At 31.3% G+C, this 100,449-nt stretch carries 110 protein-coding genes and 7 tRNA genes (1 of these 117 running past the window's edge); 28 read left to right on the forward strand and 89 right to left on the reverse strand.

The genetic code is table 11. From position 1 onward, the window contains the following. Positions 1-907: the 3' portion of a cell division protein FtsZ gene (ftsZ, locus tag ELQ16_RS02875; RefSeq protein WP_134238076.1), read on the forward strand. It extends 212 nt beyond the left edge of the window; only the last 907 of its 1,119 coding nucleotides appear in the window; its start codon lies off the left edge, out of view; it ends in the stop codon at positions 905-907. A 267-nt stretch (positions 908-1,174) separates the two neighbouring features. Here ftsZ and ELQ16_RS02880 read toward each other — a convergent pair whose 3' ends face one another. From ELQ16_RS02880 to ELQ16_RS02900, 5 genes are all read right to left on the reverse strand, one after another. Continuing rightward, positions 1,175-1,678 (reverse strand): polysaccharide pyruvyl transferase family protein, encoded by a 504-nt coding sequence (locus ELQ16_RS02880; protein ID WP_243832577.1) that lies wholly within the window; start codon positions 1,676-1,678, stop codon positions 1,175-1,177. 81 nt (positions 1,679-1,759) lie between these two features. Continuing rightward, positions 1,760-2,071 (reverse strand): hypothetical protein, encoded by a 312-nt coding sequence (locus ELQ16_RS02885; protein ID WP_134238078.1) that lies wholly within the window; start codon positions 2,069-2,071, stop codon positions 1,760-1,762. Between the two features lie 110 nt (positions 2,072-2,181). After that, positions 2,182-2,520 (reverse strand): ArsC/Spx/MgsR family protein, encoded by a 339-nt coding sequence (locus tag ELQ16_RS02890; protein ID WP_134238183.1) that lies wholly within the window; start codon positions 2,518-2,520, stop codon positions 2,182-2,184. Then, a complete protein-coding gene (locus ELQ16_RS02895) occupies positions 2,520-3,863 on the reverse strand; it encodes a class II 3-deoxy-7-phosphoheptulonate synthase (protein ID WP_134238079.1) in 1,344 nt (447 codons plus the stop codon). Before ELQ16_RS02895 ends, ELQ16_RS02890 begins: the two co-directional genes overlap by 1 nt. Before the next feature lie 56 nt (positions 3,864-3,919). Next, the gene (locus ELQ16_RS02900; protein WP_134238080.1) at positions 3,920-4,915 is read right to left on the reverse strand and encodes a Ppx/GppA family phosphatase; all 996 of its coding nucleotides are present in this window, start codon (positions 4,913-4,915) and stop codon (positions 3,920-3,922) included. Positions 4,916-4,977: 62 nt separating this feature from the next. Between ELQ16_RS02900 and ELQ16_RS02905 the strand changes: the two genes are divergently transcribed. Genes ELQ16_RS02905 through ELQ16_RS02915 form a run of 3 tightly spaced genes read left to right on the forward strand, consistent with a single transcriptional unit; the run spans position 4,978 to position 8,449 of the window. Beyond that, entirely contained in the window at positions 4,978-5,754 is a 777-nt protein-coding gene (locus ELQ16_RS02905) for a pyridoxine 5'-phosphate synthase (protein WP_134238081.1), read from the forward strand. After that, a complete protein-coding gene (gene pdxA, locus ELQ16_RS02910) occupies positions 5,744-6,904 on the forward strand; it encodes a 4-hydroxythreonine-4-phosphate dehydrogenase (protein WP_134238082.1) in 1,161 nt (386 codons plus the stop codon). Before ELQ16_RS02905 ends, pdxA begins: the two co-directional genes overlap by 11 nt. 21 nt (positions 6,905-6,925) lie before the next feature. Next, the gene (locus ELQ16_RS02915) at positions 6,926-8,449 is read left to right on the forward strand and encodes an inorganic phosphate transporter (RefSeq protein ID WP_134238083.1); all 1,524 of its coding nucleotides are present in this window, start codon (positions 6,926-6,928) and stop codon (positions 8,447-8,449) included. 9 nt (positions 8,450-8,458) lie between these two features. On the opposite strand, the gene mnmH is transcribed toward ELQ16_RS02915, so the two are convergent. The 6 genes from mnmH to ELQ16_RS02945 are packed head-to-tail and all read right to left on the reverse strand — an operon-like array spanning position 8,459 to position 13,035. After that, positions 8,459-9,463 (reverse strand): tRNA 2-selenouridine(34) synthase MnmH, encoded by a 1,005-nt coding sequence (gene mnmH, locus ELQ16_RS02920; RefSeq protein ID WP_134238084.1) that lies wholly within the window; start codon positions 9,461-9,463, stop codon positions 8,459-8,461. Next, positions 9,457-9,948, reverse strand: a complete 492-nt coding sequence (locus ELQ16_RS02925) for an HIT domain-containing protein (RefSeq protein ID WP_134238085.1) — start codon at positions 9,946-9,948, stop codon at positions 9,457-9,459. The genes mnmH and ELQ16_RS02925 overlap by 7 nt, the downstream gene beginning before the upstream one ends. 1 nt (position 9,949) lies before the next feature. Further along, the gene (gene trpC / locus ELQ16_RS02930) at positions 9,950-10,732 is read right to left on the reverse strand and encodes an indole-3-glycerol phosphate synthase TrpC (RefSeq protein WP_134238086.1); all 783 of its coding nucleotides are present in this window, start codon (positions 10,730-10,732) and stop codon (positions 9,950-9,952) included. Next, on the reverse strand, positions 10,729-12,009 hold the full coding sequence (locus tag ELQ16_RS02935; protein ID WP_243832575.1) for an ATP-dependent nuclease subunit B: 1,281 nt from the start codon (positions 12,007-12,009) through the stop codon (positions 10,729-10,731). The genes trpC and ELQ16_RS02935 overlap by 4 nt, the downstream gene beginning before the upstream one ends. Then, entirely contained in the window at positions 11,988-12,356 is a 369-nt protein-coding gene (locus ELQ16_RS02940; RefSeq protein WP_134238087.1) for a YkgJ family cysteine cluster protein, read from the reverse strand. The genes ELQ16_RS02935 and ELQ16_RS02940 overlap by 22 nt, the downstream gene beginning before the upstream one ends. After that, entirely contained in the window at positions 12,346-13,035 is a 690-nt protein-coding gene (locus tag ELQ16_RS02945) for a tRNA1(Val) (adenine(37)-N6)-methyltransferase (RefSeq protein WP_134238185.1), read from the reverse strand. Before ELQ16_RS02945 ends, ELQ16_RS02940 begins: the two co-directional genes overlap by 11 nt. Positions 13,036-13,156: 121 nt before the next feature. Here ELQ16_RS02945 and ELQ16_RS02950 point away from each other — a divergent pair, with 121 nt between their 5' ends. Both ELQ16_RS02950 and ELQ16_RS10520 read left to right on the forward strand, forming a co-directional pair. Beyond that, complete coding sequence (locus ELQ16_RS02950) at positions 13,157-13,651, forward strand: PAS domain-containing protein (RefSeq protein ID WP_134238088.1); 495 nt, start codon at positions 13,157-13,159, stop codon at positions 13,649-13,651. Between the two features lie 557 nt (positions 13,652-14,208). Beyond that, positions 14,209-15,036: a methyl-accepting chemotaxis protein gene (locus tag ELQ16_RS10520; protein ID WP_407919959.1), complete on the forward strand. Its 828-nt coding sequence runs from the start codon at positions 14,209-14,211 to the stop codon at positions 15,034-15,036. 9 nt (positions 15,037-15,045) lie between these two features. On the opposite strand, the gene lon is transcribed toward ELQ16_RS10520, so the two are convergent. Then, positions 15,046-17,421 carry an endopeptidase La gene (gene lon / locus ELQ16_RS02960; protein ID WP_134238090.1) on the reverse strand — a complete coding sequence of 792 codons (2,376 nt, stop codon included), beginning with the start codon at positions 17,419-17,421 and terminating at the stop codon, positions 15,046-15,048. A 15-nt stretch (positions 17,422-17,436) separates the two neighbouring features. Next, complete coding sequence (gene bamD, locus ELQ16_RS02965; protein WP_243832578.1) at positions 17,437-18,075, reverse strand: outer membrane protein assembly factor BamD; 639 nt, start codon at positions 18,073-18,075, stop codon at positions 17,437-17,439. A 137-nt stretch (positions 18,076-18,212) separates the two neighbouring features. On the opposite strand from bamD, the gene fliW reads away from it, so the two are divergent. The 5 genes from fliW to ELQ16_RS02990 are packed head-to-tail and all read left to right on the forward strand — an operon-like array spanning position 18,213 to position 20,763. Further along, complete coding sequence (fliW, locus tag ELQ16_RS02970; protein WP_134238092.1) at positions 18,213-18,602, forward strand: flagellar assembly protein FliW; 390 nt, start codon at positions 18,213-18,215, stop codon at positions 18,600-18,602. A 2-nt stretch (positions 18,603-18,604) separates the two neighbouring features. Beyond that, positions 18,605-19,345 carry a pyrroline-5-carboxylate reductase gene (locus tag ELQ16_RS02975; protein WP_243832579.1) on the forward strand — a complete coding sequence of 247 codons (741 nt, stop codon included), beginning with the start codon at positions 18,605-18,607 and terminating at the stop codon, positions 19,343-19,345. After that, positions 19,342-19,662, forward strand: coding sequence for a type II secretion system protein (locus tag ELQ16_RS02980; RefSeq protein ID WP_134238094.1), 321 nt, complete (start codon positions 19,342-19,344; stop codon positions 19,660-19,662). Before ELQ16_RS02975 ends, ELQ16_RS02980 begins: the two co-directional genes overlap by 4 nt. Further along, positions 19,646-20,332 (forward strand): hypothetical protein, encoded by a 687-nt coding sequence (locus tag ELQ16_RS02985; RefSeq protein ID WP_134238095.1) that lies wholly within the window; start codon positions 19,646-19,648, stop codon positions 20,330-20,332. The genes ELQ16_RS02980 and ELQ16_RS02985 overlap by 17 nt, the downstream gene beginning before the upstream one ends. After that, positions 20,329-20,763, forward strand: a complete 435-nt coding sequence (locus ELQ16_RS02990; RefSeq protein ID WP_134238096.1) for a hypothetical protein — start codon at positions 20,329-20,331, stop codon at positions 20,761-20,763. Before ELQ16_RS02985 ends, ELQ16_RS02990 begins: the two co-directional genes overlap by 4 nt. Positions 20,764-20,787: 24 nt before the next feature. On the opposite strand, the gene rpsR is transcribed toward ELQ16_RS02990, so the two are convergent. From rpsR to ELQ16_RS03120, 26 genes are all read right to left on the reverse strand, one after another. After that, on the reverse strand, positions 20,788-21,048 hold the full coding sequence (gene rpsR / locus ELQ16_RS02995; RefSeq protein WP_134238097.1) for a 30S ribosomal protein S18: 261 nt from the start codon (positions 21,046-21,048) through the stop codon (positions 20,788-20,790). Positions 21,049-21,062: 14 nt separating this feature from the next. Beyond that, positions 21,063-21,596: a single-stranded DNA-binding protein gene (locus ELQ16_RS03000; protein WP_134238098.1), complete on the reverse strand. Its 534-nt coding sequence runs from the start codon at positions 21,594-21,596 to the stop codon at positions 21,063-21,065. Positions 21,597-21,610: 14 nt separating this feature from the next. Beyond that, a complete protein-coding gene (gene rpsF / locus ELQ16_RS03005; RefSeq protein ID WP_134238099.1) occupies positions 21,611-21,985 on the reverse strand; it encodes a 30S ribosomal protein S6 in 375 nt (124 codons plus the stop codon). 96 nt (positions 21,986-22,081) lie between these two features. Next, positions 22,082-22,744 (reverse strand): hypothetical protein, encoded by a 663-nt coding sequence (locus ELQ16_RS03010; protein ID WP_134238100.1) that lies wholly within the window; start codon positions 22,742-22,744, stop codon positions 22,082-22,084. Between the two features lie 60 nt (positions 22,745-22,804). Further along, a complete protein-coding gene (locus ELQ16_RS03015) occupies positions 22,805-23,629 on the reverse strand; it encodes an inverse autotransporter beta domain-containing protein (protein WP_134238101.1) in 825 nt (274 codons plus the stop codon). 127 nt (positions 23,630-23,756) lie between these two features. Next, positions 23,757-23,833: transfer RNA gene (locus ELQ16_RS03020), tRNA-Arg, on the reverse strand. Positions 23,834-23,861: 28 nt separating this feature from the next. Continuing rightward, the gene (gene fusA / locus ELQ16_RS03025) at positions 23,862-25,937 is read right to left on the reverse strand and encodes an elongation factor G (RefSeq protein WP_134238102.1); all 2,076 of its coding nucleotides are present in this window, start codon (positions 25,935-25,937) and stop codon (positions 23,862-23,864) included. Positions 25,938-25,949: 12 nt separating this feature from the next. Beyond that, positions 25,950-26,420 carry a 30S ribosomal protein S7 gene (gene rpsG, locus ELQ16_RS03030; RefSeq protein ID WP_134238103.1) on the reverse strand — a complete coding sequence of 157 codons (471 nt, stop codon included), beginning with the start codon at positions 26,418-26,420 and terminating at the stop codon, positions 25,950-25,952. 69 nt (positions 26,421-26,489) lie between these two features. Then, positions 26,490-26,873, reverse strand: a complete 384-nt coding sequence (gene rpsL / locus ELQ16_RS03035; protein WP_002780802.1) for a 30S ribosomal protein S12 — start codon at positions 26,871-26,873, stop codon at positions 26,490-26,492. Positions 26,874-26,981: 108 nt separating this feature from the next. Further along, positions 26,982-27,386 (reverse strand): hypothetical protein, encoded by a 405-nt coding sequence (locus ELQ16_RS03040; protein WP_134238104.1) that lies wholly within the window; start codon positions 27,384-27,386, stop codon positions 26,982-26,984. Positions 27,387-27,433: 47 nt separating this feature from the next. Beyond that, complete coding sequence (locus ELQ16_RS03045; RefSeq protein ID WP_134238105.1) at positions 27,434-27,754, reverse strand: hypothetical protein; 321 nt, start codon at positions 27,752-27,754, stop codon at positions 27,434-27,436. Positions 27,755-27,994: 240 nt separating this feature from the next. Next, on the reverse strand, positions 27,995-32,548 hold the full coding sequence (gene rpoC, locus ELQ16_RS03050) for a DNA-directed RNA polymerase subunit beta' (RefSeq protein ID WP_134238106.1): 4,554 nt from the start codon (positions 32,546-32,548) through the stop codon (positions 27,995-27,997). Then, complete coding sequence (rpoB, locus tag ELQ16_RS03055; protein ID WP_134238107.1) at positions 32,541-36,674, reverse strand: DNA-directed RNA polymerase subunit beta; 4,134 nt, start codon at positions 36,672-36,674, stop codon at positions 32,541-32,543. The genes rpoC and rpoB overlap by 8 nt, the downstream gene beginning before the upstream one ends. Positions 36,675-36,778: 104 nt before the next feature. Next, complete coding sequence (gene rplL / locus ELQ16_RS03060) at positions 36,779-37,156, reverse strand: 50S ribosomal protein L7/L12 (protein WP_134238108.1); 378 nt, start codon at positions 37,154-37,156, stop codon at positions 36,779-36,781. A 21-nt stretch (positions 37,157-37,177) separates the two neighbouring features. Further along, a complete protein-coding gene (gene rplJ / locus ELQ16_RS03065) occupies positions 37,178-37,657 on the reverse strand; it encodes a 50S ribosomal protein L10 (RefSeq protein ID WP_134238109.1) in 480 nt (159 codons plus the stop codon). Positions 37,658-37,804: 147 nt separating this feature from the next. Next, a complete protein-coding gene (gene rplA / locus ELQ16_RS03070; protein WP_134238110.1) occupies positions 37,805-38,506 on the reverse strand; it encodes a 50S ribosomal protein L1 in 702 nt (233 codons plus the stop codon). Positions 38,507-38,563: 57 nt separating this feature from the next. Continuing rightward, positions 38,564-38,989, reverse strand: a complete 426-nt coding sequence (rplK, locus tag ELQ16_RS03075; protein WP_134238111.1) for a 50S ribosomal protein L11 — start codon at positions 38,987-38,989, stop codon at positions 38,564-38,566. A 25-nt stretch (positions 38,990-39,014) separates the two neighbouring features. Then, positions 39,015-39,548, reverse strand: coding sequence for a transcription termination/antitermination protein NusG (gene nusG / locus ELQ16_RS03080; RefSeq protein WP_134238112.1), 534 nt, complete (start codon positions 39,546-39,548; stop codon positions 39,015-39,017). 15 nt (positions 39,549-39,563) lie between these two features. Next, a complete protein-coding gene (secE, locus tag ELQ16_RS03085; protein ID WP_134238113.1) occupies positions 39,564-39,743 on the reverse strand; it encodes a preprotein translocase subunit SecE in 180 nt (59 codons plus the stop codon). A 17-nt stretch (positions 39,744-39,760) separates the two neighbouring features. After that, positions 39,761-39,836 (reverse strand) — tRNA-Trp (locus tag ELQ16_RS03090). Between the two features lie 8 nt (positions 39,837-39,844). Further along, positions 39,845-40,003, reverse strand: a complete 159-nt coding sequence (rpmG, locus tag ELQ16_RS03095; protein WP_002793551.1) for a 50S ribosomal protein L33 — start codon at positions 40,001-40,003, stop codon at positions 39,845-39,847. Between the two features lie 51 nt (positions 40,004-40,054). Further along, positions 40,055-41,254, reverse strand: coding sequence for an elongation factor Tu (gene tuf / locus ELQ16_RS03100; RefSeq protein ID WP_134238114.1), 1,200 nt, complete (start codon positions 41,252-41,254; stop codon positions 40,055-40,057). A 75-nt stretch (positions 41,255-41,329) separates the two neighbouring features. Then, positions 41,330-41,404, reverse strand: a tRNA-Thr gene (locus ELQ16_RS03105). Positions 41,405-41,507: 103 nt separating this feature from the next. Then, positions 41,508-41,584, reverse strand: a tRNA-Gly gene (locus tag ELQ16_RS03110). Positions 41,585-41,590: 6 nt separating this feature from the next. Continuing rightward, positions 41,591-41,676, reverse strand: a tRNA-Tyr gene (locus tag ELQ16_RS03115). Between the two features lie 40 nt (positions 41,677-41,716). Then, positions 41,717-41,792, reverse strand: a tRNA-Thr gene (locus ELQ16_RS03120). A 166-nt stretch (positions 41,793-41,958) separates the two neighbouring features. On the opposite strand from ELQ16_RS03120, the gene ELQ16_RS03125 reads away from it, so the two are divergent. Beyond that, a complete protein-coding gene (locus tag ELQ16_RS03125; RefSeq protein ID WP_134238115.1) occupies positions 41,959-42,699 on the forward strand; it encodes a YaaA family protein in 741 nt (246 codons plus the stop codon). Between the two features lie 83 nt (positions 42,700-42,782). After that, entirely contained in the window at positions 42,783-43,004 is a 222-nt protein-coding gene (locus ELQ16_RS03130; protein WP_134238116.1) for a hypothetical protein, read from the forward strand. Here ELQ16_RS03130 and ELQ16_RS03135 read toward each other — a convergent pair. From ELQ16_RS03135 to hemB, 6 genes are read right to left on the reverse strand one after another with little or no spacing between them, the layout of a single operon-like run. Next, positions 42,999-44,264 carry a (Fe-S)-binding protein gene (locus ELQ16_RS03135; RefSeq protein WP_134238117.1) on the reverse strand — a complete coding sequence of 422 codons (1,266 nt, stop codon included), beginning with the start codon at positions 44,262-44,264 and terminating at the stop codon, positions 42,999-43,001. The genes ELQ16_RS03130 and ELQ16_RS03135 overlap by 6 nt on opposite strands. Before the next feature lies 1 nt (position 44,265). Beyond that, a complete protein-coding gene (gene hemN / locus ELQ16_RS03140; protein WP_134238118.1) occupies positions 44,266-45,621 on the reverse strand; it encodes an oxygen-independent coproporphyrinogen III oxidase in 1,356 nt (451 codons plus the stop codon). Further along, complete coding sequence (locus ELQ16_RS03145) at positions 45,608-46,099, reverse strand: DUF2603 domain-containing protein (RefSeq protein WP_134238119.1); 492 nt, start codon at positions 46,097-46,099, stop codon at positions 45,608-45,610. The genes hemN and ELQ16_RS03145 overlap by 14 nt, the downstream gene beginning before the upstream one ends. A 26-nt stretch (positions 46,100-46,125) precedes the next feature. Continuing rightward, the gene (locus ELQ16_RS03150) at positions 46,126-46,770 is read right to left on the reverse strand and encodes a hypothetical protein (RefSeq protein ID WP_134238120.1); all 645 of its coding nucleotides are present in this window, start codon (positions 46,768-46,770) and stop codon (positions 46,126-46,128) included. A 17-nt stretch (positions 46,771-46,787) separates the two neighbouring features. Continuing rightward, a complete protein-coding gene (argF, locus tag ELQ16_RS03155; protein ID WP_134238121.1) occupies positions 46,788-47,699 on the reverse strand; it encodes an ornithine carbamoyltransferase in 912 nt (303 codons plus the stop codon). Continuing rightward, a complete protein-coding gene (hemB, locus tag ELQ16_RS03160; RefSeq protein WP_134238122.1) occupies positions 47,696-48,679 on the reverse strand; it encodes a porphobilinogen synthase in 984 nt (327 codons plus the stop codon). The genes argF and hemB overlap by 4 nt, the downstream gene beginning before the upstream one ends. Before the next feature lie 67 nt (positions 48,680-48,746). On the opposite strand from hemB, the gene ribA reads away from it, so the two are divergent. Then, positions 48,747-49,307, forward strand: a complete 561-nt coding sequence (ribA, locus tag ELQ16_RS03165; protein WP_134238123.1) for a GTP cyclohydrolase II — start codon at positions 48,747-48,749, stop codon at positions 49,305-49,307. After that, entirely contained in the window at positions 49,304-49,891 is a 588-nt protein-coding gene (gene rsmG, locus ELQ16_RS03170; RefSeq protein WP_134238124.1) for a 16S rRNA (guanine(527)-N(7))-methyltransferase RsmG, read from the forward strand. Before ribA ends, rsmG begins: the two co-directional genes overlap by 4 nt. 2 nt (positions 49,892-49,893) lie before the next feature. On the opposite strand, the gene ELQ16_RS03175 is transcribed toward rsmG, so the two are convergent. Together ELQ16_RS03175 and ELQ16_RS03180 are read right to left on the reverse strand one after the other, a co-directional pair. After that, positions 49,894-50,463: a hypothetical protein gene (locus ELQ16_RS03175; protein WP_134238125.1), complete on the reverse strand. Its 570-nt coding sequence runs from the start codon at positions 50,461-50,463 to the stop codon at positions 49,894-49,896. 48 nt (positions 50,464-50,511) lie between these two features. After that, positions 50,512-51,594 (reverse strand): YeiH family protein, encoded by a 1,083-nt coding sequence (locus tag ELQ16_RS03180; protein ID WP_407919956.1) that lies wholly within the window; start codon positions 51,592-51,594, stop codon positions 50,512-50,514. A gap of 118 nt (positions 51,595-51,712) precedes the next feature. Between ELQ16_RS03180 and ELQ16_RS03185 the strand changes: the two genes are divergently transcribed. The 5 genes from ELQ16_RS03185 to leuD all read left to right on the forward strand — a co-directional run bounded on the left by ELQ16_RS03185 (position 51,713) and on the right by leuD (position 57,372). Continuing rightward, positions 51,713-52,609, forward strand: coding sequence for a LysR family transcriptional regulator (locus ELQ16_RS03185; RefSeq protein ID WP_134238127.1), 897 nt, complete (start codon positions 51,713-51,715; stop codon positions 52,607-52,609). Between the two features lie 127 nt (positions 52,610-52,736). After that, positions 52,737-54,290 carry a 2-isopropylmalate synthase gene (gene leuA, locus ELQ16_RS03190; RefSeq protein ID WP_134238128.1) on the forward strand — a complete coding sequence of 518 codons (1,554 nt, stop codon included), beginning with the start codon at positions 52,737-52,739 and terminating at the stop codon, positions 54,288-54,290. After that, entirely contained in the window at positions 54,287-55,369 is a 1,083-nt protein-coding gene (gene leuB / locus ELQ16_RS03195) for a 3-isopropylmalate dehydrogenase (RefSeq protein ID WP_134238129.1), read from the forward strand. Before leuA ends, leuB begins: the two co-directional genes overlap by 4 nt. After that, on the forward strand, positions 55,362-56,768 hold the full coding sequence (leuC, locus tag ELQ16_RS03200) for a 3-isopropylmalate dehydratase large subunit (RefSeq protein WP_134238130.1): 1,407 nt from the start codon (positions 55,362-55,364) through the stop codon (positions 56,766-56,768). Before leuB ends, leuC begins: the two co-directional genes overlap by 8 nt. Position 56,769: 1 nt before the next feature. Continuing rightward, on the forward strand, positions 56,770-57,372 hold the full coding sequence (leuD, locus tag ELQ16_RS03205; protein WP_134238131.1) for a 3-isopropylmalate dehydratase small subunit: 603 nt from the start codon (positions 56,770-56,772) through the stop codon (positions 57,370-57,372). A 475-nt stretch (positions 57,373-57,847) separates the two neighbouring features. Here the strand turns inward: leuD and ELQ16_RS03210 are convergent, their stop codons facing one another. The 10 genes from ELQ16_RS03210 to ELQ16_RS03255 all read right to left on the reverse strand — a co-directional run bounded on the left by ELQ16_RS03210 (position 57,848) and on the right by ELQ16_RS03255 (position 68,048). Next, positions 57,848-58,297, reverse strand: a complete 450-nt coding sequence (locus ELQ16_RS03210) for a hypothetical protein (RefSeq protein ID WP_134238132.1) — start codon at positions 58,295-58,297, stop codon at positions 57,848-57,850. Further along, positions 58,294-61,539, reverse strand: a complete 3,246-nt coding sequence (gene ccsA, locus ELQ16_RS03215; protein WP_134238133.1) for a cytochrome c biogenesis protein — start codon at positions 61,537-61,539, stop codon at positions 58,294-58,296. The genes ELQ16_RS03210 and ccsA overlap by 4 nt, the downstream gene beginning before the upstream one ends. A 127-nt stretch (positions 61,540-61,666) precedes the next feature. Beyond that, on the reverse strand, positions 61,667-62,362 hold the full coding sequence (locus tag ELQ16_RS03220) for an ABC transporter ATP-binding protein (RefSeq protein WP_134238134.1): 696 nt from the start codon (positions 62,360-62,362) through the stop codon (positions 61,667-61,669). After that, positions 62,349-63,119: an ABC transporter ATP-binding protein gene (locus ELQ16_RS03225; RefSeq protein WP_134238135.1), complete on the reverse strand. Its 771-nt coding sequence runs from the start codon at positions 63,117-63,119 to the stop codon at positions 62,349-62,351. The genes ELQ16_RS03220 and ELQ16_RS03225 overlap by 14 nt, the downstream gene beginning before the upstream one ends. Then, positions 63,116-64,183, reverse strand: a complete 1,068-nt coding sequence (locus ELQ16_RS03230; protein ID WP_134238136.1) for a branched-chain amino acid ABC transporter permease — start codon at positions 64,181-64,183, stop codon at positions 63,116-63,118. Before ELQ16_RS03230 ends, ELQ16_RS03225 begins: the two co-directional genes overlap by 4 nt. A 2-nt stretch (positions 64,184-64,185) precedes the next feature. Further along, positions 64,186-65,082, reverse strand: coding sequence for a branched-chain amino acid ABC transporter permease (locus ELQ16_RS03235; RefSeq protein ID WP_134238137.1), 897 nt, complete (start codon positions 65,080-65,082; stop codon positions 64,186-64,188). Positions 65,083-65,089: 7 nt separating this feature from the next. Further along, positions 65,090-66,193, reverse strand: a complete 1,104-nt coding sequence (locus ELQ16_RS03240; RefSeq protein WP_243832580.1) for an ABC transporter substrate-binding protein — start codon at positions 66,191-66,193, stop codon at positions 65,090-65,092. A 20-nt stretch (positions 66,194-66,213) separates the two neighbouring features. Then, on the reverse strand, positions 66,214-67,329 hold the full coding sequence (locus ELQ16_RS03245) for an ABC transporter substrate-binding protein (RefSeq protein WP_134238139.1): 1,116 nt from the start codon (positions 67,327-67,329) through the stop codon (positions 66,214-66,216). Positions 67,330-67,352: 23 nt separating this feature from the next. Then, complete coding sequence (locus ELQ16_RS03250) at positions 67,353-67,787, reverse strand: c-type cytochrome (RefSeq protein ID WP_134238140.1); 435 nt, start codon at positions 67,785-67,787, stop codon at positions 67,353-67,355. A 60-nt stretch (positions 67,788-67,847) separates the two neighbouring features. After that, positions 67,848-68,048 carry a major outer membrane protein gene (locus ELQ16_RS03255; RefSeq protein WP_208335055.1) on the reverse strand — a complete coding sequence of 67 codons (201 nt, stop codon included), beginning with the start codon at positions 68,046-68,048 and terminating at the stop codon, positions 67,848-67,850. 170 nt (positions 68,049-68,218) lie between these two features. Here ELQ16_RS03255 and ELQ16_RS03260 point away from each other — a divergent pair, with 170 nt between their 5' ends. Further along, positions 68,219-68,590 (forward strand): hypothetical protein, encoded by a 372-nt coding sequence (locus ELQ16_RS03260; protein WP_134238142.1) that lies wholly within the window; start codon positions 68,219-68,221, stop codon positions 68,588-68,590. Here ELQ16_RS03260 and ELQ16_RS03265 read toward each other — a convergent pair. The 18 genes from ELQ16_RS03265 to ELQ16_RS03345 all read right to left on the reverse strand — a co-directional run bounded on the left by ELQ16_RS03265 (position 68,561) and on the right by ELQ16_RS03345 (position 88,614). Further along, positions 68,561-69,097, reverse strand: coding sequence for a HyaD/HybD family hydrogenase maturation endopeptidase (locus tag ELQ16_RS03265; protein ID WP_134238143.1), 537 nt, complete (start codon positions 69,095-69,097; stop codon positions 68,561-68,563). The genes ELQ16_RS03260 and ELQ16_RS03265 overlap by 30 nt on opposite strands. Then, positions 69,094-69,789, reverse strand: a complete 696-nt coding sequence (cybH, locus tag ELQ16_RS03270) for a Ni/Fe-hydrogenase, b-type cytochrome subunit (protein WP_134238144.1) — start codon at positions 69,787-69,789, stop codon at positions 69,094-69,096. Before cybH ends, ELQ16_RS03265 begins: the two co-directional genes overlap by 4 nt. Positions 69,790-69,800: 11 nt before the next feature. Beyond that, on the reverse strand, positions 69,801-71,516 hold the full coding sequence (locus ELQ16_RS03275) for a nickel-dependent hydrogenase large subunit (RefSeq protein ID WP_134238145.1): 1,716 nt from the start codon (positions 71,514-71,516) through the stop codon (positions 69,801-69,803). Positions 71,517-71,518: 2 nt separating this feature from the next. Continuing rightward, positions 71,519-72,658, reverse strand: a complete 1,140-nt coding sequence (locus ELQ16_RS03280; protein ID WP_134238146.1) for a hydrogenase small subunit — start codon at positions 72,656-72,658, stop codon at positions 71,519-71,521. Between the two features lie 186 nt (positions 72,659-72,844). Beyond that, a complete protein-coding gene (locus ELQ16_RS09960) occupies positions 72,845-73,021 on the reverse strand; it encodes a hypothetical protein (RefSeq protein WP_166739647.1) in 177 nt (58 codons plus the stop codon). Between the two features lie 295 nt (positions 73,022-73,316). Beyond that, the gene (mnmC, locus tag ELQ16_RS03285) at positions 73,317-75,152 is read right to left on the reverse strand and encodes a bifunctional tRNA (5-methylaminomethyl-2-thiouridine)(34)-methyltransferase MnmD/FAD-dependent 5-carboxymethylaminomethyl-2-thiouridine(34) oxidoreductase MnmC (RefSeq protein WP_134238147.1); all 1,836 of its coding nucleotides are present in this window, start codon (positions 75,150-75,152) and stop codon (positions 73,317-73,319) included. Continuing rightward, complete coding sequence (locus ELQ16_RS03290; RefSeq protein WP_407919957.1) at positions 75,152-77,074, reverse strand: N-acetylmuramoyl-L-alanine amidase; 1,923 nt, start codon at positions 77,072-77,074, stop codon at positions 75,152-75,154. The genes mnmC and ELQ16_RS03290 overlap by 1 nt, the downstream gene beginning before the upstream one ends. Beyond that, a complete protein-coding gene (locus tag ELQ16_RS03295; RefSeq protein ID WP_134238149.1) occupies positions 77,067-78,164 on the reverse strand; it encodes a nitronate monooxygenase in 1,098 nt (365 codons plus the stop codon). The genes ELQ16_RS03290 and ELQ16_RS03295 overlap by 8 nt, the downstream gene beginning before the upstream one ends. Then, positions 78,164-79,366 carry a tyrosine--tRNA ligase gene (gene tyrS / locus ELQ16_RS03300; protein WP_134238150.1) on the reverse strand — a complete coding sequence of 401 codons (1,203 nt, stop codon included), beginning with the start codon at positions 79,364-79,366 and terminating at the stop codon, positions 78,164-78,166. The genes ELQ16_RS03295 and tyrS overlap by 1 nt, the downstream gene beginning before the upstream one ends. 10 nt (positions 79,367-79,376) lie before the next feature. Next, positions 79,377-81,569: a bifunctional (p)ppGpp synthetase/guanosine-3',5'-bis(diphosphate) 3'-pyrophosphohydrolase gene (locus ELQ16_RS03305; protein ID WP_134238151.1), complete on the reverse strand. Its 2,193-nt coding sequence runs from the start codon at positions 81,567-81,569 to the stop codon at positions 79,377-79,379. Beyond that, positions 81,553-81,777, reverse strand: coding sequence for a DNA-directed RNA polymerase subunit omega (locus tag ELQ16_RS03310; RefSeq protein ID WP_134238152.1), 225 nt, complete (start codon positions 81,775-81,777; stop codon positions 81,553-81,555). The genes ELQ16_RS03305 and ELQ16_RS03310 overlap by 17 nt, the downstream gene beginning before the upstream one ends. 14 nt (positions 81,778-81,791) lie before the next feature. Next, positions 81,792-82,508: a UMP kinase gene (pyrH, locus tag ELQ16_RS03315; RefSeq protein ID WP_134238153.1), complete on the reverse strand. Its 717-nt coding sequence runs from the start codon at positions 82,506-82,508 to the stop codon at positions 81,792-81,794. A 51-nt stretch (positions 82,509-82,559) separates the two neighbouring features. Beyond that, a complete protein-coding gene (locus tag ELQ16_RS03320) occupies positions 82,560-83,747 on the reverse strand; it encodes a murein hydrolase activator EnvC (protein WP_134238154.1) in 1,188 nt (395 codons plus the stop codon). Next, positions 83,744-84,553, reverse strand: coding sequence for an FtsX-like permease family protein (locus tag ELQ16_RS03325; RefSeq protein WP_134238155.1), 810 nt, complete (start codon positions 84,551-84,553; stop codon positions 83,744-83,746). The genes ELQ16_RS03320 and ELQ16_RS03325 overlap by 4 nt, the downstream gene beginning before the upstream one ends. Next, positions 84,540-85,196 carry a cell division ATP-binding protein FtsE gene (locus ELQ16_RS03330; protein WP_134238156.1) on the reverse strand — a complete coding sequence of 219 codons (657 nt, stop codon included), beginning with the start codon at positions 85,194-85,196 and terminating at the stop codon, positions 84,540-84,542. The genes ELQ16_RS03325 and ELQ16_RS03330 overlap by 14 nt, the downstream gene beginning before the upstream one ends. A 76-nt stretch (positions 85,197-85,272) precedes the next feature. Further along, the gene (gene trmB / locus ELQ16_RS03335; RefSeq protein WP_134238157.1) at positions 85,273-86,454 is read right to left on the reverse strand and encodes a tRNA (guanosine(46)-N7)-methyltransferase TrmB; all 1,182 of its coding nucleotides are present in this window, start codon (positions 86,452-86,454) and stop codon (positions 85,273-85,275) included. Next, positions 86,454-87,683 (reverse strand): fibronectin type III domain-containing protein, encoded by a 1,230-nt coding sequence (locus ELQ16_RS03340; protein ID WP_134238158.1) that lies wholly within the window; start codon positions 87,681-87,683, stop codon positions 86,454-86,456. Before ELQ16_RS03340 ends, trmB begins: the two co-directional genes overlap by 1 nt. After that, positions 87,631-88,614 carry an RluA family pseudouridine synthase gene (locus tag ELQ16_RS03345; RefSeq protein WP_134238159.1) on the reverse strand — a complete coding sequence of 328 codons (984 nt, stop codon included), beginning with the start codon at positions 88,612-88,614 and terminating at the stop codon, positions 87,631-87,633. The genes ELQ16_RS03340 and ELQ16_RS03345 overlap by 53 nt, the downstream gene beginning before the upstream one ends. Before the next feature lie 75 nt (positions 88,615-88,689). Between ELQ16_RS03345 and ELQ16_RS03350 the strand changes: the two genes are divergently transcribed. From ELQ16_RS03350 to ELQ16_RS03360, 3 genes are all read left to right on the forward strand, one after another. Next, complete coding sequence (locus ELQ16_RS03350; protein WP_134238160.1) at positions 88,690-89,799, forward strand: FtsW/RodA/SpoVE family cell cycle protein; 1,110 nt, start codon at positions 88,690-88,692, stop codon at positions 89,797-89,799. 50 nt (positions 89,800-89,849) lie between these two features. Further along, a tRNA-Ile gene (locus ELQ16_RS03355) sits at positions 89,850-89,926 on the forward strand. Positions 89,927-90,132: 206 nt separating this feature from the next. Next, positions 90,133-91,308 (forward strand): site-specific integrase, encoded by a 1,176-nt coding sequence (locus tag ELQ16_RS03360; protein WP_134238161.1) that lies wholly within the window; start codon positions 90,133-90,135, stop codon positions 91,306-91,308. Here the strand turns inward: ELQ16_RS03360 and ELQ16_RS03365 are convergent. The 11 genes from ELQ16_RS03365 to ELQ16_RS03410 all read right to left on the reverse strand — a co-directional run bounded on the left by ELQ16_RS03365 (position 91,305) and on the right by ELQ16_RS03410 (position 95,521). Further along, complete coding sequence (locus ELQ16_RS03365; RefSeq protein ID WP_134238162.1) at positions 91,305-91,493, reverse strand: AlpA family transcriptional regulator; 189 nt, start codon at positions 91,491-91,493, stop codon at positions 91,305-91,307. The two genes, ELQ16_RS03360 and ELQ16_RS03365, sit on opposite strands and share 4 nt — an antisense overlap. Before the next feature lies 1 nt (position 91,494). Beyond that, complete coding sequence (locus tag ELQ16_RS03370) at positions 91,495-91,848, reverse strand: hypothetical protein (protein WP_134238163.1); 354 nt, start codon at positions 91,846-91,848, stop codon at positions 91,495-91,497. A 17-nt stretch (positions 91,849-91,865) separates the two neighbouring features. Continuing rightward, positions 91,866-92,621: a site-specific DNA-methyltransferase gene (locus ELQ16_RS03375; protein ID WP_134238164.1), complete on the reverse strand. Its 756-nt coding sequence runs from the start codon at positions 92,619-92,621 to the stop codon at positions 91,866-91,868. After that, the gene (locus ELQ16_RS03380) at positions 92,599-92,865 is read right to left on the reverse strand and encodes a hypothetical protein (protein ID WP_134238165.1); all 267 of its coding nucleotides are present in this window, start codon (positions 92,863-92,865) and stop codon (positions 92,599-92,601) included. The genes ELQ16_RS03375 and ELQ16_RS03380 overlap by 23 nt, the downstream gene beginning before the upstream one ends. Next, positions 92,846-93,229, reverse strand: a complete 384-nt coding sequence (locus ELQ16_RS03385; protein WP_134238166.1) for a hypothetical protein — start codon at positions 93,227-93,229, stop codon at positions 92,846-92,848. The genes ELQ16_RS03380 and ELQ16_RS03385 overlap by 20 nt, the downstream gene beginning before the upstream one ends. Beyond that, entirely contained in the window at positions 93,222-93,455 is a 234-nt protein-coding gene (locus ELQ16_RS03390; protein WP_134238167.1) for a hypothetical protein, read from the reverse strand. The genes ELQ16_RS03385 and ELQ16_RS03390 overlap by 8 nt, the downstream gene beginning before the upstream one ends. Before the next feature lie 9 nt (positions 93,456-93,464). Then, entirely contained in the window at positions 93,465-94,226 is a 762-nt protein-coding gene (locus ELQ16_RS03395; protein ID WP_134238168.1) for a hypothetical protein, read from the reverse strand. Continuing rightward, on the reverse strand, positions 94,184-94,477 hold the full coding sequence (locus tag ELQ16_RS03400) for a hypothetical protein (RefSeq protein ID WP_134238169.1): 294 nt from the start codon (positions 94,475-94,477) through the stop codon (positions 94,184-94,186). Before ELQ16_RS03400 ends, ELQ16_RS03395 begins: the two co-directional genes overlap by 43 nt. An 11-nt stretch (positions 94,478-94,488) precedes the next feature. After that, the gene (locus ELQ16_RS09965; protein ID WP_166739648.1) at positions 94,489-94,662 is read right to left on the reverse strand and encodes a hypothetical protein; all 174 of its coding nucleotides are present in this window, start codon (positions 94,660-94,662) and stop codon (positions 94,489-94,491) included. Positions 94,663-95,036: 374 nt separating this feature from the next. Next, the gene (locus ELQ16_RS03405; RefSeq protein ID WP_134238170.1) at positions 95,037-95,321 is read right to left on the reverse strand and encodes a hypothetical protein; all 285 of its coding nucleotides are present in this window, start codon (positions 95,319-95,321) and stop codon (positions 95,037-95,039) included. Next, the gene (locus ELQ16_RS03410) at positions 95,318-95,521 is read right to left on the reverse strand and encodes a hypothetical protein (protein ID WP_134238171.1); all 204 of its coding nucleotides are present in this window, start codon (positions 95,519-95,521) and stop codon (positions 95,318-95,320) included. The genes ELQ16_RS03405 and ELQ16_RS03410 overlap by 4 nt, the downstream gene beginning before the upstream one ends. 168 nt (positions 95,522-95,689) lie before the next feature. On the opposite strand from ELQ16_RS03410, the gene ELQ16_RS03415 reads away from it, so the two are divergent. From ELQ16_RS03415 to ELQ16_RS03430, 4 genes are all read left to right on the forward strand, one after another. Beyond that, a complete protein-coding gene (locus ELQ16_RS03415) occupies positions 95,690-96,076 on the forward strand; it encodes a helix-turn-helix domain-containing protein (protein WP_134238172.1) in 387 nt (128 codons plus the stop codon). A gap of 3 nt (positions 96,077-96,079) precedes the next feature. After that, entirely contained in the window at positions 96,080-96,397 is a 318-nt protein-coding gene (locus tag ELQ16_RS03420; RefSeq protein WP_134238173.1) for a hypothetical protein, read from the forward strand. Positions 96,398-96,505: 108 nt separating this feature from the next. Then, entirely contained in the window at positions 96,506-97,552 is a 1,047-nt protein-coding gene (locus tag ELQ16_RS03425) for a type I restriction endonuclease (protein ID WP_134238174.1), read from the forward strand. 24 nt (positions 97,553-97,576) lie between these two features. Continuing rightward, positions 97,577-99,409 (forward strand): P-loop NTPase fold protein, encoded by a 1,833-nt coding sequence (locus tag ELQ16_RS03430; RefSeq protein WP_134238175.1) that lies wholly within the window; start codon positions 97,577-97,579, stop codon positions 99,407-99,409. 48 nt (positions 99,410-99,457) lie between these two features. Here the strand turns inward: ELQ16_RS03430 and ELQ16_RS03435 are convergent, their stop codons facing one another. The 3 genes from ELQ16_RS03435 to ELQ16_RS10390 all read right to left on the reverse strand — a co-directional run bounded on the left by ELQ16_RS03435 (position 99,458) and on the right by ELQ16_RS10390 (position 100,431). After that, a complete protein-coding gene (locus tag ELQ16_RS03435) occupies positions 99,458-99,679 on the reverse strand; it encodes a hypothetical protein (protein WP_134238176.1) in 222 nt (73 codons plus the stop codon). Then, the gene (locus ELQ16_RS03440) at positions 99,573-99,977 is read right to left on the reverse strand and encodes a DUF1374 domain-containing protein (protein ID WP_134238186.1); all 405 of its coding nucleotides are present in this window, start codon (positions 99,975-99,977) and stop codon (positions 99,573-99,575) included. The genes ELQ16_RS03435 and ELQ16_RS03440 overlap by 107 nt, the downstream gene beginning before the upstream one ends. A gap of 322 nt (positions 99,978-100,299) precedes the next feature. Beyond that, entirely contained in the window at positions 100,300-100,431 is a 132-nt protein-coding gene (locus tag ELQ16_RS10390; protein WP_279586251.1) for a hypothetical protein, read from the reverse strand. Between the last annotated feature and the right edge of the window lie 18 nt (positions 100,432-100,449).

Genomic DNA, 100,449 nt, shown 5'->3' on the forward strand with positions numbered 1-100,449 from the left:
GCTAGGTGCTGGTATGCTTCCTGAAATAGGTGCTGAAAGTGCTAGAGAAAGTTTTGAAGAAATTAAAGCTAGTCTTAGCCAAAGTGATATTGTGTTTATTGCTTCGGGATTTGGCGGTGGTACTGGAACAGGAGCAACTCCTATTATAGCTCAAGCTGCAAAAGAAATTGGTGCATTAACAGTTTCTGTTATTACTATGCCTTTTTCTTTTGAAGGAAAACAAAGAAAAAAACTTGCTGAAAATGGTTTAGCTGAACTTAAAAAGGAAAGCGATTCTATTCTTGTTATTCAAAATGAGAAACTTTTAAGTATTATTGATAAAAAAGCGGGTATTAAAGATGCTTTTAAACTTGTAGATGATATTTTGGCGCGTGCTGTAAAAGGTATGGTTTCTATACTTTTAGATAATGGTGATATTAATGTTGACTTTGCTGATGTTAGAACAATTATGAGTCATCGCGGACTTGCTCTTATGGGTGTAGGAAGTGCAAGCGGGGAAAATGCTATCGAAGAGGCTTTATCAAATGCCATTCATTCTCCTTTGCTTGATGGTATGGATATTAAAGGCGCAAGAGGGGTAATTTTGCATTTTAAAACAAGTTCTAATTGTTCTTTAATAGAAATTTCAGCTGCTGCAGCTAGCATAGAAGAAATCGTTGATGAAAATGCAAAAATCATTTTTGGTTCTACAACCGATGATAGCATGGAAGATAGAGTCGAAGTAACTATCATTGCCACAGGCTTTGAAGATAAAAGCGAAAATTTGGAAAAACCTTCATTAAAAGAAGAAAATATCGAAAAAAATACCAGTTATCTTAATAGCTTTAAAAAAGCCAGTGGTGGTTTTGATGAGGAAGTGGTTAATCATTTGGAAACCCCTGCTTTTTTACGCCGCCAAATGGATTAATTAAAAAGGCTTTATCGCCTTTTTAATTTTCTAAAACATTAAAATTCTCAATTTCATTTCTTATTTTTTCAAGCTTTTGTTCATCAACTTTCTCGCCTTTAACCTTTGCTATGCTTAATTTTAAATTTTCAAGCATATTGCTTTTAAGCTCTTCTTATCTAGGGCTTTGATATTAAAATTCACTTTTTGCTCTTGCAAATCTTGTAAGGTATGAATTTTTCAATGCCTTTTAAAGCACCAAAGCGAGTTTTTTGCTCATTATAATTATCAGCAAGCAAGACAACAGGTATACCCATAGCCGTGGCTAGCACAATGCAAAGCAATTGCAATGACTAATTTTGCTTCATTTTCATATCTTTTCAGCAAAGCCTTTATTTGCTCATAAAATTCTTTTTCGTTAGCCAAAGCACTTCTAACGCCTTTTTGGTTAATCCGCTCAGCATTTTGGAGTAATTCCTTAGGTAAATATTGCAAATAACTATCTGGGACATTGACCAAAAAAACTTTATTTTGCAAATTTGTAGTTTTTCTTTTTGGCAAAGTAAGAGTTAAGCAGCACAATAAGTAAGATTTTAAACCTAAATTTTTACAAAAATCTAAAGTAAAGTCATCTCTGCAGCCTATTTCCTTATCTTTAAAATGCTCTGGATTTATAGCTAAAAATTGTCTTAAAAAATTTTGTGTTCCACCTGTAAAATGCGTTCCAATAAAAACGCTTAAAACACTTGAGTTAGGTATGAAAGATTTTTTCTTTGCAAAATAGGCTTGCATTAATCGCAATACCCCCCCCCATTATAAAAGGAAAAATTATCACAATCAAAAAATTCATAAGTGAAATATTGCTCTATTTTATCAAGAGCCTTTTTTTACAGCAAAAGTTTGAACATAATCACCCAAATTTCTAAAGCTACTTCTGATATGATCACTATATTCAAAAAGTATATAATGAGAAAGATTGCTCGTTTTTGGCAGAGTTTGTCTTTGAGAAAGAAATTCCAAAGTTCTTGCCATTTCCATATTTACTAAACTTGCTTGGACATCTCGAATTCTTTTATCCACAAGTTCAATTTGGGCTTTTAAAGCCTTTATTTCTTCTTTATTTTCGCCCAAACACTCTTGAAATTTTTGCGAATTTTGACTTTGTTCTTCTTTTAAAGAAATCATTTCTTTTGATATGGGCTTAATTTCTTACATCAAAGGCTTAAATTCCTTTAAAACGCGCGAAACACCTGTAATGTATTTATCTCTCAATTCCATTAATTTTTTCTTCATTCTTATCCTTTAAAATCTAAATTTTCATATTCTTTACCGATAAAAATTTTTCCTTCTTTTTCAACAACTGGTCTTTTTATTGTGCTTAAATTTGACATAACGATTTTTTTTAATTCCTCTTTATCTAAAGTTTGAATTCTTTCCTTATTTAAACCCAGTTTTTTAGCACTTGTTCCAGCACTATTAATAAGCTCTATAAAACTTCTCTTTTCAAGCCAAGAATTTAAGATGCTCTCATCAATTTTTTTAATATCTAAAAATTCAAAGCCAATACCTTTATTTTTAAAAAATTCAAGTCCTTTTTGGACGCTATTGCAATTTTTAATACCATAAATTTTTATCATATTCTAGCCTTTTTTACTAAATCTGCAATCAAAAATGCAAGCTCTAAAGCCTGATCTGCATTTAATCTTGGATCACACTGGGTCTCATAACGCTCATTTAAGCTTTCTTGAGTAATATTAAAACTTCCGCCAACACATTCTGTTACATCTTGTCCAGTCATTTCCAAATGTACGCCACCAGGATAAAAGCCCTCACTCATAGAAATTTCAAAAAACATTCTTACTTCTTGCATCACTTTTTCAAATTCGCGTGTTTTAAACTTCCCTGCTTTGACTGTGTTTCCATGCATTGGATCTATACTATAAATGATATTTAAACCTTCTTTTTTAAGCTCTTTATAAAGCGAAGTTAAACCGGAGGCGATTTTATCTGCACCCATTCTTATGATGATATTTAGTCTGCCTTCTTCATTATTTGGATTTAAAGCCTGCGAAAGTTTTATGATGTCTTGTGCTGTTGCATTAGGGCCGATTTTCACTCCTATAGGATTTTTAACCCCGCTTAAAAAATGCACATGTGCTTCATCTACATCACGAGTTCGCTCACCTATCCAAAGCATATGAGCTGAACAATCATAAATTTCATTTGTCAAGCTATCTACCCTTGTTAAAGCTTCTTCATAAGGTAAAAGCAAAGCTTCGTGCGAAGTATAAAATGCCGTTTGTCTAAGACTTGGGATATTATGAGAACTAAGCCCGCAAGCTTCCATAAAGGCTAATGCTTGAGTGATTTGCTCACTTAAAGCATCGTATTTATTGGCCAATTCTTTTTTATTTAAAAAACCCAAATTCCAACGATGCACTTCGTGCAAATCCGCTAAACCTCCATTAGCAAAGCCCCTAAGTAAATTCAGTGTAGTTGCACTTTGATAGTAAGCTTCTAACATTCTTTTAGGATCAGCCACTCTAGCTTGCTCACTAAATTCAAAACCGTTGATGATATCGCCTCTATAACTTGGAAGTTTTTTTCCATCAATTTCTTCATAATCAGAACTTCTTGGTTTAGCAAATTGCCCCGCCATACGACCAACTTTGACTATAGGACAGCCTCCAGCAAAAGTTAAAACTATAGCCATTTGCAACAATACCTTAAACATATCTCTAATATTAACTGCTCCAAAATTTGCAAAACTTTCAGCACAATCGCCCCCTTGAAGCAAAAAGGCTTGTTTGCGCGAAACCTTAGTTAGATCTTCTTTTAAATTTCTTACCTCACCTGCAAAAACCAAAGGTGGCAATTTTTCCAACTTATCTAAAGTATTTTGAAGTTCTATGGCATTAGGATAAATAGGCTGTTGTTTGATATTATAATTTTTCCAAGAATCTTTTTTCCAAGTCATTTTTCATCCTTAAATATATTTATAATAAAGAATTGATTGTATTAAAAAAAATATTATCAAATACTTAAGTTTCTAAGTCCTGCGATACAAATTCCTTCTCTTAAACCCTCATCAATAACTATAAATTTTTGCCTATTATAAAGAGCATAAAAAAGAAAACACCCCGCAACAAGATAATTTTTTCGGTTTTTTCCAACCCAAATTTGAGCTTTATGTTCTGGCATATGCCAAAGTTTTATCCCGTAATTTAAAAAATCTTGCAAGAAAATTTTTTTTCCATTAATTCTACTCGCTTGATAATTTTCGTAACTCATTTTCATTTTCATCGAAAGCAAACTTGTGGGAAGTCCAGAATTTAACACTATGTTTTTTCCTTTAAACTTACTTAAATGTCTTTGAGCGTGCATAACTTCATCAAAAGCTAAAAATGCAAGTTTTTTAAGCATTTTGTCTTTAATTAAAAAATGTAAAATAAATTTTTTATCCCTACTTTTATTTAGAGTATTTTTTTTGAATTTTTCTAACATTTTTTTGGAAAAATTCAAATGATTTGAGAAGGAATTTGTTTTATTTCTAATAGCTTTTTCATAAAAAGTAATGATGCCAAATTCAAAACTTCTAAATAGCTCATCAAAAGAAAGCTCACAAGATCCGCCACCTAAATCACAAAAAGCCATTTGCTTGCTTGAAATATTTAATTTTCTCAAACCCTCTTTCATACCTAAAATACTAAGTTTTGCTTCTGTTTTTTCATCAATGATTTTAATTTTTAGTCCAAATTCTTCCCAAATTTCTTTACAAATTTCACTGGCATTTTTTGCTTTTCTAAAAGCAGCTGTTGCGCAGACCTTAGCATTTTTTAAATCATAACCCTTTATAAGCAAATCTTTTAAAGCATTTTTTAAATTTAAAATAGCCTCAGAGCCTATATTACTACTTTTGTTAAGATCTTTAGCAGTACCTATAATATATTCAACTTCTTTGATTTTATTGAAATTTTCATCCATCAAAACAGCACGCAAAGTATTAGAACCAAGATCAATTCCAAGCATTATTATCCCTAAAAAGCAAATTTTTTAAGTATAATAACATAAAATATTTCAAGGATGTTTAAATGCTTTTAGGGGTAAATATAGATCATATTGCAGTTTTAAGAGAAGCAAGAAAAGTAGATGATCCCAATGTATTAGAAGTGGCTTTGCTTTGTGCAAATTTATGTGATCAAATCACACTTCATGTTAGAGAAGACAGACGCCATACCAATGAAAAAGATTTAGAAAATATTTTAAATTTTTGCAAAAATATAGTTAATTTAGAATGCTCCAGTGATGAAAAGATGATAGAGCTTGCCTGCAAATTTAAACCCCATAGAATTACTTTAGTTCCAGAAAAAAGAGAAGAACTTACTACCGAAGGTGGATTAAACCTTGAAAATGCAAAGCTTAAAACCGCTATTAAAAAATTAAAACAACAAAAAATAGAACTTTCCCTTTTCATTGATCCAAATTTAGAAGATGTGAAAAAAGCATCTTATTTGGGTGCTGATTTTATCGAACTTCACACAGGACATTTTGCCAATTTATATAATGCTTTATTTAGCAATATTTTAAAAACACCTTATGCAATAAAAGAGCTTGATTTACCTCGCACACAATTAGAAGAAAAATTCAAATTAGAACTTGAAAAGCTAGCAAATAGTGCTAAATTAGCCCATGAGTTGAAGCTTAAAGTTGCCGCAGGACATGGGCTAAATTATAAAAATGTAAAATACATCACACAAATTACTGAAATTTGCGAGCTTAATATTGGGCAAAGTATTGTAGCAAGATCTATTTTTGTAGGCTTAGAGCGTGCAATTTTAGAAATGAAAGCCTTAATTAATGAAAACTAAAATTGCCATTAGCATTGGAGATCTAAACGGCATTGGCATTGAAATTCTTTTAAAGGCACATAAAAAAATCTCTAAATTTTGTACGCCTTATTATTTTATCCATGAAAATTTATATCATCGAGCCTGTAAAAAGCTGAATTTAAAAACCAAAAAACTCAGACTTGTAAGTTTTGAAAATGCAAAAGATATTTCTTTAAAAAAGGATAAAAAGTCGCATTTGCTTTCATTTTACAGTCCTTTAATTTCTAAAGTCAATAGTAATTTTAATATCCAAGCAGGCAAAATTGATGCAAAGAGCGGGATGTATTCTTTTTTAAGCTTTCAAGCGGCCTGTAATTTTGTAAATTCTGATTTAGCTCATGGTCTAGTGACTCTACCTATCCATAAAAAAGCTTGGCAATTGGCCGATTTAAATTTCAAAGGCCATACCGATGCTCTAAGGGCTTTTTATAAAAAAAATGCCATTATGATGCTTGGATGTGAAAAACTTTATGTAGGACTATTTAGCGAACATATCCCATTAAAAGAAGTTAGTTCTTGCATCGAATTTAAACAACTTAGCCATTTTTTATGCGATTTTTACTTACAAACGCGTTTTAAAAAAATCGGTGTTTTGGGTTTTAATCCCCATGCTGGAGATTATGGTGCCATAGGCGGAAAAGAAGAAATTATCATCACAAAAGCTATAAAATTTAGCAATGCGTATTTGAATTTTTTATTTTCACCTAAAGAAGAACAAAGCAATTTTTTAAAAACCTATAAGATAGACTTAAAACCAAAATTTGAATTATTTTTAGAAAACAAAAAACTAAGACAAGAACTTTGCAAAAAATTTACAAAAAAAGAATTTTTTATCCCCTATCCTTTGGTAAGCGATACTGCATTTACTAAAAATTCCCTAAAAAGATGCAACCGACTTGTTTGCATGTATCATGATTTAGCACTTGCTCCCTTAAAGGCTTTGTATTTTGAAAATAGTGTTAATATTAGCTTAAATTTGCCAATTATTCGCACAAGTGTTGATCATGGAACTGCCTTTGATATCGCTTATAAAAATAAAAAAATAAATATTCAAAGTTACATTCAAGCGGTTAAATCAGCTGTGAAATTTGCCAAACTTAAGAAGAAAAACTATATAATGGAAAACTGAAATTTATTTAAAGGCTTTATTTTGTCAAAAGATAATCTTATTGCATTGTTTGTTTTTGTTATCAGCGTAGTTTGCTTTTCTATATGGGGTTATAATTATATCAGCGGAAATTACCTATTGCTTTTTGCTTTAGCGGGGGTATTTGGGATTTTTATGGCGTTTAATATTGGGGGTAACGATGTTGCAAATTCTTTTGGCACAAGTGTTGGCGCAAAAACCGTTACTATCAAACAAGCTCTAATCATCGCAGCAGTTTTTGAATTAAGCGGAGCAATATTTGCTGGTGGCGAAGTTACTAAAACTATACGCAGTGGCATTGTTGTTTTTCCAAATGACTTAAACCCAATGCTATTTGTCATCATTATGCTTTCAGCGTTGCTTAGTTCAGGAGTTTGGATATTTGTTGCTACAAAAAAAGGCTTACCTGTTTCAACCACACATAGTATAGTTGGAGGTATAGTTGGGGCTAGTATTATGATGGGAATATTTCAATTCAGCGGCGTACAAACTTTACAAATGGTCAATTGGAATGAGATTATAAAAATCATTCTAAGCTGGATTATTTCTCCTCTTTTAGGCGGAATAGTTGCCTACTTGATTTATTCTTACATTCATAAAAACATACTTAAGCCTTCAGAAATCATTGATGACACTTTAAGAATTTTTAAAAAAAATAAAAAATATTTCAAAGATCAATATTTTAATAATCTTAAACAAAAAACATACGAAGAACAAATTCAAGAATTAAGTGCCATTGTTTTAGACGAGGATGAAACCCAAAGTTTTTACAAAAACAAACTTAAGGAATTTAAAGAAAAAGAAAGAAATATTGATGCCTTTTCAGCTTTAAGAAAACACATTCCTGTTGTAGGATGCGTTGGAGCAATGATTATTGCTTCGATGTTTTTATTTAAAGGCCTTAATAAGGTGAGCACCTTAGACATAGTGCAAAATACTTGGATAATTTTTATTATAGGCACTATTACTTATATTGTTACTTATGCTATTATTAAAATTGTTAAAAAAACAGAATTAAATAAAACCATAGACAGAATTTTTTCTTGGTTTCAAATTTTTACCGCTTCGAGCTTTGCTTTTTCTCACGGCGCTAATGATATTGCAAATGCTTTAGGACCTTTTGCTGCAATCTTAGATGTATTAAAAAATCAAACCATAAATCCTACTTCTCCAGTTCCTTTAGCTGTTCTTATTATGTTTGGGGTATCTTTGGTTGTAGGACTTTGGTTTTTAGGTAAAGAGGTTATTGCAACAGTGGGTTCAAAACTTGCAGAAATCAAACCAACAACCGGTTTTAGTGCAGAACTTGGCGCTAGCATAGTTATACTTTTAGCCACTCAACTTGGAATTCCTGTTAGCTCAACACATATTTTAATCGGTGCGATTTTAGGTATAGGCTTTTATAATAAAAATGCTAATTGGAGTATGATGAAACCTATAGGTTTAGCATGGGTAATTACCTTGCCAGCTGCTGGCTTGATGGCCGCTTTTGTTTTTATGGTATTTAAATTTATTCTAGGAATCTAATTTTCCTAGTTAAATTTTTAATTTCATCTTTTCTTTAACAAAAGCCAAAAGTTCATTTTTAGCTTTTGTAATATCATTGGTATCAAGTTTAAAATCAACTCTACTTGGTTTTTTATAAACCTTATCATAATATTCTAAAAGCATGGCTATTAATTTTTGCCATTGTTCTTTTTTATAAGCCTGCAATAAATCTAAGCGAAAATTCATACTGATATAAGGACTGATTCGTTTTACACATTCTTGAAATTTAGCCTCATTTATTCTTGCTTTATAAAAATGTTCTATGCGCATAATGCGATTTTCCAAAGAACAAAAACAATGAATTTTATAGGCATTACACATACTTTCATATAGTTTTAAAGGCAAAATAATATTGCCAATTTTACGACTCTCGCTTTCTATAAAAGCATATTGTTTAATTTTTGAAATTTGTTCAAACAACCTAGCTTCAAAAGCTTTTTGAGTAGGCTGATCTCCTAAAATATCACCAAAAGAAGAACCTAAGTGATTAGCCATTTTTTCTAAATCAATCGCATTAGGTAGAAGCCTTAAAAGCTCGGTTTTGCCACTTCCTGTATTGCCGCAAAGAGAAAATAAATCAAAATATAAAGGTTGAACAAAACTTTCATTTAAAAAAGCTCTATATGCTTTAAATCCTCCTTTTAAACGGACTACCCTATAACCAAGCTCACTTAAAATCACCGCGATAGACTTAGAACGCAATCCTCCGCGAGCGCAGTAAATTCCTATCTTAGATCCAATGTGAAAATGCTTAGTTAATTTCGGAATATGTTTTGCCATATTTGCACAAATATACTGTGCGCCTTTTGACTTGGCTAAAGCTTGATTTTTTCGATATAAAATTCCTACCTCTTGATGCTCTAAATTGTTTAAGGCATAAAAATTTAAAGCATTAGGCAAATGCGAATGATGAAACTCATCAGGACTTCTTGCATCGATCAAAAGATCAAATTGATGCTTTTTAAATTCCAAAAAATCACTATCACTTAGCACAAATATTCTTTATAAGCTTGTTTGATTTGTAAATAAATTTTTCCTAAATCCTTACCGCAAACCCTTGTCTGTGCAATAGTTGTAATAAAATTTGTATCACCAGCCCAACGCGGTACTAAATGATAATGGCAATGTGGAGCAATCCCTGCTCCTGCTTGTTCGCCTAAATTCATACCAATATTAACACCTTTTGCGTGCAAAGTCTGTTTTAAAATCTTTACCCCAAGCCTTACCATAGATGAAATTTCTTGCCAAGCTTCCTCGCTTAAATCTTCAATATTTTCCAAATGCTCGTAAGGAATAACCATGAAATGACCAGGACTATAAGGATAAAGATTCATTATCCCAAAGCAATATTTTTTTCTAAAAATTACTCCGCGTTCCTCATCTTTATCTAGCTCTTTACTGACCGAGCAAAAAGGACACAAATCATTGTTTTTGCTTTTAAAATATTCACTTCTCCACGGTGCGTGTAAATGCTGCATGTTAATCCTTTATCAAATTTAAAAGTGCTTTACCCTCATCAGCTTGACGCATAAAATACTCTCCGATCAAAAAAGCATCCACTCCTATATCTTGCAAATGTTTTAAAAATTCCTTATCCTCTAGACCACTTTCTGCAATGATAATTTTAGAATTTGGAATTTGAGGAATTAATTTTTCACAAAGGTCCATATGCATGGAAAAATCATTAAGATTTCGGTGATTAATGCCTATAATATCCGCTCCTGCAAAAATAGCCTTACTTAAATCTTCTTTATCGTGAATTTCTACTAAAGCTTCAAGCCCCAAATGTCTTGCAAATTCAAGCAATTTTTTAAGTTCTTTCATGCTTAACATTTTTGCAATTAAAAGCACAAAATCTGCTCCATATACCAAAGCCTCTAAAATTTGATATTCATCAAAAATAAAATCCTTTCTAAGCAAAGGAACTTGAGTATAACGGCGTATTAAGCTTAAATTTTCCAATGAACCTTTAAAAAAATGCGGCTCTGTTAAAACAGAAATAGCAACAGCTTTGTTTTTTTCATAATTTAAAGCTATATTTAAAGGATCAAAATTTTCTCTAATCACGCCTTTACTAGGGCTGGCTTTTTTTACCTCAGCGATAATTTTCATCTCTTTATCAACTCGCCTCAAAGCCTTTTTTACATCTTTTGGAAAGAAGGGATTTGAAGCTAAAGATCTACCCAACATATCGTAAGGTAAAAGTTTTTTGCGAATTTCAAGCTCTTCTTTTGTTTTTTTAAAAATATCATCCAAAATCATTTTTTACTCTTTAGACATTTTTGTATAGCTCGAATATGTCTTTTGCTCTCATTGGAAGCAGAAAATTCTTTATCGTGTAAAGTTTTTGTCATTACATCCCATGCCTTAGAGCACTTATTTTGCTTATAATATCCCCACGATAAAGAATCAAGATAATATAAATTATCAGGCTCTGCATTTAAAGCCTTAATAACTAATTCTATGCCCTTATTTACATCTAAATTATAATCAATCAGCATATAACCATAATAATTTAAATATAAAGCTTCAGTATTTTCATCTAAAGCTTGTTCGAATTTTTTACTGACTGATTCTAAAACATTTTTATTGACCTGTTTTTTCTCCATAGCATCTTCAAATTCCATTACTGCAGCTTGCAATAAATATGACTTATTTTGAGTTTTTTGATAAAGTTTTAAGCACAACTTAAAAGCATTATCATATTGCTTTAAATTTTGATAAAAATACACAATCATATCAGGCTTTAAATCAAATTTCAAAGCCAAATCCAAAGCTTTTTGGTATTGTTTTTGCGTATCAAAAAGCTCTAAAATCGCATATAAAAAAGTTTGATTTTTACTTATTTCATACAGATCTAAATAAATTTTTTCAAGCCCATTATATTCTTTAGCATCATTATAAATTTTTACAAGTAAAATACAAGTTTTTAAAGTGCAGCCTTTTTTATTTCTAAAATCTTCAAGCCACATTCTAGCTTGATTTGTTTGTTTTAATAATATACTAGCTCTTGTCATCTTTAAAACCAACTCTTCGCTAATATTGATCTTATAAGCCATTTCATAAAATCCAAAAGCCTCTGTGATTTTTTGCTGCTGCATTAAAATATCACCTAATAGTTCATAGTTCTTTGCATCTTTTTGGATTTGCAAAACTTCTTTTAATAAATTTTGTGCTTGCTCTAAATCATTGATTTGCAAATTATAGAGCACAACAAGTTTTTTAAGTGCTATATTTTGATTCATATATTCTTTAGCTAAAACACTTATTTCCTCTTTATTATCAAGATTATTAAGCAAAGTAAGCAAAAAAGCTTTTTCCAAAAAAGCACTCTGCTTACTTTCTTCAAAAAGTCTTAAATACTCATCTCTAGCTTGTGTGTATTTCATAAAATACTCATCATTTAAAGCCTTCATTACGCGAAAATTTAAATCCGCATTTTTATTCACCTCAACTGGTTTATACTCCACAATATTTTTTTGTGCCCCACAAGCTGCAAAAAATAATCCGAAAAAAACTAAAAACAAACCCCGATACATTCTTTTTGTAATTCCTTTTTATTTTTTTTAAAATATTCCCAAAAGGGAAAAGTTCGACATTGACTAGGCCTTAACTCATAAATACTACATTTCCTTCGATTTTGATCAAAAAAAATACAAGCAAAGCCTTCTTCAAATCGCACTTCTTGAAAACTGTATTTTAATCCAACTTTTCTTAAAAATCCTTGCTCAAAATCTTCAAAATTTAAATTTAAAAATTTTGCAATTGCTTCTAGCTCATCTTTATTTGCAAAAATATTGCCACTTTCACCAATGCAACACTTTCCTCCACATTTTTCGCAAGCATTCTCATCAAAAGAAAAATCAAAACCTTGTTTATAAATCATCACTTTCAACCTTAAATTCATTATACACTTGAAGCATTTGCTGGCTAAACACATTATCTTCATACACAATAAAAGGCTCCAAAATTTCACAAAAATTTTTTGAACTTTTCTGAGCCAAAATCATAAGCAATCTTGCCTTTTGATCTTTTCGAGTGTGAATAAACTGTAAAGCTGTAAGCTTGATTTTATACTTTTTTAACAAACAGGCGATTTCTTCAATGGCTAGACTTTCATAACAAAAACACAATTTTCCTCTGGGTTTTAATAAAGAATTTGCACGGGCAATAAAGTCTTCTAATTTTAAATTATCTGCAAATTTACTAATATTTTGATGAGTATTTTCGCCTTTTTGGGCTCCATATCTATAAAAAGGTGGATTTGAAACAATAAAATCATATTTTTTTTCTGTATTAAAATCTTTAAAATCACATAAAAAAGTCTTAGCATTCATAGAATTTAATTTTAAATTCTCTTCACAAAGAGTAATATTGCATTCTTGAATATCAAGCAAATCAAGATTAATATTCGGATATTTTTTTTTAAGCCCTATACCCACAATACCACAGCCGCAACCCACATCCAACACTTCCATCTTGGGCTTTTGTTTTGATGCAAAATCAAGCAAAATCATAGAATCGCTATTATAACGATAACCATTTTTCAACTGTTTAAAACGCATTATTTGCACTTTTTATCCTATAAAATTAATAATTTTTTGCAAAATATATTTTTAATTAAAACTTTTAGAAAATTATACTATTATTTCCAAAAAGTAACAACTCAAAAAAGGTATTTAAGCTATGAAAGAAATTATTGTTAATGAAGATATACTTATTACATCTAAAACAGATCTGAAAGGCAATATTATCTATGCCAATGATGACTTCTTAAAATATGCTGGATATTCCATGAAAGAAGTTCTTTATAAACCTCATAATATCGTGCGTCATCCTGATATGCCAAAAGCGGTTTTTAAATTATTATGGGAATATATCAAAAACAAAAATGAAATTTTTGCCTTTGTAAAAAATAAAACAAAAAGCGGAGATTATTACTGGGTTTTTGCCAATATCACAGTATCTTTGAATGAAAAAGGCGAAGCAATAAATTGCTATTCCGTAAGAAGAGCACCTAATAAAGACGCTTTAAAAACCATAAGTGAGCTTTACAAAAACTTAGTTGAATGCGAACAAAAAGATGGCTTGCAAGCAAGCTATAAAAAACTTCAAGACTTTATAGCTTCATATAATATAAGCTACAATCAGCTTATATTTGAACTTCAAGGTTTAAAATAAAAGGAGATTAAATGAAAAAAACATTGTATTTTGGAATTTTTTTAAACATTTTAGCTCTTATCATTGGAATTGTTGCAAAAGAATATTACTCTTTAATATTCTTTGTATTTTCTCTTTGTGTGCTAGGTTTTATTTATTTTCTCTATGATGAAAATGAAAAAAATCTTAACTTGCTGCTTGAACTTTCACAAGAATTAAAAAATGGTAATTTTGATGGACGCGTGGTTTATACCTCAATGAAAAATCAAAAATTGGCAAAAATTTGCGACGATCTCAATAATACAATAGATAGTCTAGAAGCTTATTTAAGGGAAATTAATACCTCCATTGAATGTTCTCAAAAACATCATTTTTACCGCAAAGCTTTATCTAAAGGCTTAAAAGGAATTTTTTCTAGCAATATAAAATTTATTAATGAAGCCTTAGGAAATATAGAAAATACAACCAAATCGGTCTTTAAAAATGCCTTATCGAAAACCCTAATGGATTTAAGTTTAAATAATCAAAACAAAGATTTAGAACAAATTTCTAATTCCTTAAATGAAGATATTAAATTTATGAAAAATGTTCATAATGTTGTTAATTCAATTGCTCAAGTAGCCGCAGAAAATGGCTCTGAAGTTAATGCACTTAAAGAATCTATCAGCTCTTTAATGGAAGTAACAAACTCAAGCAACGAAAGCATTCAAGCCTTTGTTTCAAATTCTCAAAATATTACTTCTGTAGTAGAAGTTATTAGAGATATTGCCGATCAAACAAATCTTTTGGCATTAAATGCTGCCATTGAAGCAGCTCGTGCAGGAGAATATGGAAGAGGCTTTGCAGTGGTTGCCGATGAAGTGCGCAAACTAGCAGAAAGAACCCAAAAATCAACAAGCGAAATATCTATTGCTATTCAAACCATGCAGCAAGACTTTGATAATATTCAAGCAGGAAGCACAAGGGTGCTTAACATAGTAAGCGATTCAGAAGCCAAAATCACAAATTTCAGCACAGCTTTCAAGCATTTAGAAAATAACAGCATTTCTTTAGGGGATAATTTCTTAGTTTTTGCAAAAAAACTCATACTTTCTGCAACAAAAATTGATCATATTTTATATAAATCAAATATTTATCTTAGCTTAAATAACGGACAAATGGAACACATAAAAGAACTTGATCCTATTTCAAAACTGAGCATAAATGAAGAAAGTAAAAATGTTATCCTTGAGCTAGTCAATAGCGAAGAATTAGAAGAAAGTAAGGAATTTATAAAAAATAACGCTTATAAGGCTTTAGAACTCTCTCAAAATCATATCGATCAAAAGATCTATGATGAGATTGTAACAGATATTAGCGCCTTAGAACAAAAAAGCTCTCAAATTTTAGAAAAATTAAAAATCTAAAAGCACTCTCTATATTAAAGAGTGCTTTAAAACCTCATCAATAGTATCTACTGGTACAATTTTAATATTATCCTTAACCTCATCAGGAATTTCTTTTAAATCTCTCTCATAATTTTTTCTTGGAATTAAGGCACATTCTATCCCTGCTTTATACGCAGCAATCAATTTTTCTTTCAATCCACCAATTGGTAAAACTCTACCTATTAAATCTATCTCTCCTGTCATAGCAACATTGGAATGTACTTTTTTCTCACTAAAAATCGAAGCTATAGCAACACACATAGTGATACCTGCACTTGGGCCATCTTTTGGCGTAGCTCCATCTGGAACATGAAGATGCAAATTATATTGCTCATAAATACTGCTTTTACTATCCTTTGTGAGTTTTTTAGGGATAAGTAATTTACCCCCATCAATTAAAACCTTAATCACACTCAAAGCAATGCGCGCAGACTCTTTCATCACATCACCCAAACTTCCCGTTAATAATAATTCACCTTTTCCTTTGTTTTTGATAATTTCAATTTTTAAAACATCTCCACCCACCGCAGTCCAAGCTAAACCATTAACTTGTCCTACCCTATCTATTTTATCTTGTTTTTGAATTTCATAGACTTTTTTATCTAAAAACTGGTTAAGATTTTTAGTATTGATAGTAATTTTTTTACTACTATCAAGCAAAATTTCTTTTGCACTTTTTCTACAAAGCTCAGCAAATTTTCTTCTTAAATTTCTCACTCCTGACTCTCTAGTATAATCACTGATTATTAATTCAATAGCATTCTTAGAAATACTAAGTTCGGTATTTTTTAAACCATGTTTTTTCATTTCGCTTGGAATAAGATAATTCTTTGCAATTTGAAATTTCTCACTAGGAGTATAAGAACTTAATTCTATAAATTCCATCCTATCTCTTAAAGGCGCAGGAATATTGCTAATATCATTAGCCGTTGCTATGAAAATTACCTTACTTAAATCTACATTAAAATTTAAATAATAATCTCTGAATTTAGAATTTTGCTCAGGATCAAGAATTTCTAAAAGAACTGCACTCGGATCACCCTTAAAACTACGGTTAATTTTATCTATCTCATCTAAAACAACAACAGGGTTGATTTGTTTTGCTTCAATAAGTCCTTGAATAATGCGTCCAGGCATTGCGCCAATATAAGTTCGTCGATGTCCACGCAATTCATTAACATCTTCAAGTCCGCCAAGCGCAATGCGTATAAGTTCTCGCTTTAAAGCTTTTGCTACAGAATTTGCCAAAGAAGTTTTTCCCACTCCAGGAGGACCATAAAGGCACAAAATAACCTTGGCGCCTTCTTTGTCTTCAACCTTTCTTTTTTCTAATAATTCACGAACCGCGAAATATTCTTCAATACGTTCTTTTGGCTTATTAAGCGCATAATGATCAGCATTTAATTGCTTTGAAACTTCCTTAATGCTTAGTTTCTTCTTTGCTAAATTTTCAAAAGGAACATCCAATGCAACTTCAATGTAAGTTTGAAGCATAGAAGCTTCAGAATTGTCTTGATGAATCCGTTCAAATTTTTCAATTTGTTTCTTAATCTCTCTGTAGGCATCTTCATGCATAAACTTTTTCTTAGCTTCAAGTTTTTTATAATATTCTTTGGTTTCATTGTCTTTTTGTATATCTGAACCAAGTTCTTTTTGAATTTGCTTTAATTGTTCTTTTAAAAAATATTCTTTATTAGCTTGATCGATTTTAGAATGCACCTTACTTTTAATTTCTTTTTGTAATTTATTGGCTTCTATTTCATCACTAATTAAACCAATAAGTCTTAGAAATTTTTTCTCAAGATCGTTTTCTATAAAGAATTCATAGGCAACTTGTTTCTTAACATGTATAGTATTTAAAATCAAATCACAAATTCGAACTCCATCTAAGCCTTCTTCAATGGTTCTTAAAAGATCTGGCGAAAAATAATGGCTTATTGCAGCCAAAGCACGAACTTTTTCTTTTAATACACCAAGCAAAGCTTCATTTTTAACAGCACTTAATTCATTATGGACAATAAGATCCACACTAGCCACTAAAGGTTTTTGGGAAATTCTTTCTACAATTTTAGCCTTTGAATAACCTTGAAAAAGAATTTTTATCCTGCCGTCAGGAAGAGGAACTTTACGCATTATGCTGCCTACAACTCCACAATCATAAATTTCATCAAAAGTTCTAGCACCTTCAAATTTAGATGGAGCAACAAAAATCATTGTGTCATTTTTAAGAGCTAATTCCAAAGCCTTAATATTTTGAACATCGCTCAAAAAAATAGGAGTAATCATAAAAGGGTATAAAAATAATTCATCTTCAACCAACACAGGAAGCTGTGCTGGGTAATTTTGCATTTCTTCAACTTGCATTATTTTCCTTAAAAATTATTCAAATACTTTTCTATACCAAGGAAGTTCTGGTTTTATCATATAAGTATCATAAAAGTCTGAATTTTTGAGTTTTTCCTGATAAATTTCATAACTTTGGGTGCGATCTGTTCTTTGATAAAGATCAGCAATAGTTTCATCAAGATAATAATTTGCCAAATTAAATTTTGTAAGCATAGTTTGCACTAAAAGTTTATATTGGGTATTAGGATAATTTTCCAAAAATTGAGTAATTTCCTTAGAACTTTCAAGCATTAAAGCTTGATTACGATTTGGTTGCGAAAAAGCACTAAATTTTGCTTTAATCTTTAGATATCTTATATAATCTACATTTTTAGAATTACCAAATTTTTTATTATACTCTTCAAGGTAAAAATCCGCTAAAAGATATTCTTCTTCATCCATATGCGCCTGAGCTAAAATAAGTAAAGTTTGTTCCAATAAAGGATCTGCAATATGCTCACTAGCCATAGAATTATAATGCAAATCCGCTTTTTCCAAATCCTTATCTTGCAAATCTTTAATGATTTGCTGATACCACTCTATAGCGCTTAAATTATAAAGTTCATCTGTAGTTTTTGTACTACAAGCACTTATTATTAACAAAACACTAACAGGTAAAATACATTTTTTGATTATCTTCATCACAAACTTCCATTAATATTAAAATTTATTTTGCAATTATAATCTAATAAATTAAATAATTTTATTTTTTGGAATTATTATTGCTTATTTTATGTTAAAATAATTTCATAAAATTTTAAGGAGATAAAATGACCTTAACTGTTAAGTGTCCTATTTTGGGTTTTGAGGAAACAAAAACAATGGAACTTTCAATTATTGATGAAGTATTTGTTAGACTTAAAAGTTTAGATGGTAAAGATTTTTCTTTTGTGATGATGAGTCCTTATTTAATTAGACCAGATTACGAATTTGATATTCCTACCTATTATCAGGAATTACTTGAACTAACTCCAGAAACAAAAATGCAAGTATATACCATAGTTGCAATTAATAAAACTATAGAAGAATCCACTGTAAATTTCTTAGCTCCTATTGTAATCAACTTAGAAAATAATAGTTTAACACAAGTTATTTTAGACACAGTTACTTATCCAAATTTTTTCCAAGCGGATCAAATTTCTAATTATATTAAAAACTAAAAATCATGCAAAACATTTACATCCTTGGTAACGGAACCATGGCTAAAGCTTTAGCTTGTGGTTTGCGTGATCGTTATAATATTACCATTGTAGGCAGAGATGAAGCAAAACTCCAACACTTAAAAGAGCAAAATTTTCAAACTCTACACTACAGCAAATTAGATATACAAGATAAAAATATCATTCTAGCTTTTAAACCTTACGCACTTAAAGAGCTTGCTTCACTTTTTAAAAACCAAGCTCGTTTGCTTATATCTGTTTTAGCCAATACAAGCATTGAGGAATTGCAAATTATTAAAGCGCAAAACTATGCAAGAATTATGCCAAATACAGCTGCTAAATACAAAGCCTCTTCTACTCCATTTGTTCTAAAAAACTCTGCATTTAAAGATGAAATTATAGACATTTTAAATCATTTTGGCACTTCTTATGAGTTAAATGATGAAAAATTAATGAACGCAGCAACAGCAATTAGCGGTTGTGCTCCAGCCTTTCTAGCTTTAGTGGCTGAAAGTATTGCAAATGCTGGGGTTTATGAAGGACTAGATAAAAATTTAAGCCTAAAACTTACCCAGGGACTTTTTCAAAGTTTTAATGCTTTATTTACAAATAATCATCCTGCTATAATCAAAGAAGATATCTGCTCTCCAGCTGGCATTACAATTAAAGGTGTAAAGATTCTTGAAGAAGAAGGTTTAAGAGGAACTTTTTTTAAAGCTTTACACGCTAGTGCTAATAAATGAAAAAAGCTTTTTCTTTATTAGAGCTTGTTTTTTCTATTATTATTTTGGGAATTATTTTTACTGGATTTATCCCCATATATATACAAATTCAAAGAAATCATCAAAGTCTTTTTTTAAACCAAAAACTTTTCGAACTTGAACGCAAAATATTCAATAAAGATTATTCTGAACAAAAAACCATTTTGCTTAGAATACAAGATTTAGGTGATATTAAATTCATACAAAAAAGTAGTTCAGATTCAGTTTTTACTCTCAAAACGCTCTCCATAAATGATCAAAATTACACAAGCGAATTTAAAGATGAAAACAGCTTTTAGTTTATTTGAAAGTATTATTGTTATAAGCTTATTAGGTATTTTATTTCTTATACTTGCAAATCCGATAAAAAATTTATATTCTTATCAATTAGTGAGTCAAAAACAAGCTGAGCTCGTAACAAATGTTAATTCGACTTTTATCATTCTTGACAAATTTTTACAAAGGTGTATAAAATTCCAAAAAGAAGGTTTGGGATACACTTGTTATCTAAAAGATGATGATAATTTATTACAAAATATTTCGAATAAAATATCCATAGGCTCGAGCTCCATTTTTCTGCAAGATGAAAATTCAGAATTTTACTCTCCAAACAGTCAATTTTTAGATGTTATGCAAAATCATAGAGATTTATTAGGCAAAAATGATAACAAATTATTATTTTATGATTTATTGCAAAAACAATTTTACAACACATCTATCATAAGTCAAGATAAAATATCCCATAATTTTACACAATTTCCTATGCGTTTTTATCTTATCATACAAAGCAAAATTACATTTTTCATGAAAGATAATTCTTTATTTATAAAATTTAACAATGGAAAAAATATTTTATTAATGCAAAATATCTCCAATTTTGAAATTACACAACAAAATAATATTTTAAAAAGCAAAATCTGTATTCTAAACACACCAATTTCATGCTTTGAAAAATGGAGTTTGCTATGAAGAAAGCTTATGCTTTGCTTGCTAGCATTTCTTTATTAATCGTTTTTATTTTTTTCATCTCTTTAAGCTTGCAAATGTCAAGTTATTATCCAAGACAAATAAAAGATTTATATCTTTATATTCAAGCAAATATTCTAGCGACAAATGCAAAAGAATTAGCAAAATACTTTTTATATATTGCAAAAAAGCAAAACAAGGAATGTTTAGAAAGAGTTGAATTTAATTATCCAAACGCACAAAGTATTATAAGAATTGATTATTTTTATTCTGTTGCAACTTGCAAAAACTACTCTCTTGCACCTATTAATCAAGATATAAATTTAAGCAAAGATAATGTCATTAATGTAAATATTAGTATCTATCTAAATAAAGATAAGGAAGTTAATGAGGAAATTTTTATAAATAAAAAATTAATATTATTTCCGAAGTAGAACTTCGGATTAAATTTGTAAATATTATAAATTTTCAAAAGGGTTGTTGACCACTTCTTTACGATCTACAATATAAGGAATAAGCGCAACATGTCTTGCTCGCTTAATAGCTATTTCAACCATTTCTTGATATTTTTTGCTTGTTCCTGTTAAGCGACGAGGCATAATTTTAAATCTTTCAGATAAAGCATGTTTTAACATAGAAGTATCTTTATAATCGATAAATTCAACTTTAGCCTCTGTGTATTTGCAATATTTGCGTGAATATTTTCTTTTTTCTGCCATAATTTTTTCCTTATTTAAAATGGTAATTCACTATCGTCATCATAATAATTATCCACATCAATCTCTTTCATCTTTGTTTCTTGCTGTGGTTGTCTTTGACTTTGCGAATTTCTATTTGGAGTATTTGAATTTTGATTAGCCGTATAAGGATCAAAACTTTGATTTTGTTCAGCAGAATAAGTATTCTGTCCAATATTATTAAAATTGTTTTGTCCTTGATTGATTCCAGAACCAAGCATTTCCAAATTCTCAACATAAACACTATGTTTACTTCTGCTTTGTCCATTTTGATCATTCCATTGATCAAATTTCAATCTTCCTTCCACTAGAATTTTGCTTCCTTTAGAAAGATATTGATTGGCAATTTCAGCAGTACGTCCAAAAAAAGTGATATCAATAAAACAAGTTTCCTCTCGCTTTTCGCCGTTATTAGAACTAAATCTCCTAGTGACCGCAATTGCCGAAGAACCTATAGCACTTCCTGATGGGGCATAACGCATTTCAATGTCTCTTGTAAGATTTCCTAGCAAAACGACTTTATTAAACATAAGTTTTCCTTGTTTTAAATTTCTGGAGCTTCTAAAGGCTTAATTTCTTTTTTAGATTGTTTTACTCCATGGCTTAATTTCTCCCATGCAGCTATTTCTTTTTTATTCTCATATTTAACAATTAAAAATCTTATAACTTCTTCTGTAATTCTTAAAACCCTTTCAAGTTCTGCAATTAATGTTGTAGGAGCTTTAAAATAAATCACAAAATAAGTACCTCGCTCATACTTTTTAATCGTATATGCAAGTTTTCTAGTTCCCATTGGAACAACTGTTTCAATTTCTGCACCATTTTTTGTAAGAACTTCTTTTACGAATTCCAACTTAGCATTCACTTCCTCTTCGGTAAGTGTTGGTTTTAAAATAAATAAAACCTCATAATGTTTCATCTTTTCTCCTTGTGGATATTAAGCCCAAAAATTCCATGGGCAAGGATTTTGCTAAAAGCAAGCTAAGATTATAATAAAAAATTACTTAATAAAACTTTATTTTATATTAATTAATTCATCACTAATTTTAATCATATCATCTAAAGAATTTATTTCTTCCATATTTAATTTAAATTTACCATTAATAATAAAAATAGGAACACCTCCATAAATTTTAGCCGTTTGATGAACTTTTTCATATAAAGCCAATACTTTCTTTGCCTTCTCACTTTGAACAAATTCTCGAATTTCTTGTTTTGTTATGCCTAAAATTTGAAGTCCAGCTTGAACCAACTCCTCATCACTTAAACCATTTTTTTTATTAGATTTATTAGATGAAAAAACAAGAGAAAAATATTTATCATTTAATTTCCTTACCCAACTTTTTTCATCTGTTACACTTATATCATTATCATCATCTTGCACCTGTGCATAAGCATAAATTTCCCTAAGTCCAATATCATTTGAATTAAAAGTAAATGGCAAAGCATAATACTTAACATGAGGCAGTTTAATCTTTATCTTACCCAAGGTATCTGTTTTATGATGTATATAACAATGCTGACAACCATAATAAAAAATTTCAATAACAGAATTTTGCATTTCAAAAGGTTCTTGAAGAATATCAAATTCCTTTCCTTTTTCTAAAGCACTCAAGTTGAAATTTAGCAACAATAGCGCTAAAATTAAAAACCCCATTTTTTTAAAAACACTATCCATTTAATCTCCTAATCATACAAAATTGTAAAAATAAATTATAATTCATTTTTGCTAATAAATTTAATAATACTTATTTCTTTTCAAATAATCATAACGATGAATTTCTTCTAAAGCATTATCATTTTTTGTTAATTGTTTTAATAAATGTTTGTCGTATCTAATGGTAAAACCAAAATGTACTGAGGTATTAGGATCTAATTCATTATAATCATGATGCACTAAACTTAAATTAAAAATGGAATATGGAGAATAACTTATTTTATAATCAACCTTTTCAAAATCCCTACTAATGTCTATACCCAAAGGCGTATAATAAGGAAATACAAAACTCATTCCAAATTCTGCTACTCTTTGTTTTGCTTCATCATCTGGAATATAATAATTTGCATAAGTTTTAAAATATTTACTATAGCCAAATTCTCCGCCAAAGCTGTGATTTTGCATATCTTCTTGACCATCGACAAAAGTATTTACACCCAATAAAAAATCTTCTTGCTTATATCGATTAATCAAACCACCGGAATAATTATAATTTTGTTCAGCAATATAAATTTCTTTTTGAAATAATAAAGTATTATTCTCATATTCATACAAAGTACTTAAATTTTTAAGCTCCAAACTCTGATTTGCAAAATCCAAATTGCTATCGGTTTGTTCTCCATTTTCCCCATTTTCAAGAATTTTTGCAAATTGAGCATTGAGATAATTTTTAAAATCAACTGATTCATCTTGTAAATTTTGCGGAGCTTCGAAAATAAACTTCCTGTCAAATTGTATCCATTCTTGATTTTGAATCACAACAGAAGAAGTGTTTGACTTTAAGGCATTTTCTAAATCATTGGCATTAGCAAAAAGAATCAAAAAACATAATAATAATTTTTTCATATTTACCCACAAAAAATACATCGGAATTATATTGTTAAGTTTTATAATACTAAAAAATAATAAATATAAATTTTTTAATATAAAAAATATTTTCACTATAAATTTTAAAGCCGAATGAAGGAGTAAATGGTGTCCACGGCGAGATTCGAACTCACGGCCTCAAAATTAGGAATTTTGCGCTCTATCCTGCTGAGCTACGAGGACAGAAAGCGGGAAAAGCTCCCGCTTGTAATTAGCCGTTTCTTTTCTTGATAATTTCTTCAGAAACATTTTTTGGAACTTCATCATAGTGATCAAATTCCATAGAATAAGTCGCACGGCCTTGAGTTTGGCTTCTAAGATCGGTTGAATAACCAAACATTTCAGCCAAAGGACAAAATGCAGTGATGATTTTATTGCCACCTCTTTCATCCATTGAATTTACTTGACCACGGCGTTTGTTAAGATCGCCGATTACATCACCCATGTATTCTTCAGGAGTTTCAACTTCAACTTTCATCATAGGTTCTAAGATTACCGCACCTGCTTTTCTAGCACCTTCTTTAAAGCCCATAGAAGCAGCAAGTTTAAACGCCATTTCAGAAGAATCCACTTCATGGTAACTTCCATCATAAACAGTTACTTTAACATCTTCTACTGGATAACCTGCTAAAACACCATTTTGCAATGCTTCTTGCACCCCTTTATCTACTGCAGGAATATATTCTTTTGGAATTACCCCACCTTTGATATCATTAACAAATTCATATCCACTACCAGGCTCAAGCGGTTCAAGGCGTAAGAATACATGTCCGTATTGACCACGACCACCTGATTGCTTAGCGTATTTATACTCTTGTTCAACTGTTTTTCTAATAGTTTCGCGGTAAGCAACTTGTGGTTGTCCTACTTCAGCTTCCACTTTAAATTCACGAAGCATTCTATCAACGATAATCTCAAGGTGTAACTCACCCATACCCGAAATGATAGTTTGACCGCTTTCTTCATCAGTAGAAACTCTAAAGCTTGGATCTTCTTGTGCTAATTTATTTAAAGCAATAGACATTTTTTCTTGATCCGCTTTTGTTTTTGGCTCCACTGCAACGCTAATAACTGGATCAGGAAAATCCATTCTTTCTAGAATTACTTTATCTTTTTCACTTGCTAAAGTATCCCCTGTTAGCGTATCTTTAAGACCTACAACCGCACCGATTTCTCCTGCATATAAAGTCTTAATTTCTTCTCTTTTGTTAGAGTGCATTTTCAATAAACGACCAATTCTTTCTTTTTTATCTTTAGTAGAGTTATAAGCATAAGAACCGCTTTCTAAACTACCACGATACACACGCACGAAAGTTAATTGTCCAACAAATGGGTCAGTCATAATTTTAAACGCAAGCCCTGCAAATTCACCATCATCTGTTGATTTTACAGAAACTTCTGTGCCATCTTCGTATTCACCTTTGATATTTGCAACTTCATCAGGAGCTGGTAAATAAGCTACAACTGCATCAAGCAAAGGTTGAATTCCTTTATTTTTAAATGCAGTTCCGCAAAGCATAGGTACCATAGAAAGACTTAAACATCCTGCTTTAATACCTGCTCTAATCTCTTCATTACTTAATTCTTCGCCACCTAGGTATTTTTCCATTAATTCATCGCTTGTTTCAGAAACTGCTTCTATCATTTTAGTGCGATATTCTTCTGCTTTTTCTTTAAGCTCTGCTGGAATTTCTTTTTCTACATAATCAGTTGGCTTATTTTCATCTTCCCAAACCAACGCTTTCATTGTGATAAGATCGATCACACCTTTGAAATTATCTTCAGCGCCAATTGGAATTTGAAGTGGAACTGGATTTCCTTTTAAGCGATTTTTAATTTGCTCTTCAACATTGAAAAAATTCGCGCCAATTCTATCCATTTTATTTACAAAAACAATTCTTGGAACACCATATTTATTTGCTTGTCTCCAAACAGTTTCAGATTGAGGTTGTACCCCACCTACTGAACAAAATACAGAAACCGCACCATCAAGAACACGCATTGATCTTTCAACTTCTATCGTAAAATCCACGTGACCTGGAGTGTCTATAAGGTTGATTTGATGATCTTTCCAAAAACAAGTAGTCGCAGCAGAAGTAATTGTAATACCTCTTTCTTTTTCTTGTTCCATCCAGTCCATAGTCGCAGCACCATCATGCACCTCACCTATCTTATGACTCATACCCGTAAAGAAAAGAATTCTCTCACTTGTAGTTGTTTTTCCTGCATCAATGTGCGCAGCAATACCGATATTTCTAACCTTTTTTAAAGGAGTACTTCTTGACATCTATTCTCCTTCTTACCAACGATAGTGAGCAAACGCTTTATTTGCTTCAGCCATTTTATAAGTATCTTCTTTCTTCTTGAATGAAGCGCCTTTGCTATTTGCTGCATCTAAAAGTTCAGCTGCTAATTTATCTATCATTGTTCTTTCGCTTCTTTTTCTAGCAAAAGAAATAATCCAACGAATCGCTAAAGCTTGTTGTCTAGCAGGACGAACTTCTACTGGAACTTGATAAGTCGCTCCACCCACACGGCGAGATTTTACCTCTAAAATAGGCTTGATATTCTCAATTGCATCATTAAAAATTTCAATACCTTTTTTCTCACCACCTTTTTTATCGATAGCTTCTAAAGCACCATACATGATAGTCGTAGCTGTGCTTTTTTTACCATCATACATTAAAGAATTAATGAATTTTGTGATTACTTTATTACCATAAATCGGATCAGGCAAGACTTCTCTTACCGGAGCTTTTCTTCTTCTCATTATTTTTCCTTCAAATTTTAAATTTTACTCAAACAAAATCAAATCTAACGGATTTGCCTGTCTAAAAAATTACTTAGCACTTGCTTTAGGACGCTTTGCACCATATTTAGAACGAGAAACTGTTCTTTTTGCAACGCCCGCAGTATCAAGCGCACCACGCACGATATGATACTTCACACCTGGTAAGTCTTTTACCCTACCGCCACGCACTAAAACAATGCTGTGCTCTTGTAGATTGTGACCTTCACCACCGATGTAGCTAATCACTTCAAAGCCACTAGTAAGTCTTACTTTGGCAACTTTTCTTAACGCTGAGTTTGGTTTTTTAGGGGTTGTTGTATAAACCCTAGTGCAAACTCCCCTTCTTTGTGGACAATTTTTAAGCGCTGGAGATTTAGATTTCTCTAAAACTTTTTTGCGCTCTTTTCTAACCAATTGATTTATGGTAGGCACAATAATTCCTTTCTTTAAAAAATATAATAAACTTTGGATAATATCTAAATTTCACTTATAAAAAAATAAAATATCGTTAATTTAAAATAACACAATTGTATCTTACCGTCATGCTTTTATATCTTGCAAAATTTCTCCCAAAACATCACTAACACAATCTTTCATTTGTTCATAAGCATAAGCTGAAAGTTGCTTCATTTGCCCATTTTCATCACGGTGATACCTTAGCGCCATTGTTTTTCCATCTTGCAAAATAGCAATTTGATCTTGAATGTTTTGCCTAATTTTCATAGGATCTGTTTCAAAAGCACGCTCATCTTTAATTTTACCCAATAAAGTACTATCTACTTTTGAAGGATCACTAACGCCTTGAATTCTCATAGCCTCTTGCCACGCAGCAGCTAATTCTGAAGCAGTAATATCAAGTAAAACAGAGCCATCAAAGTTTGTATCATCAATCATTTGTGCGTAGGTTTTATTGTTTTCATCTTGTTTTTGGTTATTCTTACTCACATAATCAGTTTTTTGCAAATAAGATAGGTTATTTGAAATTGTTATTTTTATACCTTTATATTTTTTAATAATCCACTTAGATAATCAATAGCTTGATTTTTACTAGCTTGAAAATGTGCCTCACTTTCAGCTTGTCCCATAAACAAGCCTTTTTGGATAGCATAAGGCTCTTTAATGATAGAAATTTGCTCTTCTAGCATTTGTGCTTTTAAAGAATTTGAGGCATTTTCAAAATTTTCTTGTCTTTTTCTTGTGTCCCAATAACTTACATTTGCATTACCCTCTCTAGCATTAGCTACCACCATAGAAGCTGTTAAAAAAGTATCAACTGCTAATTTTTGCTCTTTGGTATAATTCTTAGCTTCCATATCTGCACTAATTTTATTCCTAAAATCCTCATAATCACTAATGTTGGAAAATTCTGTTTTTTAAAAGAAGAAATATTATGTAAATTTGTTTCAATTTTCATCAACAATACCCACCCTTTATATTTAATCATAAATAAAAGCAAAAATTGTTCCAAATAAGCATAAAAAATAATGAATAAAAAATGTAGAATTGCGTAATCAAATTCGCAATCAGCATTAAATACTAATTGCGAAATATTTTTAATCTTGTTGTTTGATTTTTAGATCATGATCCCCATAAAGACCAGTACCAACTGGAATCATTCTACCTAAAATAACATTTTCTTTTAGATCTTCAAGATAATCAATTTTACCCGCTATACTCGCTTCGGTTAAAACCTTGGTTGTTTCTTGGAAAGAAGCAGCAGAAATCACACTATCACTTCCAATCGCAGCTCTTGTAACCCCCAAAAGCACAGGTTCAGCAATAGCTGGCTCTCCACCCATTCTAATGATTTTTTCATTTTCTTCTCTGAATTTTCTTCTTGAAATAAGATCTCCAACAATAAATTTAGTGTTTCCGCTATCTATAACTCTAACCTGTCTTAGCATTTGAGAAACTATAATTTCTATATGCTTATCAGAAATCACAACGCCTTGTCCGCGATAAACTTGCTGAATTTCAGAAATTAAATAATAATGCAAGGCTTTTTCACCTAAAATTTTAAGCACATCATGACTTGAAATGATACCATCTGTAAGCTTCTCTCCAGCATGAACAAATTCACCTTCTCTTACTTGGATATGTTTACTTTTATCAATCAAGTATTCAACACTGCTACCATCTTCTGCTTGGATAATCAATCTTTCCTTAGAGCGCAAAGGCTTGTCAAATTTCACTACACCATCGATTTCTGCAATAATTGCTGCATTTTTTGGTTTTCTTGCTTCAAAAAGTTCTGAAACCCTTGGGAGACCGCCGGTAATATCTTTAGATTTTGCTGCTGCTTTTGGAGTTTTTGCCAAAATATCAGCTTGAGAAACCTTATCACCATCATGTACAAAAATAACAGTTTTAGGTTCTAATTGATAACGAGAAGTCTTTCCACCTTTTCCTGTAATAATCAAGCTAGGTCTTACTCCACTTGGCAAATATTCATTGATGACTAAAGAGCGTTTTCCGGTAGCTTCATCAATTTGCTCATCTGCGCTATAACCGGCTTCAATATCTTCGAAACTAATCGTTCCATCAATTTCTGCAATAATGGTATTATTATACGCATCCCATTCTGCAATAACAACCTTTTCTTTATTGACCGCACTTGCAATAATAGCATTAGGATCAGTAATAACCGAACTATCATCAAATTCAATCACTGATTGTCTAGGGATATAATGTCTTTTTGCTTCTCTATCATTTTCATCTGCAATTACAACAAAAAAGCCTTTTTCTTTTACTACATCACCTTTTTTTAGATTTCTAATCCTATCTAAGCCATCGCCTTTTAAAACATAGAATTTTAAAGTTCCCACTTCACCTGCTTTAATATTTTGCACCACAGGATCACCATCTTTAACAGAAATTTCACTCGCAAATGGAATACGATTTGGCACATTCCATCCCTCTTTGATAACTTCAACTATACTTTCATCTTGCCCCACTTCAGTTCCATTTTGATAAGGCAAATAAAGCTTACCATCTATACTACCACTAACACCAGCTAATTCATTAGGCTTAGCCAAGTCATATTTTCTTAAGATATATTTTACTTCTTGCTTCTTATCTTTTACAGAAACAACCACATCCTCATGAATATTTTCAATATTCACTATACCTTTAAATGGTGCTTTAATTTTTGGTTCAACAAGTAAAACTGCCGCATTTCTGCGATTTGCAACTATACTTTTACCTTCTTTATTTTCATAAGTTTTAAGATTATAAAATCTTATAAATCCTTCTTTTTGGGCACTCACTTGTCTATCTTGCAAATCAGTACTTGCTGTTCCCCCGCTGTGGAAAGTTCTAAGTGTAAGCTGAGTACCTGGCTCACCAATAGATTGTGCTGAAATGATACCCACAGCCTCACCTGGTTTAACAAGTTTACCTTCACCAAGATTAATACCATAACATTTAGCACAAATTCCTTTTTTTGCTTTACAAGTAATAGGAGTGCGAATACTCACACTTTTAATGCCACTTTCAGTTAAAATTCTAGCTTTTTCTTCATCAATCAAAGCACCTTCTGCTAAAAGAGTCTCATTGGTAATTGGATCAATGACATTTTCAGCTAAAACTCTACCAAGAATTCTTTCCTCTAAAGTTTCTATAATGGCACCATCTGCAGTAATTTCATTAATCTCTACACCCTCGTGTGTTCCACAATCTTCAATAGTAATCTTAACATTTTGCGCCACATCAATTAATTTTCTTGTCAAATAACCCGCATTTGCGGTCTTAAGCGCAGTATCTGCAAGACCCTTTCTAGCTCCATGCGTTGAAATAAAATATTCAAGCACATTAAGCCCTTCGCGGAAATTTGAAATAATTGGCGTTTCGATGATCGAGCCATCTGGTTTAGCCATAAGTCCTCTCATTGCTGCAAGCTGTGAAATTTGTGCCGCGCTACCCCTAGCACCAGAATCGGCCATCATATAAATGGAATTAAATCCATTTTTGTCTTTTTGTACAAGCTCCATCATCTCTTTTGAGAGTATATTATTTGTGCTTTTCCAAATATCGATAATTTTATTATATCTTTCACCTGAAGTGATTAAACCAAGATTATAAGAATTTTGAATTTCTCTTACTTGTTTTTTAGCACTTTCAATATTTTTTTGCTTATGCTCTGGCACAATAATATCAGCAATTGATATAGAAACACCTGCTTTAGTCGCATATTCAAAACCTAAATTTTTAAGTCTATCTAAGAAACTTGCTGTAAGTTCTAAACCACCTTTTTTATAGACATAATCTACAAGTGCAGCAATATCTTTTTTCTTTAGAATTTTATTCCACATATTTTCAGGAACAAAGTCAGGTAAAATAGATTTAATAATCAAACGACCAGCGGTTGTAGTGATTTTTCTTCCATCAACCACAGTTTGGATATTAGCATGGATATCTAAGCAACCCGCTTCTAAAGCCATCATAGCCTCATCGATACCTGAACAAATTTTATGTGCACCCTTAGCATTTGTCTTTTCCAAAGAAAGATAATAAATTCCCAAAACCATATCTTGGGAAGGAACGGTTACGGATTTACCACTCGCTGGTAAAAGAATATTCATCGATGAAAGCATTAAAACTTTACATTCTGCAATTGCTTCTTGCGAAAGTGGTACATGCACCGCCATTTGATCCCCATCAAAGTCCGCATTAAATGCAGCACAAACCAAAGGATGAAGTTGTATGGCCTTACCTTCGACCAAAACAGGATGGAAAGCTTGTATAGAAAGCTTATGTAAAGTTGGCGCACGATTTAGCATAACAGGGTGTCCTTTAACAACCTCTTCTAAACACTCCCAAACTTCATTAGTTTTATTTTCTATCATCTTTTTAGCTTGCTTAACAGTTGTCGCATAACCTTTTTCTTCAAGCTTAGCTAACAAATGTGGCTTAAATAATTCCAAAGCCATCTTTTTAGGCAAGCCACATTGATCCATTCTAAGTTTTGGACCAACAACAATTACACTACGACCCGAAAAATCCACCCTTTTACCAAGTAAGTTTTGTCTGAAACGACCTTGCTTACCTTTGATAATTTCACTTAAAGATTTAAGTGGGCGTTTATTTGCTCCCTTAACAGCATTTGCACGACGACCATTATCAAAAAGTGCATCTACCGCTTCTTGAAGCATTCTTTTTTCATTTCTTATAATGATCTCTGGCGCATCAAGCTCCATTAATCTTTTTAAACGCGTATTTCTATTAATCACACGGCGATATAAATCATTCACATCAGAAACTGCAAATTTGCCACCATCTAAAGCAACCAAAGGACGCAAGTCAGGAGGTAATACAGGAAGATTTGTAATCATCATCCACTCTGGACGATTAGGAACCGCTTCATCACTATCCATATTGGTATTAAGATTTGAATTTAAGAAATTTTCCACAACTTTTAAACGCTTAATGATAGTTTTTTTCTTTGCCTCTGAATTCGTTGTCATCATTTCTTCTTTAAGCTGATTCAAAAGCGCCACAAGATCTAAATTAGCAAGCAAATCACGGACAACTTCACCACCCATTCTTGCTTTAAAACCACTATTTTCATAGCGTTGCATTAAGCTTTGATATTGCTCTTCATTTAAAACATCACAAAATTCAACTTTTTTATTGCTTTCATTATCATAATAAGCATCGCCTGGATTTTCTACAATATAAGCTTCATAATAAAGCACGCGTTCAAGATCTTTCATTTTAACGCCCAAAAGCGTTCCTATACGACTTGGCAAAGAATTTACATACCAAATATGTGCCACTGGAGTTACAAGCTCGATATGCCCCATTCTTGAACGACGTACTTTCGAATTTGCAACTTCAACACCACATTTTTCACATTTAACGCCTTTAAAACGCATTTTCTTATACTTGCCACAAAGACATTCATAATCACGAATAGGACCAAAGATTTTAGCACAAAAAAGTCCATCTCTTTCAGGTTTTAGGGTTCTATAATTAATAGTTTCTGGTTTTTTTACTTCACCATAGGACCATGATTTAATTTTTTCTGGGCTTGCAAGTCTTAATTGAAAAGCTTCAAAGTCTCTCGGTCTTGTTTCTTCTTTTACTTCAATGATTTTAAATTTACTCATCTTCTTCATCCTTATCAAAAATCTCAACATCTAAAGCAAGAGATTTTAATTCATTTGTTAAAACGAAAAATGTCTCTGGAATTCCTGTAGCTGGAACATTCTCGCCCTTAGTTAAAGCCTTATAAGCACTAAATCTTCCTTCTACATCATCTGATTTTATAGTAAGCATTTCTTTTAAAGTATGCGCCGCACCATAAGCTTCCAACGCCCAAACTTCCATCTCACCAAATCTTTGACCCCCAAAGAGTGCTTTACCACCAACTGGTTGCTGAGTTACCAAGCTATAAGGTCCTGTACTTCTAGCATGGACTTTTTCATCGACTAAGTGATGTAGTTTTAACATATACATACAACCAACATGAACTCTTTCTGCGATTTTTTCACCTGTGCGTCCATCGTAAAGCTCTGTTTTACCATCCATATCAATTTTTGCCATTTCAAAAAGCTTAGCAAATTCTTCTATATTTACACCTTCAAAAACTGGAGTAGCAAATTTTACCCCTTTGCTCCAATCTCTAGCATAATTTAAAAGCTCTTCATCGCTTAAATTTTTAACAAATTCTTTTTCACTTGCAAGTCTTGGAATAGAACAAATTTCAAGCATTTTTGCTCTTAATTCTTTAATAAAATCTTTTTGTTTTTTATTAAAAATTTCTTGAATTTGATCGCCAAGTCTAAGTCCAACAAGCCCCAAATGACTTTCTAAAATTTGCCCTATATTCATACGACTTGGAACGCCCAATGGATTTAGTGCAATATCAACACTCTTGCCATTTGCTAAATAAGGCATATCTACTTCTGGAACAATAGTTGAAACAATACCTTTATTTCCATGTCGTCCAGCCATTTTATCACCCACTTTAAGTTTGCGTTTAGTTGCAATGTAAATTTTTACAAGCTTAACAACCCCACTTGGTAAAATATCATCTTTTTCCAAAATTTCAAGCTTTTCATCATGTTCAGCTTTAAGCTTTTTCTTTTCATTTTGGAAGTGATTTTTCAAATCATCGTATTGTTTTTGAATTTCTTTAGAATAAGCTTTAATCAAACTATTTAAGGCAAAACGATTGATTTTTTCAAGATCTTTTATATCAACAATATCACCTTTTTTATACTCTTTATCGTTTATTTTTTGTGCTGCACTTAAAGGAGATTTTGCTAAAAGCGCACATACCCTTAAAATCTCTTCTCTATCCATCATTAAAAGTCTATCATGATGCTCTTTTTCTAAAGACATTTTTTCTTCATCATGCGCTCTTAAAGCCCTGTCATCTTTTTCATAACCTTTTTTGGTAAAAATTTTAACATCAACAACAACACCTTCTAAAGATGCGGTTGCATATAAAGATTTATTAACCACATGTCCTGCTTTTTCCCCAAAAATTGCCCTTAAAAGCCTTTCTTCTGGAGTTGGTTTAACCTCTCCCTTTGGAGAAACTTTACCTACTAAAATCATTCCTGGTTTTATATGAGTACCAATTTTTGCTATACCACTCTCATCTAAATGCGCCAAATCTTCTTCCTTAACATTAGGAATATCTTTGGTGATTTCTTCAATACCGTCTTTTAATTCTCTGGCCTCAATTTCTTTTTCATAAATATGAACGCTAGTAAAAGTATCTTCACGAATAATTCTTTCGCTTACAACAATAGCATCTTCATAATTGTAACCATTCCAAGGCATAAAAGCAATCAGTGCATTTTTACCAATAGCAAGCTCACCTTGATCCATGCTTGGACCATCGGCAATGATTTGTCCTGCTTTAACAACATCACCTTTTTTAACAATAGGATGCTGAACATAACTTGTATTTTGGTTAGTTCTTAAATTTTTCTCCATAGTATAATGATCAATAAAAGGGCCTTTGTCATCTTCACCTAAAATAAAAATACTTCTATTATCTACTTTCTCAACTACACCCGATCTCTTAGCTTTAATCGCTTCCCAAGCATCCCTTGCAATAATTTTCTCCATACCCGTTCCAACGATAGGAGCTTGACAAGTTAGCAATGGTACAGCTTGACGCTGCATGTTTGAACCCATTAAAGCTCTATTTGCATCATCGTGCTCCAAAAACGGAATCAATGAAGCAGCAACACCCACTATCATACCCGAACAAAGATCAATAAGTTGTACTTCTTCGCGTTTAGCTAATATAGTTTCTCCATCTTGTCTAGCTTCAACAAATTCTTCTATAATATTACCTTTGGCATCTATTTTTGTTGAAGCTGGTGCAATAAACAAACCTTCTTCTTGAGTTGCAGTAAGATAAACAATTTCATCACTTACTTTACCATTAACAACTTTTCTATAAGGTGCTTCAACAAAACCAAGTTCATTAACTTTTGCGTAAGTTGAAAGTGTATTAATCAAACCGATATTTTGACCTTCTGGGGTTTCAACTGGACAAATTCTTCCATAATGAGTTGCATGAACATCACGTACTTCAAAACCCGCTCTTTCTTTGACTAAACCGCCTTCACCGAGTGCAGATAAACGGCGTTTATGAGTAACTTCACTGAGTGGATTAGTCTGATCCATGAACTGAGATAATTGCCCACCTGTAAAAAATTCCATAATAATAGTCGTGATCATTTTTGGATTTACCAAATCATAAGGCATAACTTTATCAATATCTGCATTTAATGAGGTAAATTTATCTCTGATGGCTTTTTGCATTTTTGCAAGCCCTAAATGCAATTCATTTGCCAAAAGCTCTCCTATAGAGCGAATACGACGATTGCCCAAGTGATCTCTATCGTCAATATGTCCTTTACCGTTTTTAACCTTAATCAAATACTTCGTTGTTTTCAAAATATCTTCATTAGTTAAAACAGTGACATACTCTGGAACTTCAAGCCCTAATTTGTGATTCATTTTCATACGACCAACTTTTGTTAAATCATATCTTTCAGGATTAAAAAATAAATCATTGACAAAAGTTTTAGCAGCATCTTTTACTACAGGCTCTCCCGGACGCATTACTTTATAAATTCTAATTGCAGCCAAATCATTTTCATCATCAATATTTTCACTTTGTTTTAAAAGTTTCAATGTTTCATTATCTTGAATAAATGAGTTAATAATAGCCGCATCAACACCATTTGCTAAGTCATTTGCAATATCAAAACTTTTTTGTTCTTTTATTTTGGCAAGTTTACTCTCATCAAGTAAAGTGAGTGAATCAAATAAAACTTCACCTGTCTCTTTATCAATAATAGGATTTGCCAAATAACGATTTGTCAAAATTTCAACAGGATATTCAACCCATTTCAAGCCATCTTTTAAAAGTTGTTCAGCCTTTTTCTTCGTCATTCTTTTTCCAGCTTGATGGACAACATTACCTTTTTCATCTTTAATATCATATTCTATTCTGTCCATAAAGTCATTAGGATTAAACTCTGTTACAAATTTATCTTTTTTTATATGAATGGTTTGAGTTGGATAAAACAACTTAATAATATCTTGCTTCTTATAACCCAAAGCTCTAAAAAGCATGGTAATAGGAATTTTTCTTCTTTTATTAATTCTAACATAAAGTACATCTTTAGCATCGTATTCAAAATAAAGCCAAGAACCACGATCCGGAATAATTTGAGCAGTATAAACAAGTTTATTAGCTACTGTAGAACTCTCTTCTTCTTTAAAAATTACTCCTGGACTTCGGTGAAGCTGATTTACGACAACTCTTTCTACCCCATTGATAATAAAAGAAACTCTATCTGTCATCAATGGAATTTCCCTAATATAAATTTCTTGCTCTTTAATATCTTTTATACCAACTTTTTCGCCTGTTTTTTCATCTTTTTCATGCAAAGTCAAACGAATTTTCATTTTTAAATTTACAGAATAAGTAAGCCCTCTTTCCATGCATTCTCTAATTGTATATTTTGGCTTACCAATTTCACTACTAACATATTCTAAACTTAATCTATTTTGCGGATCGTGAATAGGAAAAATAGATTTAAAAACTTTTTCTATTCCGCTTTCGCTATTTGTATCATCAAGATTTAAAAAATAATCAAAACTCTTTTTTTGTAATTGTAAAAGATTTGGAATATCTAACTGCTTTGAAACATTTGAGAAGTCAACTCTTAAACGATTGCCTAATTGGTTATTTAACATTTGTATACCTCGTGTTGGTAAAAATTTAAAGGAAAGCAATCTATAAAAATATAGATTAAAAAAATACTGAGAGCGTTCTAAACCGCTCTCGATAAAACTAAAAATTACTTAAGTTCAACTTTAGCGCCAGCTTCTTCAAGTTGTTTTTTAGCTTCTTCAGCATCAGCTTTAGCTACACCTTCTTTTAAAGTTGAAGGAGTTTGTTCTACTGCATCTTTTGCTTCTTTAAGACCTAAGCCAGTTAAAGCACGAACAATTTTAATTACTTCAATTTTCTTAGCACCACCATCAGTTAAAATGATATCAAATTCTGTTTTTTCTTCAGCAGCAGCTGCAGCTCCACCTGCAACAGCTCCACCTGCAACCATAACAGGAGCAGCAGAAACGCCAAATTTTTCTTCAAATTCTTTTACAAGCTCAGAAAGCTCAAGAACACTTAAATTTGAAATAAATTCTAATACATCTTCTTTAGAAATTGCCATTTTTTATCCTTTTATTAATATTTATTCAGATTCTTTTTTATTTTTAAGCGCATTTAAACCTATTGTGAAATTGGTAATCGGCGCATTCCAAACTTGCAAAAGCATAGCAAGCAACTCATTGCGTGAAGGCATTTTAGCCAGAGCCTTAACCTTAGCCACATCCGCAACTTCACCATCAACAAAAGCAGTTTTAATTTGAAATAATTCATTATTTTCTTCAAATTTAGCAGCTACTTTTGAAACACTAAGTTGATCTTCGCCCCAAAGATAAATATTAGTATCCTTAAGAACCAAACCTGTTTTACCGGAATTATTCAGAGCAATGTTAGCCAAAGTGTTTTTAATAATTTGAACTTTTACATTGTTTTCTCTTGCATTATTTCTAAGTTCTTCTAGTTTTTTAGTAGTTAGGCCTTTATAGTTGCATACCACGATAGCTTCACTAGCTTTAAAACTCTCTTCAAGCTTAGCAATAATTTCAACTTTTTCGCTTCTAGTCACATTTTCTCCTTTCCGATTGAGATTTCAAGTAGAGTGGAAAAATCCAATTAAGCAAACACCTCGACTATCTTCAATCTAAAATAAACATCTAAAAAACAATTTTTTCACATGTTTATTTTAAAGAGTTGAAAGCAACTCTTTAAATTTTTATTTCATATCAAGCAATTCTTGAGTTTCAAGTTTTACAGAAGGGCTCATTGTTAAAGACAAAGCCGCATTTTTAATATATCTACCCTTTGCAGCAGCAGGTTTATGCTTATTAATAGCTTTTATAAATGTAGAAATATTATCCAAAAGTTGTTCTTTAGAAAAACTTACCTTTCCAAGACCTGCGTGGATATTTCCTTGTTTATCTACACGGAAATTTACCTGACCACTTTTTGCGTTATTGACAGCTTGAGCTACATCCATAGTTACTGTACCTGTTTTTGGATTTGGCATTAAACCTTTTGGTCCTAATATACGACCAACTTTACCTACTAAGCCCATTAAATTTGGTGTTGCAATCAAAACATCAAAATTCATATTTCCTTTTTGAATTTCTTCCACCAAATCATCACTTCCAACTATATCTGCACCAGCATTCTTAGCTTCATCAGCTTTTGCATCTTTAGCAATTACCGCAACACGAACTTTTTTTCCTGTACCAGCAGGCAAAACAACAGAACCCCTAACCATTTGATCAGCGTGTCTTGGATCAACATTAAGTTTTAATGCAATTTCAACTGTCTCATCAAATTTAGCAGAAGCCAAAGTCTTAACAGTCTCAACAGCTTCATTTAAAGCATACTCTTTACTTGAGTCAATTTTTTGTGATAATTCTTTCAATCTTTTTGTAATTTTAGACATTTCTTTCTCCGCATTTTAAAGTGCTTCCGCCTTTTTAAAGCTCGGCGGTATAAGAGCTTAATCTACAATTTCAACACCCATAGAACGAGCTGATCCTGCAATAATTTTAGCAGCTTGATCTTTGTCTTTAGTATTCAAATCTGCAAGTTTTTTATCAACAATCTCCATAACTTGAGCACGAGTTAATTTACCCACTTTATTTTTTAATGGATTATCTGTGCCTTTAGTAATACCTGCTGCCTTTTTTATTAAGTCTGTAGCAGGAGGTTGTTTTGTAATAAAGGTAAAGCTTTTATCAGCATAAACCGTAATTACAACAGGAATATTAAAACCCGCCATATCTTTAGTTCTTTCATTGAAAGCTTTACAGAATTCCATAATATTAACACCTTGCTGACCCAAAGCTGGTCCAACAGGAGGTGATGGATTTGCTTTAGTAGCTGCAATTTGCAACTTAATTTCACCTACGACTTTTTTAGCCATAATATTTTCCTCTCTTTAAATATAATTAAACTATTTTTTCTACTTGAGAATACAAAATTTCAACAGGAGTTGAACGACCGAAAATAGATACATTAAGTTTCAATAAACCACGCACCATATCATATTCTTCAACAATACCTGTAAAATTAGCAAAAGGCCCTTCAATAATACGAACATTTTCACCCTCATCAAAAGATATTTTAGGTTTAGGTGCTGCTTTATTTTGAGCTTTTTCTAAAATAAGATCTATATCTTTATCTGTTAATGGAGTTGGTTTTTTTGCTTCACCAATAAAACGACCAACTTTAGGCAAAGACTGAATTTTATGCCAAAGCTCTGTATTTAAATCTAAATTTGCAAAAACATATCCCGAATAAAGACTTCTTTCGCTAATTTTTTCTTTCCCATTTTTAAATTCAATAATATCTTCTGTTGGCACAACAATTTCTTTTAGCTGATCTTCGATACCATTATCTTTTACTAAATTCTCAATAGCTCTTTTAACTGCCATTTCACTACCGGCATAGGTTTGAATAGCATACCATTTATGATTAGCCATTAATACTTCCTTGCCTCAAAAAATTTGTGATAGCGCAAAGGACATGATCCAATCCACTAATGCCAAAAATAAAGAAATTACAGTTACAACTATGAATACTGTAATATAAGCATTTCTTACCTGCTCTTTTAAAGGAAAAATAACCTTACCAAGCTCTAACTTTGACAATTTAAAATAACTTACTAATTTTTCCATACTTAAACCTTAATCTATGGCAGGGCAAGAGGGATTCGAACCCCCAACCATCGGATTTGGAATCCGGCGCTCTACCGTTGGAGCTATTGCCCTAAGGGCTTCTAACTCTTTAACTTAACTTCTTTATGAAGTGTGTGTTTTTTTAATCTTGGGCAATATTTTTTTAACTCTAATTTTTCAGTTGTATTTTTACTATTTTTATAAGTGCTATAATTAATATCACCACATTCTTCACATTTTAAACCAACTTTAATTCTCATTTTATATTTTCCTTAAAATAAAGCCAAGCTTTTTAAGCTTGACTTTGTAAATTATTTTATAATTTTAGATACGACACCAGAACCAACAGTTCTACCACCTTCACGGATAGCAAAACGAGTACCTTCTTCAAGCGCTACTGGAGCTATAAGACTAACTGTGATTCTTACATTTTCGCCTGGCATAACCATTTCCACTCCATCAGCTAATTTAATTGAACCAGTAACATCAGTTGTTCTTACATAGAATTGTGGTCTATAATTATTAAAGAATGGAGTATGTCTACCACCTTCATCTTTGTTTAGAATATAAACTTCCGCTTCAAAGTCAGTATGTGGAGTGATTGACTTAGGTTTAGCAAGAACCATACCACGAATAACATCTTCTTTTTTAGTACCACGAAGAAGAACACCAACATTATCGCCAGCCTCACCTTGATCCATTTCTTTTCTAAACATTTCAACGCCAGTTACAGTAGTAGTTTGAGTATCTCTAATACCTACGATTTCAATTGTATCACCTACTTTAACTACACCTTTTTCTATTCTACCTGTAACAACCGTTCCACGACCTGAAATTGAGAAAACATCTTCAATTGGCATTAAGAAATCTTTATCAGTGTCACGAGTTGGAGTTGGTATATAGCTATCAACTGCAGCCATAAGATCCATAATTTTAGCTGACCATTCACCATCTTGTCCAGCTTTTGCTTCTTCAAGAGCTTTCAATGCAGAACCAGAAATAATTGGAGTGTCATCTCCTGGGAAATCATAAGAACTTAACAATTCTCTAATTTCCATTTCAACTAATTCTAATAACTCAGCATCATCAACCATATCCGCTTTATTCATAAAAACAACGATATAAGGAACACCTACTTGACGAGAAAGAAGAATGTGCTCTCTAGTTTGTGGCATTGGGCCATCGGCAGCAGAAACAACAAGAATAGCACCATCCATTTGAGCAGCACCAGTAATCATATTTTTAACATAGTCTGCGTGTCCTGGACAATCTACGTGTGCATAGTGACGATTATCTGTTTCATATTCGATATGTGAAGTAGCAATAGTAATACCACGCTCTTTTTCCTCAGGAGCATTATCGATATTATCATAATCTTTTAGCTCAGCCAAACCTTTTCTAGAAAGAACAGCAGAGATAGCAGCTGTTAAAGTAGTTTTACCATGATCAACGTGACCGATGGTACCAATATTTACGTGAGGCTTATTTCTTGAAAATTTTTCTTTAGCCATCTTAAATTTCCTCCATTATTTAATGATGAATTAATTACAAAAAACAAATCTATATTTATAATTTTTTAGAATCAATGGAGCTCATAGCGGGAATTGAACCCGCGACCTCTCCCTTACCAAGGGAGTGCTCTACCTCTGAGCCATACGAGCGCTCAGAAAAATATACAAATATAGACAACAAAAACCTAGAATCTCGGAAAATAAAAACTGTAAGTCAATAAATAAATACAGCTCCCAGTTTCCTTAATTATAATGGAGCGGGAAACGGGACTCGAACCCGCGACCCTCAGCTTGGAAGGCTGATGCTCTAGCCAACTGAGCTACTCCCGCAAAGCATGGTGGTGAGTCGTGGATTCGAACCACGGAAGGCGAAAGCCAGCAGATTTACAGTCTGCCCTCGTTGGCCACTTGAGTAACTCACCTTGAAAAATGTGCTTTTATTCTGGTCAAACACTGCTAAAATGGAGCTGGTTAAGGGACTTGAACCCCCGACCTGCTGCTTACAAGGCAGCTGCTCTACCAACTGAGCTAAACCAGCAAACTTTTAAAAATAAATTGGGATTGTATCTGAAATTTTATATTTTGTCAAGGCTTTTTTGACATTTTAATCAATTAATTTTAATTTTATTGTTTTTTGCTATAAATATTTATTGAAGTTTATTATATAATCACACAAACATAAATCATCAAATAAGGTAATAGTAATGAAAATTCTTTTTTCTCCTAGTGAAAGCAAAAACGAAACTTCTAATTTTTCTCCCATTGATGAAAATTCTTTTATTTTTCCCGAACTATTTAAAAAAAGACTTGAAGTAATTAAGCACTTTAATACTTATATATCTTTTGCAAGCCAGCAAGAACTTATAAATTTATTTGGCATTAAAAAAGAAAATGAAATTATAAAACTCAAACAAAATCTTTTAACCTTGTCTACTGCACAAGCTATTGAAAGATATAGTGGGGTTTCTTATGAATACTTAGACTACAGTACTTTAAATTTGGAAGCAAAAAATTATATTTTGCAAAATGTTATAATATTTTCTAATTTATTTGGTCCTATTTTAGCGGCTAATCTTATACCTTTTTATAAATTTAAACAAGGTGCCAAAATTGCAAATTTTAATATAGAGCAGTTCTACAATACCTATTTTTCTACTGCTTTAGATGAATTTCTCAAAGATGAAGAATTGTTAGATCTTAGAGCGGGTTTTTATGAAAAATTTTACACTCCAAAACGCAAATTTAGCAGCTATAAATTTATAAAAAATGGCAAAATTGTCAGTCATTTTGCAAAAGCTTATAGAGGAATTTTGCTTAAAATTTTAGCACAAAATCAAATTCAAAATAACAAAGAATTATTAGAGTGCTTACCGCAAACTTTAAAAGTAAAAGAAGTGCAAATTAAGGGCTTTAAAGAAGAGATAATTCTCGAAATAATTTCTTAGTTTTAATAAACTTATAAGCGTAATAATGTAAAATATTTTCTTATTTTTACCAAAGAAATAATAAGTATTTAGGAGTTAAAATAATGGAATTTATGTATTGGACTATGATTATCATTTTTTTATTAATAGTCTTTTTAATCACAAATCGTTACGAAAAAAAGCTTCAGATTTTTTCCAAAAATATAGAAATTCTCAAAAATGAGGTTCAAGAACTAAAAAATACTGTTGAAAAAAATCGTATGCTTATAGAAAAAAATCGCTCTAATATCGAAGTAATCTCTCAACAGCAAGATAAAATTTCATAAATTAGCTGCAATTAATTCCAAGGGATTTTTAAAAACCACTTTGCTATTATTTTGTTCCAAAGCATTAGAAATTTGCATTCTGCAAGCCGAACACTCCGCACTTACCACACAAGCTTGACTTTCATCTATCATCCTAGCCTTTTGCATCCCTACACCCAAGGCTCTATCGTAATAATCTGTTTGCATACTCACGCCACCAAAGCCACAACAAGCATTAGAATCACTCATTTCAACAAAACGATAATTTGCCTTTAAAAGCTCTCTAGGCTCTTTGAAAACACCTTGCATTTTTTTTGCATGGCATGGATCATGATAAGTTACGCTTATATTTAAATTCTTTTTATTTTTTAATATTTCTTGTAATGGAGTGAATTTATAAAAATACTCACTTGCCATATAAATTTTAGAAGAAACCACCTTAGCACGTTTTGCCCATTCTAGCTCATTTTGCATATGGAAAAAATGTTCATAATCAACTTTAATCATAGCTGAACATGTTGCTTCAGGAATGATGATGACCTCTAAATTTTCTAGCTTTTTTTCAAAATATTCTATATTTTTTTTAGCCAAAATTTCAACACTTTTAAAATCTCCGGTAAAGTATTGTGGTGCACCGCAGCAAACTTGATCTTTCATTAAATCTATATTAATTTTTAACTCTTTAGCAATTTTAAGTACCGAATTTGCAGTGTCTATATAAAAATAATTCGCCAAGCAACCCACAAAAAATCCTATGGTTTTTTCTCCGCCATTATCAATAAAGCTAGGGTTTGAATTTAAAAAGCTTTTTTTATTAAAACTTGTTAGCAATCTTCCTTTTTTTATAAAAGGCATAGAAAATTTAGCTCTCATACCTACATTTTGATCTTTTGCTTGAATTTTAAACGCACAACTTTGAAACACATAACCAAATTTCGCAACAACATCTAAAATTTTGCGTCTTCTTAAAAAGAAAAATATAAGTTTCTTATACCACGCTATGCCAAATTCTTTAGCAATATCATGACGCACTTTTTCTATAGCACTATCAACTTTTAAATGACTAGGACAAACCTCAACACAATTTGTGCATAAAAAACAAGACTCAAATATTTTTTTTAAATTTTTATCTAGCCTCAACTCTTTTCTCTCATAAGCTCCCAAAAGATCCAAAAAACCTCTAGGACTAGTTATTTCATCTGCACTAACATTATGAATCGTGCAACTTGGAATACACTTCCCGCATTTTACACAAGCATCACTAATTTCACTAAATTTCATCTCACACCGTTTTAGAAAATACTTTTTTATCTTCGCTAATATTTTTCATATAAGCATCAAAGCACATTGCTATATTTCTAATAAGCAAAGCACCTGTTTCATTAACTCTGATATAATTTTCGTCTAAATCAATAAAGCTCTTATAGTCTTCTAAGCTTTTTAATTCTTCCTCAAAATACTCTTTAAAATCAATTTTGAATTCTTTTTCTATTCTTTTAATATCAAGTCTAAAATTTGCCATCAATTCCATAATCACAGCTTTTCTAAGCTCATCATCATAGCTTAATTTAATCCCCCTTTCAAAAGGTAAAATTCCCTTATCAATTGCGGCTTCATAGCTTGGCATATCTTTAAAATTTTGCGCATAATGACTTTGTCCTTCACCAATACTTGTAAGTCCAACACCAATTAAATCTGCGCCACCTTTAGTAGTATAACCTTGAAAATTTCTATGCAGGGTTCCATTTTCCAAAGCTTTAAAAAGTTCATCTTCTTCTTTTGCAAAGTGATCCATTCCTATCATTTTATAACCATTCTTAGTTAAAAATGTCTCGCAATACTCTAAAATTTGAAGTTTTATATCAGGACTTGGTAAAGTATTTTCATCAAATTTTCTCATATTTTTCTTAAGCCAAGGTACATGTGCATAGTTGAAAATCGCTAAACGATCGGGATTGATTAAAAGCGCTTGTTCTAAAGTTTGTTTAAAAGTTTCCAAGGTTTGAAAAGGTAGACCATAAATTAAGTCCATATTTACGGACTTTATACCTCTATCTCTTACCATATTAACCGCATTTTGTGTTACCCCAAAAGGTTGAATTCTATGAATTTCTTTTTGCACTTTTTCGTTAAAATCCTGCACTCCAAAACTAATGCGATTAAAGCCATTTTTGGTTAAAACATCAGCTTGCTCTTCATTTAAAAATCTAGGATCAATCTCGCAACTAATTTCTGCATCTTTACTAAAATTTGCAAACACTGACTTAATTTTTAAAATCAAACTTTCTAATTGCTTGGCACTAAAAAAAGTAGGAGTCCCACCACCAAAATGCATTTGCACCACTTCTCTTTTAGTGTCTAAAATAGTGCTTAAAATGTCAAGCTCTTTAAAAAGATAGTTTAAATACCTTTCTTTGCTTTCTTCTTTAGCAGTATAAATTACATTACAACCACAAAAATAACAAGCACTCCTACAAAATGGCAAATGAAAATAAAGCGATAAAGCTTTATTTTGTTTTTTTAAAATTTCCACATATTCTTCATATTTAAAATCTTTATTAAATTCCACTGCAGTAGGATAAGAAGTATAACGCGGTCCTGCCTTAGAATACTTTACAAAAGCTTTATAATCTCTCATTATTTTTCGCCCTTTCTATCATAGCTTGCATATCGACAAATAAATTTGGATGCTCTTTTTTAATGTCTGCAACTAATTTTTCAAGATCAATATTAACTTCCACATTGCCATCTTGTGCTTTGCGCTTTATCTCGTCCATCGCCACTATCCAAGCATCATTAAAATCAATAGGAATTTGCTGATAAATCGCTTTTTCAAGACGCAACTCAAAATTTTCGCTTTGACTTTGTTTTAAATTTTCTAAAATGCCTTTAAGACTCGATAAAGAAACAAGGGTGTGAATTTCATCGTTTTCATCTACAATAAACCAAGGCTCAGGAGAATCAAAGCTACCATTTTTAAGCACTAAACATTTTTCATTTTCATTCTCGCTTTGCTTCATTTCAAAAATAGCTCTATCTTCTTTTTTCATACCTAAATTTTGGCTAAATTCATCAATGCGTTTTAAACAATTACTATATTTTTTAAGCTCTTTCATATACATTTCTCCTTGTTTTTGTTATATTATATTTTAGCTTCTAAAATCAAATTTTGTCCTATAAATTTTATATTTTTAATAGTGGCTGGTAAAAGGCAAAGTATTTCTTCATCTTTGCTACTTTGATTTATTCTTTTAAAATATAATACTTGATAAGCCACTGGTTCAACTCCACAAGGTCTTATACCAAATGGTGCAATAAGCTCACCCATACAACAAGTAAATTTCTCATTTTCTAAAAAACACTCTTCGCCAAAAGCTCTAAGCAAAAAACCTTTTTCATTTTGCACAATGCTATCGCTAAGTATGCAAGTTGGAATAGTTAAAAAAAAATGTATAATAAATGGCAATACTGCTAAAATGATAGGAAAAAATAAATAAACAGACTCAAGCAATTGATCTAAATTTACTTTTGTGCGTATGCGTAGCCCATTTATTTCTAATAAAAAATAAGCAAATAGAATTGCAAAAACAATCAATACCCATACGAAAACAATGCGTTTTGTAAAATTACTGCTTTTAAACAAAGGATTATCAATTTGAATATGTTTTTTTCTAAAAATATTTTTAAATCTTTTGCCAAAACGACAAACTCGCATATACTTATACAAATCCCAATAAAGGTATAAAGCTATAATAAGAAAAAACGCATCTGTTAATAATAATCCCAATGTTAGCTCCATAAGTCTTATTTTTCCTTATCCAAAAAACAAAGCAAGGCTTTTACCACATAAAGGCGATTTCTTGCTTCTTCAAAAATCACTTTTGAATGCTTTTCAAAACTCTCTTCGCTTACTTCATAACCCCTATAAGCAGGTAAGCAATGCAGTAAAATCGCATCTTCATTTGCCACACTCATTGCCTTTTCATCAATGATAAAGCCTTCAAAATCCTTGATTTTCTTTTCTTTTTCATTTTCTTCGCCCATAGAAACCCAAGTATCAGTAATAACTACATCTTTATTTTTTATAGCCTCAAATTTATCATTTGTTAAGGCAATTTTTGCTCCTGAAGTTTTTGCCTTTTCTTTGGCAAATTCTAAAATTTCACTATTAATTTCATAATTTTTTGGCAAAGCAATGCTAATTTCAAAACCAAGAATTGAAGATGCAATAAGCCAAGAATTGCACATATTATTACTATCGCCTACAAAAGCTACTTTTGCGGTATTATTTTGCATTTTGTTGTATTCTTTTATAGTGAGTAAATCGCCTAAAACTTGCGTTGGATGGTAAAGCTCACTTAAAGCATTGATAACCGGTGCTTTAGAATACTTAGCAAATTCCACTAAACTTTCATGCTTATTTACCCTCATCATCACAAAATCAACCATTGCGCCAATGACTCTGGCTGTATCTTTTATAGGCTCGCCACGACTAAGTTGTAAGTCATTACTGCTTAAAAACAAAGCCTTTCCACCAAGCTCTGTAATAGCAAGCTCAAAAGCCATTCTAGTTCTTGTAGAATTTTTCTCAAAAATCATCGCTAAAGCTTTGTCTTGTAAAAGCTTTTTAGGATTTTTTTTAAGCTCGCTTGCGTGTTCTACAAGACTTAAAATTTCATCTTTTGAAAAATCTCTGAGTGTTAAAAAATGTCTCATTTTTCTCCTTTTAGCATTTTGGCTAATTCTTTAGCATGATAAGTGATGATTAGCTTTGCACCCGCTCTTTTAAAAGCTATCATTGTTTCATAAAGAACCTTTTCATAATCAATCACTCCGGCATTTTTTGCCGCTTTTAGCATAGCATACTCGCCGCTTACATTATAAACACACAAAGGCAAATTTGAATGCAGTGAAATTTCTTTTACTACATCAAGATAAGCAAGAGCGGGTTTTACCATTAAAATATCTGCTCCTTGCGCTTCATCTTCTAAGCTTTCTTCTAAAGCTTCTTTACCATTTGCAAAATCCATCTGATAGCTTTTTCTATCACCATAGCTCGGAGCTGAGTCTGCTACATCGCGAAACGGCCCATAATAGCTTGAAGCAAATTTAGTAGAATAGCTCATGATGGGTAAATTCTCAAAGCCTTCTTCATCTAAAGCCTTGCGCAAAGTTTCTATAATGCCATCCATCATTCCACTAGGTGCTATCATATCAACCCCAGCTCTTGCATGAACTAAGGCTTGTTTGGCAGAAATTTCTAAGGTCAAATCATTATCTACGCTTTTAGTTTTTGGATTAATAATCCCACAATGCCCATGATCTGTATATTCACAAAAACAAAGATCGCTGATAATAAAAAGTTCTGGAAATTCTTTTTTTATCTCTCTTATACTTTTTGCAATAAGCCCTTCATCATCCAATGCATCACTTCCACAACTATCTTTTTTATCATTTTCAAGGACACCAAAAAGAATGATGGCTTTTATACCAAGCTCGCTTATAATTTTACATTCTTTTAAAATTTCATCTAAACTCATTTGAAAAACATCAGGCATTGATGAAATTTCTTTCTTAATTCCTTTGCCATTTACTACAAAAAGTGGATAAATCAAATCACCAATGTTTAAGGAATTTTCTCTAACCATAGCTCTTAAATTTTCATTTAATCTTAATCTTCTAAAGCGTTTAAACATAATTTTTGCCTTTTTTGCTAAAATTTAGCTCAAAGTTTAACATAAAAATTATTATAGAAAGTATTGAATGGATATAAAAATTTCAGAAATTGCAAATTTGCCTAGCAAATGGGGAAATTTTAAAATACAAAGCTTTAAAGAAGGGGAAAAAGAGCATTTATGTATTTTTAAAAATAAACCAAAAGATACATTAAATTTAAGAATCCACTCAGAATGTCTAACCGGCGATGCTTTGGGAAGTTTAAAATGTGATTGCGGGGAACAGCTTGAATTTTCACTAAAATACATAGAAAAAAACAGTGGAATGGTAATTTATCTAAGACAAGAAGGAAGAGGAATTGGACTTTTTAACAAAGTCAATGCTTATGCTTTGCAAGATAAAGGATTTGATACCATAAAAGCCAATCACCAGCTAGGTTTTAAAGCCGATGAAAGAACTTATGAAATTGTGAAATTTATGCTAAAACATTATGAGATTTCAAAACTAAATTTGCTTACAAATAATCCTTTAAAAATAGAATGTTTAAAAGACAAAATCATTTCTCGTGTGCCAATCATCATTGATGCAAACAAATTTAATGCTTCGTACTTAGAAATAAAACAAAGTAAAATGGGACACTTGCTTTGAATTTAGATTTTTTATATACTTACTTAAATGATTTTAACAAAGAAGATTTTAAATGTAAAATTAAAATCTATAAAGATCTTTTGACTAAGTTTAATCACATTCATAATCTTACAAATTTTAAAAATATTGATGAGAATATCCTTGATAGTATTGAAATTTTAAAATTTTTTGATTTTCAAAAAGCAAAAAATATTGCTGATATTGGAAGCGGAGCAGGATTTCCTGCGGTTTTTTTAACTCTTTTACTAAAAGGACATTTTCATCTTTTTGAACCAAATCCGAAAAAAGCGTCTTTTTTAAGAATGGTAAAAATAGAATGCGCTTTATCAAATTTAAGTATTTATAAAGAAAAAGTGCAAAATTGCAAACTAGATTTTAAAGCTGATATTATTACTTCAAGGGCTTTAATGGATGTTAAACCTTTGCTTGAAATTTGCACAAATTTATGCGATGAAAATACAAAATTTATTTTATATAAAGGCAGTGAAATTTATGAAGAGTTAAAGGGTTTAGAAGAATATGAAATTTTTGAAAATGGTTTTAGAAAATATTGTATATTAAAAGCGACAAAAGAGTCGCTTTAAAATTATTGAATGATATTGGCACTAAAAGTAATATCCACTAAAGGCCAAGAAATTCCACCATGTCCTGGCGCTACATCACTTAAAGCTTTTAAAGCTTTACTTGCATTTTTAAAAGTATGCAAATCAAACTGACCTTTAGCTTCAAATTTATTATTTTCTATAGTATAAGTTAATGGAACCATAACACTTTTTCTATCCATGGTAATTTTAGCTGAAATTACACCCTTATTCTCACCCATAATAACTTCTTCAAATGATACTTTTATATCAGAATTTCCAAGCAAAGCAGGGAAAAATACTTTAACTACATTTTCAGTAATAATATCGTTATCTTCACCCATAAAAGCATCGCTTGGTTTAATAATAGCCTTAGCTCCTTTTAAATAACTTGCTAAATCTCCAGTATTTTTAGAAAATTTATACTTCACATTTTTAAATTCCCCAGGAACTCCTACCATTTGCTCTGTTTTATAGGCTTGAAAATTTACTTTTAAAGTATTTTGATCAAAACTAACAGCATTTAAACCTGAAACAAGTAACAATAAAGCCACAGCAAAAAAACTTTTTTTCATTTTTTCTCCTTAATTTAAAATTAATAAGAGAATTATAATCTTATTTAATTAACAAAGTACAGCTTGAAATTCAAGCACTAAAAAATACCCTCCAAAAAACAAAACCAAACTCAAAATCAAAGCCAAAACAAAAACCCTTAATCCACTTTTAATAAAATTCTTAAAATCAACCTGAAGCCCCAAAGCAGCCATAGCAAAAACAATACAAATATTACAAAGCATTTTCATTGCATTAATAATATCTTGAGTATAAATTCCCAAAAATTTTTCTTGATGAAATAAATAAGTATTTAACATTATAATAAATAAAAAAATAAGTGCAAAATAAGGTATAGTAATTTTTTTAAAACTATTTTTACCCTCTTTTTTCTGAGTTTTTGTGATCACATAAGCCACGATAAGCAAAAAAGGCACAAGTAAAATCACTCGCATCATTTTAATAATCACAGCTAAATTTGCCGCATTTTGAGAAAATCCTACCATATCTTTAGCTATTTGAGTTGCGCCAACAACATTAGCCACCTCATGTAAAGTTACACCCATAAAAATTCCCATAGCATTTTCATTTAAATTTAAAAAATCTAAAGAAAAAAGCACGGGATATAAAAACATAAAAATAAGTCCAAAAACTACCACACTTCCCACAGCCAAAACACCCTTAGAAGCATCGCTTTTCAAGCTTGATTCTAGAGCCAAAACAGCTGCAGCGCCACAAATAGCACTTCCTGCACCCACAAGCATAGAAGTTTCTTTATCAAGTTTTAAAATTTTAACTCCGACAAACACAGCAATTAAAAATATTATCAAAATGACAATAAATGACAATAAAAATCCCCATATTCCAACATTTAAAAGTTCATTTAAGGTGATATTAAATCCATATAAAATAATGCCTAATTTCAATAATTTTTTAGCACTAAAATGTACGCCAACACGCAGATGATGCTGGTATTTGAAAAAATATGGCGAGAATAAAACCCCTATAATAATAGCAAAGGCAGTGGCAGCTAAATGTGTATTTTCTTTTATACTTGGGATACTAGATAAATAAAAAGAAAAAGCAACAATACAAGCCGTAAAAACCAGTCCTTTAAAATTTGATTTTAATATGAGAAAAAGTGATAAAAACATTTTCATTATCCTTTAATTTAATTTTTGGTGTTATTTTAATTTTTTTTATATAATAATAAAAATATATTATTTTAATTTTTATCATAAATATTTTAAATTATTTTTTAAGGTTAAAATCATGAAAATCAAAGATATGGAAATTTTTTTAGATCTCTTAAATACCCAAAGTCCCACCTTAACTGCAAATAATTTTTCTACCACTCAACCTAATATTTCAATTATCATTAAAAATTTAGAACAACAACTGGGAGAAATTCTTTTTGAAAGGCTAGGCAAAAAACTTTTACCAACTCCAAAAGCGCTGTCTTTAGCACAAATATGGAGTGATCTGGTTAAAACATATTACGCAAGTTTAGAAAATTTAAACAATGAAACCTTATTAGGCGAAATTAAAATTGCCGCAACACAAAGTATAGCGGAATATTTTATAGCTGATATTTTATTTGATTTTAAATTACACTTCCCTAAAACAAAAATTTACTTTCAAACTTGCAATACCAAAGAATGTTTTGAATTTTTAAAGAAAGGTTTAGTGGAATTTTGTATTGTAGAAAGCGAGATTGAACCTATCATTTTACATAACGAACAAATTAAATCCAAACTATGGCATCAAGATGAGCTTATAATCGTTAGTAATGATAAAGCTTTAAGTCAAAAAGCAGTTTATATCGATGAATTGCTAAATTATAAATGGATACTTAGAGAACAAGGATCGGGTCTTAGAACTAGGTTTTTGGATGAAATAAATAAAGCAGGTATTACTTTGCCTATTTTTTTAGAATTAGATCGAATGAATGCCATAAAAGAACTAGTTTTAAACAAAAATGCACTTTCTGTGCTTCCAAAAAAAGCTGTAGGAAAAGAACTTTACAACAAAACTCTTTATGCTATAAAACTAAAAAACATTGATCTTAAAAGAAATTTTTATACACTTAAAAGAAAGGGGTATGATTTTAATCCTTTATTAGACAAATTTGAAAAATTCTTATTTTTAGCAAAAGATAATTTCAAATAATTTTTCATTTAGTTACAAGGAATGAGATATTTGCAAAAAATATTTTAATTTCTTAAATCCTTTATGCAACAAAAAGCAAATTTCAAACATAATTATATCTACACATTTTTTAAATAAAGGGCAAACTATGAAAAACGATAAACAAATCATCATTTTTGATACAACCTTAAGAGACGGCGAGCAAGCTTTACAACAATCTCTTAATATCAATCAAAAACTGCAAATTGCCCTTGCACTCGAAAATCTAGGCGTTGATGTGATAGAAGCGGGTTTTCCTGTATCTTCTCCAGGAGATTTTAACTCAGTACAAACCATAGCAAAAAATGTAAAAAATTCTACCATTTGTGCTTTAGCACGTGCCGTGGATAAAGATATCGATGCTTGCTATGAGGCTTTAAAAATCGCTTCTAGGTTTAGAATTCATACTTTTATAGCCACTTCGACCTTGCATGTAAAAGATAAATTAAAAAAAGATTTTGATGAAATCATCGCTATGGCACAAAAAGCTATTAAAAGGGCAAGAAACTATACTAATGATGTGGAATTTTCTTGCGAAGATGCAGGAAGGACGCCTATTGATAATCTTTGTTTGATGGTAGAAAAAGCCATTGAAGCAGGTGCTACAACCATTAATATTCCAGACACAGTTGGCTATACCCTACCTTATGAATTTGGTCATATCATTAAAACTTTATTTGATAAAGTTCCTAATATAGATAAAGCTATCATTTCAGTGCATTGTCATAATGACTTAGGCATGGCAACAGGTAACAGTCTTAGCGCCATCATGCAAGGAGCAAGACAAATAGAATGTACCATAAATGGACTTGGTGAAAGAGCTGGAAATTGTGCTTTAGAAGAGATTGCAATGGCAATTAAAACAAGGACTCATTATATGAATGAACTTTACACTAATATCATTCACGAAAATATCGCCAAAACTTCAAAACTTGTAGCAGCTATTTGCAACGAGCCCGTGCCTTCACATAAAGCCATAGTGGGCTCAAATGCATTCTCTCACAGTTCTGGAATTCATCAAGATGGTGTGCTTAAAAATAGACAAACTTACGAAATTATAACCCCTCAAAGTATAGGTTTGCATGAAAACAGAATGTTAATGACAGCAAGAAGCGGAAGAGCTATGATAAAAACTTGTCTTGATAATCTTGGTTATGCCGAAAATACTTATAATTTAGATGATGTATATGAAAGATTTTTACGCCTTGCGGACAAAAAAGGACAAGTGTATGAGTATGATTTGGAAGCTTTAATGTTTTTAAGCCAAGATATGGAAGATAAGGCACAATTTGTTCTTGAAAATTTAAATGTAATTAGCGGCGGAAAAGGTGTGATTCCAACTGCTTCTGTACAAATGCTAATTGATGGGGAATTAAAAACAGAATCAAGCACCGGAAATGGTCCAGTAGAAGCGGTTTTTAACTGCATCACAAGACTCACTCAAATTGATTGCGTTTTGATAAATTATATCATCAATGCTAAAAGCTCAGGAGTGGATGCGCAAGGACAAGTGGATGTGGATGTGGAATTTAAAGGCAGAAAATTCCATGGAAAAGGCCTTTCAACCGATGTTATAGAATCTTCCGCACAAGCTTTTATTAGTGTGTGCAATGCAATTTATAGAGCTTTGATAATAGAAAATGCAAAAAGGAGTGAAAAATGAATTCATATAAAATAGCAGTTTTAGCAGGTGATGGCATCGGTCCTTTGGTAATGAAGGAAGCGATTAAAATTTTAAATTTTGTTGGTGCTAAATTTAATTTCAAACTTCACTTAAATGAAGCAAAAATAGGTGGTGCAAGTATTGATGCTTATGGGGTAGCGTTAAGTGATGATACTTTAAAACTTTGCGAAAATTCAGACGCTATTTTATTTGGCTCTGTAGGTGGACCAAAATGGGATAATTTACCCATAGAACAAAGACCCGAAAGGGCTTCACTTTTACCTTTACGCAAACATTTTAATCTTTTTGCAAATTTTCGTCCTGCAAAAATTTATCCTAATTTAGAGCATTTATCGCCTTTGAAAAATGAAATTGTCTCAAAAGGCGTAGATATTTTATGTGTAAGAGAATTAACAGGAGGAATTTATTTTGGCAAACCTCAAGGCACTAAAGATGACGGTAATACCGCTTTTGACACAGAAATTTACTCACGCAAAGAGATAGAAAGAATCGCTCAAATTGCCTTTGAAAGTGCAAGACTTAGACGCAAAAATGTTGTTTCTATCGATAAAGCAAATGTATTGCAAAGCTCTATTTTATGGAGAAAAGTTGTTAGCGAAGTTGCAGGGAATTATCCTGATGTAAAATTGGAACACATGTATATAGACAATGCAACCATGCAACTCATCAAAAATCCATCTCAATTTGATGTTGTGCTATGTAGCAATCTTTTTGGTGATATTTTAAGCGATGAAATGGCAATGATCACAGGCTCTATGGGAATGCTTTCTTCTGCTAGCATTAATGAGAAAAAATTTGGACTTTATGAGCCAGCCGGTGGGAGCGCGCCAGATATTGCACATTTAAATATTGCTAATCCTATAGCGCAAATTTTAAGTGCTGCTTTAATGCTTGAGTATTCTCTTAATGAAGTCAAAGCTGCTAAAGCCATCGAAAATGCTATCAGTAAAACCTTAAAACAAGGAAAATTCACAAAAGATCTAAACCCACAAAATTATCTTAGCACTGATGAAATGGGTGATGCAATTTTACAAAATTTGGAGTGTAATAATGGGTAAAACTTTATATGAAAAGGTTTATGAAAGCCATATCGTTTTTCAGGGACAAAATGAAATTCCAACGCTTTATATCGACAGACATTTAATTCACGAAGTTACAAGCCCTCAAGCTTTTTCAGGACTTAAACTAGCAGGACGAAAAATGGCAAGAGCAGACTTAACACTTGCAACAATAGATCATGATGTTTCAACCAAAAGTAGTGATTTAAACGCCTGTTCCACTATGGCACAAGAGCAAATCACAACCTTGATGCAAAACACAAAAGAATTTGGCGTAAGGCTTTTTGGTTTAGGAGATGAAAATCAAGGCATAGTCCATATCATAGGTCCCCAGCTTGGTTTTACTCTACCTGGGACTACTTTGGTATGTGGGGATTCTCATACGGCTACACATGGCGCATTTGGTGCTTTAGCTTTTGGCATAGGGACTTCTGAAGTTGAACATGTTATGGCAACACAAACCCTAAAACAAGCAAAATTAAAAACCATGAAAATAGAATGCAAAGGACGCCTTAAAGAAGGGGTTTATGCAAAAGATTTAATTCTTTATATCATAGGAAAACTAGGCACTGCAGGTGGCACAGGTTATGCGGTTGAATTTTGCGGTGAAGCGGTAAAGAAATTAAGCATGGAAGGGAGAATGACTCTTTCGAATATGGCTATAGAAATGGGTGCAAAAACCGGAATGATCGCTCCTGATGAAGTAACTTTTGAATACATTAAAAACAAAGAATTTGCCCCAAAAGATAAAGAATTTGAAAGCCAAGTTGAAAAATGGAAAGAGCTTAAAAGCGATGCGGATGCAAAATTCGATCAAGTCATAGAAATTGACGCTAGTCTTATAGAGCCTCAAGTAACTTATGGGACAAATCCTGGACAAGTTATAGGCATAAATGATCATATCCCTACTCAAAGTACATTCCAAAACGAAGTGGATAAAAAAACCTTAATGGACGCTCTAAACTATACAAAACTTCGAGAAGGACAAAAAATTAATGGAGTAGATATTGACTTAGTTTTTATCGGATCTTGCACCAATGGTCGTATTGAGGATTTTAGAGCTGCAGCAGAAATTTTAAAAGGCAAAAAAATCAACCCTAAAGTAGTAGCTCTAGCTGTACCAGGTTCAATGTGGGTAAAAAAACAAGCCGAATTAGAAGGCTTAGATCAAATTTTTATCAATGCGGGTTTTGAATGGAGATTACCAGGTTGTTCTATGTGTCTTGCCATGAATGATGATAAAGCTGGGGCTGGACAAAGAGTGGCTTCAACCTCAAATCGCAATTTTGTTGGAAGACAAGGCAAAGACTCTATCACTCATTTAATGTCTCCTGCAAGTGCTGCAGCTGCGGCTATTGAGGGCAAAATTTGTGATCCTAGAAAATATTTAAAGGCTTAAAATGGAAAAATTTATCACTCATAAAGGCATTGCTTGTCCTTTAGACTTTGCTAATATCGATACAGATCAAATCATACCTAAGCAATTTTTACTTTCTGTTTCTAAAAAAGGTTTTGGTAAACATTTATTTCACGATTTGCGTTATTTAGATGACAAAGAAAGTGTTTTGAATCCTGAATTTAATTTAAATAAAACAGAATTTCAAAGCGCTTCCATTCTTGTTACTAGAGATAATTTTGGCAATGGATCTTCAAGAGAACACGCACCATGGGCTTTAATGGATTATGGTATTAAAGTCATCATTGCTCCAAGCTTTGCTGATATTTTTAAAAATAATGCTTTGGGAAATGGATTATTAACCATCACACTTGAAGAAAGTAAAGTGCAATGGCTCATAGAAATACTTCAAACAAATGAAAACAAATGCTTAGAAATCTCTCTTTTAGAAAAAAAGGTTTATGCTTTTGGGAAAGAATTTGATTTTGAAATTGATGAATTTTACCGCAATTGCCTTTTAAATGGTCTCGATAAGATAGATCTTACTTTGCAATATCAAGATGAGATTAAAAAATACGAAAATCATTCTCAAGTTTATTTGGTTTAAACATTATGGATAAAAATTTATAACTTTCTTGCCACAGAGATTGTTTATTTCACTCAGGATGACAAAAAGTATTACTCTCCCAGATAACACTACACTCCGTCATTCTGAACGAATGTGAAGAATCTCTTATTGTATTAAAACTTTTTTTAATGAAAAACTTTATTTAAATAAAGATCCTTCACCATGTTCAGGATGACTAAGACCACTTAAATCCTTCGTTTCACTTGGGAAGAAAAATTATTTTCTTTAAGACAACTGAAAAACACATTGCTCTTTTAAGGCTAACTGCCTAATCTTTTTTCTAACACTCATAAGATAGCGAAAACGCTCTTTCGCAATAATGAATTTACCCATCATTATGAGCAATACGAAGAATCTCCCTACTCTTTCTAGTCATTCTGAGTGAAGTAAAACGAAATGAAGAATCTCTATATATCGCATCTAAACCCTAAAATGAAGAAAAAATCTGCTAAATTTAACTCCCACTCTCTCGCATTTTTCGCTTGGCTAATCCCATTTGCTCATAACCATCAATTTCTGATTTATAAATACCATAACGCTTATTAAGCTCTCTATTAAGAAAAGAGATATTTTTCGCACTCGCATTAGGATGTGCTGCAAAAAGTGCGATAAAATCAAGTTTTTCTTTCATGGCTTGACTAAGTTGTTTTGATTTTTTTTTATCAAATTTTTGAGTGTTGATAAACATAATAGCAAATTCTTGAAGTTGCTGGGAATTTAATCTTGTATTTTCTAAAGCACTTTTTAAAGCCTCTAAATTTAAAATTTCATTTTTTTGTTGAGTTTTTTGAGATTTTTTAACTAAATCTCGATTTTTATGCAGTAAAATCAAAGCCACCACACAAGCAATAACAAGTGCAATGGCTAAAATTAAAATAAATATTAAAACCGATTTGTCATTCATACTTTTTTAACATAAGAACGTTTAAAATACGCCACAAACCCTAAAATAACCATTGCTAAAAATCCCCAATAAACATAATCTGGAATTTTCGCAGCCTCTCCTGCTGCATAAGAATGAAGTCCCACAAGGAAATAATTCACCCCAAAATAAGTCATAATAATACTCCAATAAGCAAACATAGAAATAAGAGCGAAATTATATTGATTTAAAAAGTTCGGTATCATTCTTAAGTGCAAAATGGCAGCATAGACCAAAATACTCACTAAAGCCCAAGTTTCCTTGGAATCCCAACTCCAATATCTTCCCCAGCTTTCATTTGCCCAAACCGCACCTAAGAAATTTCCAACAGTAAGTAAACAAAGTCCTAAGATCATTGCCATTTCACTAATTCTTGTCGCTTCGGTAATATTTCTTAATATATTTCCATTGGCTTTTCCATCTTTTCTAAGAAAACACATTAAAACTAAAACAAAAATTCCAAGCAAGGCACAAAGTCCTAAAAATCCATAACTTGCAGTAATAACAGATACATGGATACTAAGCCAATAAGAATTTAAAACCGGCATAATATTTGTAATTTGCGGATCCATTTCATTAAGATGTGCAACCATTAAAGTTATGCCTGCTAGAATAGAAGTTAAAGATAGCGCTATTGGACTTTTACGCGAAAAGAAAATACCTGATAAAGCCAAGGCCCATGCAATATAAACCATACTCTCATAAGCATTACTCCAAGGCGCACGCTCAGCTAAATACCATCTAAGTCCGAGCCCTAAAGTATGGATTAAAAACGCAATGATATTAAAAATATAAATAGCTTTAAAAACAAAATTTATTTTTAAACTAGATTTTAACATCTTGGTGAAAACCAAAAGCAAAAGCAAAATACCTGCAACTAGATAAATTTTAATAAGCTCGACAAAGATTTGTGCTTTATTAACAAAAAGTTCTGTTTTTATTTTACTATCGCTTGGTATAATCGACGCACCGTATTCATTTTGATAAGCTTTTATATATGTTAAATTCTGATTTGCTTTTTCCCAATCTCCAGTTTGAATCGCTTGTATTGCAGAATTAATATAATTTTGAAATAAAGTAAAAATAATAGCTTGTTCTTTATTTTGAGTCTGATTCATTGCTTCAAAAAAAGAATACCATTCATTATTAATAGCATTTTGAGCAGGGAAAATTTTAAAAAGTTCTCCATAAAATACCAAAGCAACGATATTAAATCTTTCATCGAGCTTGAGTATTTCTTTATTAAAAACCCCTCTAGCATTTTGATTTTGACGGTTAGCGTTTTCTACATATCTTTGAATTTTATAAGTATTATCAGCATTTAAAAAATCATTGTATGAAACATATTTATGATCTATATTTTCATCCAAACCTAAAATTTTAGCAATCTCTTTTCTTACAGCAGCATTTGGTGGCATGGCAATGATTTTTTCATCAGCCCATATTTTTGCATTAACCAGCATAGAAAGCATCACCGCATTAGCGTTTTGTCCCTTATAACTTGAGTTTTTATGAACTTTTTCTAAAATTTCCCTTGCCAAAGTATCAAAAGGAACCATTCTACCACCATTTCTTTGCACGATTAAAGTGCTTAAACTTTTGGCATGCTCGTCTGAAATTTGTGGTAGTTCTTGTGCTTTAACTTCATTGGTAAAAAACACCAAACTTGCAAAAGCAATAGCAGAAGTATATTTTAAAGCGTCCTTATTGACTAATTTTGCAAGAATTCTAAACCTTGAATTTGGATTTAAAATATTTAAAAACATTCCCAAAGAAAGCAAAATATAACCTATATAAGTTGGTATTTTACCAGGATCTTTATTTACCGAAAGTACAGTGCCTTTTTCATCCTGATCGTAAGAACTTTGATAAAAACGATATCCTTCATAGTCTAAAACATTATTCATGAAAATCCTATAATCAAATTTTTTGTCTCCGTGAGTCACAGTGATTTCGCTAGCATAAGACTTTGGAGACATTGAACCCGCATAGCGATCAAGCTGAAAATCTCTCAGATAAACTTCAAAAGGTAGCTCATGAACAGAAGTATTCCAAGCGATGAAAAATTTCTCTCCACTAAGTTCTACAACACTAGGTTTAGCAAATTCAAAGACAAAAATGTTTGCTTTTTCACCCTTATATTCAACCTCTAATTCTAAAGCATTTCTGGCCATTTTCAGATCATGAGGCTGGTATTTGGTATCCATAGCAAAAGTTTTTAAAGAAAGCAAAGGTTCATTTTTCCACGCACTTGCCTCACCAAATAAAGCAATTAATGAAGTTCTTGCAAGTTCTATCCATCTAGTGCCAAACCATAACCAAAAACTCTCATCTTCAGGACGATTAATTCCTTGAATTTGAGTGCTTGCATGCAAAGAGGCAAATTGTATTACAAAGCTATTTCCATTTATATTATATAAGCGTTTTTGATCTGTGCTTGCATTTTTTCCAGCTTTTAAAACACCATTTTCGCCAGTTTGCATAGCAAAAAATTCCAAATCATTGCTGGAGCTAAGATTTAAATTTTGATCAATTTTTACATAAGGACTAGGAAGCTTATCAACTAAGAAACCAAAATTAACACCATCAATGGTTTTAATTTCTCCTTGAGTAAGTTTAATGATTTGCGAATTTCCATTTTTATCCGCTAACATAAAGCTGAGTAAAGCACTAGTATTTTCATCTTCTATCATCACTTCTTTGGCATCTAAAATTAAATTTTTATAACTTAATTTTGCCTTCTCATCCCCATCTCCGACTTTAAGATTTAATTCAAAATTATTTGCAAAAGGAAGTACGGCTATGTCTTTTTGCATCGCTTGACCATAAATTTTATTATCTTTTAAAGTTGAAAATTTAATAAAAGATTTGGAGCTTACGACAACGGAATTAGACTCGTTTTCTCTAATACTTAATATCCCTTCATAACCTCCATAACGAGTCATTGCAGAACCTAAAAGAATGAATAAAAAAGAAAGATGAAAGAGCATCAATGGAAATTTTTTCAACATAAACATTTTGTAAGTAAACATTGCACAAAGCAAATTTATGCCCAATAAAAGCTGCAAAAAACCAAACCATAAAGTACCATAAATCATAGCCCAAGCAGTAGGTGTTCCATAAGCACTTTCTATAAAAGTTGCTAAACCGCTAAAAAAAGCAAAAAGTAAAAATAGTATGATAGAATTTTTAATATTCCCAATACTTTTGATTATTGTTCTCATTTAGACCTTCTTTTTGATAATTTAAAAAAACAAATTATAAATCAGAGTATTTAACTCTTTGTAACATTTATAAGAAAATAAATATACTTCAATGATTTTGATAAAGCAATTACTTTTAGTAACAAAATCACACACCTAAGTATTTTTTGCGAATCTCATCATCACCTATAATATCACTAGCTTTACCGTGCATAGGAATTTTTCCATTTTCTAAAACATAAGCATAATCACTGATTTTTAAAGCAGAATAAGCATTTTGTTCTACTAAAAGTATAGTAATACCCTCTTCTTTTAAACGCACTATGGTATCAAAAACTTCTCCAACAATTTTAGGCGCAAGTCCCAAAGAAGGTTCGTCAAGCATTAAAAGCTTAGGTTCGCTCATCAAAGCTCTTGAGATAGCAAGCATTTGTGCTTCTCCTCCACTTAAAGTTCCAGCTAAAGCGTTCTTTTTGCTTGCAAGTCTAGGGAAAATTTTATACATTTGCTCCCTTAAGTGCTCATAATTTTCAGCGTTATTAAATGCTCCAATTTTTAAATTCTCATCAATGCTAAGATTAATAAAAACACGCCTACCTTCAGGAACTAAAGCTATACCTTTTTCTACTAAAGTATGAGTAAGATGTCTTTTGGTATCATAACCCAAAAAATTAATCTCCCCTTTTCTTTTAACGATATTAAGCATTGCATTTAAGGTGGAAGTTTTTCCAGCACCATTAGAGCCTATTAAAGAAACAATATGTCCTGTTTCTACTTTAAAATCAATACCTTTAACCGCTTCAATCAAACCATAATAAACATGCAAATTCTTAACTACTAGCATTAAAATCCCCTAAATAAGCCGCTATAACATCTTTGTTTTCTACTGCATCGCTAACCTTGCCTTCAAAAATTGTTTTACCATAATCTAAAACCAAAACTCTATCGCAAAGCTTGTTTACAAATTTCATATCATGTTCTATAAGCAACACGCTAATCTTATAATCTTTTCTTAATTTAAAAATAAGTTCTGCAAGCTCATCGCTTTCTGCTCCATTCATTCCAGCAGCTGGTTCGTCAAGCAAAAGGAGTCTTGGACTTGTCGCCATAGCTCTTGCAATCTCTACTTTTCTTTGTTGTCCATAGCTCAAACTCGTAGCCTTTTCTTGTGCAAGCTCCGCAATACCAAGTTCTTCTAAAAGCTCATAAGCCTTAGTTTGAAATTCTTTTTCTACTTTTCTAAAACGCCCAAAATGTAAAAAAGCTTCAAAAATACTATACTTCATTTGATGATTAAAACCTATTAATACATTTTCTAACACATTCATACTTGAAAAAAGGCGTATGTTTTGAAAGGTTCGCGCTATCCCCAAATGCACTATTTTATGTGGTTTTAAATGATCTATCCTTTGATTTTTAAAAAAAACCTTACCGCTTGTAGGTTTATAATTTCCGGTAATAATATTAAAAAGTGTAGTTTTGCCAGCACCATTTGGTCCAATAAGTCCAAAAATTTCACCCTCATTGATACAAAAAGAAGTTTCATTTATAGCTTTTACTCCACCAAAGCTCTTAGAAATTTTTTCCAAATTAAGTATCATTGTTTTCTCCCATTTTTAGGGTTTTTCTTAAATTTCAAAAAGTCTAAAAGCTCTTTATCTCCCATTAAACCTTTTCGTGCAAAAAGCATAACAAGAATAAGCGCCAATGAAAAAACAACCATTCTAAGTCCTGGTCTTGCTTCAGTTTGATAACCAAAAATATTCATACTTTCATCTAAAAATCTTAGCCATTCACTTCCACCTATTACCAAAACAGCTCCAATAATTGCCCCAGTTGTTGATCCTAGTCCGCCCAAAACAATAATAATCAATAATTGAAAAGTTAGCAAAAAGTCAAATTGTTCCGGAGAAACAGAAGCTAAAAAGTATGCCAAAAGTCCGCCACCTACACCTTCTAAAAACGCCGAAGTGCCAAAAGCTAATGTTTTAATCCAAAAAGTATGAATTCCCATCGCACTAGCGGCATCCTCATCATCTCTTATGGCTTTCATAGCTCTACCGTATTTTGAATAGGTAATATTTAAAATAAGAATAACAGAAATAATTGCTATACCACCTGCCCAATAAATAAGATCTGAAGACTTAGGCAAATCACTAGAGCTTAAAGTAAGCCCCAAAGAACCATTGGTTATTGAAGGAAAATTAATTGCCAAAAGCTTAATGATAATACCAAAACCTAAAGTTACAATAGCCAAATAATCCCCTCTTACGCGAAAAACAGCAAAAGAAAGAATAAAAGAAAGCAAACAAGAAAAAAATCCAGCCGCCAATAAAGCTAAAATAAAATTTGGAGAATGAAAAGCTAAGATAAAAGTGCTTGGATCCTCTAATGAAAATTGATCGATTTTGCTTTCGCTATTTAAAAGCAACAAGGCTGTTACATAAGCTCCTATGGCTACAAAACCATTGGGCTCGAGTGAAAATTGCCCTGTAACTCCGTTGATAAGATTGTAACTGATAGCCAAAATAATAAAAATAGCAATATTGCTTAATATTCTTTCTCCATAATCATCAAAAAAATACGGAGAAACAATAATAAAAGCGATAGCAATAATTAAAAATAATAAATGAAAAAACTTGTTTTCAATTTTAGTGAAATCCATATTTAAAACCTACTTTTTTCAAAATTAATACCCAAAATTCCTGTGGGTTTAAAGAGTAAAATAAATACCAAGAAAATAAAAGCGAAAGCATCTTTAAATCCTGCCATTTCTGGAATTAAAGCCACGAAAACAACTTCGGTAAAACCAATGATTAATCCGCCTAAAACCGCACCTACAACCGACCCAATACCTCCTAAAACCGCAGCTGCAAAAGCTTTAAGTCCTATTAAAGTTCCCATAGTAGGATCAACGGAAGGATAACTACTTGCCCAAAAAACACCGCCAACTGCAGCCAAAGCAGAACCCAAAGCAAATACAATAGCAATAATTTTATTTGCATCAATTCCCATTAAATTTACAGTATGTATATCAAAAGCTAAAGCTCTAATGGCAATACCATACTTGCTTTTATAAAGTATAAAAAGCACAATAAGTAAAATTAATAAAGTTAAAATTGGTATTACTATATTAATCACGCTCATACTAATACTACCAAAATTTATCACCTCTTGAAGGTATTCAGGAACTTCAAAAAATCTTGGTGTAGAACCAAAAAACATATTGAAAAGATTTTGTATCAAATAACTAATACCAATAGCTGTAATAAGCAAAGAAATCCGAGGAGCTTTTCTTAAGGGTTTATAGGCAATTTTATCAATAGCTATACCCACACAAGCTGCAAAAATCATCGCCAAAGATAAGGCCCCTAAAAAAGGGACTCCCATAGAAGTCACGCAAAAAAGTGCAGCATATGCACCCACCATCATAATATCGCCATGTGCAAAATTTATAAGTCTTAAAACACCATAAACCATTGTATAACCTATGGCAATAAGTGCATACATGCTGCCAAGACTAAAACCATTAATAAGTTGTTGAATTAATAAAGTAGAATCCATTTTTTTCCTAAGGGTTAATTAAATCTTTATAACTTTGTTTTTGATTTTTAATTTCTTTTACTACTACTGATCTAGTCGCATTGCCACTTTTATCAATGCTTATAACTCCGCTTACACCTTCATAATTATTGGTTTGATGAATTTTATCATTGACACAAGCTGGAGTGAGATTATCAACACAACGATTCATTGCATCAAACATTACAAAATATGCATCTGCACCCATTGCTGAAAAATTAGGCACTTCTTTAGAACCTTTAACTTTCGAATAAGCACCGATAAATTCTTTACTAAGCTTAGTAGGAGGGTTGTTATAATCAAAACTATCAGTAAAAATATAACCTTCGCTTGCATCTTGTGCAAGTTTAACAAAAGTCTCATCTGCTACGCCATCAGCTGAACCCATAGGCAATTTAAGTCCTGCGTTTTGAGCTTGGCGCACAAACAATGAGGCTTCATTATAATAAATTGGCAAATATACAAATTCAGGATTTAGTTTTTGAATTTGAGAAATAATGGCTTTATAATCTTTATCTCCCGAGCTCACACGCAACTTAGCCAAAATTTTACCGCCATTGGCTATAAATTCTTTTTCAAAAGCCTTTGCAAGTCCTAAAGAATAATCTGTCGTTTGATCCATTACAATAACAGCATTTTTATAATGAAGTTTAGAAAAAACATATTTTGCCAAAGATGAACCTTGAAAGCTATCCATAAAACATACACGACTAGAATAATTCTTTTTATTAAGTAATTTATCCCCAGTTGCAGCTGGAGCAATTACGGGTATTTTATTCTCTTCTGCTACTCTCATTACTTGCAAGGTATTAGCCGTTACCATTTCGCCAATAAGACCTATAACTTTATCTTGAGAAACAAGTCTAGTGGCCGCAGTAGAAGATTCTATTTTATCCCCTTTAGTATCTACAACGACGAGATTGATTTTATCTCCGTTTTTAAGAGTATTTTGCATAGAATTTGCAATTTTTATCCCATCAAGCGCACTTTGTCCATAAGCTGCTGTAGCACCAGTTAAGGGCATTACTATACCTATATTAATTTCTTTAGCTTGCAAGCTTAGAGTTAAAGCACAAAGGATAATTAAACCAATTTTTTTCACTTTTAAACTCCTTAAGGATTGATTGTTGTTTTATAAACTTGTTGTTGATTTTTAATTTCTTTTATCACTACTGATCTTGAAGCATTTCCGCTTTTATCAATGCTTATGATACCACCAACTCCTTCATAATTATTGGTTTGATGAATTTTATCATTGACACAAGCTGGAGTAAGATTATCTTTGCATTGATTCATAGCATTAAGCATTACATAATAAGCATCTGCACCCATTGCTGAAAATGCAGGTAAAGCTTTGCTATTTTTTTCTTTTTCATAAGCACTAATAAATTTGCGTCCCAAATTTGTGCTTGGGTTATTATAATCAAAGCTATCAGTAAAAACCACACCATTAACAGCATCACCACCAAGATCGATAAAAGTTTGATTATTTACCCCATCTCCTGCAGAAAATAATTTATCAAAACCTGTTTGTCTTGCTTGTCTTGCAATCAAAGCAGCTTCTGGATGATAAATTGGCATATAAACAAAATCAGGATTTAAACTTTTAAGCTGCGAAGCAATAGCTTTAAAATCTTTATCCCCTGAAGAAATGGTAAGCTTTTTAATAACCTTTCCGCCTTTAGCCTTAAATTCTTTTTCAAAAGCCTTTGCAAGTCCTAAAGAATAAACATTGCTTTGATCTACAATCACAACAACACTTTGCAAACCTAAGTCTTTATAGGCATAAGTAGCAAATTTATCTCCTTGAAAACTATCCATAAAACACACACGACTTGCATAAGTTTTTTTATCTAAAAGCTTATCTCCTGAAGCTACTGGGGCAATAACTGGAACTTTTTTATCTTCAGCAATAGAAATAACTTGCATGGTATTTGGAGTAACAGCCTCTCCAATAAGTCCTACAACCTTATCTTGAGAAATAAGTCTTGTAGTCGCAGTTGAAGTTTCAATTTTATCCCCTTTAGTATCTACAACTACCAATTTTACTTTATCTCCATTGTCCAAAGTAGGATTAAGTTTATTGGCAAGCTCAATACCTGTATAAACATCCTGTCCATAAGCCGCTAAAGATCCTGTTAAAGGCAATACAATACCTAAATTAACTTCTTTACCATAAGCTAAATTAGCCAAAAGTAAAGCACCTAATAACAAACTTCTTTTTTTCATAAAATCTCCTTAATTAAAATTAATCATTTAATAAAAGTTCCGTGTTTTGTTTTTTTCTCAGGCTCTTCTTCAAGCAAGTCTTTTGCTTGCATCTCTATAGCAAAATTCCCACCCTTTAAATAAGCAATAATATAATTCATCTCATCATGACTTAAAGAATTTGCATAAGGTAGCATTTGAATTCTTGTAGCAGACTGTTCTCCACTTGCATTAGTCGTATAATCAATCAATGCTGATTTAATATCAGCAGGCTCCATATTGCGAAGTATTCTTGAACCAGCAACAATTTTTTCCCCATTATCGCCATGACAAATATGGCATTTTTTTTCAAAATACAATTCCTTTGCCTTAGCCATATCATAACTAGCACCATCAAAAGTATAAGAAAATAGAGATTTTAAACTAATCCCAAAACCAAAAGTAAAACAAATAATGAGTATAAACAATATACGAAACATAAAAAAACCTTTTATAAAATAAACGCAATTATATAAAAAAATGATAACAATTTCTATCTTTTATTTAATAGTGATATTTGTAGTAGCACGATTAGATTTCTTATTATTTTGCTTTAAATTTCCCTTAACTCTTTGATTTTCATAGCGATAACGAATAGTTCCCGAAACTTCTACATCTTCAAACACATCATCTAAAGGGGTAGCATGTGCAAAAGTGCTTAATATAAAAATAGAGATGGTGCACAAAATGATTCTTTTCATCATTTTCTCCTTATATTTTTAAACTTCAAAGATTATACCAAAAGAAATATTAACTTGATATTTGAAAATAAATTTTCATCTTGTTTTTCTTTAAGCGTGTATTTTGATATTGCTTAAAGTTGATTTTGATACAATTAGATATTTTTAAGTATTACACAAAAAGGTTAAAAATGCTGATTTTAGGACACAAGCTCGTAGAAAGTAAAAATTTTACTTTTGTTAAAGAATTTACAAAAAATACTGATGAAATTTTTTGCATAAAATACAATGAAAAATTAATACAAAAATTAAAAACAAATCACAAAGAATTTGCAATATTTATAGAAAATAAAAATGAAATTTTTCTCGCCAATGCCTTGGGTGCCAAATTTCTAATTTTTAAAGATAAAAATCTAGCCAAATTTGCCGTTAAAGTAGCCGAATTTTATCTTTTTGATAGTAAAATTTTATTTTTAGTTGATGATTTTAAAAATTTAGAAGAATTTTATGAACTTGGCGTAGATGGTGTGATTTTAAAAACTTTTATACGAAATTTCAGCTAATTCTTCTAAAGAGTGGTTGGCTATTTTGTCATAATCAAAACCTTCTTTTTTTATATAATCAAGAAAGGTTTTCTCCATAATTTTACTCGCAGTAACAATTTCTTTTGACAATGTAAAACTCATTGCTTCTATGCGTTTTGGAATACAAGCTAAAATTTGTGTTTGAGGTAAGTCTCCCATAAGCTCCACATATTGCAAGGTTTGAAGCATTTCCACCTCATGAGCACTTCCGCTCCAATTAATTTTTTTAGGCATCGCATCATAAGGAAAGAAAAATACATCGCCAATCTTACCATCGTCAGCATCAATACAATCAAGCACTATCATCTTATCATACTCTGCGATAATATAGCTTAATTGCAAAGCTAAAGTTCCACCATCAACAAAATCTAAAATATGAGTTTTGTGAGTGAATTTATAGTTTTTTTCCAAAAGCTTGCAAAGATGAACACCTAAGCCTTCATCTGCAAACATAATATTCCCTATACCCAATACAAGAAATTTCAATTTTTCTCTTCTTTTTTCTCGAATTTATATCCACTAACAATGGCATCAAGTGCACCATTTCTTCCTTTTATGGCATTAAAAATTGCCATATAAATATGCACAAATACAAAAATAATAATAATCCACATCAATATCCTATGCAAAGTCCTAACTTCAGCCAAACCACCCATCATTGCTTCAATAGGTCTTAAGATGCCATATAAAAATCCGCCCAAGCCCTCATGATAAACATGGGTGTATAAAATAAGCCCCGTAACAATAATGCCCATTATAATGATATAAAAGAAAAAATAAGTTACAAATTGCAAAGGATTATAAACCCCTTTTAAATGTGGATGTTTTCCCAAAAATAAATAAAATTTAATTTGTTCTATCCATAATTTTGGACTGAAAATATCTCGCACGCTTACACGCTCTTTATGACTTAATTTATCAAAAAAGAAAAGATAAATTTTAAAAATAACACAAGCAATGAGTACAAAACCTGCCACTTGATGGGCTAAACGGTATTTTGCCTGCATAAAATTAACAGGCTCACCATTGCTAATAGGACTTTGAAAAACATAAGATAAATAAAAACCAGTTCCTACCAAAATAACAATAGCAACCGCTCTTATCCAATGCGTTAAACGTAAACCTATGCTAAATTCATATTCAGCTTTTCTTTGCAATTTTTCTTCTTGGTTTTGCATAAAAGCTCCTTTTATAAATTTACATTTACTTTGTATTCGCTTAGATTATTTCCCTTAGTATCCATTACATGTACCGCGCAAGCAATACAAGGATCATAAGAGTGAATTTTTCTAATGATTTCAAGTGGTTGTTTTACATCAGCGATCTTAAGTCCTATCAAACACTGCTCATAACTTCCACCTATACCGTTAGCATCTTTTGGGCTTGCATTCCAAGTAGAAGGCACTACAGCTTGCCAATTTTCAATCACACCATTTTTAATTCTACACCAATGACTTAGCGTTCCACGAGGCACATGTCCCATATAACGACCTTTGTATTCTTTGGTATTATCAATCACATAAGGAGCACAAGTGCTTTCATCGACTTTCAAATTTTCTACCAAATTATTAAACGCTCTTAAAGCATTGTTTGCAACGATTTTTGCCTCTATACAACGCGCGGCAGTTCTTCCAAGCGTACTAAATACTGCATTTAATGGCAAACCCGTTTCTTTTAAGAACTCATCGACCACAGGAACAACATTTTTATTGCCCTTAGCATAATTTACCACTATATTTGCTAATGGGCCAACCTGCATAGGATTTCCTTCATAACGAGGAGCTTTAATCCAGCTGTATTTTCCTTTGGTATCAAACACTTTTGAAGTTACATTTTTACCATGATGATCGATACTCTCGCCCTCTACAAGTCCTGTATAATTTGGATTTGTCTTGCCATCATATGGATGAAGTGCCTCATTATCTTTATACCAAGAATGTGTTGCTTCTTCAGTGATTTTATCCTCTTCTACTTCATAAACTTTGCTTATATCGCCATTTTTAATGATTCCACTTTCAAACAACCACTCATTTTTGCCGAGCTGAAACTCTTGGAAAGTATAAAGATTATTTACCCCAATATCATTTAAAACACTAGCTTCGTTAGCATAAGCTTTTCCAGCCATTACAAGATCAGGATAATAAGCACGATTAACAAAATCTTGCACTTCTTTAAATTTTTCCATATATTCGCCCATTCTTGAAGGACTTAAAAGATCCATAACACAAGTTACACCACCAACGGTTAAGCTTTGAGGATGAGGGTTTTTAGCCCCAAAAATTGCCATACATTGTGCAATAATTCTTTGAATTCTTAAACATTCTAAATAATGCGAAAGAACAATTAAATTTTGCTCTGGAGTTAAACGATAAGTTGGATGTCCATAGTAAGCATTAGCAAAAGGTCCTAAATTTCCTTTATCTACAAAAGCTTTAAGTCTTTGCTGCACTTCAAGCAATTTGTCTGCACCTGTGGCATAAGGATTTGGAGTGTATTTAAAAGCTTCATCGCTTGCTTTTTTAACATCGGCACTCAAAGCGCTCACAACATCAGCCCAATCAAGTCCGTGAAGTTGATAAAAATGCACGATATGATCATGCAAGAAAAGCGCTGCATTCATCAAAGTTCTAGTTAAAAGCGCATTAAGTGGCGGAGTGATACCTAAAGCATTTTCAACCGCAACAATACCTGCTTTATAATGTGAAAAAGTACAAACTCCACAAATTCTTTGAGTCATAAAACCCGCATCTCTTGGATCACGACCTTTTACAATGGTTTCTATTCCACGCCACAAAGTAGAACCTGCATAAGCTTCTTTAACCACATTGTTTTCATCAACAACAACCTCAACTCTTAGATGTCCTTCAATTCTTGTAATTGGATCTACTGTTATTCTTTGACTCATTTTTATTCCTCATTTTTTTTCATAGAAGCAATAACTGCATGTGCTGCAATCGCAACACCAGTAAGTGTTAAAACACCTATGCCGATTTTATCTGACACGCTATCAGCACCAAGTCCAAAAACCGTATCAAATTTATGGCTTGCCATTGGTTCTTCAAATGGTCCCATAGTATCCCAAAAATTTGGCTCAGAGCAACCTATACAACCATGTCCTGCTTGGATAGGCCAAGAAGTGTGCTGATTAAATCTTTCTCTAGAACAGTTGTTAAAAGTATAAGGTCCTTTGCAACCCACTTTATAAAGACAATAACCATTTTTTGCGCCTTCATCGCCAAAGCTTTGCACAAATTCACCCGCATCAAAATGTCCGCGTCTTTCGCAAAGATCATGAATTCTTAAACCATAAGCCCATTTTGGTCTATTATAAACATCAAGTGCCGGCAACTCACCAAAAAGAAGATAATGCAAAACATTTCCGACTATATTTTTTTCACTTGGCGGACAACCTGGAACATTAATCACAGTCTTGCTTGTTACCTTACTTAAAGGCTGAGCATTGCTTGGATTTGGTCTTGCAGCTTGAATTCCACCAAAACTAGAACAGGTCCCTATAGCAAAAATAGCCAAAGCATTCTCACTTGCCATTTTTGAAAGCTCATAGCCTGTCTTTCCATGTGGTCCTATGGTTAAAAAATGTTCAGTATCACCCATAGGAATACCGCCTTCAACCATTAAAATGTATTTGTTTTTATATTTTTCAATAGCACTTTCTAAATTTTCTTCAGCTTGCCAACCCGCAGCAGCCATAATAGTTTCATGATATTCTAAAGAAATATAATCAAAAATTAAACTATCAATCGTTGGTGTATCGCTTCTTAGCAAACTTTCACTACAGCCCGTGCATTCAGCCATATGAAGCCAAACCACCGGAAGTCTATCGGCTAATTCCGCGGCTTTTGCTACCATAGGAGTTAAACTTGCCGGCAAAGCCAAAAATGCCGTCATAGCTCCTGCCCATTTCATAAAATCTCTTCTTGTAAAACCTGATTTTTCTAAGGCTTGTGTAATGGAAGAATCGTTTTTTAAAGAAGGAAGTTTTTCCAACTCATTAAGACGAGTTTGTAGATGATGAAAGTCTAGCATAATTATTCCTTTTTGACTTAAAATACTCAAACAATATGATAAGACATTTTAAGTTAATTTAAGTTTAAAAATAAAGAATTGTTTTGATAAATATAAAAGAGTTAGTAAGCATTCATATAGTTAATAGATTAAACAAAATTCAACAAATATCTTAAGGTGAAAAGTCTTGACACAAGAACACTAAGCTTATATATCTTTTAGTAATTCACTTAAATAATCAATAGCCTTGTTTTTCCTCGCCCTAAAATGTGCCTCACTTTCAGCTTGTCCCATAAATAAGCCTTTTTGGATAGAATTAGATTTTAGAATATCAATCATATCATTGATACTCTTTTTTTGCTCAATAACGCTAGATTTAGCCAATTTATCATTATAATCTTTAATGCGAACATCTCCATTTTTTCTAAAATTTATAATAGACTGACTTTTCCAAACAAACCCAACTGTATTTAAATATTCTTCTGTGGATAATTCTTGCTCCGCTTTATCTAAAGCATTATCAAGAACACTTTTGTTTCAGCATTTTTACTTGCATAAGAATGATTTGTAATTTTCATGGAATTTACCTTTTATTAATACCTATTTTGCAAAACAGCTAATGACTTACATTGCCATCGCAAGCAAAAATTATTCCGTATAGAAAATATTTTATAAAAGCTCACAAACCCTTTTTAAGCTTTCGCATTAAAAATCTAGCAGGATGAATAGCATGAGTAAAACTTTTAAATAAGCCTAAAGGCTCATTACAAATCAAAGCACAAATGTATCTTGCACCTAAAATTGCTGTGCTAAATCCTCTTGAACCATGGGCAAAATCAAGATATAAATTCTCAATATTTTGTGGCAAAATTTGTGGCTTATCTTTAGTCCATAATAAAGCCTTATAAGATTTTTTATAAAACTCCTCATCATAAGCTGGACCAATAATGGCAAATCTATCGCTTGAATAAGATCTAAAAGCAACCTTAGCACCTTGCACGACAAGCTTTTCATTGCCTTGTAAAAATTCCTTGATATTTTGGATATTTTCCTCATTATCTTTTTGCGTAGGATTTATATCCTCATTTAGCCTATCATAAGTCGCACCAATTAATTGCAAATCATTTTTTATAGGCGTAATATAAGCTTTTGAAGATAAGGCAAATTTTGTATCTAAAAAAGGCTTTAAAAGCGTGACTTGCCCGCGAACTTTACTTAAATTCATCGCTTCATAAGAAAGTATTTTTTTAGTATCCGCACCGCTAGCATAAATGAGTATATCAAAGCCGCTTTTGCTATTTTGCGTATTAAAATGCAAGGAAAATTTATTATCATCTTTTGTAAAATGCATAAATTCATAACCAAAGTGTATTTTAGCACCACTAAGTCTTAAAAGCTCACTTACAATCGTTTTTGGTTCAATAACACCGCCATCTTCCAAAAAAGCTCTATTATCACAAATTTGAAACAAAACATTATCTTTTTGTAAATCAAAACGCGTTTGCATCAGTTCATTGTAAGCAAATTCATAAACACCTTGGGGCTTAAAACCCAAAATTTGCTGATAAAATCTACTCGCTTCAATAAAAGCATTTTGAGATAATTCCCCCAAAACAACCTCAGGCTTTAAAATAAGAGAACTTAAAATTCCGCTTGCATTTGTGCTTGCATTTTCAAAAAGCTTTGTGTTTTTTTCAAAAATTTCTATCTCAAAACCCCTTAGCGAAAGTTCATAAGCAAGACTTGCGGCACTGATTCCAGCACCAATTATAGCAAGTTTTTTACCTTTAAAATCTTTTTTAACGCGTGAAAAATAAGCTTCTTTGCATTCAAATTCAAAGCCCTTAAAACACGCTTTAATCATTTCTCTTTTTTTGAAGCCTTTAACTTTTTGCACTTCAAAATTATATTTTTTAAGATTTTTTTGCAAAAAACTTGATGCAGAAAAAGTAAGAATTTGGGTATTTATCTTAGAAAGCCTTGCGATTTCTTTAATGATTTCTTCATCAAACATTGTTTTATTCTTGCTTGGAGAAAAACCGTCTAAAAACCAAACATCAGCTTTAAAATCAAGCTCTTTTAAAGAAAATGCAGCATCTTTAAATACAAGATCTAAAAAACAATCCTTGAAATAAAAACGATAATATCCTTCTTTATTTTTAGGATAAAACTCTAAAAACAGCTCCAAAAGCTCTTTAAATTCTTCATAAAGATTTAATCTTTTATAGCATTCTCTTAAAAGCTCTTTATCAATATAAAAATTTTCCAAACTTACATAAAACAATCTTTTAGGGCGTTTAGTGGAATTTAAAAAGCGTTTTAGGCTCAGAAAAAAATTCAAACCTATGCCAAAACCTAGTTCAGCGATAATAAAATTTTCATCTTCTGTAAATTCAAAGGCTTGCGTGTATACAAATTTACTCTCATTTACTCCATCTTTGGAATTAAAATAAAAATCATCAAAATCTAAAGAAAAAGGAGTATTATCCTTAAAAATCAAACGAGCTTTTTGCATTAGTAGTTATTGCGAAAATAATTTTCTACGCCATCTGCGATACCATCTGCTAAGGAATTTTGGAAATTTTTATTTGCAATTCTTTTTCCTTCATCAGGATGAGTAATATAGCCAATTTCTATCAACACAGCAGGCATTTGAGCACCGACTAAAACCCAAAATGGTGCTTCTCTCACTCCGCCATCACTGACTTTGTATTTTGTTCTTATAGATTTTAAAGCCCCTTTTTGGATATCTATAGCAAGCTTATTTGATGCAATAATTTTTTCACGATTTAAAAAATTTAAAAAAGTTTGCTTGGAAAAATAATTCATTTCTTCGACATCAGATTGATTTTCAAGCTCTGCAGCTTTTTTACTTCTTTCGCTTCTGGCCGGACTTAAGAAAAATGTTTCAAAACCTTGAGTGTTTTTTGCTTTTTCTTTAGGCACTGCATTTGCATGCACTGAAATAAACAAATCTGCATTTTTATCATTTGCAAATTTAGTTCTATCTCTTAAATTAATAAATTTATCCTTATTTCGCGTATAAAAAACTTTATAGCCTCGTTTTTTAAGCTCATCTCCAATTTTTAAGGAAAGATTTAATACTACATTTTTTTCTTGCAAACGATTACCCAAAGCTCCGCTATCCTTACCGCCATGCCCTGCATCAATTACTATAATTTTATTTGCTTTAAAATTCTTAGACACGGTCGTTTTTTGTTCTAAATTTTTACTGCTTTGTTCTTCAAGCTCATAGCTTAATTCTAAATTTGTATCGTTTAATTTTTCTTTTGGTTTTTGATTTAAAGTAGAATTTAAAACCACTCTTACTGTGCTTGGATTAAATTGCGCTACAGTTATACTATCGCTTTTATTTAAAGTAAAATTTTTTCTTTTTCCTTTTAGCGTAGCCTTGATATCCCAAACATAACGAAAAGTATTTTTATCCTTCATTGTAAAACTTGAGATATCCTCTTTTGAGATTTTTTCATTAAATTCTAAAATAATAGCATTTTGCGTTTTTTTAACGCTAAGTATTTCTAATTTCCTTTCTTTTTGTTGTGTATTTTCCGAATTTTTAGTTTTTTTCTCATCATTTTCTTTTTTAACACTTGTGTTTGTTTTTTCTTGCTTTTTATTATTTATGGGTTTATTTTCTTGAATTTGCTTAGGTTCTTGAGTTTTAGTATTTTCCTTTTTTTCTTTTATTGGTTTAGACTCTTGAACTTTGACGTTTTCTTGTTTTTCATTCTTTTTAAATGCAAAACGCATTTTTAAATCTTCAAAACCTACCGCACATTCCAATTCTTCTTTAGAATTTAAAACAATACGAGCGGTTTGTGGATCGTATTGTGACAGAGTGATTTTTACTCCATTATTAAATTCATAAATCGTTCGATTCCCCTCTAAAACAGCATTAAAGTCTATAATATAGCGAAAATTATCTTTCTCTTTTAAAACAAGATTTTTCAAATCTTTAATTTCTAATTTTTGGCTTAAAAGAAGTTCTATCCCATTTTGAAATGGAAATGATTTTAAAATAAATAATTTTTGATTTTGACCAGCACTTATTACTTCTTTAGCTTGAGTATTAAAAGTAGAAAGCTCTTGCTTTTTATCATCATTTTTTTTCAAAGATAACGAATTTTCTAATTCTTTAGTGTCAACACCAGAATCTTTTAGTTCTTGAATATAAGGTGTGCTATCAAAGTTTAAGGTTTTGGAGCTAATGACCAAGCGTTTTAAAATTTCATTTTTACTCTTTTCATCCTCATCAATAATACTTTGGATATACAAGCTTTTTAAATGATGGTGATATTTAATTTGTGTTTCTGTTTTGGAATTTGAAAACTCTTTATCAAATTTTTGAAGTTGAGCCTCAAAAGCTCCAAAACACTGAGTTAAAAAAATAAAAAATAAAAAAATAAATTTAAGCATCTTCACCATTGACTAATTTGTGAATTAATTCTTTTACGCTAATAAGTTTATTTAAACGATAGCCATTTGCACCTGTGAAAAATAAACCTGTTTCTTTTCTTCCAGACCAAGCATCAAAAAGCCTATCAGCAATGCAATAACCCACCTTTGTCGCCTCTTTTCCTCTTTGACAAGGGGAAACACAGTTGCTAACACAATTAATTTTTGGTCCCATTCTTTTATCTACTAAATTTAACAAATTGGTTCTAATGCCCCTTGCAGGATATCCAACCGGAGATTTAATCAGCTCAATATCATCTTGTTTGCATTCAAGTAAAACATTTTTAAAATCATCACTTGCATCACATTCAAAAGTTCCTATAAATCTCGTTCCCATTTGAACACCACTTGCACCTAAAGAAATCATTTTTTCTATATCATTTTTATCCCAAACTCCACCTGCTGCAATAATAGGAAAATTTCCCCATTCTTTAGCTTCTAAAGCTATAGGGGTGATTAAATTTTCAAGTTGATAATTTGGATCTAAACACTGCTCATAAGTAAATCCTTGATGTCCGCCACTTTTAGGACCTTCAACAACAACAGCATCAGGCAAGCGATTATAACGCCCTTGCCATCTTTTGCAAATGATTTTTAAAGCCTTTGCTGAAGAAACAATTGGAACTAAAGCAACATCAGGAAAATCTGCAGTAAATTCTGGTAAATTTGTCGGAAGTCCAGCTCCTGAAATAATGACATTAAATCCCACTTCACAAGCATCACGGGCAATTCTAGCATAATCATTGCTCGCACATAAAATATTGCAACCCAAAGGAGCATCGCCACATACTTTTCTTGCGTTATTAATCAAAGCGTGCAAGCCTTCTCGTGAGTAAAAATTATTGCTTCCATAGGGCTTAGCGTTAAATTCCTTGCTGACATATTTTAAATTTTCATAATAACCTGTTCCTACCGAAGAAATAACACCCAAACCACCATTTGAAGATACAGCAGAAGCAAGCCTATCCCAACTGATTCCCAAACCCATTCCACCTTGGATAATGGGATATTTTATCGTATGCTTACCTATTTGTAGAGGTTTTAAATCCATTATATCACCCTTAGTTTTGCAAATTTTCTTTTACCTACTTGGAGAATATATTCCCCTTGAGTTAATTGCATTTGTTCATCTTTTACTTTTTGAGAATTTACACTCACGGCATTTGCACCTATACTTCTCCTTGCCGATGAAGTAGAGTTTTCCAAACCGCATTCAACCAAAGCTTTTGCAAGCCAAATAGTGCCATTAACGCTAAATTCTTCCATCTGACTTGGCAATTCATTAGCACTATGTACCTTGTCAAATTCCGCCTTAGCTTCATTGGCTAAAGCCACAGAATGAAATCTTTGCGTAATTTCTAATGCTAAATTCTCTTTTGCTTTTTTAGGATGAAGTGTGCCTTGCTTTAAATCTTGCTTGATTTGCTCAAGTTCTTTGGTGCTTTTAAAACTTAAAAGCTCGTAATACCTTAGCATCAACTCATCACTAATGCTTAATATTTTAGCATACATATCATTAGCTTTTTCTGTAACACCTATGTAATTATTTAAACTTTTACTCATTTTATTAACACCGTCTAAGCCTTCAAGCAAAGGCATCATCATAACCGCTTGCTCTTTTCCTGTGTTATAAATTCTTTGCAAAGTTCTTCCCATTAAAAGATTAAATTTTTGATCTGTTCCGCCCATTTCTATATCGCTTTTTAAAGCTACACTATCATAACCTTGAAGCAAAGGATATAAAAATTCACATATTGATATAGGGCTTTGCTCTCTAAAACGCTTGGTAAAATCATCACGCTCTAGCATTCTTGCCACGCTAAAAGTTGAAGTCAGTTCAACTATACCAGCAGCGCCCAAGCTATTCAGCCACTCAGAATTAAACTTAATAAAAGTTTTTTCCTTATCAAGAATTTTAAATACTTGCTCTTCGTAGGTTTTTGCGTTTTTCAAAACTTCTTCTTTGCTTAATTTTTTTCTTGTTGCATTTTTTCCGCTAGGATCGCCAATTTGTCCTGTAAAATCTCCAATCAAAAAATAAACAAGTCCGCCATGTTTTTGAAGTAAAGCCATTTTATTTAAAACCACACTATGTCCTAAATGCAAATCAGGAGCCGTAGGATCAAATCCTGCTTTAATGTAAAAATTTTCACCTTTTTCGTAATAATTTTTAATCAAAGCTTCTAATTTTTCCTCATCTATGATTTCAGCAACCCCTCTTTTTATATCAGCAATAATATTTTTTAAATCCATATTTACCTTTCTAATTGGTTTTATACGCATCATTTAAAGATGTAAAATCTAAAATTTTATAACGCGTTTTGAGTCTATCTTTAACATTTTCAACGACAATATCATCAGGAATTTCTATATTAATTTCAAAATAATCCACAACAGAATTAGGCTCTCTTGAAAGATTAATAGTGAGTATATTAATCTGCATTTTTGATAGCGTGGTTAAAAAGTCTGCTAAAGTCCCTTTTTTATTTTCCAAAGAAAATATTACCTTATAACTTTTTGGAACATTGGCATCCCACTTAATAAAAACCATATCTTTTTGCTTTTCTAGCAATTTATCAGCCTTATCACAAAGCTTATGATGAACGACAACATTACCTGATTCTATAAAACCCATAATTGCATCACCTCGTTTTGGATGACAACAATAATCAAATTCCACATTGGCTATTTTGTGATTTGAATATACAATGATATTGCCAATTTTTTGCTCTTTTAACTCATACTTGTCAAACCAATAAGATTTTTTGGCGTATTTTTTCAGCGTATTAACCACATCTTTAAAATACACACTATCATTAGGAACTTGTCTGATTTTTTTGCTTAAATTTTCTTTTTCTATCCATTTTAGGATTTTATCATTTTTGACACTAAACACCGAAGAAAGGATATTTAAAGAAGTTTGTAAATGAATTTCTCTTAATTTTTGCTTACAAAATGCACGAATGCTTGCCCTTGCTTTTCCTGTTTTGACACTATCTATCCAAGAACAACGATAAAATCTCTCACTAGCGGTAACAATACGCACTATATCCCCATTTTTAAGCTCTGTTAGAAGCGGAACTTTAACACGGTTCACATAAGCGCTTTTAGCATGCAGACCTATTTTAGTATGCACCTCATAGGCAAAATCAAGCACAGTAGCACCACGAGGCAAGGTAAAAATTTCACCTTTAGGCGAATAAACTGCGATATCTTCTATATACAAACTATCTTTTGCATACTCATATAATTCTACCGCGCTATAATCTTCCGTGCCTTCGATATTGCTTTGCATCGAAATATCAGCCAACCAATCAAGTTTTGGCGTACTTACGGCATTACCACCTTCTTTGTATTTCCAATGAGCTGCCACTCCAAATTCTGCAATTTTATGCATATCAAAAGTGCGAATTTGAGCTTCGATAATATTTTTTGCATCAAATAAAGTCGTGTGTATGGTTTGATAGCCATTTTGTTTAGGTAAAGCAATATAATCTTTAAAACGCGAGATTAAAGGATTAAAATTTGTATGTAAAATTCCCAAAGCCAAATAACAATCAGAAACCGTTTCTACCATAATTCTAACACCAAGCAAATCTAAAACTTCTTCTATACTAATGCCCTTTCTTTGCATTTTAAGATATACAGAATAATTGTGCTTGATACGTTTGTGAATTTCAAAACTTCCTTGTCTAAAACCATTTTTAAGAAATAAAAGCTCGATTTTAGAAATAAAATCATTAAGCCCTAATTGCATATATTGATCATTTGAATTAATATAATTATTGATTTGCGTAAATTCATCCGGCATTAAATACTTAAAACTTAAATCTTCTAAATAATTTTTAATGCTTGAAATTCCTAGTCTATGAGCAATAGGCGCATAAACAACTAAAGTTTCTTCGCTAATACGTCTTTTCTTATCATCTCTTAAGGCATCAAGAGTAAGCATATTATGGAGTCTATCGCAAAGCTTTACAACCAAAACACCTACATCTTCAATGCTAGCAAGAAGCATATTGCGGAAAGTTAGGGCTGATTTTGTTAAATTTTGATTGGACTTTGAACTGATTAAGTTGTCTTCTCTGATTTCTACAATTTTAGTAAGACCATTAACCAAACGCGAAATTCCAGCACCAAATTCTCTGATTAAATCTTTCTCTTCGCAATGAGTATCTTCAACCACATCATGAAGCAAAGATGCTGCTATCATATCCTCATTTGAACTTAAAAATGCAACCAAACAAGCCACAAGCATAGGATGAACCGCGTAAGGCTCTCCACTTTTTCTTTTCTGCCCTTCATGCTGAGTAATACAAAATGTCACCGCTTTTTCAAGAATGGGGCTTGGTTTGCAAAGACTGAATAATAATTCTTTAGCCGAATTTACATCTTTACAAAATTTTATATCTTCAATGAGTTTTTCAAGCAATAACTCTTCATCGATTGGTTTCAACGAATCCCTCTAAAACGATTTTTTCTTCTGCAATTTCATAAAGTGCGATATCTGAAAATTTATATTTATTTTTATCCAAATCCACCAAAGGCAAAGCGCCATTAGCTAATTCTTCAGCTCTTTTAGCCACCACTAAAGAAAGTTTGTATCTGTCATCATTCATTTTTTTAAGCGCTTTAGCTGCTACTTCTTCTATTCTGTTTTCCATTTGTTTTTCTCCTTTTAATTTTTTACTACCGAACAAAGAGAGGTGTCTCCTTGTATGATTTTTAATAAATTTCCTGTTTCAAACATATTGCATACTATAATAGGCAAAGAATTATCCTTTGCTAAAGCAATGGCTGTATCATCCATAACTTTGATATTATCTTGCATTGCTTCATCGTAAGTTAAAGTATTTAAAAACACTGCATCATCAAATTTTTTAGGATCTTTATCATAAATTCCATCCACTTTTGTCGCTTTAATAATAGCATCTGCGTCAATTTCTACCGCTCTTAAAATCGCTGTAGTATCTGTTGTAAAATAAGGATTTCCAGTACCTGCAGCAAAAATTACCACACGACCTTTATCTAAATGTCTTTGAGCACGACGCATTATATAAGTTTCACAAAAAGCTTCCATTTGTATTGCACTTTGAACCCTAACATCAAGTCCTGCGCTTTCTAAAGCTTCTTGCATTGCAATGGCATTAATCACTGTAGCCAACATCCCCATATGATCACCACTCGTGCGTTTAATCAATCCACCCTTAGCAGCTGAAACACCGCGGATAATGTTTCCTCCACCTATAACTATACCCACTTCTATATTATTTTGAACTAATTCTTTAATCTCCGAAGCTATGAATTTAAGAATGGAATTTTCTATACCAAATCCACTCTCTCCAGCCAAAGCCTCGCCTGAAAATTTTACTAATACCCTTTTTCTCTCTCGCATCATTTCTCCTTAACAAACTTGAAATTATATTTTAAAACGCTTTAAATTTAGCTAATTTAAACTAATCAACTCCAAAGGATTGATATGAAAATTTTTTTGTGTCACTTCAAAAGTTAATTCATCTTTTACTCTGCCTAATACCGCGCCTTTTTTTACATTTTTTCCCACTTGAATGGTTGGCGCTATCTTATCTAAATGGGCATAAATAGTATGAATTCCATTAGAATGCTCTACAATAACCACTTTTTGAAGCATATTCGTATCTTTGGCAAAAACTATTTTTCCATTTAAAATGCTTTTTACAACCGCATCAGGAGTTTTGCTCTTTAAAACAACATTTTCATTAAAAATTTTAATCTTATAAACAGGATCGGTATAATTTCCAAATTTTTGCTTTACAATAAAAGAATCTAAAGGCGCAATAGTTTTAGCACCAGAATATTTTTTAACCGCACCACCTTGATAACCATTTCCAAGCCTTCTTATTTCTTCGCTATCGGCATTTTTAATCTCTTCTTTTTCCTTATTTTGTGCTTTAAGCTTTTTTTCTTCTATGATTTTTAACTCGGCCAGTGTTTTTCTTAACTCATCTTGCTGATCTTTAAGAGTGCTGAGTTTTTTAGTATAAATTTCTTTGTCCGTTTTTTGCTTTTTAATTTCATTTTCTTGGTTTTGCTTAAGTTCTTGAAGTTTCTCTAATCTTTTATTGTATTCTTTTAAACTGATGTTAATGGTTCTAATTTGACTTTGTTTTTCATTGATAGTTTTATTGATGCTTTCATAATCTTTTGAAAGTTGGTAAAGCTCATTGGTTAAAATAGCATCAAGATTTTTTAAAACTTCAAAAGCCATAAAACTCTCTTCACTTTCTAAATAACCCTTTGGGATAGGCAAATCATACACAAAATCTTTAGCAATTAAATCTACAAGTTTATTTTCCATAATATTTCTATTTTTTACCAAATCTTCATTTTGCGCGTTAAGAGTGCTTAATTCTTGGCTTTGAATTTTGGCATTTTTTTCAAGTTTTTTTGTTTCATCGCTAAGCTTTTCAATATCATTTGCCAATTTCTTAAGTTTTTTTTCGCTATTTAAAATATCGACAGCTAAATCTTCAAGTTTTTTATTGAGTTGGCGTTGAATTCTTTCATTTTCTTTTAAATTTTTAGTTTGTTCGTTGATGCTTGTTTTAGCACAAAGCAAAGAAAAACAGCACAAAAGGCATAAAATGATTCTCATTTTTTCTTAACCTTAAGCATCACAGAATTTACACACAATAAGCAAATAAAAAGCGTAAAAACAAAAACTCCGCCTAACTGAAATAAAAAATTCACCTGAGGCAAACTGATATCAATGTTTGCTAAACTTTCTTGCACCAAGGATGATTCATAACCTTTAGTAAAAAGTAAAAGCAATAAAATAAAAGAAATCAAACAATCAAAAAACACCATTTTATAAAGCGCTAAAGAGCGAAACCAAAAAGGCGCACCAAATAAAACCATAATTTCCACCCTTTGACTGTGCTCATAAAGCCAAATTTTCATCTGCTTTAAAAGCAGAGCAAGACTTAATAAAATAATAATAAACAAAAATACCCAAAAAACAGCATTAATCAGCACAAGCAAGGTATAAATTTTATCGTGTGTTTTAGCAAAGGTTTCAACCCTGCTCACAGAAGGCAATTTAAGCAATTTTTCTTTTAGAGAATTCAGCTCATTTTGATTGAGTAAATTTTCAAGTTTCACACTATAAAAAAAGGGTAAAGAATTTTGCAAAACCTTTAAATTTTTATCCGAAATATCGCTTTTTAAACGATCGATTAAATCTTTGGGATTTAAAATTTGTAAAGATGAAATATTTGAAATTTGAGTTTTTAAAATATTTTCATCCAGTTTTATAGAGCTAATGAGTATGATATTATAATCTTTGTTTAATTTTTCTTCATAATGTCTTAAAGTTGCATTTAAAAATAAGATAAATTCAAAGGCAAACATCATAAATATCAAAGGAATGATAAGAGATAAATGCGTTTTAAAGAATTTCATTGATTTTTCCATTTTCTATTTCAAATCTTCGGTAATTAAGCCTTAAATTACTTGGAATTCTATGGGTTACCACAACAATGCAAGTACCAAGCAATTCTTTAGCTGATTTAAGCAAAGTCCAAATGATATCCGAAGAATACTCATCTAAATTGCCCGTAGGTTCATCACAAAGCAAAAGTTTTGGATTATGCGCTAAAGCCCTTGCCATAGCGACGCGTTGCTGCTCGCCACCTGAAAGTTGATTTGGCATTTTATCGGCTTTAAAGCTTAAATTTACATGCTTTAAAAGCTTAGTGGCTTGATCTTTGCAAATTTTTTTACTGTATCCTTTTATCATCAAAGGAAGCATAATGTTTTTTTCCACACTGTATTCTTGAATGAGTTTATAGTCTTGAAAAATGATGCCTATTTTTTGTCTTAATTTTAAAAGCTCCAAATTCCCTATTTTTTTCATGGAATTTTCATACACTTCAAGCTTACCTGATGAAATATCTAAATCTCCATAAAAAGATTTTAAAAGTGTGCTTTTTCCGCTTCCACTCTTTCCTGTGATAAAAATAAAATCCTCTTGGTTGAATGTAAAATTTGCATCTTTTATCACAAGTTCATCATAACCCAAACACAGATTTTGCGCTCTAATCAATCTTTATTTCCTTAGCTAAATTTAAATTTTTTATTCTCTTTTATTTTCACTTAAAAATCAAGAAAATTTGACATTTTTATAAATAATTTTTAATTTTTTCTTTTAATAAATTCAAAGCCTGTAGATTTTCTTCGGTTTTAAAAGGTTCATCAAAAAGAAAAGCCATACTATCATTTAAAATCAAATAACAATGCTCAGGCTGATTAAAAGCTCCAAAAGCTATTTTTATCACAAGTTCTTCATCTTTTTGGTAAATATTTTCAAAATGCAAAAAGCAATTTTCCTTCGCAAAGGTCTCATTTTTAAATTGTGTTTTTATCTTTTGCAAATCATTTTGATTTAATTGCAATTCTTCTAAGCCAAAATCTGATAAATCTTGTTTTTGCAAACTCTCATCTTTTATCTTAATGATAAGATCGTAAATATCCTTTTGCTGTTTTTTCCATCTGTCTTCATATTTGCTTGAAATTTGCAAGTCTTTATTTTTATGAATTTGGGCTTGTAAATGCGTAAAATTTAAAAAAGTTTCCAAAGTAAAATCAAAATACAAACGACTATCTGTTCTCACTTCAAAGCATCCATCTTGCTTTAAAACCCTTTGGCATTCTTTAGCAAATTTTTCTCCCACAACACGCCTATGAGGTTTTTTATCCCAAGGCACTGGAAAATGAAGGAAAATTTTATCAATAAAATTTGATTTTAAAACACTTAAAAGCAGTCTTGCATCACTTTTTATGAGTAAAACATTATCAAGCTTTTGCTCTTTTGCAAGCTTTGCTACTTGCTCTAAAGCAGGAGTATAAATTTCTATACCCACGATGAAAATTTCAGGATTTTTCTTAGCTTGAAAAAGCAAATGCCTACCCGATCCAAAACCTATCTCTATATAAATTTGCCTTTTTGTTTCAAGCTTACTTAAAAGCTCTTTTAAATTACTAGCAATTAAAGGTGATTTCTCAACAAGTCTAGTGCTTTTTAAAGCCACTGCTTCGCTAAGTATTTCATCGCAAAAATTCTTTTTAAATTCCAATAAAGCTTTTTGCAAATACCCTATTTTTGAAGGTTTGCTGTGCTTATCACCCTTAATGATCCAATTCCCTTTTTCATCTTGTTTGATTTGTATGAAAAAATTTTCATTCTCAAAACGCGTTAAAACAAGCTCTACTTTCTCATTACAAGCTTTCCAAAGAAATTCCACACCCTCGCTTTGGCGTGGAAAATTTAAATTTATGAGTTTTTTACATTTAAAATTTGGCATTATTTTCCTATTCTAATGCGTCCTGAAGGTTTTGACTCAAGTCCGTATTGATCTATAGCGATAACTTCATAAGTGTAGCTAACACCTGCTTCTATGGTAGTGTCTTTAAATCTTTTATCTTTCAAGCCTTTAAATATCGCATCTTGTTTACCCCCATAGCGTTTGAGTGTATACTCACTCGCTCTATTATCCCCATCTGCCCACTCAAGCTCCACTCCATCTTCTCGTATGGCTGATAAAATAATACTTGGCGCCAAAGGAGAGCTTAGAGTTTTACCTTGCACTCCCTCTTTTGGCATAGGGCTTTCAAGTCCATCTTTATCCACCATAGTTACCTTATAATACTTAGTTTCATCAACGCCTTGTATATAGTCTTCATAGCTATTAGTTTGTGTTTTTGCTATAGTCGTATAAGGTAAAAAGCTACTACTTGTCGCATAAACTTTATAATAGTCAAAATCCTCATAAGGCACACTATCCCAAGTTAAAATGATTTTATTGGCCGCATCTTGACTAGCACTTAAATGCTCCACTTGTGGCGGTAAGGCTTTTGTAGTGGAATTAATGATTTGACTTGGATTGCTTTTAATGCCATCAAAAGTTACACAAATAATCCTATAATCAAAACTTTCATTCGGTTTTAAATTTTCGTCTATGTATTCAGCATTTAAGCGGTTTCTCACTTCTGCAATTTTTTCAAATTTATTTTCTGCACTGCGCGATCTTTCTATGATATAAGATTTAACCCTTAAATCCGTATGCGGTCTCCATATAAGCTTGGTTTTTCCTGGTAAATTTGTAATGGCTTGCGCAAAGGTCACAGAATCAAATCTTGGCTCAGTCATCACCTCAACCACAGCACCTTGCTCTGAAATATGTTTTTGATTATTAAAAGTTTTTAGCGTGTAGTAATATTTCGTTCCTGGCTCTAAATCATCATCAACATAATGGGTTTGGAATTTGTTTTTAATTTGCGCTACAAGCTTAAATTCTGGCTCTTGTTCGCTTGATCTATACAGATAAAAACCGTCGATATTTTGATCATACAAAGGTTGCCATTCAAAAGCAACATTGCTCATATCACTCATACTTTTTAAATTTTCAATCTTTGGCAAACTTGCGTTGATTTGTTCGCTTTGCGATGAAGAATTTGGCATTTGCGAAACGCTACACGCATTAAACAAAAGTGCCAAAAGTCCTAGTGATAAACTCAAGTGAAATTTTTTCATTTTCCTCTCCTTTATAATTTTTTTTTAGAATTGTATCAAAATCATCAAACAAAGGTGCTTTAATATATAATTTTTCTTTTGTTTTTGGATGAAAAAAATACACAAAATACGCATGGAGCATCACTCTTGTAAATTTTTCCTTGCCCTTATAGCCATAAAGCTCATCGCCTAAAATATGGCGATTTAAGTCCGCAAGGTGGGCTCTGATTTGATGAGTGCGCCCTGTAAAAAGCTTGGCGGCGATTAAATTCACTCCTTGTGCGCTCAAAAGATTGATAAATGCCGTTTTTGCGTTTTTAAGTGAGCCAAATTTTTTCAAATTTTCCTCGCTAAATTCCACGCTGATTTTTTTCATTCTATTATGCAAAGATCTTGCAAGAGCCTTTTGAGCGATGATTTTATCTTCTTTTAAAGGTAAATCAATCAAAGCCAAATAATACCTTCCCATACTTTTATCTTGTAGTTGCTCGCTTAATTTTTGATGCGTATGATTATCCTTTGCAATGACTATAGCTCCGCTTGTGCCTTTATCTAAACGATGAACAAGTCCTGCGCGATTTATGCCATTTAGCGTTGATAAAACATAATTTTTAGACATAAGCCAATCCACCAGCGTGGCTTCTTTTACGCTACTTGCTCCATGCACGGTTAATAAAGGCGGTTTGTTTAAAACAAGCAAATACTCATCTTCGTATAAAATTTCTATATCAAATTTAGGCTCAAAATCGCTTTGAATTTCTTTTGCTTTTGGGAATTGCACGCTGATTTCATCATCAATTTTAAGCACAAAGGAAGCCTTGTTTTGAATTTGATTATTTACTTTGACATGATTATCTTTAATGAGCATAGAAACTTGATTGCGGCTTTGGTTTAATTTTTTTGCTAAAAAAACATCCAATCTCACACAAGAATCTACCGAAAAATTTTGCATTTTCTACCCTAATTGCTTTGTAAAGTTAAAATTTTAGCATATAATAATGCAGTATTTTTAACAAAGGTTACTCATTTGCTTAAATTTGATAGAAGAATTTTTACTCATTTTGATTTTGTCCAGCCTATTTTGATTTTACCCATTATCCTTTTATCTTTTATTTTGGTTATAGAAGCCAATGTGGCTTTAGCTGAAAAACAATTCATTTACATTTGTATAGGTTTTTTAGCTTTTACTGTGTGTTTTTTGTTGCCGATTAAAAAATTTCAATGGCTCATACCGACTTTTTATTGGGTAGGTATTGCTTTGCTTTTAAGCGTGGATATTTTTGGTATAGAAAAATTGGGCGCTAAAAGGTGGCTTTTGATACCTATTATCAATTTTACCATTCAGCCTTCTGAAATTTTTAAACCCTTTTTTATCCTCATGCTCGCTTATCTTATACATTCTAATCCACCGCCTGAGAAAGGATACAATCTTAAATCTTTTCTCAAACTCAGCTTTTACATACTCTTGCCTTTTGTCTTAATATCGCAAGAACCCGATCTTGGAACGGCTACTGTTTTGCTTATCGTGGGTTTTGGAATGCTTTTTATTATAGGGGTAAATTATAAAATTTGGCTAAGTATTTTCATCGCCTTAGCCATTGTATCACCTATTATCTATACTCATTTTTTAAAGCCTTATCAAAAGCAAAGAATTCATGATTTTTTAGCAGAAGAGCCAAGTTATCAAGTCACGCAGTCCATCATCGCTATAGGAAATGGCGGACTAACAGGAAAGGCACACGAGGAAGCCACGCAAACGCATTCTAAATTTTTACCTATCTCAACGAGTGATTTTATCTTTGCTTATTTGGTTGAAAGGTATGGATTTATCGGCGGATTTATCTTGGTTTTACTTTATGCTTTGCTCATTTTTCATATTTTAAGTATTAATCATAAATTTAAAAATGATTATTTTACCAAAGTGATTGCTAATTGCATTGCATTATTTATCTTTATATACACAGGCGTTAATATTTCCATGACTATAGGCTTTGCACCTGTTGTGGGAATTCCTTTGCCGTTTTTTAGTCATGGCGGAAGTTCATTTACCACTTTTATGGTATTTTTTGGCATTTTGCAGCATTTAATCACTTTTAGGTATTTAAATATTAATAAAATTGTTCGTATTAAGTTTTAATATAAAATAATTTTAAGAAAATTTGGCTATAATTATTACTTTTTAAGCACGGATTTATAGCTCAGTTGGTTAGAGCAACCGGCTCATAACCGGTTGGTCGCAGGTTCGAGTCCTGCTAAATCCACCATTACTCTTTTTTATCAAATCCCTATTTTACTTTAATATCTTAATCAAATGCCTATAATAAAATGTTTTAAAGCTTGTTCTATATCGTTCTTTTATATTCCAAAATGTGCTATAATGTTCTTAAAAAAGTGGGTTACTTTTATAAAAATGGGTTACAAAATGGGCTACTTTTTACATCAAAATAGACACTAAAAAGAAAGAAGAATTATGGCAAAATTTAACAAACTTACTGATAGCTTTTTAAAAAGCATTAAATGCGAAAGTGGTAAAAAATTTATAAAATTCGCTGATCCGACTTTAAAAGGCTTATATGTTTTTATTTATCCTAGCGGTAAAAAATTATTTAAAATAAGACAAACAAATGATACTTATATAAAAATAGGGGAATATCCTTTGCTTTCCTTAGCAGAGCTTAGAGAAATCGCTTTAAATGCTTTTAAGCTAAAGGCAAAAGGACAAAACATAAAAAATGCTAAAAGACTTAAATTTGGCGATATATACGATGAAGTTTTAGAAAAATGCAAGGCTGATGGATTAAGTCTAAAAGAAATACAAAGAGGATTAAAATACAAAAATGGCGTTTTTAAGAATTTCAAAGATGTAGATATAGAAAGCATCAAGCGTTCGCATATCATCGAAACACTTAAAACCATAGAGCATCAAATCCCTACACTTATAAAAGCCAAAGGCTGGATTAACAAAATCTTTAAATATGCTTTGCAGCTTGAAATCGTAGAAAATAATCCTGTGGCAAGTATTGATAATTCCATAGTTTTTAAAAAAGCCTCAAAAGTAATTCATCAGCCAACCTTATTAGAAAATGATAAAATCAAAGAATATATATTATCCTTAAAAAATTCAGATCTTAAAAAAACACATAAAAACCTAATGCTTTTTAATCTTTTAACCGCACAACGCCCTGGTAATGTTATAAAAGCAACTTGGGATGAATTTGATTTAAAAAATGCTATTTGGACTATCAAAGCCGAAAAAATGAAGATGAGAAAAGAACACATCATCGCTTTAAATTCTCAAGCGCTTAAAATTTTAAAAGAACAAAAGAAAGCAAAAGTCAATGATTATGTCTTTGCTGGAAGTGCAAAAAAGGGGTGCAATAGCGAGAATATCACTTGCAATATCAATAAAAGATTAGGTTATCAAGGTATTCAAAGTGCACACGGTTTTCGTGCTATGTTTAGAAGTTTAGCTAACGAACATCAATTAAATCATGGCGTGAGTATGGATATAGCCGAGCAGTGTTTAGCACACGAGCAAAAAAACGCTATTTTAAAAGCTTATAATCGTAGTGAAAATATAGAATTAAAAAGAAAGTTAATGCAGTGGTGGGGAGATTATATCGAAAAACTTGCAGGGGATTTTTAAATCACCTTACAAGTTTGCAACCATTTATCAATTTCGGCTTTTTCATATTTAAAAGTAGAACCTATTTTAATCCCTTTTGGAAAATTAAATTTATTTTGATTTACTCGCATTCTCATTTTGCGAATTTTTAGCGGAGTAAAGCCTAGATACTCCGCTACTTCTTTTGTCGATAATAATTTTGCCATTTCATTCTCCTTTCTCTAAATCAAAGCCTAATTTTGCAATAATTGCTTTTTGCTCTTCATAGCTTAAAAAATTGCTGATTAAAATCAAAACATCACCAAAACAAAAGCGATTATAACTCACGCTTTGTTCTAGCACTTTAATTTCTAATGTATCACTTAAACCTTCAAGTGAAGCGGTTATTTTCCAATTTTTATCAATAGCTTTTAACACCTCATCGTTTGCGTTTTGATTAAAAGCATTGTCGTTTCTTAAAAGCAACATTTCTTTTATGGTTTGCTTTAACATTTCTTGTGTGTTTTTTAGCTCTTTTTCTAATGCTAATTTAGCCTTTGTGTATTCTTTAAATTCTTTCATTTTTTATCCTTTCTAATTTAAGCAAATAAACTTCTTTCAATTTGTTTAAACATCACTTCGTTTGCATTTTTAAAAAACTCTTTTTTTATCTCAAAACCATAAGCCCTTCTATTTAAATTCGCCGCGGCTAAAAGCATGCTTCCACTTCCAGCGCAAGGGTCAATCACTACATCGCCAACATCAGTAAAAAGGCTAATTAATCTTTCTAAAAGATTAATAGGCTTTTGTGTAGGGTGTATTTTTGGGATATCTTTGTCTCTAACCCAGTCCATACAATTTAAAATCATTCTGCCATCGTTGTTAAATTTAGACAGTTTGTCTCGGTATAAAATCAAAGCGTATTCACAGTTTCCTACGACTTTCATGTTGACTTTTAAAACTTGCGATGATGAAGGCTTTCTAAAAACTAGGTTAATGTAATGATTAAAGCCGTATTTCTTTGCATAATCAATTAACATAAATTGTTGCTCGAAACTGCAAAAAACTATCATGCAAGGGCTTTTCCCGCTTTCTTTTGGCTCTTTTACTAGCATTTTGCTGCAAAAGTGCATAAATTCAGCCACTCTAAAATCATTGTCTGTATCAAAAAAAGCTTTATTCGCCTTTTTGCTTTCGCCATTTTTATTATCGCCATTTATATACCACTCAGTAGAAGAAGCATAAGCGTTATTGCCTAGATTATAAGGGATATCGGCTATAACAAGTTGTGCTTTTGGTATGTTATACCTTTTAAAATTTTGAAAATGATCGTTATAAAGTTGCGGGTGAAACATCATCACTTCCTTTTTGATTAAATAAGTTAGGCTCTTTTAAAAAGGCTATTTTTTCCATTATTTCATCAAATTCACTTTGATAGTCTTTGATATTCTGATTTAATACACTTCTTTCATATTTAACCCTTTGTATAGATCTGTGAATTACTAAAGCTCTTTTGGTTAAATTTTCTATCTCTTGGCTTAACTCACCTTGATTTAGTTTCTCTAATTGTTCTAGCTGTTTATTTTCGTCTTTTGTCATTTTTTATCCTTTCTAGTAAATTTTTAAGTCTTGAAATTCCGCGCTCTAAAATTTCTTGCTCTTCTTTGCTTTTTTTATTTTTTACTTGACGCTCTTTAAACTGTGCGCAAATTTCATAAAATACAAAGTCAATTCGTCGATACAGTGCAATTTTGTTCTTATATTTAACCCTTAAGTGTTCTAAAATTTCATTTTTATGTTGATTAAATAAATCAAGCACAAAAATATCATCAAAATAAAAGCATAACTTTCTTTCGCCTTCGCGCCCTATAATCCTCGCATCCAAAAAACTTGATTTTAAATCATTATCCAAAACAGATTTTGCAAGATCGTAAGCCTCAATTGAATGTGTAATATTATTCACGCATACTCCTTAAAGTATATGTTTTAGCCATTTGCCTTTCTATATCTTCAAGCTTAAACTCAGCGCTAATCTCATTATCGCAACTAGGGCAAATTCCTTTTAAAATTACTTTCTCGCCTATATGTTTTACATAACAATCTTGTTTTTTAAAACCATGTTCTGCTACAAAAACTAAATGACAAACCTTGCATTCTACAAATCCATTTATTTTGATTTTCACTTGCATTCTTGTTCCTTAAATTGCCAAAGCATAGGGCTTAAATGCCTTAGCCCAACGCGGATTATTCAAATATTTAGTTTGTTTTAAAACCACTCTCATATCAAAATGCCAAATATTAATCATTCTTAAATAATCCTGCAAAAGACTAAAGGCATCATTGATATCATTTTCAATGCAATTTAAAAATTTATTCTTCAACTTCAGTCTCAATTCAAGCCTTTTCCATTTTACAAATTCGCCTTTGATATTTTCTTTGTGGTAATATTTTTGCTTTTCGTATTTATCATAAAGTAAAATGCGTTCTAATTTATAATATTTACTTTGGGGATTGTTGATATACATACTGGTTTTATAAGTGTGAAAATCGCCAAAGATTTTAAGTTTGCTAAACCTTTCTTGGTGTTTAAATTCTCTTGGTTTAGATACTGCTAGATCATCATCAAAATCACAAGCAATATCCACACTATAAGTTTTAAACCTTTTTATCATTTTGCTTAAAATTTTCCACACCTCAGCTTCTATTTGTTTGCTAGGCTGATAAAGTCCATTAAATTGCACCTCTATGTAGTAATCTTTTGCTTTTTTATTCTTTTTAGAAAGCTCAAAACAAGCCTTAGAATTATCTAAAATAATGATAGTATTTGAAAGGCTTTTATTTCTAGGTTTTATATTGATATAACGCATTTTAAAAGGATAAAATTTATCATTGGTTTTTATGCCTTTGAATTTGTCTTTTACAAATTCATTGATGCTTTTGTTTCTTGTTGCGCTTCGCATTTTTTCAAAAAGTCCCCATCTTTTAAGGTATTTGTAAAAGGTTTTTTTATTGATAACAAAACAGAAGCTGTCGTATCCTGTGCTATGATTTGTTTGCATAAAATATCCTTTTCAAAACCTTTTTTCATTATAAAGCCATTGCTACTTATCTTTACAAGTGCATAGCCACGCATTGCTAAACTTTCTATTGCCTTTGCCCTTTGTGCTTTTCTAAAAGCATCATTATCTTTTTGCATGGATTTAAAACTCATTTAAATTCCTTTTAATTGCTTAAAATTTCATTCGCGCGTTCAATCAGCTTTCTTAGCTCCGCCAAATTACCCCTTAGCTCATCTTCGTCACTTTCTTCCATATAATTAATTAGATCTAAGCATTCTTTATTTATGATTTGCAAAGCCCTTGTATGCTCAATAACTGCTTTAATCTTTTCTCTCATACTCTTCTCCTTTAGTGTTTAAAAGAGAGCTAAGTCAATGGAAATGCTTTAATTAGAAAATTATTTCAAGGAGATTTCTCTTAGCTCTCATTTAAACACTAACCAAAACATAGGACCTGCATTCAAAGTCTAAAAGACTTTTGGTATTTTGGTAAATTAACAAAGCTTTAAAAAAGCTCACTTTCCACGCCGTCGTCCGTGAGTGCAATAAATAAAATAACGCGCTAGTTTTTAAAGCAAACTAGCGAAAAACTACTAAAACCAAAACAAGGCATTAAATACCAACTTTGCCAAAAACCCTTTAAGCACACTTTGCTATCACTTTAAAAAAATGTGATTTTCAAGTGCTTAGATAAATGTGCTTAATGAGGCTTTTAAGTCGCCTCTATCTCTTTTAATAAAACTTTAATTTCTCTCATAGATTTTTCATAGGCTTGCTTGCGGATTTCGTTCTTTTTATACTCGCTTTTTAGCTTTTCTATGCGTTTTATTAGTCTTTCATCCTCTCTTAAGCCCAGTTTTAAAAGGGCTATTTCAACCTTTGCGTTTGTAAGATTATTTGAAAGCCAACTATTTAAGACATTGTGGGCTAAATTTAGTTTTAACCCTGCTTCTGTTATACTGCTAACACCTAATTTTTGCCTTATCGCTTCTTTCATTTTGAAACCTTTATGCTAATAATCGTTTTTTCAAAAAGTCCATCACTCACAGCTTCTATGCTTATCTCATCATTTGTATGTAAAAAATTAAGTGCTTTTTCGAATACCTCATCGCTAAAATTAAAACACTTTCTAAGTTCTTCTTTTTCTTCACTTTTTCTAAAGCTTAAAACATCTAAAATTGATTTTGCTTCTATCATTTTTTACTCCTAAAAACTTTATAAGTTAAAACTTGGCATACTTTATGCTTTGATTAAATAATTATTTTATTTTGTAAAATTAATTATGTGTAGAATTATACTTGATTTTGAAAGTAATGTCAAGTATTTAAATGTATTATTTTTATTTTTAATAAAAAAGGGTTATATATGAATGATTTTGAAAGTATTTTAAATTTTTTAAGATATGAAACGAATAGTAAAACCGATAAAGAAATGTGCGTAAAACTAAATATTCCATATGGGACACTTGATACTTGGAAAGCTAGGAAATCAATTCCAACTAAAAAATTATACGAATTTTCTAAAATTTTAGGAGTCAATATCGATACTATAATCAATGGAAATATTAATACAAAAGGAGATGAAAATATCATAGTGCAAGGAAAAGATAATGCTATAAATTTTCAAAAAAACAGTAAATATAATGATAAATTTCAAGAATTTTTAGCCTTATATGAAAAATATGGCAACGAAGCTTTACTGGATCAATTTATCAATAAATTAGAAAATTTAAAAAAAATAATAGAGGAGTAAAAAATGGAAATTATAAATACTTTGATCGAATTTTTTAATTCGTTTGGCGTTTTTGTTTTGCTTGGAATTGCAATGATTGCTTTGTCGATTTTATCCGTAAGAGATAAAAACAGAAAAGAAAGAGAGCAATACGAAGCTATAAGACGCGAAGAAGTTTCTAGGATAAGCGATGGCGTGGCTAGTGGCGTGATTAGAATTTTTAATGATAAAAGCATCATGCAGCTTCTAAACAATGGAATTCCTGTAGAAATCAGAATTAATGTTGATGGTAGCCAAAACATCATCATTAATGGTAGCGGCAATCAAATCCAAAAAGTATAAAAATGCTTGTTTGGAATTTATGGTTTAAAAAATATTATCGAGATATAAAAACAATTTAAAAATATATAAAGTGAAATACAGTAAAATTTTAGTCAAAAAGGAAAAAGAATGGATTTTGAAAATCAGTTAAATGCTATAGTTGAAACAATAGCTGAACGCAAAGCACTTGTCAACACCGAAGAGGCTACCAAAATGACTTTTATAATGCCTTTTTTAAAAGCTCTAGGCTATGATGTTTTTAATCCTAGTGTTGTCGTGCCAGAATATACCGCTGATATAGGAACTAAAAAAGGCGAAAAGGTTGATTATGCGATTTTTAAAGATGCAAAACCTTTTATTTTGATTGAAGCTAAAAATCACACTGAAAATTTAGACAATCATAATAATCAGCTTGTAAGGTATTTCAACACTAATCCAAGCATTAAATTTGCCATTCTTACCAATGGGGTTGAGTATCGATTTTTTACGGATTTAGAACAGCAAAATTTAATGGATAAAATTCCTTTTTTGGTAATAAATCTTGAAAAGCTTAAGCCAAGAGATATTAAAGATTTAAAGCGTTTTATTTGCACGGATTTAAATTTAGATGAAATTTTAAGCATTGCTATGGAGAAAAAATATTATAGAAATATTCAAGAGATTTTTAAAAATGAAATTGAAAATCCAAGTGATGAATTTACGAGCTTTTTTGCAAAACAAATGACAGAAAAAAGAATGACTAGCGCTGTTTTAGATGAGTTTAAAAGTCATATTAAAAAGTCTTTTAAAGAGCTTATAAATGATCTAGCTTATGAAAAAATCACAAGTATAAAAAATAATCTTCAAGGCATTAATGATGATGAAGAAGATGAAGAAAGTTATAATGATGAAAAAGAGATTATAACAACAGAAGAAGAACTTCAAGGCTTTTATATAGTAAGATCTATTCTTGCTGGTACTGGTGCTAATTTACAAGATATATCCTACAAAGATACTTTAAGCTATTTTGCAATCTTATATCAAAATAGAACAACAAAATGGATATGTAGACTAAATTTTACTAAAACAAAAAAATGGGTAAATTTCCCAGATGACACATACGAACAAATAGAAAAACTAGAAGATTTATATAAATTACAAGATAAAATTATCAAGTCATATAATGATAGAAAGTAATTTCTATCATTAAGGCAAAATACAATGTATACATTTACAATCATAGGTGCTATTTTATATTGGGTATTTATTGCATGTTTAATAATATACATAATTCAAAGTGTATATAAAAAAGAACTACAAAAACATAATTTTACTAACAACAAAATCACTGACTATTTGCTATCAAAAGAAAAACAGTGTTTAGCTATTTTGGGAGCTTGGGGAGTTGGAAAAACATATTTTTGGAAACAAATAGAAAAAGAAATTACTTTAAACTTTAATAATAAAAAAGCCATTTATATAGATCTTTTTGGTAAAGAAAACTACAAACAAATACTAGAAGAAATAATTTTAAAGTTACATGGAAATTACAATAAAATTATAAATATTTTTGCACAAATTACTTTTAGGATTGCTAAATTTAAATCTGCTGGAATAGCCGATATTAATCCTGGTACTATTTTTTCTTGTTTGAAAAAAAATGACTTTAAAAATATTATCGTATGCTTTGATAATATAGAAAGAAGATCGGATAATCTTTCTTTGAAAGAAATTTTGGGACTTGTAAATTTACTCAAAGAAGATAAAGAATGTAATGTTGTTATGATTCTCAATGATGATGAGCTAAAAAAACAAGATGGCAATTCAGATAATAAAAAAGAGGATAAACAAGATGCTAAAGACTGGTATCAAGAATACAAAGAAAAAGTTATTGATTATGAAGTTCGTTTAAAAAATAATGATGAGATTGCAAAAGCTTTAATTGAAGAAGCTTTTATGCAAGATGAGAAATTGATACAAGATGATGATTTAAAAAGTAACTTAGTTGATATTGTTTTAGAATACTATAAAGCTATTTGTAATGGTAATCTAAGATTGTTATTGAAAATATTAGAGCATATAAAATATTTTAATGAAAAATGTTTTCAATCACATTATGATAAAGAAGTTTTTGCAATAGTTATAAATAAGTATTACTTTGCAATTTTCAATGCTGTAAAAGACTTTTATATACAACCACCAGAAAAGTATGATTATTCAATAAATAAAACAATGTATAATATAACCACAAAATATTTAAAAGATTTTTTTTCTATAAATAATGATGATAAAAAAGAATTAAATGATATGATAATAATATCATTAGATTTAGAAACAAAAACAAGCATTAAAGGTATATATAAAGCTTATATTGAACAAGGGGATAGCGATATAGATTTTAAAAATAAATTAGAAGAATTATCAAGTAAAATTTATAAGCAAAGAAAATATTTTTGGAATTTTTTGACTAAAACTGATGATAAAAAATTATTAGAAATGATATATACTTATAAAGATATAACTGATAAAGATTTAAGTATAAAAGATTTGGTTGTTAAAGCCTTTATTGTTAATTTTAAAAGAAAAGAAGATGATCCAAGTCTATCAGAATTGCTTACTAGATATCCTAAATATGATAAATTTTCATCTAAAATTAAGAAAACAAATAAACCTTCTAGAATAATTACAACAAACCGTAACTTTGTCTATAATAGTTCCTCGAATATATTTGAACCTTCTGAAATTGATCATTTTAACAAATATAATTTAGATTCAATTGTTGAATCTTTTCATGATGATAAAGATTTTTTTCAAGATTTTATGAAATTTTATCTCGGAATGATTCCAGTACATACTATTCCCACCTCTTATGTTATGGAAATATATAATGAATGTATAAATAAAATTGAAGAAAAAAATCAATTATTTCAAGCATTCATTTGTTTTATTAATAAAGATGAAAATAGAATAAAGAAGCAAAATTTGATTGAAAAATATAACATCAAAGAAAACCAAAATACCATCTTATCAAAACTATTTTATCTACAAGATTAATAATTTTAACAAATAACATCTTCGCCCACATTTACGAGCGAAGATGTGTTATTCATCATTCAACTCCTTAATTTTATTGATTTGAATTTCACACTGCCTATATTTATAGAATAGCAAAGAATAAACATTTAAAATATCTAGCTCATTATTTGCATGGGGTTTTTCAAGGGGGCTTAGGTTTAGTAGTTCTTGTGGAATTCTCACTTTGTGAATTTCTACTTTGGTTACTACTTGTTGAGTTGTGCTCCCACAGCCTATCAACCATGCCATTAAAAAGCTTAGTAAGATTATTTTCGTTGCTTTTGTAAATGTATTCTTTAACATATTCTATCCTTTCTTTAACTTCGTTTTTTTGGTTATTTGCTTCATTTATTGCTTTTAATTCTTTTTTATGAATTTGTGTGAGTTCTTTTAGCTTTACTTCATTGTTTTTGTTAATCTCTACGGCTAAGGCTAAATCACTTTGACTTTTTTCTAATCTTGCCTTTGTGCTATCAAGTCTTAGATATAAAAATCCAAGCGTTATAGCTAGTATTGCGTAAATATAAAAGTTAAAATTTTTAAGCATTTTACATTTAAGGAAGTTTGCGTAAATTTCAAAGGGTAGAGTGCAAAAGGCGGCTACCTTTGGCATTTAATCACGCCCAAAAAGGAGGTGGTTGCATTGCTAAAAAAAATTATCTTTATAATTATACTCTTAATGCTTTGCTATGTCAAGGCATTTTAGAGTATCCCCGCATTTTTGCGGGTTTAAGATAATTTCCCTTTGGCTTATACTAAACTTCGCTACTCCTTTCTATTTTTAATTTCGCAGATGAAATGAATTCATCTTTGCGATAAAAGAGCTACGCCCTTTTAAAACCCCTAAAGGCCTACCCCGACCAACCTTACTATTGTTTTTTAATTTCATCTTTGATTTTATCGCCAATATCATTAGCCTTTTTTTGATTATTGTGATAAACAAAAAAGCCAATACCAAAACCAATAGCAATTAAAATAAATGCTAGTAATAAATCAAACATTTTTACTCCTTTCTATTT

The organism is Campylobacter sp. US33a, from assembly GCF_004378855.1.
Taxonomy (GTDB): Bacteria; Campylobacterota; Campylobacteria; order Campylobacterales; family Campylobacteraceae; genus Campylobacter_D.

Coding starts and splice junctions, on each gene's coding strand:
- ELQ16_RS02880 (WP_243832577.1), bottom strand. CDS start 1,678: ATGCAAGCCTATTTTGCAAAGAAAAAATCTTTCATACCTAACTCAAGT.
- ELQ16_RS02885 (WP_134238078.1), bottom strand. CDS start 2,071: ATGATTTCTTTAAAAGAAGAACAAAGTCAAAATTCGCAAAAATTTCAA.
- ELQ16_RS02895 (WP_134238079.1), bottom strand. CDS start 3,863: ATGACTTGGAAAAAAGATTCTTGGAAAAATTATAATATCAAACAACAG.
- ELQ16_RS02900 (WP_134238080.1), bottom strand. CDS start 4,915: ATGCTTGGAATTGATCTTGGTTCTAATACTTTGCGTGCTGTTTTGATG.
- ELQ16_RS02905 (WP_134238081.1), top strand. CDS start 4,978: ATGCTTTTAGGGGTAAATATAGATCATATTGCAGTTTTAAGAGAAGCA.
- pdxA (WP_134238082.1), top strand. CDS start 5,744: ATGAAAACTAAAATTGCCATTAGCATTGGAGATCTAAACGGCATTGGC.
- ELQ16_RS02925 (WP_134238085.1), bottom strand. CDS start 9,948: ATGCAGCATTTACACGCACCGTGGAGAAGTGAATATTTTAAAAGCAAA.
- trpC (WP_134238086.1), bottom strand. CDS start 10,732: ATGATTTTGGATGATATTTTTAAAAAAACAAAAGAAGAGCTTGAAATT.
- ELQ16_RS02935 (WP_243832575.1), bottom strand. CDS start 12,009: ATGTATCGGGGTTTGTTTTTAGTTTTTTTCGGATTATTTTTTGCAGCT.
- ELQ16_RS02940 (WP_134238087.1), bottom strand. CDS start 12,356: ATGATTTATAAACAAGGTTTTGATTTTTCTTTTGATGAGAATGCTTGC.
- ELQ16_RS02945 (WP_134238185.1), bottom strand. CDS start 13,035: ATGCGTTTTAAACAGTTGAAAAATGGTTATCGTTATAATAGCGATTCT.
- ELQ16_RS02950 (WP_134238088.1), top strand. CDS start 13,157: ATGAAAGAAATTATTGTTAATGAAGATATACTTATTACATCTAAAACA.
- ELQ16_RS10520 (WP_407919959.1), top strand. CDS start 14,209: ATGAAAAATGTTCATAATGTTGTTAATTCAATTGCTCAAGTAGCCGCA.
- lon (WP_134238090.1), bottom strand. CDS start 17,421: ATGCAAGTTGAAGAAATGCAAAATTACCCAGCACAGCTTCCTGTGTTG.
- fliW (WP_134238092.1), top strand. CDS start 18,213: ATGACCTTAACTGTTAAGTGTCCTATTTTGGGTTTTGAGGAAACAAAA.
- ELQ16_RS02980 (WP_134238094.1), top strand. CDS start 19,342: ATGAAAAAAGCTTTTTCTTTATTAGAGCTTGTTTTTTCTATTATTATT.
- ELQ16_RS02985 (WP_134238095.1), top strand. CDS start 19,646: ATGAAAACAGCTTTTAGTTTATTTGAAAGTATTATTGTTATAAGCTTA.
- ELQ16_RS02990 (WP_134238096.1), top strand. CDS start 20,329: ATGAAGAAAGCTTATGCTTTGCTTGCTAGCATTTCTTTATTAATCGTT.
- rpsR (WP_134238097.1), bottom strand. CDS start 21,048: ATGGCAGAAAAAAGAAAATATTCACGCAAATATTGCAAATACACAGAG.
- ELQ16_RS03000 (WP_134238098.1), bottom strand. CDS start 21,596: ATGTTTAATAAAGTCGTTTTGCTAGGAAATCTTACAAGAGACATTGAA.
- rpsF (WP_134238099.1), bottom strand. CDS start 21,985: ATGAAACATTATGAGGTTTTATTTATTTTAAAACCAACACTTACCGAA.
- ELQ16_RS03010 (WP_134238100.1), bottom strand. CDS start 22,744: ATGGATAGTGTTTTTAAAAAAATGGGGTTTTTAATTTTAGCGCTATTG.
- ELQ16_RS03015 (WP_134238101.1), bottom strand. CDS start 23,629: ATGAAAAAATTATTATTATGTTTTTTGATTCTTTTTGCTAATGCCAAT.
- fusA (WP_134238102.1), bottom strand. CDS start 25,937: ATGTCAAGAAGTACTCCTTTAAAAAAGGTTAGAAATATCGGTATTGCT.
- rpsG (WP_134238103.1), bottom strand. CDS start 26,420: ATGAGAAGAAGAAAAGCTCCGGTAAGAGAAGTCTTGCCTGATCCGATT.
- ELQ16_RS03045 (WP_134238105.1), bottom strand. CDS start 27,754: ATGGAAGCTAAGAATTATACCAAAGAGCAAAAATTAGCAGTTGATACT.
- rpoC (WP_134238106.1), bottom strand. CDS start 32,548: ATGAGTAAATTTAAAATCATTGAAGTAAAAGAAGAAACAAGACCGAGA.
- rpoB (WP_134238107.1), bottom strand. CDS start 36,674: ATGTTAAATAACCAATTAGGCAATCGTTTAAGAGTTGACTTCTCAAAT.
- rplL (WP_134238108.1), bottom strand. CDS start 37,156: ATGGCAATTTCTAAAGAAGATGTATTAGAATTTATTTCAAATTTAAGT.
- rplA (WP_134238110.1), bottom strand. CDS start 38,506: ATGTCTAAAATTACAAAAAGATTGAAAGAATTATCACAAAAAATTGAC.
- rplK (WP_134238111.1), bottom strand. CDS start 38,989: ATGGCTAAAAAAGTCGTAGGTGAAATTAAGTTGCAAATTGCAGCTACT.
- nusG (WP_134238112.1), bottom strand. CDS start 39,548: ATGGCTAATCATAAATGGTATGCTATTCAAACCTATGCCGGTAGTGAA.
- secE (WP_134238113.1), bottom strand. CDS start 39,743: ATGGAAAAATTAGTAAGTTATTTTAAATTGTCAAAGTTAGAGCTTGGT.
- rpmG (WP_002793551.1), bottom strand. CDS start 40,003: ATGAGAATTAAAGTTGGTTTAAAATGTGAAGAATGTGGTGATATTAAT.
- tuf (WP_134238114.1), bottom strand. CDS start 41,254: ATGGCTAAAGAAAAATTTTCAAGAAATAAGCCTCACGTAAATATTGGT.
- ELQ16_RS03125 (WP_134238115.1), top strand. CDS start 41,959: ATGAAAATTCTTTTTTCTCCTAGTGAAAGCAAAAACGAAACTTCTAAT.
- ELQ16_RS03130 (WP_134238116.1), top strand. CDS start 42,783: ATGGAATTTATGTATTGGACTATGATTATCATTTTTTTATTAATAGTC.
- ELQ16_RS03135 (WP_134238117.1), bottom strand. CDS start 44,264: ATGAAATTTAGTGAAATTAGTGATGCTTGTGTAAAATGCGGGAAGTGT.
- hemN (WP_134238118.1), bottom strand. CDS start 45,621: ATGAGAGATTATAAAGCTTTTGTAAAGTATTCTAAGGCAGGACCGCGT.
- ELQ16_RS03145 (WP_134238119.1), bottom strand. CDS start 46,099: ATGAAAGAGCTTAAAAAATATAGTAATTGTTTAAAACGCATTGATGAA.
- argF (WP_134238121.1), bottom strand. CDS start 47,699: ATGAGACATTTTTTAACACTCAGAGATTTTTCAAAAGATGAAATTTTA.
- hemB (WP_134238122.1), bottom strand. CDS start 48,679: ATGTTTAAACGCTTTAGAAGATTAAGATTAAATGAAAATTTAAGAGCT.
- ribA (WP_134238123.1), top strand. CDS start 48,747: ATGGATATAAAAATTTCAGAAATTGCAAATTTGCCTAGCAAATGGGGA.
- ELQ16_RS03175 (WP_134238125.1), bottom strand. CDS start 50,463: ATGAAAAAAAGTTTTTTTGCTGTGGCTTTATTGTTACTTGTTTCAGGT.
- ELQ16_RS03180 (WP_407919956.1), bottom strand. CDS start 51,594: ATGTTTTTATCACTTTTTCTCATATTAAAATCAAATTTTAAAGGACTG.
- ELQ16_RS03185 (WP_134238127.1), top strand. CDS start 51,713: ATGAAAATCAAAGATATGGAAATTTTTTTAGATCTCTTAAATACCCAA.
- leuA (WP_134238128.1), top strand. CDS start 52,737: ATGAAAAACGATAAACAAATCATCATTTTTGATACAACCTTAAGAGAC.
- leuB (WP_134238129.1), top strand. CDS start 54,287: ATGAATTCATATAAAATAGCAGTTTTAGCAGGTGATGGCATCGGTCCT.
- leuC (WP_134238130.1), top strand. CDS start 55,362: ATGGGTAAAACTTTATATGAAAAGGTTTATGAAAGCCATATCGTTTTT.
- leuD (WP_134238131.1), top strand. CDS start 56,770: ATGGAAAAATTTATCACTCATAAAGGCATTGCTTGTCCTTTAGACTTT.
- ELQ16_RS03210 (WP_134238132.1), bottom strand. CDS start 58,297: ATGAATGACAAATCGGTTTTAATATTTATTTTAATTTTAGCCATTGCA.
- ccsA (WP_134238133.1), bottom strand. CDS start 61,539: ATGAGAACAATAATCAAAAGTATTGGGAATATTAAAAATTCTATCATA.
- ELQ16_RS03220 (WP_134238134.1), bottom strand. CDS start 62,362: ATGCTAGTAGTTAAGAATTTGCATGTTTATTATGGTTTGATTGAAGCG.
- ELQ16_RS03225 (WP_134238135.1), bottom strand. CDS start 63,119: ATGATACTTAATTTGGAAAAAATTTCTAAGAGCTTTGGTGGAGTAAAA.
- ELQ16_RS03230 (WP_134238136.1), bottom strand. CDS start 64,183: ATGGATTTCACTAAAATTGAAAACAAGTTTTTTCATTTATTATTTTTA.
- ELQ16_RS03235 (WP_134238137.1), bottom strand. CDS start 65,082: ATGGATTCTACTTTATTAATTCAACAACTTATTAATGGTTTTAGTCTT.
- ELQ16_RS03245 (WP_134238139.1), bottom strand. CDS start 67,329: ATGAAAAAAAGAAGTTTGTTATTAGGTGCTTTACTTTTGGCTAATTTA.
- ELQ16_RS03250 (WP_134238140.1), bottom strand. CDS start 67,787: ATGTTTCGTATATTGTTTATACTCATTATTTGTTTTACTTTTGGTTTT.
- ELQ16_RS03255 (WP_208335055.1), bottom strand. CDS start 68,048: ATGAAAAGAATCATTTTGTGCACCATCTCTATTTTTATATTAAGCACT.
- ELQ16_RS03260 (WP_134238142.1), top strand. CDS start 68,219: ATGCTGATTTTAGGACACAAGCTCGTAGAAAGTAAAAATTTTACTTTT.
- cybH (WP_134238144.1), bottom strand. CDS start 69,789: ATGCAAAACCAAGAAGAAAAATTGCAAAGAAAAGCTGAATATGAATTT.
- ELQ16_RS03275 (WP_134238145.1), bottom strand. CDS start 71,516: ATGAGTCAAAGAATAACAGTAGATCCAATTACAAGAATTGAAGGACAT.
- ELQ16_RS03280 (WP_134238146.1), bottom strand. CDS start 72,658: ATGCTAGACTTTCATCATCTACAAACTCGTCTTAATGAGTTGGAAAAA.
- mnmC (WP_134238147.1), bottom strand. CDS start 75,152: ATGCAAAAAGCTCGTTTGATTTTTAAGGATAATACTCCTTTTTCTTTA.
- ELQ16_RS03290 (WP_407919957.1), bottom strand. CDS start 77,074: ATGCTTAAATTTATTTTTTTATTTTTTATTTTTTTAACTCAGTGTTTT.
- ELQ16_RS03295 (WP_134238149.1), bottom strand. CDS start 78,164: ATGGATTTAAAACCTCTACAAATAGGTAAGCATACGATAAAATATCCC.
- tyrS (WP_134238150.1), bottom strand. CDS start 79,366: ATGGATTTAAAAAATATTATTGCTGATATAAAAAGAGGGGTTGCTGAA.
- ELQ16_RS03310 (WP_134238152.1), bottom strand. CDS start 81,777: ATGGAAAACAGAATAGAAGAAGTAGCAGCTAAAGCGCTTAAAAAAATG.
- pyrH (WP_134238153.1), bottom strand. CDS start 82,508: ATGCGAGAGAGAAAAAGGGTATTAGTAAAATTTTCAGGCGAGGCTTTG.
- ELQ16_RS03320 (WP_134238154.1), bottom strand. CDS start 83,747: ATGAGAATCATTTTATGCCTTTTGTGCTGTTTTTCTTTGCTTTGTGCT.
- ELQ16_RS03325 (WP_134238155.1), bottom strand. CDS start 84,553: ATGAAATTCTTTAAAACGCATTTATCTCTTATCATTCCTTTGATATTT.
- trmB (WP_134238157.1), bottom strand. CDS start 86,454: ATGCCAAATTTTAAATGTAAAAAACTCATAAATTTAAATTTTCCACGC.
- ELQ16_RS03340 (WP_134238158.1), bottom strand. CDS start 87,683: ATGAAAAAATTTCACTTGAGTTTATCACTAGGACTTTTGGCACTTTTG.
- ELQ16_RS03345 (WP_134238159.1), bottom strand. CDS start 88,614: ATGCAAAATTTTTCGGTAGATTCTTGTGTGAGATTGGATGTTTTTTTA.
- ELQ16_RS03360 (WP_134238161.1), top strand. CDS start 90,133: ATGGCAAAATTTAACAAACTTACTGATAGCTTTTTAAAAAGCATTAAA.
- ELQ16_RS03365 (WP_134238162.1), bottom strand. CDS start 91,493: ATGGCAAAATTATTATCGACAAAAGAAGTAGCGGAGTATCTAGGCTTT.
- ELQ16_RS03370 (WP_134238163.1), bottom strand. CDS start 91,848: ATGAAAGAATTTAAAGAATACACAAAGGCTAAATTAGCATTAGAAAAA.
- ELQ16_RS03375 (WP_134238164.1), bottom strand. CDS start 92,621: ATGTTTCACCCGCAACTTTATAACGATCATTTTCAAAATTTTAAAAGG.
- ELQ16_RS03380 (WP_134238165.1), bottom strand. CDS start 92,865: ATGACAAAAGACGAAAATAAACAGCTAGAACAATTAGAGAAACTAAAT.
- ELQ16_RS03390 (WP_134238167.1), bottom strand. CDS start 93,455: ATGCAAGTGAAAATCAAAATAAATGGATTTGTAGAATGCAAGGTTTGT.
- ELQ16_RS03395 (WP_134238168.1), bottom strand. CDS start 94,226: ATGCGAAGCGCAACAAGAAACAAAAGCATCAATGAATTTGTAAAAGAC.
- ELQ16_RS03400 (WP_134238169.1), bottom strand. CDS start 94,477: ATGAGTTTTAAATCCATGCAAAAAGATAATGATGCTTTTAGAAAAGCA.
- ELQ16_RS09965 (WP_166739648.1), bottom strand. CDS start 94,662: ATGAGAGAAAAGATTAAAGCAGTTATTGAGCATACAAGGGCTTTGCAA.
- ELQ16_RS03405 (WP_134238170.1), bottom strand. CDS start 95,321: ATGAAAGAAGCGATAAGGCAAAAATTAGGTGTTAGCAGTATAACAGAA.
- ELQ16_RS03410 (WP_134238171.1), bottom strand. CDS start 95,521: ATGATAGAAGCAAAATCAATTTTAGATGTTTTAAGCTTTAGAAAAAGT.
- ELQ16_RS03415 (WP_134238172.1), top strand. CDS start 95,690: ATGAATGATTTTGAAAGTATTTTAAATTTTTTAAGATATGAAACGAAT.
- ELQ16_RS03420 (WP_134238173.1), top strand. CDS start 96,080: ATGGAAATTATAAATACTTTGATCGAATTTTTTAATTCGTTTGGCGTT.
- ELQ16_RS03425 (WP_134238174.1), top strand. CDS start 96,506: ATGGATTTTGAAAATCAGTTAAATGCTATAGTTGAAACAATAGCTGAA.
- ELQ16_RS03430 (WP_134238175.1), top strand. CDS start 97,577: ATGTATACATTTACAATCATAGGTGCTATTTTATATTGGGTATTTATT.
- ELQ16_RS03435 (WP_134238176.1), bottom strand. CDS start 99,679: ATGGCATGGTTGATAGGCTGTGGGAGCACAACTCAACAAGTAGTAACC.
- ELQ16_RS03440 (WP_134238186.1), bottom strand. CDS start 99,977: ATGCTTAAAAATTTTAACTTTTATATTTACGCAATACTAGCTATAACG.
- ELQ16_RS10390 (WP_279586251.1), bottom strand. CDS start 100,431: ATGTTTGATTTATTACTAGCATTTATTTTAATTGCTATTGGTTTTGGT.